Source organism: Pseudomonas fluorescens HK44, assembly GCF_000217955.3.
Lineage (GTDB): Bacteria > Pseudomonadota > Gammaproteobacteria > Pseudomonadales > Pseudomonadaceae > Aquipseudomonas > Aquipseudomonas fluorescens_AQ.
Genome location: NZ_AFOY02000005.1, coordinates 1 through 114,169 on the forward strand (window position 1 = coordinate 1; position 114,169 = coordinate 114,169).

A 114,169-nucleotide genomic window follows, 5' to 3' on the forward strand; every position below is an offset into this window, starting at 1 on the left:
TTAGGTCACGACTCAGTACCCGAATTTCTTGACGACCATAGAGCATTGGAACCACCTGATCCCATCCCGAACTCAGCAGTGAAACGATGCATCGCCGATGGTAGTGTGGGGTTTCCCCATGTGAGAGTAGGTCATCGTCAAGATTAAATTCCGAAACCCCTATCTGCGTATGCAGGTAGGGGTTTTGTTTTGCCTGCAAGAAAGTTGATTCCGTAATCCGGACAAATTTGCACAGTTATTTCTCGGCCAGATCACTAGAATAGGCCGGTCATTTTCAGAACCCGAGCCCTTTATGCCAGATCCGGTTGACGCCTCTGGGCTGTCAGATTTACCGCTGGACGACTTGGTGGCGTGTCACGAATGCGACTTGCTGATGCGCAAGCCGCAACTCGCTCATGGCGAGAAAGCCCTATGTCCGCGCTGTGGTTATGAACTCTATGCCCACCGGCACAATGTCGTGGAGCATAGCCTCGCCTTAGTGATCGCCGCGCTGCTGCTGTACGTTCCGGCGAACTTTTTACCCATCATGCAACTCCATTTACTCGGGCAGTCGTCGCGCGACACTGTCTGGAGTGGCGTCGTTGGCTTGTTTGATACCGGGATGCAAGGCGTGGCAGTGGTGGTGTTTCTGTGCAGCATGGGAATCCCGCTGCTCAAGTTGCTGTGTCAGTTGTTGGTATTGCTGAGCGTTCGTTTTGATATAGGGCGCAGCTATGGCTTGCTGCTTTATCGCATTTATCACCATCTACGCGACTGGGGAATGCTTGAGGTCTATTTGATGGGCGTGCTGGTGGCCATCGTCAAACTGGCAGACCTTGCGTCGATAACGGTTGGCTTGGGTCTGGCATGCTTTATCAGTTTGTTATTGGTGCAGGTCTGGCTTGAGGTGGTGATGTCGCCTCATCAGATCTGGCAAGCGTTATCAGGAGAGGATGCTCATGCGGGCAATTGATGCAGGCATTTTGATTTGTATCGAATGCCATGAGCTTAACAAGCAGGAACCGGACACCGACGAGCAGACATGCACCCGCTGTGGAGCACTGGTTCATGCGCGTCGCCCCAACAGCTTGATGCGTACCTGGGCGTTGCTGATTACCGCGGCGATTCTCTACATACCCGCCAATGTGTTGCCGATCATGACTGTCAGCACATTAGGGCAGGGTGAGGGCGATACCATCATGTCCGGCGTGATCACCCTGGTTCAGCACGGGATGTTTCCGATTGCTGCCGTGGTGTTTGTCGCCAGTATTCTGGTACCGACTTTCAAATTGGTGGGCATCGCATTGCTGTTGTTTTCGGTGCAGCGGCGTCAGCCTTTATCCGCACGGCAACGTATCGTGATGTATCGGTTTATCGAGTTCATTGGTCGATGGTCAATGCTGGATATTTTCGTGATCGCCATTCTAGTGGCGGTGGTTAACTTTGGTCGACTTGCCAGCATAGAAGCGAATCTCGGTGCGGTGGCCTTCGCCAGTGTGGTGATTTTGACAATGCTTGCTGCAGTAACTTTCGATCCCCGACTGATTTGGGATAACACGGAGTCGGACGACGACCATGACTGATTTGCCTAAAGCTAAAACTCGACCGGCTTCGAACTGGTCGGCCATTTGGGTTCTGCCCTTGATCGCCTTGATGATTGGCGGATGGTTGGGCTGGCGCGCTTACAATGAGACCGGCATCGAAGTTCAGGTTCGCTTTGAAAGTGGCGAAGGCATTCAGGCCAACAAGACCGAAGTTGTCTACAAAGGTATGCCGGTCGGCAAGGTAAAAAGCCTGACGCTGGATGACGAGGGAAAACCCCGTGGGGTTATCGCCACCATCGAGATGAACAAGGACGTGGAGCGATACCTCAGGACGAGTACGCGCTTCTGGCTGGTTAAACCGAGCGTCAGCCTGGCCGGGATTACTGGCTTGGAAACGTTGGTTTCAGGTAACTACGTGGCGATCAGCCCGGGTGAGGGTGAGTCAAGCCGCAAGTTCACCGCCTTGACCAAAGAGCCACCGCTGTCTGACTCCAAGCCAGGCTTGCACTTGACCATCAAGGCTGATCGTCTGGGCTCCCTGAACCGTGGCAGTCCAGTGTTCTATAAGCAGATCCAGGTCGGCCAGGTTAAAAGCTACCTGCTGTCCGAGGACCAGAGCACCGTCGAGATTAAGGTCTTTATCGAGCCCACCTACGCCAATCTGGTGCGCAAACATACGCGCTTCTGGAATGCCAGCGGGATCAGCATCGACGCCAACCTGTCAGGGGTGAAAGTGCGTAGCGAGTCGCTGGCCAGTATCGTTGCGGGCGGTATTGCCTTCGCCACACCGGACAACCGCAAAGACAGTCCGCCCACCGATCCAAGCCTGCCGTTTCGTCTCTATGAAGACTTCGACGCCGCTCAGGCCGGTATTCGTGTCAAAGTGAAACTCAGTGACTTCGAAGGCCTGCAGGCCGGACGCACACCCGTGATGTACAAGGGCATTCAGGTCGGTAACCTGAAAGCGCTCAAGATCGACCCCGACTTGTCCAGCGCGACGGCCGAGCTGACCCTGGACCCGCTCGCCGAAGATTACCTGGTGACCGGAACCCAATTCTGGGTGGTCAAACCGTCAATCTCGCTGGCAGGGATCACCGGGTTGGAGGCGTTGGTCAAAGGTAACTACATTGCCGTGCGTCCAGGCGACAAGGGCGGTGCGCCGCAACGCGAATTCGAGGCCCGGCCGAAGCCGCCGCCTCTGGATCTGCGTTCTCCAGGTCTGCACCTGGTGCTGTTCACTGAAAACCTCGGTTCCCTGGAAGTCGGTAGCCCGATTCTCTACAAGCAAGTCAAGGTCGGTTCGGTGCAGAGCTATCAGTTCTCACGCACCAAAAAGCAGCTGGTCATCGGTGTACACATCGAGAAAGAGTACGAAGGACTGGTCAACGCTTCGACTCGATTCTGGAATGCCAGCGGAATTACCCTGACTGGTGGTCTCACCGGCGGGATTCAGGTCAAAAGCGAATCCCTGCAAAGCCTGATGGCCGGCGGTATTGCGTTCGAAACACCGAAAGCTACGGCGCCATTGCAGAAGCGGATTCCTCGTTTCCGCTTGTTCGCCAACCGTGACGAGGCGAGCCAGAAGGGCGCCGTGGTCACGATCAAGGTCGATCGTGCCGACGGTTTGCGCACCGGCACACCGATTCGCTTCAAAGGTCTGGATGTCGGTAAGGTAGAAAACGTCGACCTCAGTGATGACCTGCAATCGGTGCTGCTCACCGCACGCATCACTGAAGTGCCGGAGCGCATTGCTCGAGTCGGCAGCCAGTTCTGGGTGGTCAAGCCGGAACTGGGCCTGATCAAAACGTCCAACCTGGAAACCCTGGTCACCGGGCAATACATCGAGGTTCAGCCCGCCGCGAAAAACCTCGGGTCGCAAAAAAGCTTTGTCGCGTTGCCGCAGCCCCCTGAAGCAACGACTCAAGAGGCCGGTCTGAGTCTGGTGTTGAGCGCCGCTCGCCGGGGTTCGCTGAAAACCGGCGTGCCGGTGACTTATCGTGAAATCACCGTCGGCAAGGTCACTGGCTACGAACTGGGTCAAACTGCGGATCGCGTGTTGGTCCACATTCTGATCGAGCCGAAGTACGCGCCGTTGGTACGCAGTGGAACGCGCTTCTGGAACACCAGCGGCTTTGGTCTGGACTTTGGTCTGTTCAAAGGCGCAACGGTGCGGACCGAGTCATTGGAGACGCTGATTCAGGGCGGTATTGCGTTCGCTACACCGGATGGTGATCGGATGGGTAATCCTGCGCGACCCGAGCAGACGTTCCCATTGTTTGACAAGTTCGAGGACGAGTGGCTGACCTGGGCGCCGAAGATTCCCCTCGGAAAATAGACTTTTGGCGTCTGTACTGTCGTCATCGCGAGCAAGCTCCCACACTGGATGGTGCCCAACACCGATCTGATGTGGGAGCGAGCTTGCTCGCGAAGGGGGCCTCAAGATCGCTAAAAAAGCTAATGAATGCATATAAAAAGGCCGCGATCCATTGGATCGCGGCCTTTTTCGTTGCGACGTCGGTGAAAGGATCAGACCTCGTCCAGTTCCGGTTCGGTCGATTCGACGTTGACCGTCGCCTTCACCTCGTCATGCCGGCGAATGTACTTCCAGTCCGCCTCGTCGATGTAGATACCATGCGGCCCGCTGCCACCTTCCAGGTCTATGGCGACACTGGCGCAGACTTGCGGCTTCACACTGGCGAGGATTGGCACGAAACCCAACTGAAGGCTGGTTTCCAGCAGGGCAGCCTGGTTCTTCTCGTCGATGTCGGCGGCCTCATCGAGGTAGTACGGCAAGCGCACGCGCCCGGCCTGGTCGCGATCCATCAAGTGCAGCAACAAGTACATGTTGGTCAGCGCCTTGATGGTCATGGTAGTGCCGTTGGACGCCGCGCCATCGATGTCGGTGTGAATCACCGGTTGCCCGTTGACCTTGGTGATTTCGAACGCCAGCTCGAACAGGTCCTTCAGGCCCAACTGGTTGTGGTTCGCTGCCACCAACCGCGCCAGGTATTCCTTGGCTTCTTCGTTCTTGTTGTCCTGATCGGCGCTTTGGCTCAGGTCGAATACCGACAGTGTTTCACCTTCCTCATATTGACCTGCGCTGTGGATGATCTGGTCGATGTGCTTGAGGGCTTCCTTGTTCGGCGCCAGCACGATGCGGAAGCTTTGCAGGTTGGAGACCTGACGCTTGTTGATCTCACGGTTGAACAGCGCCAGCTGGTGTTCGAGGCTGTCGTAGTCACTGCGAATATTGCGCAGGGTCCGGGCGATGTCGGTCACCGCTGCACGGCGCGCCTTGCCGAGGGTCAGGGCTTCGTCGGTGCGGTGCGCGTAAGCGTTGATCAGCAATTGCAGGCGACGCTCGACATCGTCTTCGCTGTCGAACTTGGCCACACCCTTGAGGCGAACCTGCGCGTAAAGCGCTTCGATCTGCCCGTCGACACGCAGCAGGCCTTGCCAGCTGTCCTGATAGTCATTGAGCAGCGGCAGCAGGTTGTCCATGGAATCGTCGATCGGGTCCATGAACGGCGTCCCGAACGGCAGGTCTGCCGGCAACAGCTGACGGCGGCGCAGGGCATCGTCGAGGGTGCGTTGCTTGGCTTCCATGTCGCCGATCTGCCGGCCGACCAGTTGCAGCTTGGCCGACAGTTGCTGGACGCGTTCGGTGAAGGCATCGCTGGAACGCTTCAACTCGTCCTGCGCCGCTTCCATCTGCGCCAGTTGTTCCAGCTTGTCGCCTTCCTCGGCGCTCAGGGTTTGCGAGCGGCGGAAGTCTTCCAGGGCTTTTTGCGCATCCAGCACTTGCTGGTACAGCGCTTCGGTCTGGGTCTTGCTGGCCGCGCGGTCCGCCGCGACGGCCGCTTGGGTTTTCAGTTGCTTGAGTTCTTTGTCCAGACGGTCTTTCTGGTCACGCAGCGCGGCGCGGTCGGCCAAGGCTTGCAGAGCCGGTGGTTCGATGTGCGACAGGTCGATGGACAGGCCCGGCACTTCGAAGCGCTCGCCTTTGAAGCCGTCGAGGATCAGTTCCATGGATTTGACCCACTGGCCGTCTTCGTCCAGGGCAATGCCATGTTCGCCCAGCGGCAAGCTGAACAGCGCACTGTTGAACAGACGCATCAGGCGTTCGACGTCCTGTTGCGAGAACTCTTCGCGCAAGCGGGCGTAGCTGTTGTTGTCGGCGTGATCGAGTTGCTGCTTGACCGACTTCAGGCGTTTTTCCAGATCCCGCAGACGCTCTTCGAGGTCTTCGGCACTGAATTGACGGGACTGTGCCAGCGCACCGGCCAGCTCATCGTGCGCGTCCTTGGCGGCGAGCAGTTGTTGCTCTAGCACCTTGACGTCATCGACCAGGGCGAAGCGATGCTTGAGCACCGACAACTCGCCCAGCCAGCGCTGGATGCCGGTGATTTCGCGCTCCAGGCGCATCAGTTCCTGAGTACCGCCGCGCTGATCGTTTTGCAGTGCGTCCTGCTCGTTGCGGTAGTGTTCGGCCTGAATCGTCAGCTCTTCCTTGCGTGCGCTGGCGTAGTCCGACCAGGTGCCGAGCAACGAGTCGAGCAGTGGCGAGATGCGGTGCAACTTGCCGCGCAGTATGTTGCGCTGGTTAACGCCGGCAGCAAGGGCTTCGACCAACGGACCGGCGGTGACCAGCGAGTTGTAGTCCTGCTCCATGCGGCGCACGTCGCGGAAGGCTTCTTCGCAGGCGGCAATGTAATCGACGCTGCCGGAACGCAGACTGTGTTCGAACGCATCAAGGAACAGTTGCTTGAGCTTGGCTGCAGTGATTTCGCGCATGTGCAGCAGGTTGATGAACAGTGCGCGGAAGGTTTTCAGGCTCTGCTCGCTGGTGGAGCGCAGCGGGATCAGCGTCAGGTCCAGCGGGACCGACGTGTGACCACCCACCAACAGGCGGCGCAGTTCATCCGGCTTGAGTTCGTAGGCTTTCAGGCCTTCGCGCTCAAGGTTGGTGAACAGCTCTTTCTGGCGCAGGCAGGTATCGTTTTTCTGGTAATGGGCCAGGTCCAGTTTGCCGGCGTAGGCGAAGAACTGGTGACCGAAACCACCGCCCGGACCACGTCCGACCACGCCAATCACGTGGGGTCCGTGGGGCAGGGCGACTTCGACCAGTATGTAACTGGTGTCAGTGGCGAAATAGAAACGCCGCGACTGTTCCAGGCTGTACTTGCCGAAGCTCATGTCCGACATGCGCGCCAGGATCGGGAACTGCAAGGCGTTGATCGAGGCGGATTTACCGAGGTTGTTCGCGCCGTAGACCGACAGCGGTTCTTCCAGCGGGAACAGACCGAGGCTGTAACCGGCGGTGTTCAAAAGGGCAAAGCGGCGAATGCCGTAGCGGTCCTTGCTCATGCGTCGAGCTCCTGTTCTTCGGCAATGGCACGGGCCAGGGCGTCCTCTTCGAAGTCACTCAAGTCCAGCGGATCATCGGTTTGCAGCAGTTTTTCGTCACTGTCGTCATCGATCAGCACCGGCGCCGGCAATGGCAGCACGCTGTGCAGGCTGGCGGCCAGGTCACGGTCTTGCTGGACCGACAGGCAAACGTCGAGGAAGCGGTGCATCGGCGGCAGGAAGCGGTAGATGCCGTTCTCTTCGCCGGCGAAACCGAGCTGGGTCATGCGACGCATGATCTTTTCTTCCAGCTCTTCCTGGGTTTGCACTTCGGCCTGAATGAACAGGTCGCGGTACTTTTCCAGCAACGACGGCAATTCATCGCGACCGAGGCTGCCACCATCGAGGACGGCAATTGGATCGCGGCCCTGGTCAGCCAGATGCTCGACGAGGATGAAGGTGAACAGTGCCAAGCGCTGGGCGGTCTTGTTCACCGCCGCGGCGGCAAGGTCCGGCACAAAGTAGTAGAAACCACGGGTGTCGCAGACCAGTTCAAACCCCAGGGCCTTGAACAGCGTGCGGTACTGGTCCTGAAAGTTCGACAGCTGCGCGTACAGTTCCGGATCGCGGCGGCTGACGTGGTAGCCCTTGAACAGCTCGCGAAAGATCGGCGCCAGCTGAGACAGTTCGGATAGATCAAGATGCATTAGATGTGCTCGCAGAATTCTCGGGTGCGTCATCGCGGGCCGAGAGCAGGGCGAAGGAGCGCAGGCTGACCTGGTGCTCGTGAGTGTGGTAATCGCGGCGTTCCAGACGCTCGCGTTTGAAACGTTTTTCCCGTGACAGGCGGGAGAACCAGTACAGCAACTCGTCGGTCGCGCCGTCCGGTTCCTGTTCCAGCAGCCAGGTCATCAAGTCCGGCATCGGCAGCGCGTCTTCGCAGCGGTCGAGCATTTCCCGAACGGTACGCGGTGCCCGAGGGGCTTCGCCTTTTTGGGTTTTGTGGGCCTTGGGGAAGCGCGCCGGTTTCGGCTCGAAGCGCGCCAGTGCATAAACGTAGGCTTCGACCTGACTGGCACTGCCGAGGAAGGTGCTTTGCGGGCGGGTGAACATCGGCATCGCCGCTTGTGGCACCGCGTCGATGCCCTTGCGGCGGATCATCGACAGGGCCAGCGCCGCGCCTCGGGTCACGGCATTGTGCCGACGGGCTTCTTCACGCAGCGGCAGCAACAGCTCGCGAGCATGACGCAAGGTCAGCTGGGCGCTGGTCTGCATTTCGAGGATGCGCGCATGGGTACGCAACAGCATGTCGTCGTCGACCAGGTGGCCGAGACGCTGTTGTTCGCTGAGCATGCGCAGCAGCACGTTTTCAACCTTGCGCACGCCTTGCTCGAAGGCGCCATCGGCGTTGACCAACTGAATCATCGGCTCGACGTATTCGTCCCAGGTTGCCAGTACTTCGGCATAACGCTGACGCAACGGAATCTGTCGGTCACTGGTCTTGGCCCGTTCGGCGACGGCCACCAGGGCCTGTTCGTCGTTGGCGAGTTTCTTCAGGACATCGCGCACGCGCATGTCGAGCAAACGCAGCTGGCGTGCCAGATCATTGCCGTCACGGATGTCGAAAGCGTCCTGAATGTAGCCGGCCAGCCGCTCCAGATGGCGCAGATAGGCTTCGATTTCCAGACACAGGCCGAGGCGGTGCTCACGGCGCAGGTAGGCGAGGAAGTCGTGAATCTGCGCGTTCAGTTCAAAACGGTTCGGGCTTTTGGCCACCGGAACCAGAATGTCGAGGCGGATCCACACGTCCAGCAGGCTGGTGATGTCCTGTGGCGTGCTGTCCAGTTGCTGGGCGGTCAGCTGTGAGCGCAGTTCGTTGAGGCTCAGGGTGCCTTGGTCGAAGTGCTCGCACAAAGGCTCCAGAAGTGCCCAGTGTTCGGCGAGGGCGCGCAAGACGCGCTTGGGTTCGATCATCGGAATGGCCGGCTGGTTGGCGATTAAAAGCAGCGATTGTACTGCATCACATGCGATGGGAATCACTCTCGAGGGATCGACGGGACGGACAGTCGCTTTTCTATCGATCAACTGCGGGCGATCTTGAGCGAAGGGCGGTAGAATCCCTGCACTATCAGTTATCCACAAGTGGCCGACCTTTGCTTATCGAGTCCCGTCGCCGCGCCTATTTAACCGCCATGCAGGTGGTCAACTGGCTGCCGCGCACCGAACTGCCTTTTGCCGCGCCGTCGCGCCCCGAGCTGCTGGCAGCGCCAGAGCCGTTGGTCGAGGCGCCGATCATGCCGGCTCAGGTCGCGAAAGCGGCCGTAGAGCCTGTAGTCAGGCCGACCGAGCGGGTCAAGGTCGACGTACCGCGCCCGACGCCTTCGGTTGCGCGCCCGGCGGGCAAGCCGGTCGAGGACGCCGAAGACGCACCGGTCGTGACCAAGGCACCGGCAATACCGCCGCCGCGTTTTGCCCTGCAATTGTTGCGAGCCGGCCGTTGCCTGCTGCTGGTGGAGTTACCCACAGGCGGCGCGTTCCAGAGTCGCGATCCGGCCTACTTGCTGCTCAAGGACATGTTGCGCGCCGCCGGTCTGCCGGACAGCCCGCAAATTGTTGGCGAACCGGTTCGCTGGCCGCTGCTGGCACGTGGAACCATGGATCAGGGCCCGGAGGCTGCTCGCGATTTCGTTCAAGGCTTCCTTTCGGCTCGCCTCGAAGATGCGCCTTGTGTGTGCCTGTGGTTGATCGGCCTGCCGGCGGTGCGTTTTGCCGGTGAAGCGAATGCTGAATCCTATAACCGCGAACTTCAGGTCGAAGGCCTGGGTTCGGTCTGGGCGCTGCCTGGCCTGGAATTATTAATGGAAGAGCCACAGCGTAAGGCTGATGTCTGGCAAGCCATGCGTCGGCTGATGGCGCGTTGGAAAGAATCGAATGAGTGACGCTGTATCGTTCCGCCCGATGACCGAAGCGGATTTGGACGCTGTACTGAGAATCGAATACGCGGCGTTCAGTCATCCCTGGACCCGTGGGATTTTTCTTGATGGTCTGGGCAAATACCAGATCTGGCTGATGTTCGAAGGTCAGCAACAAGTTGGCCACGGCGTGGTGCAGATCATCCTCGATGAGGCGCATCTGCTGAACATCACGGTCAAACCGGAAAATCAGGGGCGCGGGCTGGGTTTGAGGCTGCTTGAGCACTTGATGTCCCGTGCGTATGAAGCCAAAGCCCGGGAATGTTTCCTGGAAGTGCGTGACAGCAATCAGGCGGCATTCCGTCTGTATGAGCGTTATGGTTTCAATGAAGTCGGTCGCCGCCGTGATTACTACCCGGCGGTCGGTGGGCGTGAGGATGCAGTCGTCATGGCCTGCACGTTGGTGGATTGATACATAACCATTGTGGCGAGGGAGCTTGCTCCCGTTGGGTCGAGAATCGGCCCTGAAATCAGCAATCGCGATTTATCAGAAAGAGCGCGTTAGCCGATTTTACGACTGCTTCGCCCGAGCGCGGACCGGCCGACGGGAGCAAGCTCCCTCGCCACAGGATCAACGATTGCCATCAACCGGATCGCGCTCTGCCAGTTCCGCCTCATCCAGCCCGTTGCCGCCGCCGATTTCGTCCTCATCGACAATGCTCAAGTCCCAATCGGCGCTGAAGTCTTCTCCCGCATCATGAGCGTCATGGGCGCCATCTTCGCGGATCAGGTTTTCCGGGCTCATGTCGTCGTCAATGGGCTCGTCGTCAGCCGAGGCACCGCCCGTGCCTTTTTCACGTACGCGTTCGCTGGGCATTTGTTGCTCACGCTCGTGTTCGCGGGTCAGGCCACCGATGGTCTCGCCGGGTTCTTCTTCATCGAAGTCCAGTTCGCGCATCGAACCCATGCGATCTTCGTTGTCGTCGATAGGCTCGGGTTGGACCGCGCCATAAGGACGTCGTGAATCAGTCATGGAAATTCCTCATAATGTGGGGCCTTATAAGGTGGACAGGCGTTACCCTTAAAGATTCCAAGACATTATTGTTCGACTACCTGCAACACCCGCGTGACCCCGACGGGCGGTTGTCTGTCAAAGCAGTGCATCATTCTTGAGGCTTCAGAGCATGAACGAATTACAAGATCTGATTGATAACAACGAGCGCTGGGCCGACGCGATCACCAAAGAAGATCCTGACTTCTTCGCCAAGCTGGCCCGCCAACAGACGCCGGAATACCTGTGGATCGGTTGCTCCGATGCACGCGTACCGGCCAATGAAATCGTCGGCATGTTGCCTGGCGACCTGTTTGTGCACCGTAACGTTGCCAACGTGGTGTTGCACACCGACCTCAATTGCCTGTCGGTGATTCAGTACGCGGTGGACGTGCTCAAGGTCAAACACATCCTGGTCACCGGCCACTACGGTTGCGGCGGCGTGCGCGCTTCGATGCAGGACCGCCAGTTGGGCCTGATCGACGGCTGGCTGCGCTCGATTCGCGATCTTTATTACGAACACCGCGAAGAGCTCGGCCAATTGCCGACTGAAGAAGAGCGGGTCGACCGCCTCTGCGAACTCAATGTGATCCAGCAAGTGGCCAACGTCGGCCATACCAGCATTGTGCAAAATGCCTGGCACCGCGGGCAGAGCCTGTCGATCCATGGTTGCATCTACGGCATCAAGGACGGTCGCTGGAAGAGCCTGAACGCGACCATCAGCGGTTTCGAGCAACTGCCGCCGCAATACCGTTTGCGCCCGGTCGGTGCCTTGTAAACGGCGCTGAGCCTCCGTTTATCAGAGGCGATGTCGATGCCAGTGTTGCAAGAACTTCTGGCCTTCGGCGTTTGGCGGATCATCGTAGCCGGTGATCCAGCCACGGCAATCGGGCGAGCCGCACTGACAGGCGAACTGACGCGTCAGCTTCTCTTCAGTGCTGGCGTAGTCCATGCACAGCACAGTGCCAGGTGTGATGTCCTTCAGCGCCCATAACCACAGTTCGCTCATGTCGAGAAAGACGTTCGGGTCGCAGGAGTGCAGCAGTAGTCCGGAAAAAAACGGGTCGTAGACGTGGATACCCGGCGCCAGTTGCAGGGTATGCATACGGCGGGTATGGATCAGCAGTCCCGATACCCGACAGATACGACTGATGCGCAGGTAATCGCGCTGTGCCGCGATTGCCGCGCCGCGCCCATCGTCAGTCTGGATAACCGTGAAGTGAGCTTTGGAGGGGTAACCCTGGCGGGCTCTGAGTTCTTTGTTCGGGTAAAGGCAGCTGCTCGACAGCGTAGCTGCCTTGTCCTTGGCTTGGGGCTTCATAACGATCCTTGTTGATTGGGCGCTACGACCACCGGAGGCTGGCGATCCTGCCAGCCCTGCAGCGCATGGGTACGCTTAAAGAGTCTCGCAAATGAAACAGAGGGTCTACTGTCAGATCTGACAGGCGATAGAGGCTGCCAACTGCGTCAGCGAATACTGACGCAGTTGGCATGCCCGCAGGATTACAGGTGTGATGCAGCCAGCGCGGGTGCAGGCACCTTCAACTGGTCCAGTTGGGGTTTGATGTCGGGGGCCGAACACTTGGCTGCAGCTTGCTCGGGCGTCAGATTGCGGATCGAGGTGTAGAACAGCTCGCAGGTTTTCTCTTTCTGGGCCACTTGCCAGGTTTGCGTGCAGGTGTTGAGTTGGGCGCTCGGGTCACTGCCGGGTTTGCTGCCCATACCCGCTTGCCAGCAAGCCGCACTCAAGTCCTGGCCCATCACCTTCAAACCCACGGCATCGGCCTTGGCCTGATCGTCGTCATAGTTCGCCGGGTCGGCCGCATACCAGATGTAGCTGGGGTGGTTAGAGCCCAACACCGGAACCTTCACGCCCGGGGTCGGGCTGATTTGTGCCAGACCCAACACGGCCACGGTCTGCCCATACTGCTCCTTGACCCAGTTACGCACCGGTGCACCGAACGCGACCATTGGCAAAGTCACGCCGCTGGTGGTCTGGCTGAATTGCTTGACCAGGGTGGTCTGATAGTCCTTGAAGTAGCCGTAGACGCCTTCAAGGTCCTTGCCAGCGGTGGAGGGGGCGGCAATCGGCGCGATGTCGATGATGGTCTGGTAGGCCGGTGTGTGTTCTGCGGCGATACCGTTGGCGGTCAGCAGCGTGGCCCAGCGGTCGGTGGTCTTCGATTCCAGGTAATCCTGGGCCTGGGTCAGCGAGTAGTCGGGGGGGAAGTGCAGCAGTTCGACGCTTTTGCGGTTTTCCAGCGCCATGCCCAAGGGCAGGAACAGGTACCAGCTGTACGCCCACTTGCCGTCGGCATTCAGTTTATTGGCGCCAGCGTGGGCCAGATCCCCGGCATCGAGCAATGCAGTCAACGGTTTTGCGTAGTCCTTTGGCACGCCGCTGATGTCTGCGTAGAGTTGATTGTTATCGGTTTTTACCCGAACTTTTGCCGTGGTGTAGCCATCGCGCTGAACGCTTTGGGTCAGGTAGTGCTCGACCGTTTGCTCCAGCGTCCAGTTGCGATAGCAAATCACGTTGCAGTTGTTGGGGTAGGCAAACAGCTGCGTTACCCGTTCGGTACTGCCCAGTTTCAGGTTGGTATCGGCGTGGGCGGTAGCACCCAAGGTAAGGGCAGCGAGGGTGAGGCTCAATCCTGCGAGTTTGAACATGCTCAGATCCTTTTCAGCGTGGGTCCCCGGAAGCGAGGGTGGTTACATACTGAAACCACTTGCGTTGACAGGTCTAGTACCCACGCGAAAAGATCGCAAGACAGAAAAGCAATCAGCCGGGAAAATGCAGCGCATTGCTCAAATCACCCATCGGCTTCTGGCCTCGGGCAATCATTGCGGTATCGCGCTGCTTGATCCCGTCGAGCGTCTCAAGCTGGAACACCCGGGTGATCAACCGAAGGATCGACGCGGTGTCGTACACCGTGTGATCCACCGTGCCTTTGCGGGCGAACGGCGACACCACCAACGCCGGCACCCGCGTGCCCGGGCCCCAGCGATCGCCTTGCGGCGGCGCGACGTGGTCCCACCAGCCGCCGTTTTCGTCGACCGTGACCACCACCACCATGTTTTTCCATTGTGGGCTTTCGCGCAGAACTTTCAGGGCGCGGACGATATGCCGGTCACCGGACGCCACATCGGCGTAACCGGCGTGCATGTTCAGGTTGCCCTGGGGTTTGTAGAAACTCACCGCCGGCAACGTCCCGGCTTCGGCATCGGCAAAAAACCGGTTGGTGCTCGATTCGTCACCCAGACCGCCATCGCGCAGGTGTTTGCTGCGTTCGGCCGGGTTTTCCGGGCCCAGTTGCTTGAAGTAGTTGAACGGCTGATGGTGATACTGGAAGTTGGGGATCTTCGGAATGCCCCCCGAGTCCTTGAACTGCTCCAGCGTCGCCTGCCAGGCGCCGGCGTACCAGGCCCAGTCGATGTTCTTCTTCGACAGCTTGTCGCCGATGTGTTCGTGGGTTTGCGGCACCAGCACACTGGGTAGATCGGCTTTGGCATATTCCGGGCGTTCCGGGTCGCGGATCCAGGTCGGCCAATAAGGCGGGGCCATGGTATTGACCGCGTAGCCATCCGGGGTCAGGGCGCTGGGGCCGAACTGCGGTGGACCGGTCATGGCGCTGGTCGGGGATTTCTCCAGCGGCTTGAGGCGCGTGTCGAGCGGGTCATCGCTTTGCAGCGAAGCGATTTGCACCTTGGCCACTGAGTTGGCGGCATCCGGGTAAAACGGCACGGCAGCACTGATCAGGTATTGATGGTTGAGAAACGAGCCACCGAACGCACCCTGGAAGAAGTTATCGCAGAGCACGAACTCCCGGGCCACGTCCCACAGACGCAGGGAATAACGGCTTTGGGCGTAATGCCCCATGGTCAAGCCGCCCGAGTCGGCCCAGGCGACAAAACGGTCGTTCTTGCCGCCGTTGATCTGCATCTGGTTCTGATAGAACACATGCCACAGATCCCGCGTCACCAGGCCAAACGGCAAGTCTTCGCCATTCGGGCCTTTGAGGGCATAGGGGGCGTTGGGCAAGTGTTGCTGAAATTGGGTTTCGTTCGGATAGGTCACGCCATCCAGGGTTTGCGGACCGATCTGCAACACGCCACCCCAGGCCGGCGGCAAGGTTTCCAGCAGACTGCCATCCCGGTCGCGCTGCTGATAAACCTCCGGCTTGAGCGCTGACAACGGCTTTTCAAGGCCCGGGAAGTCGGCGAACAGGTTATTGAAACTGCGGTTCTCGGCGAAGATTACCACCACGTTTTTCACCTGATCGCGCAGCGCCTTGTCCAGCTCGGCTGGCAACAGCGGTCGCGTATCCGGCTTTCCCAGTGTGTTGCCAGTGTTGCCGCACGCGCTCAGCGTTGCGCCGACACCCAGGACGGCAACGCCTCCCAGAAAGCGCCGACGGCCGGTGTCGGTGGGGCTGTCATCTGCTGGAGGAGGTGCATCGTTGCCGGTTTTTTCGTCGTTCATCCTGAATCCTGTTTTGCAGAAAAGTGTTGCTGTATATTTCGGCTGGACGCTAGCAGCGAGATATGACGGCGAGGTGACAAGAGGGTTTCAGACCCTTTACTACGGCATCACGGGCGCCACATACGCAAGCGTCGTCCCCAGCGCCCACAACAGAAACAGCACCAGAGGCGTGTGCACCAGCAGTTGCACGAACGAAAACCCGATCAGGTCCCGCGCCTTCAAGCCAAGCACGCCGAGCAGCGGCAGCATGTAGAACGGGTTGATCAGGTTGGGCAGGGCTTCGGCGGCGTTGTAGATCTGTACGGCCCAGCCCAGGTGGTATTTAAGGTCGTTGGCGACTTGCATCACGTACGGCGCTTCGATGACCCATTTACCGCCGCCGGACGGGATAAAGAAACCCAGGATCGCCGAGTACACGCCCATCAGCAGGGCATAGGTGTCGTGGGAAGCAATGCTGACGAAGAAGGTCGAGATGTGGTGCGCCAGGGTCTGGCCGTCGGTGCCTTTGACCACAGTCATCAGCGCGGCGATGGAACCGTACAGCGGGAACTGGATCATCACGCCCGTGGTGGTCGGCACCGCGCGGGCCACCGCATCGAGGAAGCTGCGCGGGCGCCAGTGCAGCAGTGCACCCAGCATCAGGAACAGAAAGTTGTAGGTGTTCAGGCCCGAAATCGCGCTGATCGCCGGCTTGGTCGCAAACTCATGAAACAGCCATCCGGCCGCCAGTAGCACCAGCAAAATAGTCAGTATCGGGCTGTATTCCAGCCATTCGCCAGGGCGAGTGCGTGGCTGTGGTGCCGGTAGGCTGAAGCTTGGGTCGATGCCGCAGGCCTTGGCGTCACGGGCGGAATTCGGGCCAGGGGCGGTGGCATAGGCGATGATCAACGAGACCACGATCAGCGCCAGCAAGAGCACACCGGACTGCCAGAGGAAAATCGTTTGGGTGAATGGAATCATCCCGGTGATCGACAGGATCGACGGCGGCAAACTGGCCGGGTTGGCCTGCAACTGCGCTGCCGACGAGGACAGCCCCAGCGCCCAGACCGCGCCGAGCCCCAGATAAGCGGCGGCACCGGCGGCGCGGTAATCCATGTGCAAGTCAGCACGACGGGCCAGTGCTCGCACCAGCAAACCGCCAAACACCAGCGACAGCCCCCAGTTGAGCAACGACGCGACCATGGAAATCAGGGCGACCCAGGCCACGGCTGAGCGCCCGTTTTTCGGGATGCGCGCCAGGCGGTCGATCAGTTTCACCGCCGGTGGCGAGCTGGCGACTACATAGCCGCCGATCACCACGAAGGCCATTTGCATGGTGAACGGGATCAGGCTCCAGAAGCCGTCACCGAAAGCCATTGCGGCATCGGTGGGTTTGGCGCCCATGATCATGGTGGCCACGGCAACAATAATGACCGCGAGCGCGGCAAACACCCAGGAGTCGGGAAACCAGCGTTCGGCAAAGTTCGAGCAGTGCAGGGCAAAGCGGGCGGAGCGGCTATCTTCGATTGCAGCGGCCACGGGAGTACCTCGATTTTTATGTTTATTGTGGTGCGAACCGGGCCGCGCAGGCCCTGCGGTCAGACATAAACAGTAAATCAATCAAGATGTTTTTGCGGTGCTGTTTTGCACACGTGGGACTATGGTCTAACGGGTTGTTCGAACGCGTTTTTGCGTAGACCATGGGCGCCGTGTTTTTTTGCCCATTTCAGAGCATTTTTATGACTGCCATCCTTGATGCACGACCGGCACCGTTCTCCCGGTCTGACTACAAGACCCTGGGCCTGGCGGCGCTCGGCGGGGCACTGGAAATCTACGACTTCATCATCTTCGTATTTTTCGCCCTGACCCTCAGCCAACTGTTCTTTCCACCGGAAATGCCCGAGTGGCTGCGTTTGCTGCAAAGTTTCGGGATTTTTGCCACCGGTTACCTGGCGCGGCCGCTGGGCGGGATTCTGATGGCGCACTTCGCTGATCGACTGGGGCGCAAGCGGGTCTTCAGTTTGAGCATCCTGATGATGGCGCTGCCGTGCCTACTGATCGGGATCATGCCGACCTACGCCCAGATCGGCTATTTCGCACCGTTGCTGTTGTTGCTCCTGCGAGTGCTACAAGGCGCGGCGGTGGGCGGTGAAGTGCCAAGCGCCTGGGTGTTCGTGGCCGAGCATGCACCGGCCGGCCACCGGGGGTATGCCTTGGGCTTCCTGCAAGCCGGGTTGACCTTCGGTTACTTGATCGGTGCGTTGACCGCGACCTTGCTGGCGCAGGTCTACACCCCGGCGGAGATCCTCGATTACGCCTGGCGTTACCCATTTCTGTTAGGTGGCGTGTTCGGGGTGGTTGGCGTCTGGTTGCGCCGTTGGCTGAATGAAACCCCGGTGTTCATGGCCATGCAGGCGAGTCGCGAACGGCATGTCGAGCTGCCGCTGCGCACAGTGTTGCGTGAGCATCGGCTGGCAATGCTGCCGGCGGTGCTTCTCACCTGCGTGCTGACCTCGGCGGTGGTGACCTTCGTCGTCATCACCCCGACCATGATGCAAAAGACTTTCGGTATGAGCGCCGGCCATACCTTCGCCCTGAGCAGTCTGGGCATCGTGTTTCTGAACGTTGGTTGCGTGATCGCCGGGCTGATCGTCGACCGTATCGGCGCCTGGCGCACGGTGATGCTCTATAGCTTGCTGCTCCCGTTGGGGATTGGCGTGCTCTACACCAGCCTGATTGGCGGTTCACACTGGATTGGCGTGGCCTATGCCATTGCCGGTCTGGGGTGCGGGGTGGTCGGTGCGGTGCCGTCGGTGATGGTCAATCTGTTTCCGGCGCGGATTCGTGTCTCGGGGATTTCCTTCACCTACAACATTGCCTACGCCATTTGGGCCAGTATCACGCCGTTGTTGCTGATTGGCCTGATGCCGTGGAGCCCATGGATCTGCGTGATGTTTTGCGCGGTGATGGGGGCGGTCGGGATTGGCGCAGCGCTGTACTTCGGTTCACGCCTGCCGCGGGTCGATCATGCGGCTGGCGTGGCCTGCAGTCCCTGAGGCACATCAATCGTAAGGCCGGTCTTACCCACACGGCGCGGGTTCAAGCTCAAGCGCAACGATCATGTCGACTTCGACCGAGGCATTACGGCTGCGTGGTGGCCAGATGCCAACTATTTTTGCAGGACCACCCGGCAAAGCTCTTCAGAAATGCCGGGTAAGGCCGATGGTAAGTCTGAAGGACGCTCTTAACCCTGCCCATCGGTGCATCGCAATGTTCAATAAACGCTTGAAGCAGGAGCTGTCGGCTCTTCGCGAGGAACTCTCCAGCCTTCAACAAGTGAAGGAAAGCCTGGAAAGCGAGATGCTCGTACTCACCCTGGACCCTGATGGGCGGGTGCAATCGATTAACCAGAATTTCGTCCAGGAAATGCTCTACAAGAGCAATGACCTGATTGGCCGGCACATCGAAGAGATCGTTCCGGTCCACGTCAAGACCGATGAGTTTCACCTGCGCTTCAAGAATGCCATGACCCGTGGCGAGCACTTTGCGGGCACCGTGCGCTTGCTCAGAGGCAATGGTGAGGAAGCGTGGTTGCGCTCTATTGCCCAGCCGATTCGTGGCTCGGATGGCCGGATCAAACAATTTTCGATTTACTCCAGTGACCTGACCCGCACCATCGAAGCGTCTCGTGAACACGAGAACCTGATCGAGGCGTTGTTTCGTTCGACAGCCGTCATCGAGTTCGACCTCAATGGTAATGTGTTGACGGCCAACGAGCGGTTCTTGAACGGTATGGGTTACAGCCTGGCGCAGATCAAAGGCAAACATCACCGCACGTTTTGTGAGCCCGAGGAGTACAACAGCTCCGCGTATCAGGACTTCTGGCAACGTTTGAATGCCGGCGAGTTCGTGGCCGACCGCTTCAAGCGCATCGACAGCTATGGCCGAGTGGTCTGGCTCGAAGCGTCCTACAACCCGGTGCACGACGCCAACGAAAAGCTCTACAAAGTGGTCAAGTTCGCCAGCGTGATCACCGATCAGGTCAATCAGGAGCAAGCGGTTGCCGAAGCGGCGAACATCGCTTACAGCACCTCGTTGCAGACTGACAGCTGTGCGCAACGCGGCACCGCTGTGGTCACTCAGGCGGTGGACGTGATGCGTGAACTGGCCAAGCATATGCAGCAGGCTGGCGAAGGCATTGAGGCGCTGAACGAACAGTCGCTGGTGATCGGCACCATCGTCAAAACCATCAGCGGCATTGCCGAACAGACCAACCTGCTGGCACTCAACGCCGCCATCGAAGCGGCCCGTGCCGGCGAGCAGGGTCGAGGTTTTGCGGTGGTGGCGGACGAAGTCCGGCAACTGGCTTCGCGTACCAGCAAAGCCACCGACGAAATTGTCGGTGTAGTGCGTCAGAACCAGGACATGGCGCGCGATGCCGTGGTGCTGATGACGGATGGCAAGCTCCAGGCCGAACAAGGTTTGGCGCTGGCCGCCGAGGCGGGCACGGTGATCGTCGAGATCCAGGATGGTGCGCAGAAGGTGGTCAACGCGGTCGGGCAGTTCGCCAATCAGCTGTCGACGTAAGCGCGGCTCGATTGAGCCTCGTCAGACCCAAAGATCATTCAGCGCGGTACGCTCCCCACCTTCGCTCCCGGTATTGAGCACGCCCTTGGGTTCGATCAGCAGCAGTTTGACTTCCTTTTCGGCAAACGGCTTGTGCTCGACGCCCTTGGGCACCACGTACATTTCGCCTGGGGACACCAGCACCTGGCCATCGCGAAAATCGATGCGCAGTTGGCCTTCGAGGACGATAAACGTCTCGTCAGTGTCCTGATGATCGTGCCAGATGAAATCTCCCAGCAGCTTCACCACCTTGAACTGGTAGTCGTTCATTTCGGCGATGACCCGCGGCGACCAATGCTCGTTGATCTGCGCCAGCTTGTTGGCAAAACTCAGGCTTTGATAGGGCTGCATGGCATGGCTCCCGTTGGTGATTGTGATCCCACGGTAGCCCGTGCAGCAGCGCACTTCTTGCACGATTGTGCGCGGCTCAGCGGCGGTGCATTTTCATCCAGCGGGCGGGTGACAGGCCGTAGGTTTTGCCAAACTGCCGGGTCATGTGGCTTTGATCGCTGAAGCCTGCGATCAGCGCGGCGTTGGTCAGCGACTCCCCCTGCATCAGCAACGAGCGCACCAGGTCCAGGCGGCGCATGGTCAGGTAACGATAGGGGCTGGTGCCGAACAACACGCGAAAATCGCGCGACAGACTCCAGCGATCACGCCCGCTGTGTTCGGCCAGTTGATCCAGGGTCACCGTTTGGTCGAGGGCACTGTGCATGAACTCGCGAGCGCGTTCTGCCGCCGGGTAATCAAAGCTCTGGCGATGGGAGGTCATTCCCGATACGGCGCTCATGGCCTGCGCCAGATCAAACAGCGCATCCTGCTGCTCCAACGGGTCGAGGGGGCGATCGATACGCTGCAACAGGACCTCGGTCGCCGCGAACAAGCGTGGATCCATCGAAATGCCGGTCTTGATGAAGGGCAACGGCTGGCCGCCGAGCATTTGCTGGATCAGTGCGGGCTCGACGTAAAGCATCCGGTATTTGAAGCCGTCCTCGGTACCGGCCTCGCCATCGTGGACTTCGTCGGGGTGCAACACCATGGTCCCGCCCGGCAGGCTATGCCGCCAGCCGCCGCGATACTGAAAGCTCTGCACGCCGGACAGTGTGCGGCCAATGGCATAGGTGTCGTGACGATGAAGGTCGTAACCATGGCCCGAAAAAAACGCCTCGATACGCTCCAGCCCGCCCGAGTCGGGGGCCCGCTGGAACCAGTCGGTGAGGATTTTCTGCTTGCCCATGGGGAGTCTTTTGTGGCCGGGGTGTTCGGTGACGAACACGGTAGCTCAGGTGTGGGCTGGCTGTCAGCCGGATAACCGGTTGATTGATTCATTTGCGTTTTACTGGAGATCTGAGCCTTTAACCGGTTCTGCTTGCCATGTTAGGAAGTACTGCTTTTAGGGGGGGAGATTCGCTGATGACCGATTCAAGCAATACACAGGTCTATCTGTTTTCCTACGACGAGTCGATAGTCGTTGCTCTTGATAAGGGCCTACCTCGCAGTAAGCCCTTTCTCGTTTTCAGTCCCGATCAATCCCCCAGCGCTTCACCTTCACGCCGTGGATCGGCACCACCGGCCCAGGACGCTTTGCCCTGCGCGTCGCGTACGCGAACGATGGCCTGGGTGCCGCTGGTCATGTCGATTTGATTGACCGTATGCCCTTTGTCCTTGAGGGCCTGAATCAGCGCGGGGCTGAACTGGCCTTGTTCCAGCTCGGTCGAGCCATTGCGGCTGCCGAAGTTGGGCAGGCTGATGGCGGCTTGCGGGTCGAGGTTCCAGTCGAGCAGGCCGACCACTGACTTGGCGACGTACTCGATGATTTGCGAGCCGCCGGGCGAACCGAGCGTCGCGACCAGTTCACCGCTCTGACGATCAAAGATCAGCGTCGGCGCCATGGATGAGCGCGGGCGCTTGCCGGGTTCGACACGGTTGGCCACGGGTTGGCCGTCTTCTTCGGGGATGAACGAGAAGTCGGTCATCTGATTGTTGAGCATGAAACCCTGCACCATCAGGTGCGAGCCGAAGGCGGCTTCAACGGTGGTGGTCATCGACACGGTGCCACCCTGATCGTCGACGGCAACCACTTGCGAGGTGGAGATTCTCAGTGGCGAGCGGTCAGGGGCGTAGGCCACCTGAATGCCCGGTGGTGTGCCAGGTTTGGCGCTGCCCATACTGCGTTCGCCGATTAACGTTGCACGGTTGGCCAGGTAGGCAGGGGAGACCAGGCCGGCGACCGGGACCGACACGAAGTCCGTGTCGGCAACGTACTGCGCGCGATCGGCGTACGCCAGGCGCTCGGCTTCGGCGATCAGGTGCACGGCTTCAGGCGAGGGTTCGAGACCTGCCGGCTTGTTGCTCTTGAGTGGCTTCAGTCGCGCCAGAGCGAAGCGACTGTCGTAGCTTTCGAGTGCCTGCAAGGTGCCGAGGATCTGCGCCACGGCGATCCCGCCCGACGATGGTGGCGGCATGCCGCACACTTGCCAGCGCTTGTAGTCGGTGCACAGCGGGGCACGCTCTTTGGCGCTGTAGCCGTTGAGGTCGTTCAGCGACAGGCTGCCAGGGTTGGAATTGTCTTGAACCTTGGCGACGATTTCCTGCGCAATCGGACCTTGATACAGCGCATTCGGGCCTTCTGCGGCAACGCGCTTGAGGACCTTGGCCAGTGCCGGGTTTTTCAGCAGCGTGCCAACGGCTTTCGGGCTGCCATCGGCATTCAGGAAGTACGCAGCCATATCGGGTGAACGCGGCAGGAAGGGATCGGAGGCGATCATCGTGTGCAGGCGCGGCGAGATTGCAAAGCCCTTGTCCGCCAGGGCAATGGCCGGCTCGAACAGCTTCGCCCACGGCAAGCGACCGTGCTTGCGATGGGCCAGCTCCAATGCACGCAACACCCCCGGTGTGGCGACCGAACGACCACCCATCTGCGCCTCGGGGAAGGGCATGGGCTTACCGTCGGCTTGCAGGAAGAGCTTTTCAGTCGCGCCGGCGGGTGCGGTTTCGCGGCCGTCATAGGTGCGCACCGCCTTGCCATCCCAGAGCACGATCAACGCGCCGCCACCGATCCCCGAGGATTGCGGCTCAACCAGTGTCAGCACCGCTTGCATGGCGATGGCGGCGTCGATTGCCGAACCGCCCTGACGCAGCATCTCCCGTCCTGCTGCGGCTGCCAGTGGGTTGGCTGCTGCCGCCATGTGTTTGGCAGCGTATCGGGTGTGCAGGTCGGTGCGATACCCCGAGGCAATTTCCGGGGCCACCGGCAAGGCGCTGACGGACGGCGAAGAGGGCGGGGCGTTGCAGGCAGCAAGGGTCAGCGCGGCGGCTAGCAGCGACAGGGCAGTCAGGCGGTAGCGGTTCAAATGGAAGCCTGGGAACACGTGGAGCACTCCGTCCGTGGGATAAAGGATCAACGGACAGTATCTGCGCCTTGAGTCAACTGCAACGCTGGTCTTGTGCGTATTGATCGATGGATGGGCACCTTTTCCCTTCTTCGACGCAGGGTTTTTCTGTAGGGTCGGGGGCGCGAGATCTTCGCCAATAACAAGTCCATAACAACAAGAGGCCGACATGCAGACCGAGTTCCCAACGCAGCCAAGTTACCGTTCGCAGCGCGAACAATTCCTGGCGGCTGCAACCGCAGCTGGTGCGACGTTGACCGAATACCCGCATCCGCTCAAGGGGCCGTTTGGCGAACCCCTGAGCACTGATGTGGCAGTGCTCGGCGACCCCGGTGCAAAGCGTTTGCTGGTGATGCTGAGCGGCACCCACGGGGTCGAGGGCTTCTACGGTTCGGAGTGCCAGATCAACTGGCTGAACGAGTTCGGCAAACGCCCACTGCCCGCCGATGTTGCGGTGGTGGTGATCCACTTGATCAATCCCTGGGGTACGGCGTGGCTGCGTCGCGTCAACGAAGACAACATCGACCTGAACCGCAATCACCTGAACTTTGATCAGCCGTTACCCGACAATCAGGCCTATGCAGCGCTGCACCCGATTTATGCCTTCTCCCGGTTGCAGGGCCCGGAGCGTGAGCGCGCCGATGCCTTGCTCGCCGCGCAGTTAAGCGAGCATGGCTGGCCGGCAGTGATGTCGATTGTCGAGGGCGGGCAGCACAGCCATCCCGATGGTCTGTTTTACGGCGGGCTGGCGCCGAGCTGGTCGAACCGGACCTTGCATCAGATCATTGCGGTGCATCTCTCCCAGGCCGAGGTCGCGATGTGTTTCGACCTGCACTCCGGTGCGGGAGAGTACGGCCATCCGATGCTGCTGACCGTTACGCAAGCGGCTTACCCGGCACTGGAGCAGGCGCAGGCCATTTACGGTCCGTGGCTCTACACCATTCAAACCGGCGCGCAGACCCACAGCGAAACAGGGATTGCGGCAACGGCCACCGGCTACACCTCGCAGGCGCTGCTCGATGCGTTGCCACAGGTGCGCCTGATGCCGTTTGTCATCGAGTGCGGCACCTACCCGGGAGAGGCGGTGCATGCTCATCTGCGTGACGATCACTGGCTGCACCTGCATGGCAATCCGGGCGATGTCGTGGGGCGCGCGATCAAGCTGAATCTGGTTGAGCAGTTCTATCCCGCCGACAGTGACTGGCAGGAAATGGTCTGGGTTCGCACCCGGCAGATATGGGAAAAGGCGCTGTCTGCCTTGCCCACGATATAGGCGAACGCCCAGGCGCTTGATGAACGCGGCGGCTCACAGTGCGATGTGAGCCGTCGGTGGGCCGGGTACTTTTCTGCGGGCATAAAAAAACGGCCTGCCTTTCGGTAAGCCGTTTTTAGTACTTGGTGGTACACAGACATTTGAACTGGTTGCTTAAGGCGCTGTATTTGCTAGATATTTGTTTTGTTGTTTGTGTAAGGGATACATGTGGGGATACACGGCGCTCTCTGCTAGGTGGATTTTGGCTGTTTTTCTTTTCTCCAGAAGGTGCCCGAAAGTGACCATTTGGTAAGCCGGGCCGCTCCGACGAACGGCATCACACCAGCGGCTTTGGACTTCCGGGTTTTGGCCCTTTGCTCAGAAGCGGCGCGGGGCTCAGTCCTGACCGGAATCTATCTATTCGATTAATCGCTGATGGCTTGCCCATCTCTACCCAGGCTTCGTAGCCCACCACATCAATCAACACTCGACCATCAGGAGCATGTCGCCAGACTTAATCCTTTACCCAAGTCCCGTCAGCGATCTTCGATCTCACTGCGGCTTCTGTATATCCCGACTCGCTGGAGAACTTTCTGACGGTCAAATAGCGCATTTATTGCACCCCCGGATTTCAATCGCACTACGTCCCGCTTCAATCAACTGGATTCAGATCGAACATCCATTTAGCGATTGCTGACTGACGCCAGGCCACCGAGTTGGGGCCTATTCTGATCTGTTTTGGGAATGTGCCTTCCCTGATCCGGCGATAAACCGTATTGCGGCCCAGGCCGGTGGTGTGAAGCACCTCGTCGAGGCGCAGGAAACGATCAATGCTTTTTGTCTCAGTCATGTTTTGTCTCCTCGTCCATAAGCGATCCTGATTCTGACGCTGGCTTACGTCGCGCCTTGTGCCTTCAGTCGGGCCAACCCCTGATTGATATGTCCGGCGTTTTCGCCGATCACGTCCAAGGCACTCCGAACATTGTCGCCGGCCTCGGTATGTCCCTGGCTTTCGACTAACAAGGTCAGCTCCATTAAAGCGGCCTCCAAGGCGAGCTGGTTTTGATACATGCGTTCAAGGACATCAGGGAGAGAGTACTCAGGGGAAGGCATCGCTTCGACTCCATTCGAGAAAACGAAAGCGTAGCAGCGTTGCTCAATCGGGGTCATTCATGGGGTTATTTCACAAACCGCTCATTCGGCCTCTCTGAAGCGTGTTTGAGCCGCATTCATGGCATGTTTTCGCAAATCAGAGGTTGCCAGATGTCATTCATGGGGTGGCGTTTTCGCAACGGTGGCATTCCCCTTTTTATGCCCCCCCAAAAAACTCAATTACTGCGCACTTGGTGCTTGGTGTCATCGTTGAGCATGGAGAGGTATTTGTGACGGACAACAAAAAGCCCGCATGCGGGCGGGCTTAAAAGATTACGAGGGAGCAAGCGTAATCTGCGCCCGACTCTGTGAGCCACGTGTGAAAAGGATGTCGCAGAAACGAAAGCTACACGCTGGGCCAGCGCAATCTTTCGCAGCGCCGCCATATCGGTTTTCACGCATTGAAATGCGCGATGCCTGGGGGGGTGTGTATAGCCATTGTTTAAGCGATGCCGTGGGGGTTGTGTATAGCCGGCGCAGGAATCAATCCAGAATCGACATGGTTGACCCTCTCCGCAAAAATGAGGAGGCGGTACCAGCGCCACACTGTGGTATTCCCGCCACCCTGTTTCGGGGAGCGATCAGGTATTGACGCGGCTCATTCATGGGGTTCGGTTTTCGCAAAAGCCCATCGATGTATAACCAATCCGGTTTCAGCAGAAACCCAGTGGGTTTTACTTACCTTTGCTTACCCGGGCTTTCGAGTATGTAACCTAGCCTCCCATTTTGGCGGGTCAGGTGTCGCGACACGCCAAGCGAGTTGTGAAGAGGTGTTGCAAGTAAATTTATCTGACCTTCGAAAAGTCCGGCACCCATCGCGGCCTCTCTTCCTCCTCGACTACTGGTACAGGTCCTTGGCCATTTACTGCAAAGGCAGTTACGCACGGCCAACCGTTCACTTTGATGGTATGCCTGACTCCATTTGTCTTTAGGTTCTGGATCTGCGCCTTTTTCGTTTTGGCGCCGGTCAGCTCGCAAACTTCTTCGTGCGTAAGAAACTCAATCATTGCTTCTACCTGTTCCAGCCTGCTGCCAGGCGATGTGGGGAGAGGACTTTGGCTGGCCGCCTCATCGAAGCGGGTGGCTGCTGTCGAAAACGGTCGTGGATTATTCCTCAGCGGGCGGCTGCTGGTGCCCTAGCTTTTTCCGCCGGCGATCTTTCTTGTCCGCCGACCTCCCTAGGAGCTCATCCACCAATTTGTAGAATTCCTCTGACGTGGGCGGTTTATAAGAGTTAGTGGTAGTAGCCCAACCCGCCATAACCGGACCGCGCTTTTTTCGCCTGGATTGTGGAGTGTCGAACGGAGTCGACGCTGACTCTGCCGTCGTTCTTTTATCGATCGAGTGCGCCGCGATGTACGCATCTGCCCACTGGTCGAGCTCCAGGCGGTCGAAGCCAATTCCTTGCTGGCCGATCGGGAACTCGCGCACGTATGGCCGTACGGTCCTGTTGAAGACATCCCGGCACATTCCAAGATAACCAGGAGCCTGATAAGCCCTAAGAATTCGAGGCTGAACGAGGTGTTTGTTCATGCGCATACGCTTTATGGATGAGGCGCGACCTATCGAGCTGCGCAGCGAGCGCCCGGTTCGATTAAGTAAACGGAGGTCGCGCCAGATTCAAAGCCTAGCACTGCCTCGAAAGACGGGACGCCTAGCCGCCCAGCGGTTCGGTGAGCCCCAGCGGGCCGCCTACAGCCGCATTTCCCTGATGATTCGCCTCGGCTCCGCGCCCTGTGAAAGCGCACGCCTGGCGTCCTTGGTGAGCTGGTCGAGCGCCTGCTCTTCAAAGGCTGCCGCCATGGCGCTGGCCTTTCTGATTATCAGCAGCGCCAGCTCGGGCGGAAACACCACCTTGTCGGCGGGTAGATAATCACAGTCAATAACGGACACGGCTCTATCCTCGGTGCGCGGTTGTGCTGGCTCTGGGCCGGATCAGGGCCTGCAGATGATCTGCAGATGTTACCAGCCGAAAATGAGCAACTACCCTAAATTCGGGTAGTTTGCCGATCGAGCTGGATCGCTAGGCGGTGGCCCAAGGCGAGCGAATCGTTCACCCCTGCTCCGACCTGCTATCAGGTCGATGGATGCCCCAATAAATTCTTGACGAGCACCAAGCTCTAACACGCAGCTTTCACGCTGGAGGCGGCGCAGTGCTTGGGCTTCGGAAGATTCTGACTGTGTTTGTCGGCGGAATCCCGTCAAGAGCCTGTCTAGTATTGTTTGGCGCGCTAAGGATTTAACCGGCCTGCCCTTCCATTTCGGGATGGCAGCTATCGCACACCCAACTCGCGCATAACGAAAACGGTTCAGTAGGGAAGGTTTTTGCAGATTTATCGGCAAGATGCTTACCGGAAGTATCCAGAAAGCACCGAGAAAAAAGCCCAGGAAAGCCAAGACATCCTGCCGACAGCAATCGTTCTAAAACGCGCCGACAGTTAAGATCGAATTGAAGCTGTTGCCGTTAACCTGCCCATTTACTTCGATGGTAGCTAAGCACCACTTACCATCGCCTTTGGGAACGGCATCAATGACAGAGTACTGCTGCCGACCAATGAGGGTAGTGGCGATGTTGCCATATCCATCTTGCTCAAAAATATAGCTTCCATCTGCTTGCAGTTTTGGTTTGTCGGAGAAAATGTGCTTCCCCGCGCACGCAGGATCTACCCCGGCCGCTTCTACCGCTCCACAAGCTAAAACGAGCGCGCAAGCGGTAAGGCTCATAATTTTATTTGCCAGATTCACGATCATTCCTCCTTGGTATCAAAAAGACATCATATCAATAAATTCTGCTTGATGAGATAGGCCGTAATGCGCAATGAGGTAGGTGGTAGTCCCTGGCGATAACGGACATGGCTTTATCCTCGGGTGGCTGGCCAGGTACCAGGGTGCGGCACTCGGATGCGGTTTGATCCTCCACGCATCGGGCGGGGCGCTGATTTCCGGGTAACTGAGCTGCTGAGCCTGATCACAATCCGTCTAGAGCCTGTCCAGAATTGTCTGGGGTCTGTCAGGGGTATGAGACGCCTAGGGCGGCTTGTTTGACGGCCCCCGCATGGAATCAGCCTAAGACGCCCATCCGGCGCAGGCTTCGTCTCATGGCTGTCTCACATTCCGTCAAAGGGTGGTCAAAGTGATCCTGGCTTACTTTGAATTCTTCTCCCCCCGGCCCACCGTGTTGATTCCTACACGGAGTGTCGTTTTCTACACGTCAAAACCTGTCATTCAAACCGCTGGTGGCGGGTCATTCATGGGGTTATTTCGCAAACACGCTATTCGATGCCAATTCTGGGTCATTCATGGGGTGTTTCCCCAGAGAAGGGTTATCGGTCGTCCAAATGAGAGGCGCCCCCTCTACTTTCGTGATGGTAGATACCGCATGTCCGGCGCAGCGACGGCAAACATTTGATAGGTATAGATGTTCGGGGGGGCCGGCAGCCGTAACCAATTTCGTCGATAGCTTAAGGACAAATAGCCCGCGGTTAGCGGGCTAAGTTTTAACCGGCGTTCACTTCATCTCACAGTCTTCAAGCAGGACATTCATCATCAAGCCCTTTACCCGGCAGGTGGCAGTAATTTTCTGCCCCTTTCTAAGCTGTCCGAGTTGTTGGCTCATAGAGTCATCAAAAAATGCCTGGGCCATTGGGAGCTCAAATGCAGCGCCTGTGCCTATAGTGACGTACAGACTGTTGGTGATGTCTTTTTTGATGTCACCCACCGTACCGGTGATCCTCACCAAACGCCCCTTGAACCTGTTATCGGCGGCGACCTCGTTGTTCTTGTAGTCGCTCAAAATCTGGCCCACTGCCAATGGCATTACCTCCTCCTGTGCAGGCGCAGCGGCTTTAGGCGCGCTCGCTACCGAACTGTCTGGCTTGCTGGTGGCGTCGTGTGATTGTTGCGAAGCAAAGAGCCACACCGATAGGGCGAGGTACCCGAATGCCATAACGCGCGCCTTGGTAGTCCTGCCTCGGCTTAAAGTGAACCATGCAAAGACCATAGGCAGAAGCAATATCCCGAGAGCGAGGAGCAGCCCAACGGGTCTGACAGGCTGTGCGTGAGGGATCTGCGCGCCGCGCGCGCTTGCGGCTATGGCTCCCGGGCGGCCGCAATTGGGGCAGGATGGGGCGGCATCTGAAATATCTTTTCTGCAATCAGGGCAGGCAACAATTGCCATACGGAACTCCTTTTCTCGGTTTCAAATGTGGTTTGCATATCGAGTATTCCGGGGAGTGTATTACTGAGAATCGACTCCAGCCATACCATCGAAGCAAAATGCCAGTACCCTGACTTCGTTAATTTGCTGCAGGCACTCAGTAATCAGTGGTTGTGGCATCTGGATACGCGCTGGGAACGCGTGATATGAGTGATGGTTGCCAGTGAAAAACACTGCAATACCGTGGTAACCACAGTGGAAACCTCGTGTTTGGAAACTGCGCAAAATGGTAACTTTTCATGGTAACCGCGCTGGTAACCACCAGCCAGGTTCGCGCCAGCATCGCGTAGGAAGGTGCGAACCGGACGTGCGAACCTCGGGTGCGAACTTGCGGCTGGTACGCATTGGCGAGCGCGTACCGATGGTGCGTACCTGGCTCCGTACCAATGCCGGACAATTCTGTCTCAGAGACAGTTTCGCGCACTCCACCTGCGTGAAAAGTCTGCGTGAAACACTGCGTGAAAACACGCCGATAGGTACTTGACGCGGCTCATTCATGGGGTTGATTTCACAAATAGGGGGGTTGATGGTTTTGTGACCGGGCCAAAGTGATCCCCGCTCACTTTGGTATCCAGTCCTGAATGCCCTCCAACCGTGGATACCAGGGCGGATACCGGCCGATCTGGTCAGCGCCAGCGACTTGACAAAACTTGACATCTGATCGGCGCGAAAACCTGTCAAAACCTGACATCGAGCGCACACCAGAACCTAACAAAACCTAACATTGAAAACGCTGGCGCCGTGACAGCAAGCTGCCTTGTTGGCGCCAGACAGCCTGTTATCAATTGTTATGGTTGCGTGGTGTAGGGGCGGGCCCGTAACAGGGATCTCTTTGGCGGATGGTAACCGGGCTGGGGTGGTTACTTTTGGTGGTTACCGGGGTGGTTACCCTTGGCAGCAGCTACGCTGAGTGACGTACAGACGGTTCATGCTTTCGAGGTGGCTCATATGGCAAGACGTGGCCGTACTTTCCAGTGGCGTGACGAAGAGGTTGTAGAGGTTACGCTTGCCGGCACTCCTGGCGCGTCACGAGCCAGGCTAGCCGCTGCGCCTCCTAAACTCGCAAGGCTTGGTTTTTTTAATGGCCTACTGCTGTTCACTATCTGCAGCGTAATCATGGTGTTTGCCGTGCCGGCGTTGATTGCCCTGCTAAGCGTTATTTACGCTGTGATTTTTGGCGAATGAGCTGGGCAAGAGGTTAAGCGCTATTTCTTCGACAAGGCGTCGACTGCCAAAGCATTGCACTTTGGCAGTCGGAGAACCTGTTCTCTTGTTATCCCCTTGGGTAAACGGCGCTCGGGGTTCCAGGCATGAGCAGACTACGACTCGGATCGAAACCGTTGGTGCCGGTTTGCGGGCGACTCAATTCCTTGGCTTGGTGCTCCGTTACGGCCTCTGCGATCTTTTTACCGCTCAGGTCGATCCTGGTGGTGACCTGAACGGTCTGGGCCTGCCTTGGCGGAACTGGTGCAACCAAGGCTTCCGGCAATGGCCGCCCAATTGAGGTGCTTGGCGGCACCATAAGCATCGGCGCAATCGGAATGTGTGCCGGGTATGGTGATACAAGCGGCTGTCCTGCCAGCCATTGCTTGTCCGACTTGCTCCAGTTGTCTGCAAACGTTGCCTTCTTGAACGCCATGCCGGCCGGCAGCATCGAGTTGATACCGGTGACCACTGTGTTGAAAAGCCACTGCCACTGATCGAGGAAGAGCCCGACAAAGGATTTCATCCCGGATTTTACGCCGCTCCAGACTGAAGATATGGAGTCGCTTATCCACTTCCAGCCGTCAACGATATACGGGGCGATTGCTCCCCAGATCGCCTTGGTCTTCGTCCAGATCATGTCCCAGTTTCGATAGAGATAAATCCCGGCAGCAACGGCCAACATTACCCACCCGATTACCGGAATCGCGCGCAGCCCGAACATCAGGACATTGCCGATCAGCGACACCCCCTTGAGGACTGCCCCCGTTATGCCGCCGCCTCCGGAGAGCACAGTGAATAGCAGCCCAAACCCTTTCGATGAGGCCGCGATCATGTTGATCAGGCCACCGGTGACAAGGACGGTCGACAGTCCAATCAGTGAGTATGTGAATCCCTTGATCAGTGCCGGATGCCTCCCAAGCTCTTGAGATAGCTCGGTCAGCTTGGTGAGCATGGGGAGAAACACCGGCATCACGTTCTGGCCGATAGACAGGCTTAAATCGTCCATCGCCTTTGACAGCTCAAGGGTTTTCATCATCGGCGAGTCTTTGTTTGCCGCAATGGTCTGGCTGATGCCCTGGGCCTTGTCATAGGCATCGAGCGAGTGAAGCAGAACCGGCATTTGCTGCATGATTCGGGTGTAAATGCTGCCGCCAGTTCGACCGAACAGGATGTTGTTCTCTCGGCCCATGTCACTCAGCGATGTGATGTGGTTTTTTGCATAGACGCCCATCATCGCCTGAGCGAATTTGATCGTATCGGTGTCCTGTAAGTGCGCAAGTTCAGCATTCATGGGGCTGCCATGCAGGAACCGGGCGCCGCCGCCCTTTGTTCTCGTCACCTTGCTCTTTTCCCATACTCCCAACCTGAGCGCTTCGTTGGCCATGATGCTGGGCGTGAGCGCCATCATGCCGTGGGTGCGGCTGTAGCCGGTCATCAGGCCAGTGGCGACAGTCGAGCCGCCCAGTTCGCCAATGATTGGTTCCAAACCAGCGAAGATCGTTTTTTGGGTAAGCCCGGCCACAGCGACGCCACCGTGTGACATGAACAGTCGCAGGTCGCGCTCGCTAACCATCTTGCCGCTCGATTGAACGGTCTTGAAAATGCCATCAGCGATCTGGGTTGCCTTGTTTACATCGTTGAGCCCACCCATCAGTTCCATGGTTTTGCTCATCTGCATGAACTGCGCGTGAGCAATTCCCTGCTTGCCCTCAGCGAGCATTCCGGTCGCAACTTGGTACTGCGCAAGTACGGGGGATATGACTTTCGCCGCGGCCAGCGCCTCGAAACCACTCTTGCCAGACTCCCGAAACGCGCCCTGGGCGTCGGTGAACATCTTGGTTCGATCCATCAGCGACGTGCCGATGATCTTGTTGGCCTCGGAAAACTTCATAGCCTCCGAGATCTGCAGCTGCCCAAGCCCCTGCTGTTGGAGCTTGGACATCTCTTTCTGGTATTTGATTGCCTCATTGAGCGGGCCTTTGAACAGGCCGGCGATAGCCATCCCGCCGCCGAACATTGCACCACCAATGGCTGCTTGTTTGCCGATAGCCGCAAGCTTGGAGTTCAGCTTGTCGACGTCCATACCGGTGCCATGCAGGCTTTTGCTGATCGTCATCAGGCCAGAGCTGACATGGTTGATCAGCGAGAGCTTGACCGCGACTGAATACGATTCAATCGACATGGTTAGTTACCTCTTTTGATGTGAGCGTGACGGGGCGGCATACAGGCCCCGAACAACCCGTGGCGAAATAGCTGGAAGCCATTCGCGTTCGTGGAGCGCGTCTTATCCAATGTGTTTTACCTCTCATGTGGTGGGCTGATGCCCGGGGTGCTGCTCTGTGTCGCGACACGTTTTGTGAATTGCGAAAACGTGTCGCGTACCGAAATGGTCATTTGCCAACCAGGCGTAGGTCAGGCGGCAGCTTCGGGCCGAAGGGCGCACCAGGTGCGAACGGATCGGGTAGAAGGTGCTCGGGGCATTCCCTGATGAAATTCGCGGTTGCGATCTGGCAGGCGTTGAACAGCGGTGCGTCGTTCCATTCCTGACCGCGGCGTGCGGCGCTTTCCTCGAGCGCGTAGGCGAACACCAGATCGGCCAGGTTGGCCAAGCCATCCTTGCGCGCTGTCTCCCGCTCCACGGAGTTGATCGCCAGGAGGTCGCACAGCCGATCAAATCCAAGCCCCTTGGCCAGTCCCTCGGTGTCCAGCACCAGCGAGCGCCCAAAGCCGGCGAGCACCGTGCGCAGGTCGTTCCACTCCGTGCTGCGGTGGTCGGCGGCTGCCTGCTCAATCTCGGCTATGGCGCTGGCGGTGAATGGCAGGTACTGGCTCAGTTTGCTGGCCTTGCGACGCATGGCTCGGCGTTCGACACGGATCGAGTCAAGTCGCTTCCCGAAGATGCGACAGATCCGCCGAGTAGTGATCAAGCTGGTGCTCATGCTGGCGCTTGGCTTCCTGGCAATGTCCACCAAGGCGATGACGAGGCTGGTGCTCATGGGTGGGCCTCCATAGGTGTGTTGTCGTAGTTGGCGCGCAGGAGGGCGCCAGCCGTGCAATGGCGTCCGGTGGGCGCGTAGCAGGAACGGCAAACCATGATGTGATTGAGGTATTGGTCGCGGGCCTGTCGCCACTCAGATGTGGCGGCGTTGGTGTAGGTGCTTGTCTGGTGTTGAGCTGGGCGCTCGATACGTTCCGTCAGCACCAGACGTGGACGATCCGTGGTGCGATTCGCCATGGTCGGTTTGCCAGCGCCAGCGATGGTTGGCGGCATATGATCGAGGAGGCCGGAAAGGAGGCTCATGGCGCCACCTCACCCGGATTGCTCACATACACATGTTGCTGTGATTTCAAAAACGGTGGGAACAGTGGGAACGGTGGGAACGCCCAATGTTTCCGGGGGGGTGAGTGTTCCCAATTTGTTCCCACTCGTTTTTCTGTGGGAACAGTGATAACCAAAAGGCACAGTAGTGCCGCGCTCTTATATTGAAACTTTGGTGTGTGTTCCCACTTGTTCCCACTTTTTTTATAGGGTGGGAACGGCTGAAAGCCACGGTTTTGCTGGCCGTTCCCACTGTTCCCACTGTTCCCACCAATTTCAGGTTCCTGTGAACATGGGCATTCGTGATTGGTAGTGGTGGCGGTCATACGCTACCCCCTTCGCCGTCCATGGTTTCGGGGTCGATCACATACAGGCCAGGCGATCCGCCACCCGGTACGCGGTATTTTTTGGTGTGTCGTTTGCGGTCGGAGTCACGCTTGGCAATGGCGCCAGCACCCTCCAGCGCCTTGATAACGCGACTCAAGCCGTACCCATGCGCAGCCTCGACCAGGGCCGGCTTGTTGAACAGGTACAGGCGTTTGCCCGTGGACAATTCCCAGTACCCGGCCCGGTTGAACACCTTGGCGTCATCTTCTGATGCGTTCACGTCGGAGAATCGGCTGCTGCCGTGCTTGTCGATGAAGTCGAGGATGCCGGACAGAATCTGGCGGTCTTCGGCGTTTCCGCTGCCTACGCGGCTCAGCCACTCGCCATAGAGCAACTGGCAGTCGGCCAGGGCGTTGCCTGGCGTCCAGGGCAGAAAGCCGTAAGCGATAGCCATTTCCCCCGCAAGCGCAATGACGGCGAACCGATCCGCCACCCGTCCGGCTTGGGCGTTGTCCTCGATGAACTGGGCGCGGATACCGGCGAAGTCACTGAGCAGTCCAGGCTTGTCGTCGGTCGCGATCAAGCGCTCCACGAAGGCTGGCCCAAGGTGACCATGGTGGGCGCCGACGGCCACGGTGAGCTGTCGGTGGAAGTCCGCGCCCTCAAGGCCATGCAATTCATCAAAGGCCCGGTGCGTCCGGGTGCCGGCGTTCACGTCGACCATACGTAGCTCGGCGCCAGCGTGGGCGGCATTGCCGGAAATGGCGGCGTGCTCGGAGAGGGAACGCTCACCGCTGGAGAGCGTCAGCAGGCGCCAGCTGAGTTTTCCTCGGGCCTCACGTTCACGGGTCATGGTGCCCTTACCCTGGCCGTTGGCGAGGGAGTAGGCCATTTCCTGTACACGCTTGGGGTCGGCGCGCTTGATCTCGTCCAGCGGCAGGATAGTGTCGTTGCGGCTCGACGCCTCAATCTCCAGACCGCCCTTGGTCATGTCCCAACTGGCAGCGAACACGCCCGGGTCACCCCATACCGACGAGCCGATCAGTTGCGCCAGCGACTTGCCGCTCGAGCTGTCGCCCACCAGGTGAACGCCACCACCCAGCACGCCGACCAGGCTCAGCAGCGGCCCCGCCAATGAGCAGCCAATCGCCAGCGTTAGCACCGGGTTGCCGGCGCACTTGGCGGCCACTTCCGACTGCCATTGCGCCAGCTCTCCGCGCCGGCTGAAAAGCACCTGAGCCTTGTTGCTGGCCTGGTACCGCACTTTGTCACTGCCGATCGTCCGCCCGGGCAGCACGAACGCCCCCGACTCATGCCAGCCCGGCCGGCAGGTGGTGGCGAACACTTCGGCGGGGTGTTGATCGAGCAGGTACTCCATGAACGTGCCGCGCTTCTTCAGGGCGATGATGACGCCCATGCCGAACAAGGCGCGCCGGGCATCCTCGCCGCTGCCGCCGAACACCTCCATGGCGATGATCCATTCCTTGATGCCGCCCTCGGTGACCAGACGGAGCAGTCGGCCCTCGCTGCCGTCGTCGCTGTTGGTGGTGCGAGCCACGACCGTGACGGGGCTGGAGATCCACTCATCGGTGATAGGCCGGTCGCCGGTATCGCTCTCGGCATCGTCCTGATCGGCGGCGGCACGCTTGAAGCTGTGCCAGTAAACACCCGGGCGCAGCTTGCGACCTTTCTCGTTGATCACCCAATGCTCGTATACGGCCCAGCAGGGGCGATCAGGCGCAATGGCAGCTGCATCGGGTCGAAGATTGATCACGTTGGTGTCAGGCTTGGACATTGGCGAGCTTCCAGTTGGCGAGGTCGTTGAAGTCGGTGAGGTCATCCGGTGCGCCTTCTGGCCACTTAGGGAAAGCCACTTGGCCGCCCACAGCTGCTGCCGCGGCGTTCGCCGCTTTGCGCCCTGGGTTACCGTCGGTGAGCCGGTCGTCGTCGCCAGTGATAACGATTGCTTGCCCCGGGTAGCGAGAGCGAAGGCCCATCGCCGCCGGGATCAGGTTGCCCGCGTTCATGGCTGCGGCCACCACGTAGCCGCCGTGCTGGTGGAGGCTGGCGGCCGTCGCCCACCCCTCGCAGATACAGAGCTGAGAACCGGGCTCGATGATGCCCAGCGGCGAGTAGGTGCCCTTCACGCGGCCACCGGGCAAGAAGCGCTTGGCGCCGTCCGGGGCGATCCTTTGTAGGTTTATCAGGCGACCATCCAGGTACAACGGGATCAGCAAGTCAGCGCCACGCTGGCGCAGGCCGTGGGGGCGAACCGCTTTGGCCACCAGGTACGGATGAGCCGGGTCGGCGCGGCGCGCATTCCGCCACCAGCGGTTGGCCAACTCGGCGGCGTGCTGCTGGCGCTGGTGTTGCTCGGCCTCGCGCTGGCGTCGGGCCTGGTCAACGCGCTCGCGGATCTGCGCGGCTTCCTTGGCGTCCACCGGCTCACGACTACACCAAGTGCTGGCACCGCCGGCTTTCCAGCTGCCGAACGCGCCGGAGGCGATACCGTCCAGGTGCAGGACATACCAACCATTGAGAGTGCCGGGCTTGTCGTCCGGGACGCGGAACCGGTGAATGGTGCCATCGGGTATCGGTAGCCAGTCGAGCGGGCCATAGACCGACTGGAGCGCGTCACGGAAAAGGATCGTGGCGTCTGTCATGCGGCCCCCTTCGGCGGCTCAAACCGCGCCAACACGGCGTTGAGCTTGGTGGTCGTCTTACGCATCAGTGCGGCGGGCTCGCGGTCTGGCTCGCTGTCACGGAATGCTGTCAGGTCGTTGAAGACGCCGACCAGCAAGGCAAAGCTGTACGGGTCGATATGCGGCGGCTCATCGTCACGCACGATGCTGCTGGGTGGGTCGAACAGAATCACGTTACTCATGATTCACCTCCCGGCGATCAGCGCCAGCAAAGGCACGACAGACCTGGCCGTTGTTCATTCCGTGCCAGCGGATAATGTCGTCGATTGAATCGACCAGGCAGGCCGTTACCACGGCCTCGGTGCTGCGCATCACGATGCGACCACACTCGGCGTCGGCCTGGCTCAAGAACGGCCCCAACAACGCCTTGGGCACCTTCGGATGAGTGACATACCAAAGCTCGGTGGCTTTCTTTGGGCAAGCCGATCCCGTCGACGCTGGCGCGTCGTTTTGAATTTTCATGGTTAGATCCTCAGCTTATGGAGCTGGTTGCTTCGGCAAGGTTTGTGTTCATGGCTTGCGCTTGCGGGGCTGCTCTTTTGCCCGCTCGCTGAGGTGCCAGTCCGCCGACTGTTCAATGTCGTGAACTCGACCGCTCATTTCGCCCAAGGTCTCGATCAGCCATCCAATACTGATTACGGCCTTGTTGCTGAGCCCGTCGTCTTCATTCGCCGCAGCAACTGCAAGGATGTTGCCGATTGCGGCTATCCCATGGCTCAGGTTCATGCCGACGCATTCCCCGGCCAGCACGATGTCGCGGAGCTTTTCGTCAGGCAGTGAGCCGAGGTTCTCGGTGGTAATCAGCAGGGCGTTGAGGTGGCTCATTTGGCTTCCTCCTCATCAAGGCAGCGACCAAACATTTCGACTTGGCCCTCAAGGTAGCTGGCCCACTCGTCACTGAGGTGCGTGCCTAGCTCAGCCAGCCCAGCTAGAACTCCGTACTCCTGATGATCTACAGACAAGGTTATGGCTCGCATCACTGAGCCCAACCAACGAACCTGCTGATTGGTTGTGGAAAGAACTTCCTGGGTTTCTTTTGCGATACCGGCGATCGCTTCGAGCTTGTTCATTGCTCACCCCCAGCAGTGTCGATCATCCCTTCCATCAGTTCAGCCCAGGCCATAGCGGTGTGTTGCGCCATCACGGCGGTGACACGGGCGACGATGATCGGAATCGAGGGGGAAGCAATAACCGCGAGCGCCAGGCTTAGAAGCGCCAGGATGTCTTGCAGGTCGCGGAGGTCTTCCACAGAGCAGTGGGCTGGAGTAGTGATGGTTTGGATAGGGAAGGTCATATGGCACCCCCTGCGTTTTCCAGCTTTCTGGTCATCTCGTCCACGTCGCCAAGGCCCGACAGCATGCCTTCAGTCAGGTAGGAGCCGATTTCTGCAAGGGTCGCGCAGTCCCGCCCCTCACAGTGCTTTGTGTTGTGCTTGATGGCGCGCATCAGAGCCCCAAACCACTCGGCATAGCTCTTGTCGCAATGGAGTTGGTCAACTGCGGCACTTGCGACATCGTTCACGATGTCTGCTTTCTGCTTGGCGTTCATTGGGCACCCCCGACGGTTTCCAGGGTTCGGACAATAGCCATGTGGGCGTTGTAGCGGGCGAGGCGGATGGAGAGGGACGAGTTCGCGCGGAGGGCGCTCAAGGCCATGCGGCGGTGAGCAAGGGCGCGTATTTTGGACGGATTGAGGGCGTGCATAGGTGGAGCTCCTTTTGCTTTAGAGGAGCTGCCACGATCCTTCCTACGGGATTGGGTGGCAGCTGTGCACGGGGTAGGAATACCGGGGCAAAAGGAACCCGGCCAGGCCGAAGCCTGCCCGCGCACAGCTGCCATAACACAGAACTGCAGACGAAAAAAAACGCCGGCAGTGGTGATCTGGGCGCTGTTGCGCCTTTTGCTCATCGGGTTCCTACGCCCGGTCGCTGATTTTGCAGCGACGCGTAAACCATACCGACGAGCACGACTGCTGGCAAGGAACGTTATCGACCGTTCATCGCTGGGCATGAGCATAGTCGTCATGCGGACACCCCAGCTGGCGGATTGGTGCTGAGGTAGTAGAGAGCCATACCGCTATGAGTGCGACCTTGATCGTCGGTCAAAGTGAGACGGTGGGTAAGAATCTTGTGCCCAAGGCCGCGCAGCTCATTGACCCGCGCACCAGGGCGAACGATGTTCAGTTCACGGATGGCGGTAAAGGTGTCAATCGGTCCGGCTTTCAAGCGCTCCAAAAGGCGAGCGCGTTGTGCGGTTCCGCTGGTATTCTCTACGTGAGTATTTTCGTGGCTGGCCTGTTGGTCGGCCATTTTTTTTGAGCTCATATCAGGCAATCTCCCCACGCAGGGCGATGCGCTGGCGAACCCAGGTCTGTACCTCGGCCAAGACAAAGCCTACCGGCGAGCCGCGTGACTTGCTGTCGCTCAGCGGAACAGGGCGCGGGAAGGTCGGATCGTCTTTGAGGCGCTTGTACACGGTGGGGCGGGCGAGCCCAGTGATGGCTTCCAGGTCCGGCATCCGGATTATGGTGATCGATGGATCAAAGTTCTGCGTGAATGGGACAGAAGGTTGGTGCGATGTGTGAATCGTATGCATGGTGTGTTTCCCGATACTGATGTAGACGGGAAACAGGATGATTGCGCAGCGATTCTCTCGGCAGTCCCGCATGCGCGCAGACTGTACAGTTAGCGCGTATACCGTACTGTATGCGCGCAGATGGTAGTCGCCAGTCAGTCCTTTGAACGCAAGTGTGTCGTCACCCACCCATAAAGCGTTCTCTCGGTAACTCCGTAATCCCTGTGTTTATTCCGGGCGAACGCAGTTCGGCTGCTGAAGTTTGATCCAGTGGTATCCCAGCACAGAAGAGCTGCCGACCTGCTCTCGCTTGTTTCTTTATGCCGAGCATTGGCTGCGAGACTTGCTGCGAGCGAAACCTTTTTCCTCACCAGATCATCTACCTGCTCGGGGATTCTTTTTTCATTGTCGTGCAAGAAAAACTCGATTCTTTTGCGCATTTCGTGTTCGTCCTGACGCTGCTCTGCTCTACAAACAACCTCCATGATGTCTACTGCGTTATTGGCAATGGAGCTAAGGCACACCATAGGTAGGTCTTCTTTCAGGACGGGTGGCCACCACTCATCATCCTGGAATGAAAGGATCGCCTCCCCAATGAGCACCAATGCTAAAACGGCGAAGTATTCATAGGGTTTTGCGTCAGGGAAATTCTCATCGTCAAGGTCGACCCCTTTTAAACTTTCCTCCAATGCCTCAAGACGGCTAGTGTTCTCTTCATTCGGAAAATCGAACTCATCAGAAATGATGTCAGGGTTGTGATCGACCAGCTCTCTCAGTCCATATTCCGTCCGATCCTCGTCGGGGAGATGACGGAGTATCGAGCCATTGGTTTTCACTTGGAGGGTGATCCAGGATTCTTTCTCTTTGTAAAAATATTCGTTGGTGAGCCACTCAATAGTTGAGGCGGCCACTCTGATCTCATGTTCTGATCGGTTCTCAAGCACCAGCTTGGCGCGTGCTTGCATGACGCGCAGCCGCCATATGGGCTCGAACGGCACCTCGTCTGTAAAGGCATCAAACTCTTTATCCGTTTCCATGATCAACTCCTCTCCCGGCACCCTGTAATGAGAAGTCGGCCGGCCGGATGGGTGTCCGACTTTTCACCCCTTAGGGCTAGGCGGGCAAAAATATTGTGTCTGTCTGAGCACTTGTGTTCGAACAGCGATAGATTTCAGTCTATATGCGTCTACGAGAACCATGGAAGGCCCGGTTCAGGCCCTCTTTCCGAATTCGCCTTGCACAATTACGCCGCCGGCCAGTCCGTCCAGGTAGTTCGCATACCATTGCATCATCGTCGTGCGCTGCGGCAGGTACTGGGCCTTGTTGTAGACGCCTGCGACGCCGGGTTTCTTGTGCGAAAGCTGGGCCTCGATATGGTTCTCGTCGAAACCGTTTTCGTTGAGCACCGTCGATGCGATATGCCGGAAGCCGTGGCCGGTTTGACGCCCTTCGTATCCCATCCGACGCAGTGCCATCAAGAACACCGTGTCGCTCCGCGGCTTGGTGTGATCGCTGCGACCCGGGAAGAGGAGGGGATAGCTGCCGGTGTATTGGCGCAACTCCTCCAGCGCCTCGATCGCCTGAGACGAAAGCGGAACAAGATGCTCAAGGCCTTTCTTGCGACCTTTACGCTCGACGGGAATCGTCCAAATCTTCTTGGCAAAGTCGAACTCAGACCACCGCGCCTCACGTAGCTCGCTGGGGCGCACGGCGAAGAGACTTAGAAGGCGCAGGCCGAGGCGCACGTCGTGGGCATGAGGGTAAGCGGCTATGGCGCGGATCAGGCCTGGCAGTTCATCTGGCGGGACGTGGGCGTAGTTCTCTGCCTTGCCCGACTGGAGGTATTTTTGAAGGCCTTCAAGCGGGTTATGAGTTGCGCGGCCGGTCACCCTGGCCAAGTCGTAGACGTCTCTGCAGTACGAGCGAACCCGGCTCATCTGTTCGAGGATTCCCTGCTGCTCCATGCCGCGAAGAAACTCCATCCATTCGAGCGGGGTGATCTCTGCATATGGGCGCTTACCGAACACGGGGAAAACATGGCGCTCGAAGGCGCCCATGATTCGCTTCGATGTTCCTGCGTCCCAGTTGGTGAGCCGTGAGGCATACCACTCCCTTGCCAGCGGCTCGAATGTCTCGCCGGCAATGTTCCTTTCCGCTTTCTTGCGAGCCTGCTTTGTGACGATTGGGTTCTTGCCGTCAGCGGCGTCAGCGCGCAGCTCGGCAGCTTTCTGCCTAGCCACCGATCCGCTCACATCGGGATAACCGCCCAGCCCAAGCCATGACCATTTTCCGTCGGGCTTCTTGTAGCGAAGCTGCCAGGACTTCTGACCGTCAGTTTTTACGCGGAAATAAAGGCTGTTCCCGTCGAGCTCGCGATACTCCTTGGCGTCAGGCTCTAGCCCGGCCAATGCGGTGTCGGAGAGGGGGCGGCGCTTTATCTCTGAACGCTTCATTTGGCTTGTATCCCCTCGGTTCAATTATTTATCGAGGATACACAGCGGGATACACGAAGGGAAGATATAGGGGGATACAGGGAGAGATAGCCAGAAACAAGAAAGCCCGCACTAGGCGGGCTTCTTGTTTTGATTTATAGACATCTAGAGACATCTGTAAATCGGTACTTGGTGGCTACACAGGGACTTGAACCCCGGACCCCAGCATTATGAATGCTATGCTCTAACCAACTGAGCTATGTAGCCAAGTGGCGCGCATTATTGGCTCGTAACGATGAAGTGTCAAGCATAAATCTAAAATATTTCTCTACGCTTTCAACCGCTTATCAACCCGCCCCATAAAAACGGATGAGTTTTCAGCTTCAACCCAGCTGAAATCGCCCGGTATTCTCGCTCAAAGCCTTGCTGCCCGAACTCAAGGTGTCCGCCGCGAGGTTTACCGCCCGTGCGCCTTCAAGCAGGCGCACGGCGGCCTGATCGACTTGCTGGATGTTGCCACTGACCTCATCGGCCGTGCTGGCTTGTTCATCAACCGCAGTCGCGATCTGCGCCAGGGTATCGGTGACGCTTTGCACTGCACTGGCGATTTCCCCCAGTCGTTCGCCGAGCCCGGTGACTGCTTGCGCGTCGGTTTGGGCTTGGCCGCAAGCGGCTTCCATCAGGCTCACGGCTTCGTTGACAGTGCTGCGCAAGCTGTCGACGGTGCCGGCGATTTGCGCGGTGGAGAATTGGGTGCGCTGCGACAGGCTGCGCACTTCATCGGCGACCACCGCAAAGCCCCGGCCTTGTTCGCCGGCACGGGCCGCTTCGATAGCGGCATTGAGTGCCAGCAGATTGGTCTGCTCGGCCACGCCGCGAATAGTGTCCACCACCAGTTGAATTTGCTGCCCTTGTTCGCTGACCCGGCCAAGGGCGGCGGCAGTGTCGTTCAGGCGCTGATTGAGCTGTTGAATGCTCGCCGTGGTGCGTTGGCTGTCACGGCTGCTCTGGGCGGCAATGCGCTGGGTCTGCTGAGCGCTGCCTGAGGCGTGTTCACAACTCTGGGCAACCCCCTGCGAGGTTGCGGCCAGTTGTGTGGCCGCAGCGGCGATCTGGCTGATCTGCAACTGTTGGGCTTCGACTTCGCCCAGTGCCTCGCTGGCGTGAGTATTGAGGGCTCGCACCGCGTTGCCCAGTTGCAGGGTTTCGTGATCGACCCCCAGCAGGCTGGTGCGCAGTTGCACCACCGCAACGTTGAGTGCGGTGCTGATCGCTGCCAGCTCGTCGCGACCGTGAACCGGCACTTGCAGGCTCAGGTTGCCATCGCGCAGGGCTTCGGCGAGCAATGTGATTCCGCTGGCGCTGCGGCGGATCGAGGCTTGCAGGCAGATGAACAAATACAACGCCGCCAGCAGCAGGCAACCGAGGACGCTCGCCACCAGGATGAACTGGCGAATGGCCGAGCCGTGGTAGTAGTCCAGACGCTGATCCAGTGACACCAGCGATTGCTGGCGCAGCGAGGCGAGGTCAGAGAGGAGGGCGTCGAGGTTGTGTTCGAAGTCTTCCGGTTTGAGCGTGATGCTGGCGCCGAACATGCCGTCATCCAGGCCTTTCAGTCCGGCGTCCAGATGCTTGAGGCTGTCGTGGTATTGCCCGGCCCAGGCCTGCAATGCACTGGGCAGCCGTGCTTCGAGCAGGCTGCCAGTCTTGATCAGTTGCTCGCGAGCGTCGCCAATGCGGCCGCGCAGGTCGCGCAGTTGCAAGCGGCTTTGCAGCGAGAACTGTCCAGACACCACCGATGCCTGGCCGATGCTGGCAAGACGTCCGACCCGTTCGATCAGGTCGGGCGCGTGCTGGGTCGAAATCTGCGTCAGCAAGTACGTTTCCAGCCACGGGGCCAGTGTCAGGCGGTTATCCATGGTGATCTGTTCGCGCAGCGCTTGCAGCGCGCTGAGGGCCGCAGTGAAGCGTTCATAGCCATCCGGCCACCAACCGACGCTGCTCAGGCTTTTTGAGTCCAGACCATTGAGCGCGGTTTGCAGGGTTTGATAGCGACTAAGGGTATCGGCCTCGGCTCCCTCGGTTATCAGTGCATGGCCCAGATCGTTGACGGCCTGATTCAGCGCAGGCTGCACTGCATCAAACGCGGCCATTGCGGCGACAGTGGCCGGTGTTGGCTGGCGATTGGTTTCGGTGGCGCGCCAGCGGGCGGCGCGGTCGCGTTGGGCGGCGAGCAGGTTGTCCAATGCATCAAGGGCTATCAGCTGGCGTACGCCGGCACGCTCGCCTGCAATCAGGCTGAGCTTGTCACGGTAATCCTGGCCAATCATCCACAGGCTGCCCGCCAGCGGCAGGATAAACAGCAGAAACAACAACTGAAACTTGCGGGCGAAACCGAAACGCCCAAGCAGTCCAATTCCCGGTGTCAGAAAAGCCTGCATGCCCGACTACTCCTCTGGGCACCACGCACCAATGGCGTGCGGTCGCGGCGTTGTGGCCGCAGCCTGTGCCCTCATAAAAGGCCTCGAAAGTTCACCCCGACGGGTCATGTGGGACCGGCGCTGTGGTGAAACTTCCCATTCTCGATCCCCTTTGTAAGGGGCCGCGTTGAAGCGGATAAGCAAGGCAAGATTCAGACCATGGCTTTGCGCTATCACTTATACGTCGACTATTTAAAAGTCGTTAGCAGGCTAAGTGGATGGCGTTGCTGCACTGAAAGATGGCACATTGGTGCACCTGCAAGTGCTCTCCCTTACGCTGTATGGAAACTCTCATGGCTACCAGTAACGCTCAAACGGCCGCATCGTCGGCACTCGCGACTTCGCAAAGCAGCCCGTTGGTCATGCGAATCATCGGCGCGGTGGCGCTGGCGCATTTGATCAACGACCTGATTCAATCGGTGCTGCCGTCGATTTACCCGATGCTCAAGGCCAATTACGGGCTGACCTTCACCCAGGTTGGCCTGATCACCCTGACCTTTCAGCTCACGGCGTCGCTGTTGCAGCCATGGGTCGGTTACTACACCGATCGTCATCCCAAGCCGTATCTGCTGCCGGCAGGAGCGATCTGCACGCTGGTCGGCATTTTGATGATGTCCCAGGTCGGCAGTTTTCCGTTGATTCTGTTGGCGGCGGGATTGATCGGAGTCGGCTCCTCGACCTTTCATCCGGAAGCTTCTCGCGTGGCACGGTTGGCCTCGGGCGGGCGTTTTGGGTTGGCGCAATCGACCTTCCAGGTCGGTGGCAACGCTGGCTCAGCATTTGGGCCGCTGCTGGCGGCGGCGATCATCATTCCGTTCGGTCAGGGCAATGTCGCCTGGTTCGGATTGTTCGCCGTGTTTGCGTTGGTGGTGCTGTATGGCATCAGCCGCTGGTACGCCAACCACTTGAGCCTGTTCAAGCTCAAGCAAGGCCAGGTGGCGACTCACGGGCTGTCGAAGGGCAGGGTAGTGAGCGCGTTGGTCGTGCTGGGGCTGTTGGTGTTTTCCAAGTATTTCTACATGGCCAGCTTCACCAGTTATTTCACCTTCTACCTGATCGAGAAGTTCGACTTGTCGGTAGCCAGCTCGCAACTGCACCTGTTCATGTTTCTCGGGGCCGTCGCGGCGGGGACCTTCTTTGGTGGGCCGATTGGCGACAAGGTTGGCCGTAAGGCAGTGATCTGGTTCTCGATCCTTGGTGTTGCACCGTTCACCTTGATCCTGCCTCACGTCGACCTGTTCTGGACCAGCATCCTGAGCGTGGTGATCGGCTTCATCCTGGCCTCGGCTTTTTCGGCCATCGTGGTCTACGCGCAAGAACTGGTGCCGGGTAATGTCGGCATGATCGCCGGGGTGTTCTTCGGTCTGATGTTCGGTTTTGGCGGGATTGGTGCGGCGCTGCTGGGGCATCTGGCGGACATTCACGGCATTGAATACGTGTACCAGCTGTGTTCGTTCTTGCCGCTGTTTGGGGTGCTGGCGATCTTCCTGCCGAGAACCAAAAAGATCTGACGCCGCGCAAATCCCCTGTGGGAGCGAGCTTGCTCGCGATGATGTCGGTACATCCGACGTTGATGTGACAGATAGTTTGCAATCGCGAGCAAGCTCCCACAGTTGTTTGGTGGTGTGGCGGATGATGTTTTCAGGTACAAAAAAGCCGCGTATGAACGCGGCTTTTTCTGTGGCGTGTGTTTTACACGTTAAACCAGAAGTCATGGGGTGTAGCATCATAAAACCAAGGTTTTAGTACGGTAAAGTTTGTGTCATACCCGGTTTAGCGCCCGGTTTTTTAAGCTGCACATGACTGTTCTTTCATGGTGGTTGCGTTGCTCTCTGCACGCTGAGGCATTTGACCAAACGTCCTAGTTCGTTTGCTAACAGGATCTTGCTTGGTTTGTTGCCCGAATTGAGCTTTTATCGGGCGTCGAAAAAACGGTCGAGAAGGTCGAATTGAGAGACGTTGACGCGACAACTACCTTGAAAAACGCCGTGCCTTTGCCTTGCTCCGAGTGCTGGATATTGTGACATCCATCAAACTCCAGGCAGACCGCTGTTTCCCAGATGGCACCTCGAGCGTTCTAATAAATCGGCAACGGCTTCTGTACCGCGCGGCCGACTTTATTAGTCGTTCATCGCCCACAAGCCCTATTGAAACTGTCCGGTCCTGATGCAGTACGTCAGCAGTGCGTGGTCGGTGCTGACTTCCAGTTTGCGCATTGCGGAAATTTTCTGTGCGCTCACTGTCTTGGTGCTTCGGCTCACTTGGCGGGCGATGTCACTGACGCTGTTGCCCGCCACAAACAGGCGCAGCACTTCCATCTCTCTGGGTGACAGGCTGGCGAAGCGCTCATCGACTTGCTGCGAGTTGGGCAATACCGAAGTGATTTCCTGTGCCGGGCTTTGGTAGTTGCGATGAGACGCCAGTGCATGGAGCGCGTTCTTGATTTCCTCGTGCAGGTGGTTTTTCTGAATGACCCCGACAACACCCAGTTCGTGCAGCCGTGACAGGATCAGGCTATTGGAAATCATGGTCAGGACAAGAATCTGTGTGCGCGAAAACCTTCGAGTGAGGTACTCGATCAGCTTGAGGCCGTCACCGTAGACCGAGTCGCCGGGCATATTGAAGTCGGTGATCACCACCTCTGGCGCATGCTCCTGAAGTTCGGCGACAAGCTGGCTAGAACTGGTGGCTTCGGCGACTACTTTAAAGCGGCCGTCGCGCTGGATGATCTCACGCACGCCGAGCAGCACGATGGGGTGGTCATCCGCGATCACTACGTTGATTTCTCGCATTATCTACCTGCCATTCGATGGCTGTTCGTCAGAGCTTGAATTGGCCTTCAAGGCGAGCAGCACGGCGTCCAGACGTTGTAATAACACCCGCACCTGAGCTGTTGAAGCAGCATCCAGCGAGCCATGCTGAAGCGTCTTTTCCCATGTGTTGCAAGCTGCGCTTAGGCTCGAGGCGCAAACCGAGGCCAGCGAACCGTTCATGCGATGCAAGTGCCGCACAACGCGGGGAGTATTGGCTTCGTCGAGAGCCTGCTCAGTGTTGGACATGTCTTCTTGCATGGTACTGATGAACAACTGGTGCATCGCCGGTGACAAGCTAATCCAGCCGTCCATGTCACCTCGTTGCTGTGATACAGGCGCGTCCCCCGTTTCATTGATGAAGTGCCCGCAATGGCTGAGCAGTGTCTGGCGCAAAACTTTCAGACTCAGCGGCTTGACCACCCAGGCGTTCATACCGGCCGCCAGGCATTGCTCACCCTCTTCCCGCAACGCGTTGGCGGTGACACCAATGATCGGCATTCTTGCATTGTGTTCTCTCAAGGCACGGGTCAGTTCGTAGCCATTCAGGCGAGGCATGTTGATATCGGTGATCACCAGATCGAAGGCATCCGGCGACCAGCGCTGCAGCGCCTCTTCACCATCCTCCGCGGTAACGACCCGTGCGCCAAGTGCCTCCAGTTGCTCCTGCAGAATGGCACGGTTTATGGGGTTGTCTTCTACCACGAGTACTCGCAAGCCAATACGGGGGGGGCTGTCCTGACTGTGCGGTTCCAGTGGTTGAGCGCCTTCCGGATGGGACAGGGCGCGGGCGATGGAGCGGATGTCATAGGGATTCACCGTCCAGCCTTGGCTCGTCTGCTGCGGCTGCCTCTGACCAAGGTCGCTGACGGTAATGCGCTGGCCATGCCAGATGGCGGTGCTTGTTGCATTAGGTGCCACATCTAGCAGCATCGAATGTGCATCGCCGCTATAGCCGTCTGGCAGGGGCGTGGCTCGAGCACCCCAACGGTTGAGCCAGTCGATCAAACTTTGCTCCAATTCCTTGAGCGGCGCACGGACATAAATGAGTAGCCCATCCAGGTCGATATCAGCGCAATCGGGTAACAGTCCAGCGACGATCGGCAGCCGTAGATGCAGAGAGAAACTGCTCCCCAGACCTGGTTCACTGACCACTCGCAAGTTGGCGCCCATCAGCTTGCTCAAGCGCGCGCAGATCGACAAGCCGAGTCCGGCACCGCCAGCTCGTTCGCTGCCGCTGATCTGGGAAAACGGCTTGAACAACCCGGCCAGCTGCTTATCGCTGATACCCATCCCAGTATCGGAAACCTGCCACTGCAACGACGCATGGGTCTGGTCCAGATCAGTGACCTTCAGACGCAATACCACGCGCCCGGAATCGGTGAACTTGATCGCATTGCTCAGCAGGTTATTGACGATCTGGCGAATGCGTCCCGGGTCGCCGCTCATCAGGGCTGGCAACGTCGCGTCGGCGCAAGCGAGCACCTGCAGACCCTTATTGGTGGCCGACGCGGCATAGCTGCGCACAGCGTCCTCGAACACGTCCAATGGGCTGAAGGTCGTTGTTTCCAAGGCCATTTGCCCGGATTCGATCTTTGATATGTCCAGCACATCGCTGATCAGCTGAAACAATACTGACGATGAGCGTTCAATGGTCTGCAGGTAATCGCGCTGGCGTGCGTTGAGGTCGGTTAGCCCCAGTAACTCCAGGTTGCCAAGAACACCGTACAGGGGCGTGCGAATTTCATGGCTCATGGTCGCCAGGAATAACGTTTTTGCAGCGCTGGCGTCGTCGGCAGCGCGCTTGGCTTGCTCCATGAGCAGGGCATCGTCCACGTGCCGGGTGATGTCGTTAAAACCGCAGAGCACTACGTCCTCACCTTGATATCGGGTCGACATGAAGCACGCCAGCAGGTAACGGCCAGCCACCTCGATTTGCACCTCTCGAGGCTCTTCGTCGCTATAGTCACGTTTGAGCAGGCTGATCAGTTCGGCGGTGCCCTGCCATTCCTGGGCGCGCTGGTTTTCCAGCAACACCTGACTGTTGTTGCGCTGCACCACGCACAGGCCAACCGGCGCGCTCTGCAACATTGCGCGGTTGAACGCCTCGCTTTCGGTCAGACGTCGATTGGCCCGTTGGGCGGGCTCAACGATACGCCCGCGATACCATCGATTGACCCGCCACCCCAACAGCAGGGCGAGCAGGAACACACCGGCGACCCCCAACAGTGGCCACTGGGCGTAGCGAAAGAAGTTCTCATAGCTGACGGCATATAGGCCGACCCATTGCTCAGGGCCGCTGGAGTTGACCTTGAAGCGCAAACCGTCACCGTCAAAACTTAGCCCCATAGGCACCGACGCCTGATCTTGCGACTCCCCCAGCAGGACGTCACCGGTCGGCGATATCAGCGTGACGCGATTATTGATCTGTCGAACCCGCAGCCGATCAAGGTCATTGATCTGTCCGGCATCCAGCAGTGCCGCGAAGGTCAGCAGCCCTTTATCCTGACGCGCAGGCATGATGGACGGTGTGATATCCACGCCGATAAACGCCACGATCGTCTTGGTGCCGTTGAGCAACCCGGCTGGCGCTCGCGTCCAGCGCACCCTACGGTCGTTGAGCAGGCTGCGCTGGGCGAGCAGTTCCTGATACAGGCTGTTGGTGACTTCGAAAAAATTACTCTTGAGCAACGCGGCTTGCGTGCGTGTGCCGTCGACGCCCGGGATTGCGATATTGAACTGATCAGACGGTGAGAACAGAAACGTCTGGGGCGCGGAGTAATGAGAACTTGACCAGAAGGTGCTGTAGTAATCGGTCAGTTGTACTCCCAACGAATAGGCACCTTGTAGCTGGGCTTCGCTGTATTTGATGCGTTCGCTCAAGGTGAACGGCTGGGACATGGCCAGGCCGCGGTTCTGGAAGACTCGCTCATCGCTCTTTTGCATGATCTCGACCCGAGACATCGGGCGGATGTCCGTCATCATGTTCTGGTTTGTGCGGTCATAGGCGCTGGCGACGTTGCGCAAAAAAGTCTCGTACTCGTGGACGCTCTCGATGAGGCGGGCGAAGTGGAAATCGACCTTGTCGCGTTCTTCTTCAAGTACACGATCGATCGCCCAGTAGCACATGCCGACCAGCAATAAGGTTAGACCTGCAAGGATCAGCAGCAGCTTGTTGAGTCGCTGTGAACTCAACGCTAGAGCGCCTAACTTGAGGCTTTCATGCTTCATCAATGACGCCTTAAGTTATCGAAGGACGCGGGGGGGGGGGGGGGGGGGGCTGGTCCGCCATCACTGCCATCCCTTGGCTCGCTGTGAATAGTACAGTAGCAGATCATTTTGGTGCTGGCGTCAGGCCATCCTCGCGCAGTAAATCGAAAAACTGTTCAGGCGGCACAGCTGCGCATATTAGAAATCCCTGAACTTGATCACATTGGATCTTGCGGAAAAATGCCAGTTCGGCAGGGGTTTCGACGCCCTCGGCGGTGACTGTCAGACCCAGCTTTCGGCAGAGCTCCACAATGCTCTGCAAGGCGGCCGCCAGGCCTTCACTTTCGACACAGCCGTGGACCAGCGATCGATCGATCTTCAGTTCGCTAAAAGGCGTTGATACCAGGTTGAAGTAAGAGCTGAAGCCCGTGCCAAAGTCATCTTGGGCAAGACCAAAACCCATCATGCGCAAACGGCAGGCCCCGGCGTAATAGTCGCTGAGCGCGTCGGGAGTGGAACTCTCCAGCAGTTCGAAACAGATCGAGCTTGGCTCGGCGCCCGTCGCTTTCACGCTTGCATGCAGCCTGTCCGCCAAGTCGTGTTTGCCCAGCAAATGGGTAGGCAGGTTCACCGATACCGGCACGTCGTAACCACGTCGGCGCCAAAGTGACTGGACGTTTAAGGTCTGCTCGAGCATTAACCACAGCAGGTTTTCCTCCAGCCCGAAGCGTTGCATAGCCGGCAAGAAATCCCCCGGCATGATCGTGCCGAGTTGCGGATGCTGCCAGCGTACCAGCGCTTCGGCACTGCACACCCGGCCGTCACGTAACGATTTCTTAGGCTGGAACCAGGCCTGCATCTGCCCGGTATGCATGGCGTGCAGTAAACGTTGGCGATCATGCTTCAATGGACTTGTTGCAGTTGCGACTCGCCTTTTGCACAGCGAATCGATGTTGTCCCGCAGCCGCAAGACCGCCGCTGGGTTAACGGGTTTGGAAATCAGACCCAGCACCTCCAGGCCGAGGTTTTTCGCCACCAGGCCGGCACTTATCAGCATTCGCCGGGAGGCAACACTCATCAGGGCCAACGCGGGGCGATCATTAAGTTTGGCGATATTCTGGATCAACTGCACGCCGTCCATGCCGGGCATGAACAAGTCGCTGACGATCAGATCGTAGGAGGTTGTACGCAGGCGCCGCAGCGCCGTTGCACCATCCCAAACGGAATCGACATTGAAACTACTCAGATCGCTGAACAGGTTGCGCAAGTACTCATGTTGAAAAGGATGGTCTTCAACAATCAGTACCCGATAGGGCTTCAATTGCCGCTCCTTTGGTAGGGTTCCAGGCAGTTGTAAAGGGTGCGCAGGGCAAAGGGTTTGATCAGGCATTGGTTCATCCCCGCTTCAAGACAGCGCTCGCCCTCTTCACGCATCGCATTAGCGGTGGCACCGATGATCGGCAAGGAGCAATCGAGATGGCGCAACTGGATGGCCAGCTCATAACCGTTCATACGAGGCATATTCACATCGGTGAGGATTAGGTCGAATGACGAATTTCGCCACAGCTCCAATGCTGTTTCACCGTCATTCGCCAGTTCGACGGTGCAACCGAGTTCCCCCAACTGGTCGCGCAGAATCAACTGATTGATGACGTTGTCTTCTGCGACGAGTATATGAATACCAAGGTTGAATACCGGGCGGCTTTTCACTGGTTGTGCCATGCACTGCATTGATTGCCCCTGAGCAGCGCTGACTGCCCGATGCAGCTCTCGCAAACAGTTGAAACTGACTGGCCCGATTTCGTCTCGCAGGTCGCTGCCATGGATATCGCCGGCGGCCATTACCCGCGCACCGGTCCACTGCGGGGTGAGTGGCGCCTCGAGCCGGCCGGGATGCAGTTCAAGTAGAACGGCACCGGCCAGACTCTCCGTGGCTTTGGGCGCTCCGACCTGAGTGCGGGCGCCCCAGCGACGCAGCCAGCCACAGATGCTCTCAGCCAGCTCGCGTATCGGCGAAACCACGTAGACGATTTCAGGCAACAGTTCATCCGCGAACACCTGCGCGCCCTGAGCAGGCAACTGCTCAAGGGGCAGGCGTAGCGTGAAACTGCTGCCCAGCCCCGGTTCGCTGACCACTCGCATGGTGCCGTTCATTAAATGCATCAAACGCTTGCAGATGGAGAGGCCCAAGCCTGTTCCGGCCACCACATTGGTATTGCCCCCAGCCTGATAAAAGGGCTCAAACAAGTGTTTCTGATCGTCATTGGAGATGCCTTTGCCAGTGTCCGACACCTGCCAGTGCAGCATGGCCCGCTCGTCATCGCGACTTTCGAGCCTGACCCGCAGGATGATGCGACCGCTGTCAGTGAATTTCAGGGCATTGTTCAACAGGTTATTGAGGATCTGCCGAATGCGGGTGACGTCGCCGTTCAGCCAATCCGGAAGCTGTGGATCAATGCACGCGAACAGTTGCAGACCTTTGCTTTGAGCTGCCCCCGCGTACCCCTGAATGACGTCTTCGATCAGGGCCAATGTAGAAAACCGGCTGCTCTCCAGCTCCAGCTGACCCGCTTCAATACGCGAAACGTCCAACACGTCACAGATGAGTTGCAGAAGATTGGCGGATGAGCCTTCGATGGCTCTCAAGTAACTTTTTTGTTGCTCACTCAATTCAGTGCGAGCGAGCAGTTCCAGAGTGCCCAGAACACCATAGAGCGGCGTGCGGATTTCGTGGCTCATGGTCGCCAGAAACAAGGTCTTGGCTTCGTTGGCGGTATCGGCCATGCGCCGTGCCTGGTCCAGTGCCATTTCCACCTGCTTGCGCGCGCTGATGTCGCTGAATGCGCAGATCAGTACGTCTTCACGCTTGTAACGGGTAGGCGCAAAGCTTAGGTACAAGTGGCGGCCATTGGCGATTTGCAACTCATCGTTGCTGTTTTGCTCCAGTTCGTCAAAGCCGCAGCGGATCCAGTCGCGGCACAGTTGCTGGCGCTCCTCACTGTCGCCTAACCATTGCTGGTACAACGGATTTTCCAGAACGACCTCGCCGTCCTGTCGACGCACTACACAGAGCGCCACCGGTGCGATTTGTATCACCGCGCGGCTGAATGCCTCGCTTTCCACCAGTGCTTCTATCCGATGACCGGCGGGGATGATCAGCCTTTGATCTATACGGCGAACCAGCCAGCTCATCAACCAGGTCATCGCCCCACACAGCAACAAGCTGATCAGCAGCGGCATAATCAGCACCGGCAATAGTGAGAATACGTCGATGGCGTAGACAATCTGCCAATCCGAATACCCCAACTGTTTGCGAATAGCCAGATGGTCGGGTAGCCAGTCACGGCCGACGAAGCCAAAAGACTGCGGCGCTGGCAGCTGCTTAAGGCCTACGCTTGGCGGCCGGCTTTCGGCGCTATCAAAAATCAACTGGCCTTCAGAATCGAGCAACATGAACTGACCGGCGTTTTCGTTTTGCAGGGCACTCAACAGGTCGGGTGACTCGACCTCCAGTCCCAGCCAGCCGGACTGGGTACTGCGTTCGTCCAGGCGGGTGAAGATGTACAGGGGCGAACCCTGCCGCTGCTGATCAGTGAGCCACAGGTCATCGCTGCGAACATCGTAATCAATGTGCGCCGCGCGCAGTCGGGCAAGCAATTGAGGGAGAATTTCGGGAACCGGCTCACGCGCAGTGAATAGGCGAACCACTTTGCTGTGATCAGCTTCGCCGACATACAACAAGTTGACCTTACTATGCCGCAAATAATCGATCATCCGCCTGGTCAGCCACAGGCTCCAGTTCTGCTCACCGGTGCCCAGGCTGATATGGACCTCCTCACCCGACACCGCGCTGACACTGGTCACCGGTTCTGTGACATTGCGTACCGTCGCCAGGCCGAGTGTTTTCAGCAGCGTCTGACGGCTGATGAAGAAACTCTGAGCGTCGGATATCGCCGCGTTCATGTAGCTGCGGCGTAGGGAAATCTCTTCGTTCAAGGTCGAGCTCAAGTAGCTGTAGGCACCCGCGTAAAAAACCATGACCAGTGCGAAGGCGAACAGATGCAGCAACTTTCGCGCCGCCTTGGGCGTGGAAAACGAAGGATCAAGAGGGTGGATGAATTGGCGTAGTTTCATCTGTACAAAGTACGGCGACTAACCCAGAGGTGGAATAAGGCAAATCTGAAAGCTTGCTTGTGGCCGAAGTTCTGAAAAGCTGTCGGTTTAAATAGAGGCCACTTTGTATTGGGCAAACAAGGTGTTTGTCATACCCCCCCCCCCCGAGCCTGTGCCTGCTCATCGTTCGCACTGTAACGCCTTTAATAGGCTGAACTAAATAAAGGCTTAGTCTCTCATTCCACTGAATCACGGAAAACCACCCTCATCGATTCAATTAAGAATCGTCTGATGGTTCGCAGGGCCGACCTAGGCGAGTATTGCTTCGCGCAGTTATCCCCTCCCCCCCTCTAATGAACCCACTACGCTGACCATTGATTGGCCAGTTCCGGAGTTACAGATGAAAAGTAATATTATCTCCCTCGGTGTGCTGTCGTGCCTGTTCGCAGCAGGCGCAGCCAACGCGGCTGACGGTACTATCAGCTTTACCGGCTCTGTTGTTGCTGCGGCGTGTACAGTTAGCACGCAGACCGCAGCGCAGACCGTCAACTTGGGCACTATCAACTCAAGCGGTTTTACCAGTGCCGGCACCGTTGCGGGCGCCACCAGGTTCGATATCACGCTGGCGTCGTGCCCTAGCACCATTACTAAAACCAGCGTTAAGTTCGATGGTACCCCAGACGCCACTGACAGCCGCCTGTTGGCGCTGACCTCCGGGCAGACGGCCACCGGTTTGGGCATTGCTATTTATGAGTCCAACGGTACCACGCTGATCCCAATGCAAACTGCGTCGGCCTCGAAAGACCTGGAGGCAGATGCCACATCCACCACGATGACGTTCATTGCAAAGTACATGTCAACCGCTGCAAATGTTGGGGCAGGTACCGCGTCGGCATCAACCAGCTTCACCATTGCGTACAACTAACCGCTGGCCGCGAGGCTTTGCTTCGCGGCCGTTTTCTTGTTACTGACTTCACCGAAGACGATAAATGAAAACTTGGCAAGCATTGATCTTCACGGCAAGTACTTTGTGGATGACACTTCAGACCGCACAGGCAGGTGTTGTCATTGGTGCGACCCGAGTCGTTTACGATGGCGCGCAACGCGAATCCAGCTTGACCGTAAATAACCCGGATAAAACAACGCCCTACCTTATCCAGTCGTGGATTCAAAATAGCTCAGAAACGGACACTTCAAAAGCTCCCTTTCTTATTACTCCGCCGCTCTTTCGCTTGGACGCCAGCCAGGAAAATGTCCTGAGAATTGTGCGCACCGGTGCAAGCCTGCCCGAAAATCAAGAATCGGTTTTCTGGCTCAATGTCATCGCCATTCCTGCGAGTGAAAAATCAGATAAAAATCTGCTGCAAATCACGGTAAAGACCCAGATCAAACTGTTTTACCGTCCCGCAGGGTTGTCTGGCCGACTGGCAACTGAGTCCTATAAAGCATTGGAGTTCAAACGAGTCGGCAATCAACTTCAGGCGCACAATCCGACGCCCTTCTATGTTTCGTTCTATACACTTAAATATGGAGAGCAGGCGATAGACGATGCCAAAATGATCGCCCCCAATAGCACCCAGCGATGGACGTTGCCTGATGTAATTAGTGCGGGATCAGTGAGTTGGCAAGCAATCACAGACTACGGTGGTATCAGCCCGGTTGCACGTTCATCGCTTTAATGCCTGCCTCCCTCCCTCGCAACGAATCTATGAAGGCTTTTAACTTCTGCGCGGTCAGTTGTTAAGCAGGCTTCATGCTGCTTAAAACTTATTGATGAGAGTTAAAGTCGTGGGTAACGTTATCTTGGCTTCTAAATTCCCCAAGTTAAGTGTCACACAAAAAGCGGCAATCACATTCATCGCTGTGGTTTCAACAAATGTCTTTAGTGCCGATTACTTCAACCCTAACGCACTCGAGAAGAATGTATCGACTCAAGGCATGGTTGATTTGGATCAGTTCTCGAGCCAGGGTGCGCAGGTGCCAGGCGAATATCGCGTTGACGTCTACCTGAACGGCAGTAAGGTTGAAACTCGCGAGGTTAGTTTCGTTGCGCTTAATGGCCAGCTACAACCCGAGATCACCCGTGAACAATTGAAGAATCTAGGTGTAAAGGTTGAGGCGTTCTCGACACTGCAGAGCATTACGGCTGAAGGCGTGGTTGAAAACATCGGTAACCATATTCCGTCTGCAAGCTACACGCTGAACTTTTCCCAACAGCGCCTCGATATCAGCATTCCTCAAGCAGCGCTGAAAAGCGAGGCCCGGGAGTACGTCGACCCAGCCTCTTGGGATCAAGGGCTGCCCGCGCTGCTGTTCAACTACACCTACACCGGATCCAATACCCGTTATGACAACAGCTCGGGCACGGGCAGAAACGCCTATTTGAGCTTGCAAAGTGGAACCAATCTGGGCGCCTGGCGGTTGCGTAATTATTCGACCTACAGCGATGATGGCAGGGGCAATAAGCATTGGGGGGCCATCAGCACGTATGCCCAAAGGGACATTCAACCGCTGAAGGGTCAACTGACTCTGGGCGAAAGTTTCACACCCAGCGATATATTCGACAGTGTGCAATTTCAGGGCGCACAACTTTCCTCAGACGACAACATGTTGCCTGATAGCCTGAAGGGGTTCGCCCCTGTCGTCAGGGGTATCGCCCAAACCAACGCACAAGTCACCGTGCGGCAGAATGGCTACATCATTTATCAGACTTATGTGGCGCCGGGTGCATTCGCCATTACTGACCTCTACCCCACGTCATCGAGTGGCGATCTGGAGGTGATCATCAAGGAAGCCAACGGTACTGAACGGCGCTCCGTCCAGCCGTTTTCCTCGGTACCCACCATGGTCAGGGAAGGCCAGCTGAAGTACGCCGTGACCGCAGCGAAATTCCGAAGCCAGAGTGAGGGGGCCAGAACGCCTAACTTTTTGCAATCGACCTTGATCTACGGCCTGCCCTACGACACAACCCTCTACGGCGGCCTGCTGACCGCCGACAAGTATGACGCGCTGGCGGTGGGCGTGGGCCACAGCTTCGGCAATATAGGCTCGCTGTCATTTGATGTCACACAGGCCAACGCCGAGTTATCGGATCGTACGCGTCACCAGGGGCAGTCATTCAGGACGCAGTACGCCAAGGATATTGAACAAACCGGCACCTCGTTCACCCTCGCAGGCTACCGGTATGCGAGCAGTGGGTTTTACGATTTCAGAGAAGCCAACGAGATCGGTGCGGACAACGACAATTCGTGGCGCAGCGTTTACAACAAACGCAGTAAAACGCAACTCAACGTCAACCAGTCGCTCAAGGGCTACGGCAGCGTTTACGTGTCGGGCTACCAGCAAACTTACTGGGGCAGGCAAGGCTACGAAAGAAACATCAGCACAGGTTACAACTTCAGCCACTCTGGGATTAACTACAACTTCAGCTACACCTACTCAACCTTGCCGTCTGGTACGGGCAGTGAAAGCGATCAACAACTGGCGTTCAGTGTCCAGGTTCCGCTCGACAGATTCATGCCTAGAAGTTGGGCGAGCTACAGCGTCAGCTCCAGCAAGAACGGCGACACTGTGCAGCAGGTGGGTTTGAATGGTACAGCCCTGGCTGATAACAACCTGAGCTACAGCGCTCAGCAGAGTCGCGGAACACATAACGGTAGTAGCGGCAACCTCAGTTCGACCTACAGAGGTGCTTACGGTGAAGCCTCGGCCAGTTACAACTATGGCGAAAGCACGCAACAGGTTACTTACGGCGTCCAGGGTGGCGTCGTGGTTCATCCCTACGGCGTAACGCTGTCACAGCCATTGGGGGACACCGTCGCGTTGATCCGTGCGCCGGGCGCCGAGGGCATAAAGATACAGAGTAATCCAGGTATTCAAACGGATTCACGGGGCTATGCGGTCGTCCCTTATGTCAGTGCCTATCGCAAGAACCGGATTTCATTGGACACCCAGTCGATGAATGACGATGTTGACATTGCCGGCAACACGCAAACCGTCATACCCACTCAAGGCGCAGTGGTACTGGCCAACTTTGTCACTCGCGTGGGTAGCCGCGTGATGATGACCGTGTCCTATAAGGGCCAGCCTGTGCCTTTTGGCGCAGCCGTAGAGATACTGCAAACCGGCGACAACACGGCGCCCAATTCCGGCATCGTTGGTAGCGATGGCGAAGTTTATCTAAGTGGTGTTTCGGGCAAGGGGCGACTCGCTGTCAAGTGGGGAAGTGGCATCGAGCAGCGATGCGAAGCAGATTTCGTATTGCCACCTGCTGCTCCCCTCTCAAAAGAACTAAAGCAGTCTTCGGTATTGAATGCACAGGCCGTATGTCAATGATGAGGTCGAACATGAAATTGAACGTATTACGACATGCACCATGGGGCGTTCTGGCCTTCACTATATTTTGTTCCCCACCGTTGATGGCCGCCTGCTCAGTCAACAGAAATGCTGGCGTGGAGATCGCTACCATAGTGGTTCCCCGTGATGCGGCGATCGGCAGTCTGGTCGGCGAGGGTACGTCAGCCACGATTCAACCCTATACCTGCACAGGCACCAATGGGTCTCAACAGTTTGGTATTAAATCGCTTGGGACAAAATCAGGCCTGACCAGTGCAGAAGGCGCGATCATTTATCGGCTGGGCCCACAGTCCACGGGTATTGGCTATACCATTCAGGGCATTGGGGCAGGGGTGTGCCCTGGCACTGCGGTCTATGACGACGGAGTTGAGCCCTTAATTGCCGGCGGAGCGATCAACAAGCTACTTTGTGACTCCGGGGCTTCCAGCTTCGCTACACCCATCACAGGAAATATTAAGTTTCGGCTTTACAAGATTGCCAATAGCATTCCTGGAGGGACAATACCAACGCAACCCCTCGCCGTCTTTATTCTGCGCACAGATAATAAATGGACGCCTACCGAGTCACAGGTGCTCATCAGTTCTGTCGCAGTATCGGTAGCAGCGTGCTCGGTAACAAACACGAATATTGCAGTACCCATGGGGAGCGTCAAAACTACCGACTTTTCAACTGAGGGGAGCACCGCAGGCACGACCGCCTTTACCGTGCCACTCAGCTGTGATGCGAATACCAGGGTGGGCATCACTTTGAATGCGGGTGGAGCAGGCGCTTCGGACAGCACGCGCGGAATTTTGAATTTGGACAGTTCCGAATCGGTCGGCGTGGCAACTGGTGTCAAGCTGCAGATGCTTTACAAGGATACGCCGGTCGCACTCAATACCATGATCCAAACAGGCACAGTGACCACAACGGGTGCATACAATATTCCATTCAAGGCTCGTTATTACCGCAGCACAGGTTCGATTAGCGCTGGACAAGCCAATGCTAGTGCGACCTTGACCATAACTTATCAATGAGCTTCCGATAGTCACTCTTCATTAGCATTGTCAAAGACGCAGCCTTCAGTAGTGATGCCAATACGCGCGCCATATTGGCGGCCTAAGAAATCCCTCGATGCTATCGGACAGAAGAACGGCAGAAGTGCCCGCCTGATTGGGATTTCGATCATTTTGTCGTAGCGGAGGGGGGATTTCGGACATTAGCGCCAAGCAACTGCAACTGGATGTAGGCTTCGCCCCCCGCCTGCCCAGCCGGTTGCTGGGTGACCCGGCGCGCCTGCGGCAAATCCTCGCCAACCTGCTGAATAACGCTGTGAAGTTCACCGAGGTCGGGCGCATCAGCCTGCACCTGAGCATGGTCGAGCACAGCCGCGACCAGGTGACGGTGAACGATTAAGAATCTTATGATCCCGTTCCGCTTCTTGAACCCGCGGGCTTGAATGGGCTGGGCCTTGTTCTGAGCACTGTCGACTGCCAGCCACGCCAGAGGCTAGCGCTGTTCTTGGCACCACTGCACGGTTTCGGGGCGGGACGGAATTTACTACCCGGTAAAATGTTCGTCGCTACGATCCGTATTCCTCCCCCTACGAAAGTAGCGCGTTCGTTACCCTGCAGGAGGGACATTCCTATGGACCCTCCAGTCGACCCGTAGGCAGCTAGTTATTGATAGGTAATAGTGAATTGCATGGCGGCATTAGCGGGGCCACTGCTGACTTGTTGGGCGGTCTTGTAATAAGCCGCGCGCAGGGGAATTGTCAAGTTGCCGCTAGGCGGGGTGTCTAGGAAGCGAAGCCTTTCACCCAGTCTCACCGATGCGTTGTTTTCATCGGTAATCTGTATGCCGACGCCGCTTGCGCCGCCTCCGCTAACGGTGAGAATGCCTTGACTGGCATTGAACGCCGGGGTTATCGGGTCCAGCTGATAACTGATACCACTCAAGCCGCTGGGACAGTTATCGAGCCTGATATTAAAAGGTGTCTGTCCAACGGTACTTCCTACCGCCCCGAATTCCGAAATGCGGTGTTTGCCAAGGTTTACGTGGACGGTCGGCGTTTGACAACTGGCCTCGATCACCGTGATCGAGTTGGACAACTTCATAACCAGAAGGTCGACGTTGTTGGTGCCAGCCCGCATGGTGCCAATGGTCCCTGCTGGCAAGCTGCCGGATGAAACATTCCCTATTTTGAAGATCTGCAGGCCAGAAAATGTGCCGGTAAAGTTCTGACCGGCGCTCATGACCGGTATGCCGCCTGGATAGGCCAGGCCTGGGTAGCCGCTATATGTCCAACGCCAGCCTAGGCCCGTATTACCGATCGGACTGGGTCCTGATGCATAGGTCGGGCCCACTGCGCTTACATAGCCCCATGGCGAACCCGAATTACACCGATAATAAGCTTGACCTGTGACCTGTGCCTCCGCGGATGTAAATAGCAAGGTGCCATTTGGCGTATTCTTCGGTACGGTGAGAACGGCCGGCACATTGACGATGAGCGTGAAGGGAGGGGCAACCATAGCGCACGTTGTGGCCCAACTATCGTTGGCGCCAAGCAACAACATTGCACCCGCCGCGCACCATGAAACAACCGTCGCAGGCTTCATTAAATAAAATTTCATCATCTAACACTTCTCATCTGTAATTGAGTCAGTCAAGCGGCCGGTTTGAAGTCTTTATAAGACTCAACGCATCACACAGGGGCGGGTCAATAATACATAGCCGCTCTGGCCTGGTTCGTACTCGGAGGGGACTGCGAATTGCACCGTGCAGCTTTCGTGCTTTTTGTTTCCCCAGCGGACTTGTAGTTCGCCTTGAGGTTCGTTGACGCGAAGAAACAATCTTCCACCTTGACCAACCATGGTCAGGTAGTTCCCCTCCAAGTCCTGTACTTGGGCGCCCAAAGGAATGCTCTGCTTATCGTCACGCACCGCCTGCATCAGGATCGGAATTCCTGAAATAGTTGGATACTTCACTAGGCTTATCGCGCCAAACCGAGGCGAAATTGACGCCGATGTTGTTTGCAGCTCTACCGCGTCGGAGATGCCTTTTGGGTCAATGCCGATTTCGTTCTGCCGGTACGGCATCAACCCAGAGACCAAGGCGTACCCACTGCCATTGATAGCGGTGCTAGAGGTATTACCTACTCGGGCGCCCGTTGCGCCCTCGGCACTCACGAGCGCCATGGTCTCCCCCTGGTCGGGGCTGAAAGTGATGCCGCCCGCGTGAACGACGAAACTGCCACTGGCCCCAACGTTGGCTCGCTTATAACCTTCGCCGCTGTTAATCCCAGCAGTCATTGTGGTTTGCGCCGCGCGGTACTGTGCGGATGAGCCAACGCTGTGGGTAGCGCGTCCGTCGCTTTGGTCAGCTGAGCCATAGACGCTGTAGTTCAGCTGGTTGTACTCACCGACGCTACCCCCCAAGGTGACCTGAGTATTGCTGTTGCCGCCATCGGTGTAACTGATGTTGGTGCTGAGGTAATTACTGCGTGTACGACCGAAGGGAATACTGACGCCGACTTGGTATTGCGTTTGGAAACGTCCGTTGTAATCACGGGTCCGGCTGGCGCCGACACTTAGTGAGCCCCAGTTGTAGCCATTGCTGTAGCCAGCCTGGTAGGTCACGTTGCTGCGCTGCCCGCTGTTCCAGTAGTTCTGCGCAGAGCCGGTGACATAAACGTTGCCGCGGCGCTCCCCTAGCGGTTGGTTGATGTTCAGCTGGAAGCGGCTGCGCTGGCGAAAGAGCCTGCTGCTGTCACTGCTCCGCAGTTGCGCGTAGTCGCTGAAGTTGAGGTAGCCCTCACTGGAAAAGCGATAGGCCGCCACGGTGAAGTTGGTCTGTGTGGTATCCAGGAGCTTGCTGTAGGTCAGCCGGTAGCTGCGGCCATTCATGGTAGAACCGGTGACCTCTTGAGTAGGGTCCAGATCCGTAGTCCGCGACTGCGTGACGTCCAGAGCCAGGGCGCCGAAGGGCGTGCTCCAGGCCGCCCCGACCTGCGCTGCCAGGTAGCGTTCAGCGATGATGCCGCCGGTATAGCCGCTCCACTTATCCGACAGGCCCCGTTGATAGGTGCCCTGGAAAAAGCCGGGGCGATTGGTCAGGAAATCGTCGCGGTACTGGCCCGCCGTCACATTGAAACGCGTAGTGCCGGGGCGCAGCAATTGTGCGACAGAAGCGAAGGGCACTAAGAACGAACGGGTGCGGCCGTCCGCTTCGGTGATCGTGACCGAAAGGTCGCCTGAGTAGCCGGTGCTATAGAGATCGTCGATGACGAAAGGGCCCGGCGCCACGGTTGTTTCGTAAAGGATGCTGTCACCCTGTCGTACCGTAACCTTGGCGTTGGTATCAGCCACACCGCGTACTGGGGGGGCGAAGCCACGCATGGAGTCGGGCAGCATACGGTCGTCGCTGGCGAGCTGAAAACCTGTGAAAGGCACGCTGTCGAACAGATCGCCAGGTGTGTAGTACTCCCCCAGCGTAAGCTGCGATTTCAGCCCAGTGATGTCGCGCTGGACATAGCTGCTGATGGAATTGTACTCGCTGGTAGATGGAGCGCTTTCTGAACGAGTGGAACTATAAGAGCCGTTGTGGCGCAGGCGCCAGTCGCCCAGATTGACGCCGCCATTTAAGCCAAGATATGACTGGGTACTGGATAGCCCTCGGGTGTCATTTTGGTAGAGATTTGTGTTGTAGCTGGCAAAGCCGGCGTTAATACCACTGTCCCAGTTCTTGGGGTCGACATAACCACGAGAGACACGCTTTAGGTAAGCCTGCGGAATGCTTAAATCAGCGCGCAATTCAGTCATGTTTACGTCAAGTAAAATATCTGCTGCCAGGCGAGAAGCCTCAACGCAATCACTTTTGGCAAGCAGCGGCGCCAGGAGAGTCTGGTCGGGCAGCGCTTCAAGGTTCAAGCCCCAGCGAATCAGGTCATCGCGTGAAAAGCAGAACTTAGCGGTGTGTTGGGCACCTGATACTTGGACTGTGAGCAGTTCGCGGCCTTGCCAATCTCCGTTAAGGAAAAGATCTACACGATAGGCCCCGGCCGCTATCGGGTTTTCGATGGCGAATTGGGATACATCCAATGCCCGGCCTTGACTATCAGTGATGAAGGCCGGGTTGAAGTCAACTGCTTGAGCTACTTCTTCGGCGATGGTCGTGCTGGGCAGTAGCAATGCTGCCAGCAAAACAGGCGCGTAGTTATGCTGCGCCGAACCACAGTTATGCGGGCGAGTGAAGTCAAACATAGGTAAGCGTCCTGGACAGACCTGCTTCATGACAGCAAGCTGCGAAGACCCACGCTCCAAGGTTGGAATCATCATGGAGACAATGTGGGTATGTCGTGGAAGAGTGCAGGCCGTTAATTAGCTAAGCGTGTATCCGCGATCACGGCTGCGCCGTAGTCGTTTATCCATTCATAACGTACGCTCGCGGCTTTTGCCGGGGTACTGTCCAAACCGTCGAGAATAAAGTCTTCGGAGGCGCCGGGACCAATCATCCCGCCTTTGCTGCTATAACTTTTACCCGCTAATGTAAGCGTAGTTTTGTTGTACGAAACATTGAATGACGTGGGGTTGTGCCCGCGCAGAGCAATACCTTGATCTGTGCGTACCCAAGTCCAGGTCACCGCCGCTGGGGCATCTTCGGGGAAACCACGCAAGTTCACCGGCCGATAGAAAACTTTTATTCTCGAACGATAGGCTAGTTGAACGAAGTTACTCTCGGCCGCTTTAGGCAGCGGAGGAACATCCAGCACATTGAGCCAAAATACCGACTCAACGTCCTGAGGTAACGCGTCATGGGTGTACGTCATACGAAGCGTCTGAGCGCCGCCTGCTGCGATTCGCACGATGGGCGGCGTTAATAAAAATGGCGCATCTGCAGTGTCCGGCAACGATTTTGGGTTGCCGCAGTCGACCCATACTTGTACCAGCGCAGGTTCTTTCCCGGCATTATCGAGTTTGATGGTGACCTCACGTTCTTTGGCGGGGTAGACCACGCGAGTCCCTGAGATCACCACGTTGGCATTGGACGGCAACATTACGAAGGCAAGCATAATGCTGCAGATCGCCGTCATTGCGCGTCTGATAGAGAGTGCTTTCATCTTTCCCCGCTCGATGATTCCCCCGGAAGCGTGCTCCGGGGGATGACGATCAGTTGTAGTCCATGGAGAACTGGACGTTCGACGTGATCTGACCCGCAGTGGCAGCCTCTGTGGCAGCGATGTACTGCGCGTAGAACTGCAGGTTCGCAGCCTTGTCAGTAATGGCGGTCGACAATGACCCTTCGTTAGTCTGCAGGTTGATCGGCGCGTAACTGGCGTTGAGAAGCTGGACCTGTACGTTGGAGCCGCCAGTAGTTTGGTTGCGCAGGTTGCCGGTGGCAGCGTCTATGGAAGGACCCGGCTCGAAATGCACTTGCGCTGTAGTGCCAGTGCACTCGGTGAGCGCCAAGGTGAAAGCTGTGCGACCTGCAGTTTGCCCTACGGTAGCCAGCGACGCGGTGGAAACTCGTGGCAAGGTTACGGTTTTAGCTGTGGTACCACTGGTGTTACCTTCAACTGTACAGGTCTGACTAGTCACCTCTCCCGTTATGTTGATGGTGCCGTCCGCCGCAAGGGCATTGAAAGAGGAGGCCATGGTTGCTACGGTAATCGCTATTAAGGCTTTTTTCATTTGAAGCATCCATATGATTGGTCAATCAAAGGTACTGCCCTGGCCCGGAGCTAGGGTCTAGTAACTCTGGCGTGAACAATGTTAGGAATTCGGCTAACGAACCAGAATAAGACGATTCTTAAATACTTTACGCGATCACTCCCATGCGCCAATTCGGCCACCTCACACTGAGCGCGCCGATCCCCGAAGACACCATGATCATGAACTTCCGGCATCTGCTGGAAAAGCACCAGTTGGCGCCAGCGATCCTTGCAGTCATCAACGGCTACTTGCAGGTGAGTTTCCATGGTTTTCCGAGTCGGCGCGCTATCAGTTGGGCGGTTAGCCGATAGTAATAGCGTGTTACTTCAGCCCTACTACTTATGCGGTGGTTCAAGAACCATACAAGATGCTTTTGCTGCCACGTTCGCGGGCTATCTCGTTGCCAGCTATCAGCAATGGCTGTCTGAATTATTTTCGCTTGCCGAAGATGCCGATGGCGAGTGGTGTCGTTTTCAGAAGGCGACTGCACCAATTGCCTGAGCGTAACGCTAGGTGTGTAGGCGGTTTCTGACAGCTCAATATCAGAAGTCACCTGCACCAATCTCGACTATGCTCAATACTCGTGTGCACCAAGGCGAGGTCTGGGCATGGCATCAGACACAGCACTGATTGCCGAGCGAGGCGTGGTCACCCTGTCCGACGAGGCATGGGCACAAACCCGACACCGGATGGAAGTCATTGGGCCACTAGCAGCGGTTGAGGTGGTCGGGCATGAAGCTGCCGACGTCGCAGCTCAAGCACTTGGCGTGTCTCGGCGGCAGGTGTACGCCCTAATCCGCCGCGCCCGGCAGGGCACCGGCCTCGTGACAGACCTGGCTCCCGGCCGATCCGGTGGTGGGAAAGGAAAGGGGCGCTTACCGGAACCGGTCGAGCGCATCATCCGCGAGCTACTACAAAAGCGGTTCCTGACCAAGCAGAAACGCAGCCTGGCAGCGTTTCACCGGGAAGTCGCGCAGGCGTGCAAAACCCAGAAGCTGCGGGTGCCAGCGCGAAACACCGTGGCGCTGCGGATCGCCAACACCGACCCGCGCACGACCACCCGCCGCCGGGAGGGCCAAGATGCATCCCGCGCCCTGCAAGGTGTCGGTGGTGTGCCTCCCGCCGTGACCACGCCGCTGGAGCAGGTGCAGATCGACCACACGGTAATCGACCTGATCGTGGTGGACGAGCGCGACCGGCAACCGATTGGCCGCCCGTACCTGACCATTGCCATCGACGTATTCACACGCTGCGTGCTCGGCATTGTGGTCACACTTGAGGCTCCGTCTGCCGTCTCGGTCGGCCTGTGCCTCGCGCATGTCGTCTGCGACAAGCGCCCTTGGCTGGAAGGGCTGAATGTCGAAATGGACTGGCCGATGAGCGGCAAACCTAGGCAGCTTTATCTGGACAACGCGACCGAGTTCAAGAGCGAAGCCCTGCGCCGGGGCTGCGAGCAACATGGCATCCAGTTGGACTATCGTCCGCCCGGACAGCCGCACTACGGCGGCATTGTGGAACGGATCATCGGCACGGCGATGCAGATGATCCACGACGACTTGCCAGGAACGACCTTCTCCAATCCCGGTCAGCGCGGGGAGTATGCCTCCGAAAATATGGCCGCCCTAACGCTGCACGAACTGGAGCGCTGGCTTACGCTGACGGTGGGCACCTATCACGGCTCCGTGCATAACAGCCTGCTCCAACCTCCGGCCGTGCGTTGGGCCGAGGCCGTAGCGTGTGCTGGCACACCGACTGTAGTCACCCGCGCCACGACCTTTCTGGTCGATTTCCTGCCGGTGATTCGACGTACCCTGACCCGCACCGGTTTTGTTATCGACCACATCCATTACTACGCCAATGCGCTCAAGCCGTGGATTGCGCAGCGCGACCGCTTGCCCGCTTTCCTGATCCGGCGCGACCCGCGCGACATCAGCCGCATCTGGGTGCTGGAACCGGAGGGACAGCACTATCTGGAAATCCCCTACCGAACCTTGTCGCACCCGGCTGTCACCCTCTGGGAGCAACGGCAGGCGCTGGTGAAATTACGGCAGCAAGGGCGCGAACAGGTGGATGAATCGGCGCTGTTTCGCATGATTGGCCAGATGCGCGAGATTGTGACCGCCGCGCAGAAGGCCACGCGCAAGGCGCGACGTGACTCGGATCGACGCCAGCACCTCAAGGCGTCAGCTCGGCCGGATAAGCCCGTTCCGCCGGAAACGGACATTACTGACCTGCAGGCAGACAACCTGCCGCCGGCCAAACCGTTCGACCAAATCGAGGAGTGGTAGCCGTGGACGAATATCCCATCATCGACCTATCCCACCTGCTGCCAGCGGCGCAGGGATTGGCCCGGCTGCCGGCGGACGAACGTATCCAGCGCATCCGCGCCGACCGCTGGATCGGCTATCCGCGCGCGGTAGAGGCATTGAACCGGCTGGAAACCTTGTATGCGTGGCCGAACAAGCAACGCATGCCCAACCTGCTGCTGCTCGGCTCAACCAATAACGGCAAGTCAATGATCATCGAGAAATTCCGGCGCTCGCATCCGGCCAGCTCTGATGCCGATCAGGAGCACATCCCGCTGCTGGTTGTGCAGATGCCGTCCGAGCCTTCGGTGATCCGCTTCTACGTCGCGCTGCTCGCCGCGATGGGCGCGCCATTGCGCCCGCGCCCACGGTTGCCGGAAATGGAGCAACTGGCACTGACGTTGCTGCGTAAGGTCGGCGTGCAAATGTTGGTGATCGACGAGCTGCATAACGTCCTGGCTGGCAACAGTATCAATCGGCGGGAGTTCCTCAACCTACTGCGCTTCCTCGGTAACGAGCTGCGCATCCCACTGGTAGGTGTCGGTACGCGCGATGCCTACCTGGCGATTCGCTCGGACAACCAGTTGGAAAACCGGTTCGAGCCGATGATGTTGCCGTTGTGGGAGACCAACGGCGATTGCTGCTCATTGCTGGCCAGCTTCGCCGCTTCGCTCCCGCTGCGGCGGCACTCCCCGATTGCCACACCGGACATGGCCCGCTATCTGCTTGCCCGCAGCGAGGGCACCATCGGCGAGCTGGCACACCTGCTGATGGCGGCAGCCGTCGCCGCCGTGGAGAGTGGCGAGGAGGCGATCAACCACCGTACGCTCAGCATGGCGAGCTACATCGGCCCCAGCGAGCGGCGTAGGCAGTTCGAGCAGGAGCTGATGTGAAGCCGGCACCACGCTGGCCGCTGCATCCGGCCCCAAGGGACGGCGAAGCCTTGTCCTCGTGGCTCAATCGTGTCGCTGTCTGCTACCAGATGGATGTGAACGACCTACTTGAGCACGATCTCGGTCACGGCCAGGTCGATGACCTAGACACCGCGCCACCGCTGTCGCTGCTGACGGTGCTTTCCCAGCGCAGTGGCATCGAGCTGGATCGACTGCGCGGCATGAGCTTCGCCGGCTGGGTGCCGTGGCTGCTGGATAGCCTCGATATCCGGATTCCCGTCGCCCTGGAAACCTATGCGTTCCAGTTCTCGGTATTGCTGCCGAGGCGCAACCGCAAGACGAAGTCGATCGCAAGCTGGCGTGCTTGGCTACCCAGCCAGCCGACCCGCCGTGCGTGCCCGCTCTGCCTGAAAGATCCGGCGAACCAAGCCGTACTGCTTGCGTGGAAGTTGCCCCTGATGTTGAGTTGCCCGCTGCACGGATTCTGGCTGGAGTCCTATTGGGGCGTGCCAGGGCGGTTTCTCGGCTGGGAAAACGCCGACGCCGCTCCGCGCATGCCCAGCGATGCGATTGCGGCAATGGACCGCCGCACCTGGCAGGCGCTGACGATGGGGTATGTGGAGCTGCCGCGTCGACGCATCCATGCCGGCCTCTGGTTCCGTCTGCTGCGCACGCTGCTCGATGAGTTGAACACCCCGCTCTCGCATTGCGGGACTTGCGCCGGCAGCATCCGCTATGCCTGGGAGCGCTGCGGCCATCCGCTGCGCGCCGGGCAAAGCCTATGGCGTCCCTTCGAGATTCTTGCCCCGGTAATACAGTTGCAGATGCTGGAGGCGGCGGCCACCGCCATTGAACTGATCGAATCGGAGGTGTTGAGTCCGCGCGGAGAACAGGCAGCGCTGTTCCTCCCGGAGCCTCAAACTGGCTTCACCAACGGCCTGCCGGTGGTGAAGCGAAAGCAGGAACCCGTCAACCACTGGCAGGAAGCGGTCAAGGCGCTCAACGAGGCGGTCGCCGAGGCGCGACACAATCCCGAGGCGGCTCGCTCGCTGTTCGCGCTGATTTCCTTTGGGAGGAGCGACCCCGAATCCCTGGAATGCTTGCGCGTCATGTTTGCCAAGGAAGGCATCCCCCCGGAATTTCTGTCACATTATGTTCCTGATACACCCTTTGCACTCCTTAGACTGAATGACGGGTTAAGTGACAAATTTTGACGGCCGGGCCTTTCTGGCGCACGCTGTCACATAATCGAACGTATATGTGACAGGTGCAGAGATGTTGATCGGCTACATGCGGGTATCCAAAGCGGACGGATCTCAGTCCACCAATTTACAACGCGATGCGCTCGTCGTCGCCGGTGTCAACCCTGCACACCTTTATGAGGACCTGGCCTCAGGTAGGCGTGATGATCGGCCAGGGCTGGTTAGCTGCCTAAAGGCGCTTCGTGAAGGGGATACGCTGATCGTGTGGAAGCTCGATCGGCTTGGCCGCGATTTGCGCCATCTGATCAACACCGTGCACGATCTGACTGCTCGTGGCGTGGGATTGAAGGTCTTGACCGGTCACGGTGCAGCGGTCGACACAACGACTGCCGCTGGCAAGCTTGTGTTCGGAATTTTTGCTGCGCTGGCCGAGTTTGAGCGTGAGTTGATTTCCGAGCGGACGGTTGCCGGGCTCGTCTCGGCGCGCGCTCGCGGCAGGAAAGGGGGGCGCCCGTTCAAGGTGACAGCCGCCAAGCTTCGCCTGGCAATGGCCAGCATGGGGCAACCGGAAACCAAGGTCGGCGATCTCTGCGAGGAACTTGGGATTACCCGGCAGACGCTCTACCGGCATGTGTCGCCCAAGGGCGAACTGCGGCCAGACGGAATAAAGCTGCTCTCCCGCGGTTCAGCCGCATAGTTGGCGACGACCTGAAACGGGCTGTGATTCATTTCGCCATCCAATTGCCGGTGTCGACCCACACCCGCCTGATGACATTTGCAACGACTATGGCAGCTTGTTTTACAGAAAGCCGCTGTACCCGAAACATTGGCTTTAGGCAGCAAGGTCAGCCACCGGTTGCTGGGTCAGCTTGGCCCAGCTCGGCCGTTTGCTTTCGCAGGATATTGAGCCGGTGCCTCCGGCCTGCTTCTGACGTGCTGTGCAGCCGTCTTCTGAAAACGACATACATTGTGAACATCTCACCTTTAAAGGCATTGACTTATATATTTATTCAGCGCAACAATTTTTTACCATCAACAAATATTTACCCGTTGCGCTGGATGGAATATTTTAACTGTTGATGCGCTCGAAAATAGTTTCTATTTTTTCTTTTAATACTTGTGCCGTGAAGGGTTTGATCACATAGCCGTTCACTCCAGCTTGGGCGGCCTTAATGACCTGTTCACGTTTGGCTTCGGCTGTTACCATTAAAACTGGTAGTTGTCTTATGCGATCATCAGCTCGTACATACATTAAAAGATCGATACCAGACATACCAGGCATATTCCAATCAGTGATAAGGAAATCGAAGCTACCCTTTTGCAGCATCGGTAGTGCGGACGTTCCGTCATCCGCCTCAAAGGTGTTAGTAAATCCAATATCGCGCAATAGATTTTTTATTATTCTCCGCATCGTTGAAAAGTCATCAGCGATGAGAATTTTCATATTTTTATTCAATTCGACCTCTAAATAAATTAAAACCTTCAGAATTACGTTACAATATTCACGGGCACGCGCCGCATTGGTGTGGTTAACAATCGCTCACCAAAAAACTCCAATTGCCCGCGCGGGTTTTCCGGTAATGGCCAAGAATCTATTTTTTGTGCAAGAGCCTTAAATGCCAAGGAACACTTAGAACGAGGAAAAGCGTCGTACACAGCACGCTGTATTTTCACAGCCTTGCGCATGCATTCATCATGAGGTATGGAGCCAACATATTGTAAACTTACGTCAAGGAAAAGATTAGTAACACGAAGCAACCTAGCAAAAAGATCGGGTCCTTCTTGGGGGGTCTGTGTCATGTTAACGAGTATGCGGAAACGATTCATGCCGTAAGATTGGCTAAGAATCTTTATTAACATATAGGTGGTGGTGACTGAAGCTGGTTCGTCACACACCACCATTAACACTTCGCGGGATGCACGAATAAAATTGATAACCGAGCTACCTATGCCGCTGGACGTATCGATGATTAATATATCAAGTTTTTTGTCGATTTCATTAAACGCTTGAATTATTCCGGCGTACTGAGCTGGCGTTAAATGACTCATACTTTGGCCGCCTGAAGTGGCAGGAACGATGCTGATTCCGCGAGGGCCTTGTAGGACTATATCCCGCAATTCACATCGTCCCTTAAGGAAACTCTGAAAAAGACTTCCAACTCTGGTGAAATACCCCCTCACACGAATCGACCGGTTGAGCCCCGATGAAACAGATGTCCTTCGCCGATGCCGAGTATGCCGGCAAACGTAAGCAAACCCGCCGTGAGCGCTTCCTGATCGAGATGGATCAAGTCGTGCCCTGGAAGGGGTTGATTGCCTTGATCGAACCGCATTATCCAAAGGGTGAAGGCGGTCGTCCGGCGTATCCGTTGCTGGCCATGTTGCGGGTTCATCTGATGCAGAACTGGTTCGGCTACAGCGATCCGGCGATGGAGGAATCGCTGTATGAAACGATGATCCTGCGTCAGTTTGCAGGGCTGCATCTGGATCGAATTCCTGACGAAACCACGATCCTCAACTTCCGCCGCTTGCTGGAGAAGCATGACCTGGCGGGCGGGATTTTGCAGGTTATCAACGGTTATCTGGGTGAGCGTGGATTGATGTTGCGCCACGGAACGATAGTGGATGCGACGATCATTCATGCCCCCAGCTCAACCAAGAATAAAGACAAGAAACGCGATCCCGAGATGCATCAGACCAAGAAAGGAAATCAGTACTATTTTGGAATGAAATCCCACATTGGCGTCGATGCGGATTCGGGCTTGGTTCATAGCGTGGTCGGTACTCCTGCCAACGTGGCGGACGTGACACAAGTGGATCAACTGCTTCATGGGGAAGAGGTTCACGTCTGTGGCGATGCCGGTTACACCGGGGTGCAGAAGCGCCCGGAACATCAGGATCGCAAGATGATCTGGTCGATTTCTGCACGGCCCAGTTCGTACAAAGAGCATGGCAAAGACACGGTGATCGGCAGTGCGCTACGCGGAATTGAGTATGCGAAAGCGCAAGTCAGAGCCAAGGTTGAGCACCCATTTCGAGTGATCAAGCGCCAGTTTGGCTATACGAAAGTGCGCTTTCGTGGTCTGACGAAAAACATCGCTCAACAGACGACGTTGTTCGCCTTGTCGAACTTGTGGATGGTGCGAAAACGATTGTTGAATGCAGGAGAGGTGCGCCTGTAATGCGGGCTAATCGCCCTGAAACAGCGCGATTAGAGGAAAAATCATGAATTAAAGAGTGGAAAGGTCTGCTTTTCGACCAAATCAGCGTTTTTTGAACCTCACGCAGAGAAGGCATCAAAAATCGGTGGGTACTTCAGAACTTCCTTAATCACGTCAGCGAGGTTTTTGGAGGGGGCTAACCCGAGTAAAACATCGACATTTGCCAGTCCGAGGTCAGCATCAAGAAGCATGACCTGCCGACCGCGCTCAGCCAATGCCACTGACAGATTTACTGCCACATTCGTCTTGCCGACGCCACCTTTTCCCCCGGTTACTGCAATGACCTGTACGGGATACATGCGGCTCATTTTCTTACTCCTAGTTGCAATGACCTTGGCAATCCTCGCGTCGTTATCATGTAGCGCCTCCAAAACACCCCGAATATTCGCAGCAAACACTGTAGCCCCTCTCGCCTCAACCCAGAGCATAAACTCTTCCACCGCCGCGCCGTATTTGGGGTTCGATAATGTTTGAAAGCAGCGTTGCGATTAGTCTGGTTTGATTCACAGAGGCGTCCTTTATTTTTGGTGAGGAGTTTCTGTCCCGGCCGCACCTAAACTTTATTTCAGCTAAGTAAAATCATGGCTGTCTTGAATTCAGTTGCCTGCTTCCAGCCAGCCTCGCACATTATATTTTTCTTTCAGCTCCTGCAGAATCTCGGCGGCATTCTGTTTTAGCCTGTAGGGGCCGACAATTATAAAATTGTGTTCTCGGCGGACCACCGACAGCTCCAACTGACGAATAGCTTCGATGGATCGCCGCTTATTGGTTGCATTAATGGTTATTTCGATTATCCAGAGACCTTGGCGCGACGTGGCTTTTTTGATTTCTTTTCTACCGTAGCCAATTACTTGGCCACATGTCAGGCAGAGGTTTTCAAAAATCAGTAAGGAGCCTGGTCGAGGGGGAGAAATATGAAATTTTATTGCAGGCTTTTTCTTCGTGTAGAAGAAAGCCATTAGTAAACCGGCCAGCGCGATAAGTCCAGCAAGGATAGAGATCCCCTGAAACATCGTCATGTCAGAGAACTCCAGCGTGTCCGCAGCGGGCTCTGGAAGAATCCGTTCTGAGCCGGAAGCCTCACCTGATAAAAGCAATGGGTTAGCCTGGGCCGGCGAAAGGTTTTCTGTTGGCTCCCGATCAGTTGAGCCCGTTGGAGCAAGTGGGTTCGAAGGAAGCGGCTTGAAGGGCGGCTGCTCTTGAAAATGCACTGGCGAACTGGAGGTGCTCGGACAAGATTCGTCTGACGAAAAGTGCCATACCAACAATGACAGTTGTGCGGCCACGCCAATTGCCAGCAAAGTTTTACCACGCTTGTTCATTAATACCTTCCATACCCGCGCCCAACCAAGTCTCGAACTCCTTTGCCGGCATCGGCTGACTGATTAGATACCCTTGCCCCAAATCACAGCCAGCGTTGCGCAGGAACTCGAGTTGCTCGCGAGTTTCTATCCCTTCTGCTGTGACAGTAAAACCCAGCGCTCGCCCCAGATTGATAATTGCCTGAGTGATAGCCACGTTGGTTGTGTCGTGCGGTACGTCCGAAATGAATGTCTGGTCTATTTTCAAGTTATTGACTGGCAATGCTTTCAGGTAAGCCAGAGATGAGTGGCCGGTACCGAAGTCATCCACCGCAATGGTCACGCCCAACGCCTGCAACCGACTCAAAACGTCACTGGCCACCTCCAGGCTCTTTATAAGCAGGCTTTCTGTAACTTCTATTTCCAGAGCCCGTGCAGGTAGATCGTGCCGTTGCAAGGCTTGTCGTACTGTTTCGACGAAGTCGCTGCGCTCTATCTGCAGTGCGGCGACATTGACTGCTACCCGGTGAGTGAAGCCGTAGGTTTTACGCCAGAGGTGAAGCTGAGCACAGACCCGCTCGAGCACCCATTCGCCGATCTGGATAATCAGCCCGGTGCGTTCAGCCAGAGGGATAAATTCGCCAGGAGACATCAACCCATGCTTTGGACTACGCCACCGTATCAACGCTTCTGCGCCTTCGATCTGACCGGTCAAAAGATCGAGTTTGGGTTGATACCAGATCTCGAACTCATTGCGCGCCAGCGCACGACGCAAGGCTTGCTCTAACGAGACTCGCTGCTGGATGAGCAATGTCATTTCACGCTGGTAGAACTGGTAAGCGTTGCGCCCCGCTTCCTTGGCGCGGTACATGGCGGTGTCCGCATGTCTGACTAAGTCTTCGGTACAACTGCCATCGCCAGGGAAAATCGCCACGCCAATACTGCCGGTGACCCGCGAGGTAGCACCTTTAAGCTCAAACGGCTGATGCAGTGTCTCAAGCATCCTCTGAACAATAAGAGTGGCGTCGGCCACGTGGGTCAGATTATCGAGGATGAACACAAACTCATCACCGCCCAGTCGGGCAGCCGTGTCGCCTGGCCTGAGTGCTTGCGTGAAACGCTGGGCCGCCTGCTGTAAAAGCAGATCGCCCATGGCGTGCCCGAGACTGTCGTTGACCGTCTTGAAGCCATCCAGATCCAGAATCAGCACGGCCAGGAGACCCTGTCGTGGCTGCGCATGCTCGATGGCCAAGGTCAGGCATTTGTGAAACCACACCCGGTTGGGCAACCCGGTCACCGCATCGTAATGCGCCAGTCGTTCCAGTTCTGCCTGCGAATGCTTCATACTGGTGATGTCGGAGAACACCGCGACGTAATTCACGACTTCGCCCAGCACGTTGCGAACCGAGTTAACAGTCAACCATTGAGGATAATTTTCCCCATTCTTGCGTTGGCTCCAAACTTCACCATGCCAGCGGCCGGTCTCCTGCAGGCTTCTCCTGATTTGTTCATGGACCTGCCCATCGTTTTGTTGCGAGCGCAACAAGCGGTGCGTCTTGCCCGCGGTCTGCTCAGCGGTGTAGCCGGTGATATGGGTAAACGCCTTGTTGATCGAGATGATCAGCCCTTTTGCGTCTGTGATCAGGACCCCCTCGTCAGTATTGTCCATAACCACCCCGGCCAGGCGTAACTGTTCGGTGGTCTGCCGGATCTCGGTAATGTCGCTGGAAATCCCCAACACCCCTAACAGCTTGTCCTCTGCATCGCGCACAGGGCATTTAGTGGTCAGAAAAATGCGCACAACGCCGTTTTCAGAATACGTCTCCTCGAAGCGCTGAGCTTGGCCGCTGGCAAGTATCGCGTCATCTTCCTTCTCCCAGTGCTTGGCATCCTCGGGCTGCATGAACGACTCGCGGCGTCGGCCGACCATTGTCTCGCCGGAAAAGCGCATAGCCCGTTCGAAGGAGTGATTGCAAAGGAGCAGTCGCCCCTGGGTATTGAACAAGTACATCAGCGAGGGGACATGCTCAAAGATGACCTGTAACAATGTCTTCTTATCGAGCAATTCGGCTTCGACCACACGTCGCTCATCCATTTCACGCCTGAGTGCACGACTGGGCATCTGGATCTGACGATGGCCCAGGCTCAGTTGAGCCGCAAAAACGCTGAAGAGAGCGGTCGCAGCCAGGGACAACCAAAATAGCGGGGAAGTGATCAGCGAAGGTTGCGACCAGCCGCCATGTGGGATGGCGGCGAGTTGCCAGGTGCCTCCGGGGATTTCAACGGTATGGGTTATGGCCTGCTGCTTATAAATAGACGCCTTGCCCCAAATCATTTCGCCTTCGGCCCCGTGGCCATCGCGCCCCCGCAACGCTATGTCCAGGTCTTTGTCCGCTGCGATGCCGGCCGCCAACAGCAGTCGGTCGATGTCGGTGAGCACCGAGACGCTGCCCCAATAACGCCGCATACCCTTGTGCCCAGAGAGGAATATCGGGCGGCGATAAATCAACGCCTGTCCGCCCTGATAGAGCGCCACCGGTCCGGCCAGCACCGGCAATCCCAGCGCTTTTGAGCGCCTCAATAACGGGTATTGATCGGTCAAATTGCGGTAGTCCAGACCCAGGACACTCTCGTTGCCCTCTAATGGATAGATGTCACTGAGCACGTCGTCAGGGGCCATGGCGATGCGGCTGATATGCGGCACCGAGTGGATCGCCTCACGGGCGATGCCCCTGAAATGTTCGGGTGAGATGGCGTCGTCAACGCGCAGCAGCTGAGCGATTCCCTCGGTTTCACTGAAGGCAAGGCCGATTTGACTCTGCAATTGCGCAGCCAAGGCGCTCAATTGTAGCGCTACGTGGGCTCGCTTCTCGCTTTGCGCGTTCTTATTATCCAGTTGCCCGAGGCCACAGGAAAGCAGTATCCCAACGAACAAAATACCAAGAAATAGCAGGTAGGTACCCCGCGTGCGGGGAGATGTCTCGACCGCTGACAATGCAGTATCAAATCCAATAGCCATCAAAACCTAGGGCCTGGCATCCCGTCTCATAAAAAATATTGCTTTCAGATCGTGATGCCATTGCCTCTCGCGCCTATTGGATCTTGCACGAGATACCTTCACCTTTTGCGCTTCAGACAGAGCGGCAGGGTTAAGCATTGTGTAACGCTAAAAACGCAATGATGGCGCAGGCCAATTCGCGTGTTGAGCTGAAACTGCCATCACGTCAATAAACGGTAATCTCGCCGAAAAAGCGTTCAATCTTGTTCAACCCGGAACTCATGCCGCCTGTGCATCGGAAAAACGGAGGCACACACGGTGAGCAGAAAGGGGGCAACACCAGGATTGTCCTACAATATAGTTGATTAGCTAACTATATTTTTGTAAAGAACTATTACTTATTACGTAATAATCGCGCGCAAATTCATGCTTTGGGCTGGTAATGCCTATGGCAACGTCGAGCAAACCAGTCGAAGCGAGCGGGCAACTCCGTCAGAGTAAGGGTCGCCTCAGAGTTCGGAATTTAAAGCACCTTCGGCCGTTGCCGATGATCCCCCTGAGAAGCCTCCGTGAGAAAGATTGCCGCGTCAGTACTGGCCTTGCCTGTCCCATTCTCGAAAACAGCTCTCATATTGAGCCGCCGAGACCGTCGAGTTTCGAGAACGACCATAACCCCACTTCCAACGATAACCACTAAGCGCAAAGCCCCGCTGCAGAGGGGCGAGTACTTCTTACCGTGCTTTAAATTCCAAATTCTGCAGCGACCCCTTATGGATCCAACCCCCTCCGCTGGGGCAGTGCATTCAGCTTCTGACGTTCTGTGCAGCCGTCTCCTGAAAATGACAAGTGGCATACGAGCCGGTTAGCGTTCCACTTAGAAACAACTCCATATCGAATGGCTTGTTCATTCTCTTCCTCCGATGTAGGCAGAGACCACATCAATCCGGCTATGCCCTAGTGTGCTGTTCGCGAAATAAATTTCTCCATGCTTGCACTACACTTCAGGTGTCATTCCTACCTTGGAGAGTTCCTGGTGAGTGCTCTGGACATTACGCTTAGCCCCGAAGAATTTGCCGAACTGAGCCGTCGCGTACGTTCCGCCACCATCAGTCAGCGCGATGGCCGTCGAGCCCGCGTCATCTTGCTGGCAGCACAAGGATCAACGCGAGAAGAAATCGTACGATTGACAGGTTTCTCTCGCCCTACGGTCACCGACTGGTGCCAGCGTTTTCAGGCACTCAGATTGGAAGGCCTGCTCGACAAGCCTGGCCGTGGACGCAAATCCCCTCTGCCCGCCGACACGATCCGCCGCGTGCTCGAACAGGTCACTCAACCTCGTATCGGCGAGCCCCGCTGGAGCTGCCGAAGCATGGCCCGTGCTGCCGGCATATCAGCGACCACCGTGCATAAACTGTGGACGGCCAATGACTTGAAGCCTCATCTGACGCGCACCTTCAAACTGTCCAACGACCCGCAGTTCGAGGAGAAATTCTGGGATGTCATCGGCCTGTACCTGGCTCCTCCAGACAAGGCGTTGGTACTCTGCTGCGACGAGAAAAGTCAGGTGCAAGCCTTGGAGCGCACACAGCCTGGGCTACCTCTTGGGATCGGTCATATCCAAACCAAATCCCATGATTACACTCGCCACGGCACGGTCACGCTGTTTGCAGCGCTGGATTATCTCCAGGGCAAACTGATCAGTAGCATCGAGCGCCAGCACCGCCATCAGGAGTGGTTGGCTTTCCTCAAGAAAATCGACAAGGAAACCCCCAAGCACCTGCAACTGCATCTGATCGTGGATAACTATGCGACACACAAGCATGCCAAGGTGAAGACTTGGCTGACGAAACATCCGCGCTTCCACGTGTATTTCACACCGACCTCCAGCTCTTGGATGAACATGGTCGAGCGCTTTTTCAGGGACATTACCGTGTTCTTACGCGATGGCAGCTTCGGCTCCGTACGTGAGTTGGAAAGCTCGATTACCACCTTCCTGGCATTACGGAACGCACAACCGACCCGCTACGTTTGGAACGCGAAAGGCGAGGAAATTTTGAGCAAGATCCGGCGGGCACGTGAAGCGATGGAAACGCAGATGGAAGAGCAAGTTATTTCGAAAACAGCACACTAGCTCGATGCTGATCTGTTGCCGAGCTTCTCGATCAAGCTGGCGATGCTGTCGGTAGCAGTCGCCGCCGTTTATCGGTGCGAGATAGCCTGTGATTTGCTCATAACGCTCACAGGCGTAGGCCGCTCGAAGTTCGTGAAAGCCCTTGAGATCGAGGTCGTGTAGGAAATCTCGTGCTGGACGTACCGTTTGCCGCATGAACTGTATGTAGCTTTCATCGCGGGCCAGCAGGTTGTGACTGCCGTGTGGCGAGACGTTATGCGCGATATGCAGCGCAGTCCGGACTCGGTCTGTCGCTGCTATCCACCTCGGAGCTGATGCCCCTGATCGACCGCCCTTGGTGCCGTCTTGAATATTGATCCTGCCTAGTTGTTCGGCCTCGCGTTGCAGTCTTGACAGGTCGGCCAAGATTGCTTCACGAAGGCGCATGCCGGTTTCACGAGCCAAGCGCACGATGGCGCTGATCCGGTGTTGCCCCTGATCACTGAGGGCCTGAGTGATCCGTTCAATGTGCTGCCGATCCTGACCTTGCGGCGCGACACGGCGGATTGCTGAGCGCTGCAGTCCCAATGCCTGGCTCGGGCTCTGAACTTTCACATACTGATCACCGCGAAGCGCCGCCAGCGTTCGGTTGACGCTGGACAACCGGTTTTGCGCGGTGGCGATGCTGAGGTCGCCGTGGTCGATTTGCTGGCGAAGGTACTGGGCATAGCTGAGCAGCGTTTGTCGGTCAATCTGCCGCGCATCGTTATAGCCCGGCCCTTCTTCGGATCGACACCAGCGCACGAATGCCTGCCAACGATCACTGTGGGCTTTGACTGTGGCGAAATGGCCGCCGCCGAACAGATCCTTGAGTGCTTGCGGACCGGCGTAGCTCAACTGGCGACCATAGCCAAAGTTGCGGCCGTCACGCCTGCCGACCAGGGCCATCCTGGATTTCCTTCTCATGCTGGCGCAGGTAAGCCAGCAGCTCGCGCCAGTGGCGGTTCACCAGATCTAGTTGGTCCCATTCGCTGAGGCGAAAACACAGCCGGTTGTTGAGGCAGAACAGTTCCGCACCTTCCTTGTGTAGGCGCTCAATCAGGTCACCGATGAGGGAACCGTTCTCCCTGTTTTTGGCGACAGCGGCGACACCGGCGACACCGGCGACAAGCCCCGTGGCGTCTGGCTTTGCGCGTGGCGACAAAGTGGCGACAGCAGTGGCGACGAGCTGCAACTGCTGAGTGTTTTTGCCTTGGGCGCGCCGGTTGCGCAGCGCTTCATTGAGTCGAAACATGGCGCACCTCAAAGTGGCGACCGTCTGTGCTGAGCCATTGATGCATAATCAACTCGACCAGCAGGGCCACCGTGTGGTGGCTGCTTTTGCGAGCGAAGCGTGGGCCGTTGCGGGTGAGGTCGCGCACGGTGAAGCGCGACCACTGTTTTTCCTGCAGCCAACGCAGCAGCCGATCGGCTTCCTCGAGCTTGGTGCAGGCCGGTTCCTGCTCGGTCAGCCGTTGGATTTCGGTCAGGTAGTAAGCCATCAGTGAAGAGGCACGCTGGATATGCGTGACCTCGATCATGTCGCTGCCTTCCAGCACCGTAAAGACGCCGGCGATGCGCAGAAGGTTGTCTGCGGCCTTGGATGCGCTGGGTCGCACATTGGCCAGCTCGTCGAACTCGCCCAGTTGGGCTTCGATGGTGTCGTGCAGGTTGATCCAGGTTTGCCGGGCCAGGCTTTTGAGTGCAAGGGCTTTGGGTTGTAGCGCGCCATCGCTGTCGACTGCCCAAGGACGTTGCAGTAGTTCGGTGATTCGCTGGGTGTAGCGTTTGAGCTTGGCATCTTGGGTGAGATCCACCGGCTGATAAAAGCGCTGTCCGGCCAAGCTCTGCGGCCAGGTGATCAGGCAGCGGGCGAAGATGCCTTGGCCGTTGAGCAGCGGATCCTTGAGTAACTGTCTCGCCAAATAAGGCTGCAGCATCAAATGCAGGCTTAAGCGCCGGTCGTAGGCGCGTAGGCTTTCTCCAGTCATGGAGCGGGAGCGGTCGATGGGATTGCCGTCCCACAGGGATGACAGGGTGGTCACGGCCTTGAGGCGATTGTCCCGGCTCATAGTACTGCTACCGAGGAACTGGCCGCCCTCGTCGCTGAACAGTCCCATGCTGGGGAAGCCAAAACACAGGCTTTTGATCAGGGCCTCGATGGTCGGTTCGCTGCTGATCAGCCGAGGCGCGGTTGGCTCTGGCTCCATATGGACTGGCTGGTCGGCTTTGCTCTCGCTGGTAGTCGCTGACTTCTGCGATTGCGCCAGCGTGGCGCGGTAGCGACTGAGTTTTTCACGGTAGGTCTGCCATTGCTGGCGTTCCCATTCGCGGGCTGGCTTTAAGGCCAGCCGATCCACCGCCGTCTTGCGATCGCCGGAAGAGGCTACGGTGAGCAGGTACAACGACAGCGGATAGATCCTGCCATCCAGATGGACATTGGCATGTCCCTGGGTAGCCAAGGCCGATGTGGCCAGCACCGATTGTGCGGCCATAGCGCGGGGTACACCCATCACCTCGGCCATGCGCTCGACGGCCGGTCCCAGCAGATCACCGAGGGCGGCCACGGGATAATCCAATGGCGCCTGGCTGGCCTCCAGCAACGGTTGCGGCGGCAGCCGCCATGTTGATTGCAGCATCAGCTGTCTCCTGTTCTCCCAGTGTTTCCTCACGCTCCCGCCACGGATGTTGAGTGTTGTCAGGGATGAAGGCCCCTGCGGCCTGTGAGGGTGTTCACTGACGCGGAACGGACGGCTCCTTACGACCAAGAGCTCGGGCATTTCCCATCGATCTGGCCTCCTGAACGCATCCAAGGATGCGGGCGGGTGGAGGCTGCACCGGCTGACGAATCCGGTACCGCGAGATCATGGGTGGGAAAAGACATTAACGTCGCGACTGGGGCATGCCTGACTGTCAGTCAGGTGCAGCCTGTCCTGGGCTGTGGCACCGTCGCCAGCGTTAATGCGAGACGTGTCGAATCGGTTTTGTCATGCCGATTGTCACGAGGTGTATTGCCGCAAAGCCCGATCAGACGTGGGCTGCAGCAGTGTGCTGAGCGCCCGTCTCTTTCCAGGAGAAAGAGACGGGCGCAGTCTGGCGCAGCGAGATGTGCCGAGGGAGGGGGTTGCTGCAGGGCAGAAGGGGACGAAGCAGGCAATCTGCTGCACAGATGCATTGGAGCAGTCGGCATCCATCACAACGGCGTTGTGACCGTGCGAGCCACCGGATGCTGATCGCACTTAGGGAGAACCACCACGCAGTGGCGTAGCCTTGAAGGTTCGGGCTACCTGGGCTGGTGCTGTCAACGACAGCGATCCTCAGGGCTTGGTTTAAGCCCCTTCTCGCTGTGGGTCAATCGCTGTTTTTGGGTAAGCGTTGCGCTAGTTGAGACCATTGGAAAGCTTTGGAAATCTGTGGACTTCGGTGGCGATGTAGCTGTTCGTCGGGTTTGTCGTGTGAGCCCTCATCGCCGGGAATGCGGAGCCTTCTCGGCGATGAGGACTTGGCTGAAAGAGCGTAGTAGCGAACCTGAAAGTGGCGACTGTCGCCAACACTGTCGCCACCTTCCAGCCCCGTGCCGACGTGGGTTGTCGCCGGTGTCGCCGCTGTCGCCAGTAGGTAAAGGAGCTATCTGCTACCGATTGGCACTTCGACTGAGGGGCGTGATGTTGATTTTGCCGAGAATCCATACATCAAGCATGTCTGCCCACTGCTGCATCATCTTCGCGCGATCCACCAGGTACTCCGCCTGGTTATAGGTGCGCCGTACCGCATTGGGCTCGGCGTGGGCGAGTTGTCGCTCGATCCAGTCGGCAGGATAGCCCATCTCGTTGAGCCGGGTACTTCCCGTGGTTCTGGTGGCGTGGGGGCTGTATTTGCCACTCCACCCCAGTGCTTTGAGCATCTGCCGGAATGAAGCCGCGACCATCGGCTTGGTTCGCTCATCGCGGTGGGGAAACAAGTGCTCATATCTGCCCGTGACGGTATGCAGAGCTCGCAGCATGTCCATTGCCTGGGTGGGTAGAGGTACAATGTGTTCCTTGCGCTTTTTCATCCGCTCAGCGGGAATCCGCCAGCGGCTGGCGTCGAAATCAAACTCATCCCACCGCGCTTCCACTACTTCGTTCGGTCGGCAGAGCGTCAGCCACATCAGGCGGAATGCAGTAATGGTTTCGTGGCGACCGCAATGTCCCTCGACATCTCTCAGAAGTTGGCCAATTTCCTCCACAGTTAGCGGGCGCTTATGCTGGGTTTTGTTTGCCGGGAGTGCTCTGCGAACTGGATACACCGGATCGGTATCTGCCCGCAGTGTCGAAACCGCGAGCTCGAAGATGCCGGACATACTGCGTTTGGCCTCTGCCGCAACTGTCAGGCCGTTTTTTTTCGCCGACGTAGTAAGCACATCCAGAATGTGCGCTGGGGTGATGCTCTTGATCGGCCACAGACCAATCTTGGGAAAGACCACACGCTGGAGCATATCCAGCCGCTTGGTCTTGGTGATGTCTACCCAATCCTTCAGGGCCAGCCACTCTTTCGCCACAGCTTCGAAGGTAGTGGCATTTTCCTGCTCTCGCTTGATGCGCTCGAGTTGCCGATGCTGGGCGGGGTTGATGCCTTGCCTCACCAAATCTCTGGCTTTAACGCGCTCGTCCCGTGCCTCTGCCAACGTAAAGCGTCGACCATTCTTTCGAGCCTGGGCCTCTTCCTGAGATTCACCCCGAGGCGCGATCGCATAGTCGCCAATCGCAAAGGTGCTCTCCTTGGCCGTGTCTGCGGTTCGAAGCTCGAAACGGTAGCGCCATGCTTTTGAACCGTTGGGTTTGACCTCCAGGTACAGCCCCTTTCCATCGGTGAGCTTGTAGGGTTTGTCCTTGGGCTTTGCGGTGCGGCATTGGGTATCGGTCAGCATGGCCTGATCTCCGGATTCCCGTCATACCCGGTTTTTCAAACCGGCTTTTAGGCGTCATACCCGGTAGCGTACCCATCAACATCCCAGATTACAATGGAGGAGGGTGGCAATCCTAAGACAAAAAATCCCCGTATCAGCGAGTGATTACGGGGATTTTGTGTCTATCGAGATCCGTGGAAATCCACGGTTCCTGTTACACGTTGAAGCGGAAGTGCATCACGTCGCCGTCTTTGACGATGTAATCCTTGCCTTCCAGGCGCCATTTACCGGCTTCTTTGGCGCCGGCTTCGCCTTTGTACTGGATGAAGTCGTTGTAGGCGATGACTTCGGCGCGGATGAAGCCTTTCTCGAAGTCGGTGTGGATCACGCCAGCAGCTTGTGGTGCGGTGGCACCGACGCGGACGGTCCAGGCGCGGACTTCTTCAACGCCGGCGGTGAAATAGGTCTGCAGGTGCAGCATTTCGTAGCCAGCGCGGATTACGCGGTTCAAGCCGGGTTCTTCGAGGCCCAGGGCTTCGAGGAACATGTCCTTTTCTTCGCCGTCTTCAAGTTCGGCGATTTCCGCTTCGATCTTGTTGCAGACCGGTACAACCACAGCGCCTTCTTCTTCGGCGATGGCCTTGACCACGTCGAGCAGCGGGTTGTTTTCGAAGCCGTCTTCAGCAACGTTGGCGATGTACATGACCGGTTTGGTGGTCAGCAGGTGGAAGCCACGGATCACCGCTTTTTCGTCGGAGCTCAGGTTCTTCATCAGGCTGCGAGCAGGCTTACCGATGGTGAAGTGAGCGATCAACTGCTCCAGCAGGCCTTTCTGAACCACGGCGTCCTTGTCACCACCCTTGGCGTTGCGGGTGACTTTCTGCAGTTGCTTCTCGCAGCTGTCGAGGTCGGCGAAGATCAGTTCGAGGTCGATGATCTCGATGTCGCGTTTCGGGTCGACGCTGTTGGAGACGTGAATCACGTTCTCGTCTTCGAAGCAGCGGACTACGTGAGCGATGGCATCGGTTTCACGGATGTTGGCCAGGAACTTGTTGCCCAGACCTTCACCTTTCGAGGCGCCGGCAACCAGGCCAGCGATGTCGACGAATTCCATGGTGGTCGGCAGGATGCGCTTCGGATTGACGATGGCCGCCAGGGCTTCCAGGCGCGGGTCCGGCATCGGCACGATGCCGCTGTTCGGCTCGATAGTGCAGAAGGGGAAGTTTTCGGCCGCGATACCGGATTTGGTCAGGGCGTTGAACAGGGTGGACTTGCCGACGTTAGGCAGGCCGACGATGCCGCAGTTGAATCCCATGGTATTTCCCCAAGGAGTTAGAGTCAGGCCTTCTGGGTGTGCAGGTTTTTCATCGCGCGGTTCCATTCTCCGGCGAGGATATCCGGCAGCACGCCGAGGGCAAAGTCGATGCTGGCATCGAGTTTTTCCTGTTCGGCGCGTGGCGCACGACCCAGGACAAAGTTTGAAACCATACTGGCAACGCCTGGGTGGCCAATGCCGAGCCGCAAGCGGTAAAAGGTATTTTGATTGCCCAGTTGCGCGATGATGTCGCGCAACCCGTTGTGACCGCCATGCCCGCCGCCCTGCTTGAGCTTGGCAACGCCGGGTGGCAAGTCGAGTTCGTCATGCGCCACCAGTATTTCTTCCGGTTTGATGCGGAAAAACCCGGCAAGAGCCGCCACGGCCTGGCCGCTACGGTTCATGTAGGTAGTGGGAATCAGCAGACGAACATCCTGACCCTGATGCGAGAAGCGCCCGGTCAGGCCGAAATATTTGCGATCGGCCACAAGGTTGATGCCTTGTGCTTGCGCGATGCGCTCAACAAAAAAGGCCCCTGCGTTATGCCGGGTCTGTTCGTATTCGGCGCCTGGATTTCCCAGGCCAACGATCAGTTTTATGGCAGTCACGTCAGGGGCCCTTCTTTGGAGTGGTGGATAACATCGGCGCAATAGGAGGTGTGTGCGGCGAAAGTGGACGAGAAATGCTCATTTACCATTATGTAAACTCCGCGTTCCCGCCCGCTTTCTCGCTACGTTCCAGTCCGCGATGTTACTTGCTCACTCCGGCGTACAGAGTGAATTACTCTGCAGCGCCTTCTGCAGCTTCTGGAGCAACACGTGGAGCGTGAACGTTGGCAACAGCCAGGTCGTTACCGTGAGCCAGAGCAACAAATTCAACGCCTTTAGGGGCCTTGATGTCGGACAGGTGAATGATCGAACCGATTTCGGCGTCAGCCAGGTCGATTTCGATGAATTCAGGCAGGTCTTTTGGCAGGCAGGAAACTTCAACTTCAGCAACAACGTGCGAAATTTCGCCGCCTTTTTTCACTGCAGCAGCTTCGTTGACGAAGTGCACAGGAACGTGAGCGGACAGTTTCTGACCAGCAACAACGCGTACGAAGTCAGCGTGCATCACGTGGCCTTTGGCCGGGTGACGTTGCAGAGCTTTGATGATTACGTTTTGCTTGGTGCCGCCAACATTCAGCTCGATGATGTGGCTGTAAGCCGCTTCGTTTTCGAGCAGTTTGGCAACTTCTTTGGCCAGCATGCTGATGGATTCAGGGGCTTTTTCGCCACCGTAAACTACAGCTGGAACCAGGCTTGCGAGACGACGCAGGCGGCGGCTCGCACCTTTCCCCAGGTCGGAACGCACTTCAGCATTCAGAGTAAATTCGTTCATGTTGTATCTCCAAAATAACCACATTCGCCCCAGCGTTTGCGACCAGCGCTAAAGGCGATATGGGCAAAAAAGCCCCGCCCCGACAGGTTATGCCGGGGCGGGGCGCTTTTCGTCATCGAGATGTATCCGAAGGGCAGGGCCCTTAGCGGAACATCGCGCTGATCGATTCTTCGTTGCTGATGCGGCGAACCGCTTCGGCAACTACCGGTGCGATATCCAGTTGACGGATACGTGCACAGGCTTGTGCTGCAGCGGACAGCGGGATGGTGTTAGTCACCACCAGCTCGTCCAGCACTGAATTTTCAATGTTTTCGATGGCCCGACCCGACAGCACAGGGTGTGTGCAGTAGGCAAAGACTTTGGCAGCGCCATGCTCTTTCAAGGCTTTAGCCGCGTGGCACAGGGTGCCGGCGGTATCGACCATGTCGTCGACCAGAATACAGGTACGCCCTTCGACATCACCGATGATATGCATCACTTCAGAGTGATTGGCTTTCTCACGGCGCTTGTCGATGATCCCGAGATCCACGCCCAGGGATTTGGCAACAGCACGTGCACGCACGACGCCGCCAATGTCCGGGGACACGATCATCAGGTTTTCGAAGCGTTGATCTTCGATGTCATCCACCAGTACCGGGGAGCCGTAGATGTTATCTACCGGAATATCGAAGAAGCCCTGGATCTGGTCAGCATGCAAATCAACCGTGAGAACACGATCGATGCCGACTACGGTAAGCATGTCAGCGACGACTTTCGCGCTGATAGCCACACGTGCGGAACGCGGACGGCGATCCTGACGGGCATAACCAAAGTAGGGGATCACCGCAGTGATTCGAGTGGCTGAGGAGCGACGGAAGGCATCAGCCATCACGACGAGTTCCATCAGGTTATCGTTGGTCGGAGCGCAAGTCGGCTGAATAATGAAGACGTCTTTACCGCGGACGTTTTCATTGATCTCAGCGGTAATCTCGCCGTCGGAAAACTTACCGACAGAAATGTCACCGAGAGGGATATGCAGCTGACGTACGACACGCCGAGCCAGATCGGGGTTAGCGTTCCCCGTAAAGACCATCATCTTGGACACGCGCAGTACCTGAAGGCTGAGGGTAACCTGGATGAGTATAGGAAAATGGCAGGGGCGGCTGGATTCGAACCAACGCATGGCAGGATCAAAACCTGCTGCCTTACCGCTTGGCGACGCCCCTGTATCTGTTGCAACGAGTACCCAGTACCCGGTTCTTTTAGAGCAGACTTTGCAGCTTGCGATGCAACATCGAAACGTTGCTTCCCTTTGCTACAAACCCTGTAAGGGTCTCTGTAAGAAGGGCCGAGACTTTATCAGCTTCAGCTTTGCTTGGGAAGCCCCCAAACACACAACTTCCAGTTCCGGTGAGTTTTGCTTCGGTATATTTACCTAACAAATTCAAAGCGTTACGTACCTCTGGATAACGCCTTGCTACCACCGGTAAGCAGTCATTTCGACTGTTTCCCTTGGGAACGGGGCGCACTTTAATGGGAGAAGAGTTACGTGTCAACAGCGGATCTGAAAAAATTTCTGCTGTACTTACAGATACTTGCGGCACCAGCACGAGATACCACGGCTCGATAGGGTCTACAGGGGTGAGCTTTTCTCCCACGCCTTCGGCGAAAGCCGCGTGCCCACGCACGAAAACCGGGACGTCCGCGCCGAGCGTCAGGCCCAGCGTGGCCAGTTGATCCGCGTCCCAGCCCAGCTGCCAGAGGTGATTGAGGCCCAACAGCGTGGTGGCCGCATTCGAACTGCCGCCACCGATTCCACCGCCCATGGGCAGGATTTTTTCGATCCAGATATCAATGCCCAGCGAACAAGCGGATTGTTCCTGAAGTTTTTTGGCGGCTTTGACGATCAGGTTGCTGTCGTGAGGGACGCCTTCGAATTCGGTGTGCAGGCGAATGACGCCGTCATCGCGTACGGCGAAGGTGATTTCGTCGCCGTAATCGAGAAATTGAAACAGCGTCTGCAACTCGTGGTAGCCGTCTTCACGGCGACCGAGGATGTGCAGCATCAAATTCAGTTTTGCCGGCGAGGGCAGGGTCAGGCGAGTGGCAGGCATGTCATTGCCCCAATTTGCGAGGTTGCCAGTCCTTGATCACCAGCGTGACATCAAGGTCGGTGCTGTGCAGTTTGATCCGCTCGGGCAGCCAATAACCGTTTTGCTGGATGTAGCTGAGGTACTCGACTTGCCAGCCATCCTGCTCGAGAGTGGCCAGGCGACTGTCGGCATCCAGGTTCAGGCGGCTTTTGCTGTCAGGCGCGGGCAATCCGCGAACCCACCAGACCAAATGCGAAACCGGCAGTTTCCAGCCTAGCTGTTCTTCGAGCAGGGCTTCGGGCGTTGGCGCCTCAAAGCGACCCTGGTTGGCCACTTCCAGCGACACCTGTCCGGGGCGACCGGTCAAGCGTGCCGCGCCGCGACCCAACGGGCCGGACAGGCGAATGTCGTAGTAGTCCTGTCGTTGCAGCCAGAACACGGTGCCGCTGCCCGAGTCTTTCGGGGCCCGGATACCGACCTTGCCGTTGATTTGCCAGCCATCGAGGCTGGTTAGTTGCTGTTTGTGCTCGCGCCATTGCGCGGGATTGCCGTGGCCCTCGACGGATTCACGGGCGCCAAAGCCCGCGCAACCGGCGAGCAGGGCGATGAAGCTGAAAACGATGATGTGGCGCAAAAACATGATTTTAAAGAGTCTCGGAACCGGTCAGGCGCTTGATGGTACTGCGCAGGGTAGGGCTGTCGGGTTGTTCCTTGAGGAATTTTCCCCAGATTTGTTTGGCTTCGCGTTGCTTGCCGTTGGCCCACAGGACTTCACCCAGGTGCGCTGCGACTTCCTGATCGGGGAAACGCTCCAGGGCCTGGCGCAAGTAGCGCTCGGCGACATCAAGGTTGCCCAGACGGAAATTCACCCAGCCGAGGCTGTCGAGAACGGCCGGGTCTTCCGGGTTCAGCTGGTGCGCGTGCTCGATCAACGCCTTGGCTTCGGCGTAACGCGTGGTGCGGTCGGACAGGGTGTAACCGAGGGCATTCAGCGCCATGGCATTGTCCGGGTCACGCTTGATGATCAGTCGCAGGTCTTTTTCCATCTGCGCCAGGTCATTGCGTTTTTCCGCGAGCATGGCCCGGGTATAGAGCAGGTTCAGATCATCCGGATACTGCTTCAAGGCTGCATCGAGAACGGCCCAGGCGCGATCATCCTGCTTGTTGGCAGACAGGGTTTCGGCTTCGATCAGGTACAGCTGGATCGTGTAATCCGGTTGTTCGTCGCGTGCTCTGGCCAAACGGCTTTGGGCTTCGGCGGTGCGTCCGTTGTTTATCAGGATGTCGGACTGACGCAGTTGCGCCGGCAAATAGTCGTTGCCCGGGCCTACCAGCGCGTACTCGATCAGGGCGCCTTGCGGGTCGTTGCGTTCTTCGGCGATGCGACCCAGGTTCAGGTGGGCCGAGTCGACATGGCTTTCCCGGGCGATCAGGTCTTCCAGGTAACCCTTGGCCTCGTTCCAGGCCTTGGCTTCCAGGCAAACCAGTGCCAGGGAATAGCGCAACTCGTCGTCTTCCGGATACTGCTGGACCAGGCTTGAGAACTGCTCTTTGGCGTCGTCCATGCGGTCCTGTTCGACCAGCAGGCGGGCATACGTCAGGCGCAAGCGCTTGTCGTCGGGGTATTTGCGAATGCTTTTTTCCAGCAGCGGCAGCGCTTCATTGCCACGGTTGAGGCTTTGCAACAGGCGCGCGCGCAACAGAATCGGGGCGATTTCACCGGCTTGCGGAGGATTTTTCTCAAGCAGAGTCAGTGCGCCCTTGGCGTCACCGTCCTGTTGCAGCAACAGGGCCTTGCCGAAAATCAGCTGGCCGTTTTTCGGGTGGCGCAGCAGCAAACGGTCAAAACTCTTCATCAAACCGTTGCGGGTGTCCTGATCGGTATCGGCCGCGGACAGGGCGAGGAAGTCGAAGTGAGTATCGCCCTTGCCCTGCAAAACCTTCTCCATATAGGTCATGGAGTCGTCATAACGCCCGGCACGGGCCAGCTGAACGGCGGCGGCCCGTTGTGCTTCGAGGTCGTTCGGGGCGTTTTTCGCCCAGATCAGCGAGCTATCAAGCGCTGCCTGATCGGCGCCCAGGTATTCGGCGATGCGAAAGGCTCGCTCGGAGATACCCGGGTCCTGGGTGTTGACGGCCTGGGTCACGTAGTTGTCCAGGGCAATGTCAAAACGATTGCGCTGGCCAGCCAGTTCCGCGCTCAGCAGGCTGAAGATCGTGTCTTCACTGAACGAGCTGTAAACCTTGGGCTTTTCAGGAGCCTTCGTGCTGCCTTCGACCGGCGGGATACCGCTCGGCGAAACGGGTGCCAAGGCCTGGCAGCCGCTGAGGAAGACAAAAGCGAGGAGCAACGCGGAAGATCTATTCATATGGGAAGAGGACGACTAACCTGCGGTCGGATCATCATGACACAAGCCTTCGACCAAACATAACCGGCCTGTCAATTTGCCATTGAACTCAACCCCTGCGCAGGTGCTCGACCCCCTGTATAGAGGCAAGGTATCAGGACAATAGTCGGCAATGGTTGTTCTGAGTCAGGCGAAGTAGGACAATTGTCGGCTTCTCGACATCATCAGCGACCTTGAATGGCCTTCCTTGCACTCGGTATTAACCACAAGACTGCTTCCGTAGACGTCCGCGAGCGCGTGGCTTTTACTCCAGAGCAGCTGGTTGAGGCCTTGCAGCAGCTCTGCCGACTCACCGACAGCCGCGAAGCTGCGATCCTCTCCACCTGCAATCGCAGTGAACTCTATATAGAACAGGATCATCTTTCTGCGGATACCGTGTTGCGCTGGTTGGCCGATTATCACCATTTGAGCCTCGAAGAGCTGCGTGCCAGCGCTTATGTGCACGAAGATGATGCGGCAGTTCGTCACATGATGCGTGTCGCCTCCGGGCTCGACTCGCTGGTGTTGGGTGAACCGCAGATTCTCGGCCAGATGAAATCGGCCTACGCCGTGGCCCGCGAGGCTGGAACCATTGGTCCGCTGCTTGGGCGTTTATTTCAGGCCACGTTCAATGCGGCGAAGCAGGTGCGCACCGACACCGCCATCGGTGAAAACCCGGTGTCCGTGGCGTTTGCCGCGGTCAGCCTGGCGAAACAGATTTTCAGCGATTTGCAGCGCAGCCAGGCGTTATTGATCGGCGCTGGCGAGACCATTACCCTGGTCGCCCGCCATTTGCATGAGCTGGGCGTGAAGCGGATCGTGGTCGCCAACCGGACCCTGGAACGCGCCAGCATCCTGGCTGAGCAGTTTGGCGCCCACGCGGTGCTGCTCTCGGACATCCCGGCAGAACTGGTGCGCAGTGATATCGTCATCAGTTCTACCGCCAGCCAGTTGCCGATTCTTGGCAAAGGCGCGGTCGAAAGCGCCCTGAAATTGCGCAAGCATAAACCGATCTTCATGGTTGATATCGCTGTACCACGGGATATCGAGCCGGAAGTCGGCGAGCTGGATGACGTTTACCTCTATAGCGTCGACGATCTCCACGAAGTGGTCGCCGAAAACCTCAAGAGCCGTCAGGGTGCTGCCCAGGCGGCGGAAGAAATGGTTTCCATCGGCGCCGACGACTTCATGGTTCGTCTGCGTGAACTGGCGGCGGTGGATGTGCTCAAGGCCTATCGTCAACAGAGCGAACGTCTGCGCGATGAAGAATTGCACAAAGCCCAGCGCCTGCTTGCCAACGGCAGCAGTGCTGAAGACGTGCTGGTGCAGCTGGCCCGTGGCCTGACCAACAAACTGTTGCATGCTCCCAGCGTACAGTTGAAAAAGCTTACCGCCGAAGGCCGCCTCGATGCGCTGGCCATGGCCCAGGAACTCTTTGCCCTCGGTGAGGGTAATTCGGATAGCTCTTCGGATAAAAAACCGCAATGAAAGCGTCACTGCTCAATAAGCTGGACATCCTCCAGGACCGTTTCGAGGAACTGACCGCCTTGCTTGGCGATGGCGAAGTCATTTCCGATCAGAACAAATTCCGCACCTATTCCAAGGAATACGCGGAAGTTGAGCCGATTGTCGCCACCTATAAACAGCTGCTCAAGGTTCAGGGCGATCTCGAAGGTGCCCAGGCGCTGCTCAAGGACAGCGATCCGGACATGCGTGAAATGGCCGTCGAAGAAGTCCGCGAAGCCAAAGAGCAACTGATCGAACTTGAAGCCAGCCTGCAACGCATGCTGCTGCCCAAGGACCCGAACGACGGGCGCAACGTGTTCCTGGAAATTCGCGCCGGCACCGGTGGTGACGAAGCGGCGATTTTCTCCGGCGACCTGTTCCGCATGTATTCGCGTTACGCCGAACGGCGTGGCTGGCGGGTCGAGATTCTGTCGGAGAACATCGGGGAGCACGGCGGCTTTAAAGAAGTTATCGCGCGGGTCGAAGGCGACAATGTCTACGGCAAGCTGAAGTTCGAATCCGGCGCGCACCGCGTGCAGCGGGTTCCGGCCACCGAATCCCAGGGCCGTATCCACACCTCGGCGTGCACCGTAGCGGTGTTGCCTGAGCCGGACGAACAGGAAGCGATCGAGATCAACCCGGCAGATTTGCGCGTCGATACCTATCGCTCCTCCGGCGCAGGCGGTCAGCACGTGAACAAGACCGACTCGGCGATCCGGATTACCCACTTGCCGTCGGGCATCGTGGTCGAGTGCCAGGAAGAACGTTCCCAGCACAAGAACCGGGCGCGGGCGATGTCCTGGCTCTCGGCAAAATTGAATGACCAGCAAACCAGCGCCGCGGCGAATGCCATCGCCAGCGAGCGCAAATTGCTGGTGGGCTCGGGCGACCGCTCCGAGCGAATCCGGACCTACAACTTTGCCCAGGGCCGGGTCACCGACCACCGGGTCAACCTGACGCTGTATTCCCTCGACGAAATCCTTGCGGGTGGCGTCGATGCTGTGATCGAGCCGTTGCTGGCCGAGTATCAGGCTGACCAACTGGCAGCGATAGGTGAATAAATGACCATCATTGCCAGTTTGTTGCGTGCAGCCGATTTGCCGGACTCGCCGACCGCGCGCCTGGATGCCGAGTTGCTGCTGGCCGCTGCCCTGGGCAAGTCCCGGAGTTTTCTGCACACCTGGCCGGAGCGTATCGTTCCCAGCGAAGCCGCGCTGACCTTTGCCGAGTACCTGCAGCGTCGCCGCTCTGGCGAGCCGGTGGCCTATATTCTCGGCCAGCAGGGTTTCTGGAAGCTGGACCTGGAAGTGGCGCCGCATACGCTGATCCCGCGTCCGGACACCGAGTTGCTGGTTGAAACTGCGCTGGAACTGTTGCCCGCAACACCCGCCAGGGTTCTCGATCTAGGCACCGGCAGCGGCGCGATTGCCCTGGCTTTGGCCAGCGAGCGTCCGGCCTGGCAAGTCAGCGCAGTGGACCGGATCCTCGAAGCCGTGGCCCTGGCCGAGCGCAATCGCCAGCGTCTGCACTTGAACAACGTCACGGTGCTCTGCAGTCATTGGTTCAGTGCGCTGAAAGATCATCGCTACACGCTGATCATCAGCAACCCGCCTTATATCGCCTGCGCCGACCCGCATCTGGTGGCCGGTGACGTGCGATTCGAACCGGCCAGTGCGTTGGTCGCCGGCACCGACGGGCTCGATGACTTGCGCTTGATCATCGCCCAGGCGCCGCAGCACCTGGAGGCTGGCGGCTGGTTGATGCTCGAGCACGGTTATGATCAGGCCGATGCCGTGCGCGATTTGCTGCTGACCCAAGGTTTTGAAGAGGTCCACAGCCGCAAGGACCTCGGTGACCATGAACGTATCAGTCTGGGGCGTCTACCGTGCTGAATGATCAGGAGCTGTTGCGTTATAGCCGGCAGATTCTGTTGCAACATGTCGACATCGACGGCCAATTGCGACTCAAGCAAAGCCGCGTCTTGATCGTCGGCCTCGGCGGGCTCGGTGCGCCGGTCGCGCTGTACCTGGCGGCGGCTGGCGTCGGTGAGTTGCATCTGGCGGATTTCGACACGGTCGACCTGACCAACCTGCAACGGCAGATCATTCACGACACCGACAGCGTCGGGTTGAGCAAGGTCGACTCGGCTATCCGGCGTCTGACGGCGATCAACCCCGAGATTCAACTGATCGCTCATCGCGTCGCACTGGACGAAGACTCGTTGGCGGCTGCGGTGTCGGCGGTCGACGTGGTGCTCGACTGCTCCGATAATTTTTCCACCCGCGAAGCGGTGAACGCGGCGTGTGTGGCGGCGCGAAAACCCTTGGTCAGCGGGGCGGCTATTCGTCTGGAAGGGCAGTTGTCGGTGTTCGACCCACGTCGCACCGAGAGCCCGTGTTACCACTGTCTATACGGGCACGGCAGCGAAGCCGAACTGACCTGCAGCGAAGCCGGCGTGCTGGGTCCGCTGGTGGGGGTGGTGGGCAGCCTGCAAGCGCTTGAGGCGCTGAAACTGTTGGTCGGGTTCGGTGAGCCATTGGTGGGACGGTTATTATTAATCGATGCCTTGGGGGCGCGGTTCCGTGAGTTGCGGGTCAAGCGTGATCCAGGCTGCAGTGTTTGCGGGGGCAGGCATGCGTGAAGCGCCCATCGGCGTGTTCGATTCCGGGGTCGGCGGGTTGTCGGTGCTGGCTGAGATCCAGCAATTGTTGCCCAATGAATCGCTGTTGTATGTCGGCGATTGCGGGCACATTCCCTATGGCGAGAAATCTCCCGAGTTCATTCGCCAGCGTTGCAGCGTAGTCGCGGAGTTTTTTGTCCGGCAAGGTGCCAAGGCCTTGGTCGTGGCCTGCAACACGGCAACCGTGGCCGGTGTCGCGGATTTGCGTCGCGACTACCCGGACTGGCCCATCATCGGCATGGAGCCTGCGGTCAAGCCAGCCGCCGCGGCTACTCGCAGTGGCGTGGTCGGTGTGCTCGCCACTACCGGGACGTTGCAGAGCGCCAAGTTCGCGGCCTTGCTCGACCGTTTTGCCACCGATGTACGGGTCGTCACTCAGCCGTGCCCAGGGTTGGTGGAACTGATCGAAGCCGGTGACCTGCACAGCCAGGAGCTGTGCCAGTTACTGGCCGGTTATCTCGAACCTCTGCTGGCGGCCGGGTGTGACACGATTATTCTCGGTTGCACGCACTATCCTTTCCTCAAGCCATTGCTCAAGCAGATGCTCCCCGCCGACATCAGCCTGATCGATACTGGCGCGGCTGTTGCCCGGCAAACCCAGCGCCTGCTGGCCGAGCGTGAGTTGCTCGCAGAGGGACCACCTCGCGACGCGCAGTTCTGGACCAGTGCCAGCCCCGAGCACTTGAGAAATATCCTGCCGCTGCTCTGGCATAACGCCGGGGTTGTGCAAAGCTTCAGTCTGTAGACGATCGTTTTGGGGAACGCTTCACGTGGACGGATCTCTGTTGAAGCGTGGATTTTCATAGCACGACTGTCGAGCCATAAAAACCAAACATAATCGTTCGGAAAAGGATGTTTCTCATGAAGCGACTGTTCTGTTTAGCCGCGATCGCGGTCGCGTTGTTGGGGCACAGTTTTACCGCACAAGCAGCTGGCGTCGAGTTTGCGGTTGGCCAGACCAGCGGTTCGACCCAGACTTATCGCTTGGGCCTGCAATGGGATTGGGATAAAAGCTGGTGGCAGAGTGATGTCGGGCGCGTGACGGGCTACTGGAGCGGTGCGTACACCTATTGGAATGGTGACAAGACCGTAAGCAATCACAGCCTGTCGTTCTCTCCGGTGTTCGTTTATGAGTTTTCCGGGCAAACCGTCAAACCTTATCTGGAGGCCGGCATCGGCGTTGCGCTGTTCGCTCACGACGAAGTGGAAGACCGCCGGTTGGGCGAGGCTTTTCAATTTGAGGATCGATTGGGGTTCGGCCTGCGGTTTGCTGGCGGGCATGAAATCGGGATTCGCGCGACGCATTACTCCAACGCCCATATCAACATCACCAATGACGGTATAGAAAGCTTCGCGTTGCATTACACGATGCCGCTGTAACATCTGCGGCTCAGAAGTTTTTGTGGCGAGGGAGCTTGCTCCCGCCGGCCGGTCCGCGCTCGGGCAGAGCAGTCGTAAATTTTGCGACAGAATCTTTCTGGCGGGACGCAGGTGATGGTTTTTGGGGCCGCTTCGCGACCCCAGCGGGAGCAAGCTCCCTCGCCACAAATGAAGTGCAGCTCGATACTTACTTGTACGCCGTTGCGATCCCCTGACGTTCGTCGATACACTCCGGTGCGCCCATCTCGAACTCCCGGCAGATCAGCGGGCGCTTTTCATAAATGGTGCACATCATGCTGTCGCGATCCAGTGCGGCGCACCACCCGTCATCCAGGCGCAGCATGACTTCCCCGCCCCAATCGTCGGTGTCGATAAAACGTTCGGGCACGCCCGTGTCGGTGATCAGCATGACTTCGAGCTGGCAACAGCAGGCTGCGCAGGTCGAGCAGGTGACCGCCGGTTCAGCGATGGTCTTGATGGGGATCGTGTTCATAGGTGCGCAGTGTAAGGCAGCGCGCCGGTACTGTGTGAAAGGCCTGACAGACGCCCAACCGGATGAGGCTGCCGACAGGCGTTGGTCATGACCTGTTTACGGTGTATCGATGCTCGGCGGCGAGCACCTGGCCATGCGTTTGCCTATCACTAGTTTTCCGCGGCTGGACATTTTCGACAAGGGCCATAGTGCTGCCATGGACAGGGCCAGGAGGGGGACTTCCTGTGGGCGCTGCTTGAGTGTTTCGATGACATATCGCGCGGCTTTGTCGGCCGACCACATCTGTGGTATCGGATGGTCGCTGTTCCCGTTCAGTGGGGCGCCGACGAAGCTGGGGCTAACCAGGGTGACTTCAATGTCTTCCGATGCCAGATCGACGCGCAAGGACTCAAACAGATACCGCAGCCCGGCTTTCGAGGCACCATAGGCTTCGGCCCGAGGCAGAGCCAGGTCAGTGACCGAACTGGCGATACCCACCAGATGAGGAGCGATGCCGGCGCGCAGCAACGGCAGGGCGGCTACGATGCAATAGCTGCAGGCGAGGAGGTTGGTGCGCACCACGTGTTCGATGATCGAGCCGTCGAACTGTTTGGCATCAACATATTCACAGGTGCCGGCATTGATAATCACGGTGTCCAGCGAGCCCCACTCCTGTTGGATCCGCTCGCCAATCTCGCGCACGGTCTGGCTGTTGGTCAGATTGCCCGCCACCACCAACACTTGTCCCGGATAGCGCTGGGCCAGGACTTTTAATGGCGCAATCGTGTGGGCGCTGACCGCCAGGTGCGCGCCGGACTTCAACAGTTCTTCGGCCATTGCAGCGCCAATGCCGTTGCCGGCACCCGTCAGCCAATACCGTCGTGGCGTTGTATGACTTAATCCATTCTCCTTTTCAGTCATGTATCGCTCCGACATCCAGGCGCGAAGGCAAATGTTTGAACGCGGCCAGTGCGCGTTCGCGTGACTGACCCAGATTGACGATCGGCAGCGGATAGTCGGTCACGCTAAACAGTCCGCCCATGGCCGCCGGGTTGTGGATCGCTTTGTCGTTCAGCCCCGCCAACTCCGGCAGCCAGTGCTTGATGAACAGACCCTCAGCGTCGAATTTTTCCGACTGGCTCAGTGGGTTGAAAATCCGGAACCAGGGCGCCGAGTCGGTGCCGGTGGAAGCGCTCCACTGCCAGCCGCCGTTGTTTGCGGCCAGATCACCATCGATCAAATGGCGCATGAAAAAACGCTCACCTTCGCGCCAGTCGATCAGCAGGTTTTTTGTCAGGAACATCGCCACCAGCATCCGCAGACGGTTGTGCATCCAGCCGGTTTCCAGCAGTTGGCGCATGGCCGCGTCGATGATCGGCAACCCGGTACGCGCCTCTTTCCAGGCTGCCAGCTCATCCGGAGCGTCGCGCCAGGCCAGCGCTTCGGTTTCCGGGCGAAAGGCGCGGTGACGGGAGACCCGTGGATAGCCCACCAGAATGTGTTTGTAAAACTCGCGCCAGAGCAGTTCGTTGATCCAGGCGACAGCACCGGCGCTGCCACTGTCGAACTCGCCTTGATTACTTTGCAGGGCGGCGTGCAAGCACTGGCGTGGCGAAATCACTCCGGCCGCGAGGTATGCGGACAACTGGCTGGTACCGGGTTGTGCCGGGAAGTCGCGCTGGTCTTTGTAATCGTCGATCTGCCCTTGGGCGAAGCTCTCCAGACGCCGATGGGCTTCACCTTCGCCGGCTGGCCAGAGTGCGCGCAACGGATCGTGCGGAGCCTCGAAACCCTCGACCCGCAATGGAATCGGATCACGGTTGATGGTCGTGGGTACCTGAGCCCCGGGGGCGGCAATCAGGCGGGGTAGCGTGCCGTGCAGGCGGTCGTAGCAGACTTTGCGGAACTGGCTGAAGACCTGAAAGTACGTACCAGTCTTGGTCAGCACGCTGCCGGGCTTGAACAGCAATTGATCGAGGTAGCTGTAAAAGCCAATGCCCGCAGCGTCGAGAGTCTCGCTGACGGCCGCATCACGGCGACTTTCGTTCACGCCGTATTCCTCGTTGACGTGAACCGCCTCGATGTTCAGCTCTGTGCATAACTGGCCAAGTACCCGCGGCGCATCATCCCAGCGCGCGGCAGTACGGATCAGCAAGGGAATGTTCAGCTCACCGAGGGCGTGGCTCAACTCGCGCAGGTTACGCAGCCAGAAATCCACTTTGCACGGAGCATCATCGTGGGCGTGCCATTGCTGCGGACTCAACAAATACACTGCCACGCAGGGGCCACGCGCTGCGGCAGCCGAGAGGGCTGTGTTGTCATGCACGCGCAAGTCGCTGCGCAGCCAGATCAATTGCGGGATATTTTTGCGCACGAACATTTAAATGAGCCCGCGCTGAACCAGCGCCTGATGGGCCGACAACGGATCTTCGGCCAGAAACAAATCGGCTATTTCAGAGGTATTGGCAGACAGCTCGGCGTGGTGGATGCACACCGCAGGGCCGGCCATGAGTTTTGGGCAACTGACATTGGTCAGAAGTTTCGACAAATGTTTGAGATTGATCGTTTTACTGGAATACAGCAGCACACCACGTGCTTGCAGATGCTCGACCGCCAGCGCCAATTCGCCCGCTGGCAACGGCCAGTCGAACACTTCCACGAGGCAATCGGCGCTGCTGATCAGCCAGGCGGTGAGCCACAGATGCGGCTCCAGGGGCAAATCGGAGTGATTGATCAGCAGCAACGGCGCGCCGCGCAACTGACGGTTGTTATGGTAGACCCTTGCACCGAACTTGCTACGCAACCAGGAATAAAAGAATGTCCGCTCCATCTGCCCGCCGTACTGTCCTTGCCAGCGCTGTTCGAGTTCGTCCAGCAGCGGCATCAGCAGTCGCTCGCACACGGTGCGCGGTGGGTACAGCGACATGGCCTGATTGAGCGTCTCATCCAGTAGGCGCTCGGCGAGTTGACTGATCGCCTGCATCAGCTTGATGCGCAGGACATGCCAGTCATTCCCGATCGGTTCATGCAATGCTTGTGGCGTGTCCAGCAGCTGTTTGACCTGGCTGACGGCTACGCCGCGATTGAGCCAGGTGAGGATGTCATGGATCCGTTGCACATGCTCGGCCGAGAACAGCCGGTGTCCCTTGGGCGTGCGCTGCGGCACGATCAGCCCGTAACGGCGTTCCCAGGCGCGCAGGGTGACGGCATTGACGCCGGTGATTCGGGCGACATCGCGGATCGGCAGCCAATCGTCCTCCAGGGCCTGTTGATAGTCGGCGCCGGGGGCGTCGTCGTGGGGATGAGTGTCAGGTTCGGTTTTCATTTAAAGCGCATTTCGCAAGCTGAGGTTTTCCGGGTGCGGTTGCAGATACGCCTGCCGCGTAACGTACGGATCGGGATGATGGCGCAAGTGATGCTTGAGCAATGTCAGCGGTACCACCAAGGGCACGATGCCGTGGCGGTACTGACCGATCACGTGCTGCACTTCCTGTTTGTCTTCGGCGCTGATGACCTGTTTGAGATAGCCGCTGAGGTGCTGCAGCACATTGGTGTGGGTGCCGCGGGTGGCGCATTTTTTCAGCGCTGTCATCAGCTCGCTGAAATAGCGCGGGCCGAGCTCTTGGGGATCGGTCTGGCCCATATCACCCAAGAGCTTGCCCAAGGCTTTGTATTGCAGCGGGTTATGGGCCATCAACAGGTACTTGTAGCGTGCGTGAAAGTCGGTCAGGCCATTGCGACTCAAGCCATTTTTCAGGAGCTCCTGCCAGGCCGCGTAGGCAAATACCCGGGTCAGGAAATTTTCGCGTAGTACGGGGTCGTTCAGTCGACCGTCTTCTTCCACCGGCAGGTCCGGGTGTCGGACGCAAAACGCTTGAGCGTAGATGCCGCGTGCGCCGCCCTTATGCACGCTGCCGTTGGCGTGGTAAACCTTGACCCGCTCCAGGCCACAGGACGGTGATTTCTGCATGAAGATATAGCCGCAAATGTCGCCCAGCGCGCCGGCCATTTGCTGGCCGTAGTTCGTCAGCGCCTGAGTAACATCCCGTTCGTGGTGAGCCGTACCAACGGCGCGCGGTTGCTGCGGATCGCCGATCAGTCGAATCGGTTCACGGGGAACCCCCAGGCCGATGGCGACTTCCGGGCACACTGTAATGAATTCGAAATAATCCGTGAGGGTCCGACTGCACAACGGAGAGGCTTTATGCCCGCCGTTGTAACGCACCTCGGCGCCCATCAGGCAGGCACTGACGGCGATTTTCGGTTTGCTTGTGGAGTCGCAGGCCATGGAGGCACCTCGGATCTATATCTGTACAGGCTGCTCGCGCTGTACAACACGGCTTGATCATAGATCCAAAGGTGTACAAGTCAAATTATTTGTATAAGTTTAACTCGCTCCATTTTCCAGTGGTTTTCATCGCGACACGTCTGTGCGAGTTGATCCGTTTCACTGCAGGTGTGCATGCAGGCGGCGAGCCGCTTCCTGACCGCTCATCCAGGCTCCTTCGACGCGCCCCGACAGGCACCAGTCGCCACACACGTACAAGCCCAGGTCGGCATCGGCCAATACGCCCCATTCATGGCTGCTGGACGGGCGCGCGTAGAGCCAGCGATGGGCAAGGCTGAAGATCGGCGCGGGCATGGAATCGTGCAGCAGTTCGGCGAAAGCGCCGTGCAGTTGCTCGATCACCGCTTCTTTAGACAGGTCGATATGTTGTCGACTCCAGTTGCTGTTGGCGTGCAATACCCAGGTGTCGAGGGTGGTGTCGCGCCCCGGCTTGCTACGGTTACGCGCCAGCCAGTCGAGCGGGCTGTCCTGTACAAAGCAACCTTCCATCGGTGTATCCAGCGGTGTGTCGAAGGCCAGCGCAATGGCCCAGGTCGGGTCCATTTTTACCCCGGCGGCGACCCCGGCGAGTTTCGGCGCAGCGGCCAGCAGGGCAGTGGCTTGTGGCGCAGGCGTAGCGATGACGACGTGGCTGAAGGGGCCGTGGGTGAAGCCTTCGGCATCCTGCAAATGCCAATGTTCTTCGCCACGATAGACCTCGGTAATCCGGCAAGCGAAATGCGCTTCCGTATCGCCGATCAGCGCGCGGGTGATGGCGCTCATGCGTGGGGTGCCGACCCAGCGGGTCTGTTCATCCGGTGATGGGCTGAGTTGGCCACCCTGATAGTGGTAGAGCTGTGGCGTCCATTCGGCGACCCAGCCGTTGGCTTGCCAGCGCTGGACTTCAATGACAAAGCGGCGATCACGGGCGGTGAAATATTGTGCGCCCATGTCCAGTGCGCCGGCGTCGCTGCGTTTGCTCGACATGCGACCGCCGCTGCCACGGCTTTTATCGAACAATTGAACGACGTACCCGGCCTCTTGCAAGGCTTGGGCTGCCGAGAGTCCGGCGATGCCGGTGCCGATGATTGCGATGGGTACAGTCATAGAGGCCTCGTTTACCTTTCTGTACAGGCTACGCTGCAGGTTAAACCTATACAACATTGATTTCTGGTATAACTTCCAGCGTTCTCGTTCTGGCAGGTTGGCCTATTGTTAAACGCAGAACCTGCCTGATCCGAAACATCCCTGCTTATAAAAATAGACTAGTGATCAGGGTAAAACGCCACGCGAGGAAGATGTCATGCACATATTGCTGACCGGCGGTACTGGTTTGATAGGACGTCAACTCTGCCGACACTGGTTGAGCCAGGGCCATAGCCTGACGGTGTGGAGTCGCAGGCCCGAACAAGTCGCCAAATTGTGCGGCGCTCAGGTACGTGGCGTCAGGCGTCTGGAAGATATTGGCCAACGTCCGGTGGATGCGGTGATCAATCTCGCGGGTGCCCCGATTGCTGATCGCCTCTGGACTCATCGACGCAAGGCGCTGCTCTGGAGCAGTCGTATCAAGCTTACCGAAACCCTGCTGGCGTGGCTTGAAAGCCGCGAGCAGAAACCGCAGCTGTTGATTTCGGGTTCCGCAGTCGGCTGGTACGGCGACGGCGGTGAACGTGAGTTGACCGAGAAATCACCGCCGGTCAGCGAAGACTTCGCCAGCCAGTTATGCATTGCCTGGGAGGAGACCGCACAGCGCGCCGAGGCGTTGGGGATTCGGGTGGTGCTGGTGCGTACCGGGTTGGTGCTGTCGGCGGAGGGCGGCTTTTTGTCGCGGCTGTTGCTGCCGTTCAAAATGGGGCTGGGCGGACCGATTGGCAATGGTCGGCAGTGGATGCCGTGGATTCACATCGATGATCAAATTGCCCTGATTGATTTTCTTCTGCATCAGAAAGACGCTCGCGGTCCTTATAATGCGTGCGCGCCAAAACCGGTGCGCAATCGCGAGTTTGCCAAGACCCTTGCCAGCGTTTTGCACCGGCCGGCGTTCATGCCGATGCCGTCATTTGCCCTGAAGGTCGGTCTTGGCGAGTTGTCATTGTTGCTGCTGGGTGGTCAGCGGGCGATACCGGCGCGCTTGCTGGCCGCGGGTTTCACATTCCGCTTCACTGATTTGCGTGCGGCCCTGGACGACGTGTCCAGCCGCCTTTGAAATAGGACGTTGCATGACCGATCACGCGTTGCTCCTGGTCAACTTGGGTTCACCCGCTTCCACACAGGTGGCGGACGTGCGCAGCTACCTCAATCAATTTCTGATGGACCCTTACGTCATTGACCTGCCATGGCCGGTGCGACGTTTGCTGGTCTCGCTGATTCTGATCAAGCGCCCTGAGCAATCGGCTCACGCCTATGCCTCGATCTGGTGGGACGAGGGCTCGCCACTGGTGGTGCTCAGTCGCCGCTTGCAGCAAGCGATGACCGCGCGGTGGACCCAGGGGCCAGTCGAGTTGGCCATGCGTTACGGCGAACCGTCGATTGAGTCGGTGTTGACCCGCATGGCTGCTCAAGGGATCAAAAAAGTCACCCTCGCACCGCTTTATCCGCAGTTCGCCGACAGCACCGTGACCACGGTGATTGAAGAGGCCAAGCGGGTGGTGCGCGAGAAGAAACTGAATGTGCAGTTCTCGATTCTCCAGCCGTTCTACGATCAGCCGGAATACCTCGATGCGCTGGTGGCCAGTGCCAGGCCGTACCTGGAGCAGGATTATGATCACCTGCTGCTGAGCTTCCATGGATTGCCGGAGCGGCACCTGAAAAAGCTCAACCCTGGCCATAGTTTTGAGGGGGGCGGTGATTGCTGCGCCGGTGCGCCACCGGAAGTGGTTGCCACCTGCTATCGCGGTCAGTGCCTGCGTACCGCAGCGGCGTTTGCCAAGCGTATGGGTTTGCCGGATGGCAAATGGTCGGTGTCGTTCCAGTCTCGGCTGGGCCGCGCCAAATGGATCGAACCCTACACCGAAGCGCGTCTCGACGCGTTGGCCAGGCAAGGCGTGAAGAAGGTTCTGGTGATGTGCCCGGCGTTCGTGGCCGACTGCATCGAAACCCTGGAAGAGATTGGTGACCGTGGGCTCGAGCAGTTCCGCGAGGCCGGAGGCGAGGAGTTGGTGCTGTTGCCGTGTCTCAACGATGACCCGCACTGGGTGCAGGCGTTGAACACCCTGTGCGAGCGAGCGCCGTTGGCGTTGTAGGTGAACGGTAATGTGGCGAGGGAGCTTGCTCCCGCTGGGTCGCGAAGCGACCCTAAAACCTGCAACCGCATATCCTCAGACATATCGCGTTTGCCGAATTTACGACTGCTCCGCAGCCGAGCGGGAGCAAGCTCCCTCGCCACAGGGGACTGTCTAAGCCGTTAGAGCAACGGCTCATCCGCCTTCTTGTGCTTCCAGCTGTCATTGCCCGGCAGAATCAGGTTCAGCGCAATCGCCACGACAGCGCACAGCGCGATGCCCTTGAGGCCGAAGTCCTGCGCGCCGGTACCGGTGCCGACCAGCATGCCGCCAATTCCGAACACCAGCGTGACCGAGACAATCACCAGGTTGCGTGCCTCGGCCAAATCGATCTTGTGGCGGATCATGGTGTTCATGCCCACCGCAGCAATCGACCCGAACAACAGGCAGAGAATCCCGCCCATCACCGGCACCGGGATGCTTTGCAGCAGCGCACCGAACTTGCCGATAAACGCCAGGCTGATGGCAAAGATCGCCGCCCAGGTCATGATTTTCGGGTTGTAGTTCTTGGTCAGCATCACCGCGCCCGTCACTTCGGCGTACGTGGTGTTAGGTGGGCCACCGAGCAGGCCGGCGGCAGTGGTTGCGATGCCGTCGCCAAACAGCGTGCGGTGCAGGCCGGGTTTCTTCAGATAATCGCGTCCGGTCACGCTACCGACTGCGATCACGCCGCCGATGTGCTCGATGGCCGGGGCCAGCGCCACTGGGACAATGAACAGAATCGCCTGCCAGTTGAACTCTGGCGCGGTGAAGTGCGGCAGCGCAAACCACGGCGCAGCAGCGATCTTCGCGGTGTCGACGACGCCGAAGAAGAACGCCATGCCAAACCCGACCAGTACGCCGGAGATGATCGGCACCAGGCGGAAGATGCCTTTACCGAACACCGCCACGATCAACGTCGTCAGCAGCGCCGGCATGGAGATCATCATGGCGGTCTGGTAATGAATCAGCTCGGAACCGTCACCGGCCTTGCCCATCGCCATGTTTGCGGCAATCGGCGCCATCGCCAGGCCGATCGAAATGATCACCGGGCCAATCACCACCGGTGGCAATAAGCGATCGATAAAACCGGTGCCCTTGATCTTCACGGCCACGCCGAGAAAGGTATAAACGAAACCGGCCGCCATCACCCCGCCCATGGTCGCCGCGAGGCCGAACTGGCCCTTGGCGAGAATGATCGGGGTGATGAAGGCAAAACTCGACGCCAGGAACACCGGCACTTGCCGCCCGGTGACCACCTGGAACAGCAGAGTCCCGAGGCCCGCCGTGAACAGCGCGACATTCGGGTCGAGGCCGGTAATCAGCGGCATCAACACCAACGCGCCAAACGCCACGAACAGCATCTGCGCACCAGACAGCACCGTACGCCAGAGCGGGTCGTTGAACTCATCCCGCATGCTCACGCGTCCTTCTGCTTGGTGCCGAAGATCTTGTCGCCGGCATCGCCCAGACCCGGAATGATGTAGCCGTGTTCGTTCAGTTTTTGATCAATGGACGCGGTGTAGATGGTTACATCCGGGTGAGCCTTCTCTACCGCGGCGATGCCTTCAGGGGCCGCCACCAGGACCATCGCGCGGATGTCCTTGCAACCGGCCTTTTTCAGCAGGTCGATAGTGGCGACCATCGAGCCGCCGGTGGCGAGCATCGGGTCGATGATCATCGCCAGGCGTTCGTCGATTTCCGGAACCAGTTTCTCCAGATAGGTGTGCGCTTCGAGGGTTTCCTCGTTGCGGGCCACGCCCACGGCGCTGACTTTGGCGCCCGGGATCAGGCTGAGCACGCCTTCAAGCATGCCGATGCCGGCGCGCAGGATCGGCACGACGGTAATTTTCTTGCCGGCGATCTTCTCGACCGAAACAGTGCCGCACCAGCCTTCGATATCGTAGGTTTCAAGGGGCAGGTCCTTGGTCGCCTCGTAGGTCAGCAGGGCACCGACTTCCTGCGCGAGCTCGCGGAAATTCTTCGTGCTAATGTCGGCGCGGCGCATAAGGCCAAGTTTGTGTCGGATCAGCGGATGGCGGATCTCACGGATGGGCATAGGGAAAGGCTCCGGCGGCGGGCAAAAAAACCGGCCTAGATTAATCTATCCGAGGGTGTTGTCCTATAGACATACAGTACGTTAGTCCAGAAACGCTTGATCTGACCCGGCTGGATGCGTACCTTTGCTCGCTTTTCCGAATCCGCCACCCCCTTGGAGAGCACCATGTCCGCTGATCTCGAGCATATCCGTCAAATCATGCGAGAGGCTGACTGCCTGTACACCGAAGCTGAAGTCGAGGCGGCCATCGCCCGCGTTGGTGCGCAAATCAACGATCAGTTGGCTGAAAGCAACCCTGTGGTGTTCTGCGTGATGAACGGCGGCCTGATTTTCTCCGGCAAACTGCTGACCCATCTGAACTTCCCGCTGGAAGCGTCCTACCTGCACGCTACCCGCTATCGCAACGAAACCAGCGGCGGCGAGCTGTTCTGGAAGGCCAAGCCAGAAGTCTCGTTCATCGACCGTGACGTGCTGATCATCGACGACATCCTCGACGAAGGTCACACCCTGGGCGCGATCATCGACTTCTGCAAACATGCTGGCGCCCGCGCCGTGCACACCGCGGTACTGATCGACAAAGACCACGACCGCAAGGCTCGCCCGGACCTGAAAGCCGATTTCGTTGGTCTGCCGTGCATCGACCGCTACATCTTTGGTTACGGCATGGACTACAAAGGCTACTGGCGCAACGCCGCCGGGATCTACGCCGTCAAAGGAATGTAAGACATGACCACGCCGAGCTTTCTTGATCAAACACTGTTTACCGAGCTGACCGAGAAGGCTGCGGCCAATCCTCGTGGCCGGCAGCATCACAACTTCCATCAGATGGAGGAGCCGTGCCACCGCATGGCGGTGGGCTTGCAGCCATCGACGTACGTTGCGCCACATCGGCATTTGAGCGATGACAAGGCTGAAACCCTGTTGGTCCTCAAGGGCCGTCTGGGGGTGCTGGTTTTCGACGACGCGGGCCAGGTGATTGCCAAGCGAATCCTGGAGTGCGGCGGCGATACGCTGGGGATCGACCTGCCGGCCGGTGTTTATCACGGTCTGGTCGTGCTCGAAGCAGACAGCGTGATGTTCGAATGCAAGGCCGGTCCTTATCGCCCGGTGGGCGAGGGTGAACATGCGCATTGGGCTCCCCGCGAAGGCGAGCCTGGCGTTGCCGAGTATCAGGCCTGGATGCGCGCGCAGTTCGATTGACGGTGTGTTTTTCGTTGTTTTGTCGTCAGCGGTTCAGCCCGTGACGGCAAAACAGCGAGGCTTGCCCTTGCAAGAGTGCTCTGCCTACCCTCGGAGCCTGTCATGAGCCTTCTGGTTCGTAGCTGCGCCGCGCTCCCCCCAGTCTGCCGCCAGCGGCCATATTTGGGCAAACCTGCATACTGACTGGCGTTGTGCACACGCATTGAGTACTGGTCGTTGAGGCTTGGGGCGGGGCGGGGGTAAACTGCCCGCCCCGTGAGATGTCTGCGAGCTGGAGTCGGCAATGCGTAAAGATAAGAAACAGGTGATTGGTGACGAGATCGGCGATGCGCAGATCAAATTGTTCCTCGATTTTGAACCGGTCGACGCGACTTCACCGTCCCTGCACAAACTGATCAAGGCCTACCGTGGCCTGCGTATCGACGATTTCGAGCGTTTCCTGGCGTTTTTTGTCGAGGCCGGTTACGACCTGGACGGCAAGGACGAGCACGGCAAGGACTTCGTTGCCCTGATCCAGGATCAGCGTAATGCCGCCGATTACGTCGAGTTGATCCAGAAAGCTCGCGGCTGACCTGTACCTGCAGGTGGTGATAACAAAAACGCCCCGCTCTCAACGAGAACGGGGCGTTTTTTTTATGCGCGAGCATCAAGCGAAGCTTGGGGTCTCGCTACTTTCTTCAACCAGTTCCAGCGCGATGTTGTTCTGCGCGTTGATCTTGCGATACAGCGCAGCGTCGGTTTCCAGGACTTTTTCCCGGGCCGGGAAGATTTCGGCCAGCTTGGTCGCCCACTCACCCTTGGCTTTGTTCGGGAAGCATTTTTCGATCAGCTCAAGCATGATCGACACCGTGACCGACGCGCCCGGCGAGGCACCGAGCAGCGCGGCAAGCGATCCGTCCTTGGCAGCAACCAGTTCGGTACCGAACTGCAGGACGCCGCCTTTTTTCGGGTCTTTCTTGATGATCTGCACGCGCTGGCCAGCGACTTCCAGACGCCAGTCTTCGGCCTTGGCTTGAGGGTAGAAGCGGCGCAGCGATTCCAGGCGTTGTTCCATCGATTGCATCACTTCGCTGACCAGGTACTTGGTCAGGTCCATGTTGTTTTTCGCCACGGCCAGCATCGGGCCGATGTTGCCGACACGAACCGACATCGGCAGGTCCATGAACGAACCGTGCTTGAGGAACTTGGTGGTGAAGCCGGCGTAAGGTCCGAACAGCAGGGACTTCTGGCCATCGACGACGCGGGTGTCCAGGTGTGGCACCGACATCGGTGGCGAACCCACCGCTGCCTGGCTGTAGACCTTGGCCTGGTGGTGTTTGACCACTTCCGGGTTGTCGCAACGCAGCCATTGGCCGCTGATCGGGAAACCGCCGAAACCTTTGCTTTCTTCGATGCCCGAAGCCTGCAACAACGGCAAGGCCGCGCCGCCGGCACCGAGGAACACGAATTTGGCATCGACTTCGCGGCTGTTGCCGCTGTTGACGTCCTTGATGCTGACGGTCCAGCCGTTGCCGTTACGCTTGAGACCGGTCACGCGCTTGCAGTACTTGACCTGGGCATCGGGTGCGCTGGTCAGGTGCTTGAGCAGTTGATTGGTCAGGGCGCCGAAGTTGACGTCGGTGCCGTTCATCACGCGGGTCGCGGCGATGACTTCGTCGGCCGGACGACCAGGCATCATCAATGGCATCCATTCGGCCATTTTTGCCTTGTCTTCGGTGTACTCCATCTCGGTGAAGGCGTGGTGCTTGCTCAGCACCTTGAAACGTTCCTTGAGGAACGAAACGCCAGCCTCACCTTGCACGAAGCTCAGGTGCGGAACCGGGCTGATGAAGGATTTCGACGAGCCGAAGGTGCCTTTTCGGGTCAGGTAGGACCAGAACTGCTTCGACACCTCGAACTGGGTGTTGATGTGCACGGCTTTCTTGATGTCGACGCTGCCGTTAGCGGCCTGTGGCGTGTAGTTCAGCTCACATAGCCCGGCGTGCCCGGTACCGGCGTTGTTCCACGGGTTGGAACTCTCCGCGGCACCGGAATCCATCAGCTCGACGACTTCCAGCTTGATCGCGGGGTCGAGCTCTTTGAGCAATACAGCAAGGGTGGCACTCATGATGCCGGCCCCAACCAGTACTACGTCGACTGCTTCGTTATGCGCCATTTAACGCGTCTCCAAAATCTGCAGCACCAAATTGTCGGCATAGCTGCCAGGAGTTACGGGGCATGCTCTGTAGAGCCCCGGGTCACCCATGGCCAGGATCGCCATGTCCGAATCTTCGCAATTTTTTGCAACTTCGACAGACGCTACCTACCGGGCTCAGGGTTCCTATGAACTCACTTCAGCGCGCGGGAGGCAATTCGACTTATGGTCGATACGTCCGTTTGTGCAACCAAATCCGTAGTGGACAGGCTTCAGGCTCCAGTTCTTGAGGAGTACTCGGTCCTGTGTCGTTGGGCTGTTGTAGACGCTAATGGTGCATGTTCAGACGCAAAACTATTCATTTGCTCGCCACACTCTTGTGAAGTTGTGAAAACCCGTTTTTTTCACGCTCTTTTGAAGACGTGAACCTCAAAAAAGGGCTGTCCCAGCCTGGCACCGTGCCGGATGGATTGCCGCCATGGGATACAGGGCAGGCAAAACGGGCAAACAGCTCAGTGACCGAGCGTAACGACAGCTCTGGCAGATTCGCGATAAGTGGTGATTTGCAGGTTAAACAGCAAGCTCGCCAGCTTCACTCGATCTGTGTGGGCGGCTCTCTGTGGGCGGTGCGGGGGTGTCAATACAAGCGCATTGACGATGCTGCGAGGCCCGATCAGGAGACGTCCTTATAATCGGGGGGAGATTGTAGCGAAGAAACGCAGGGAAATGGTCGTGTTTAATGACTTTTATTAGCCGTTCGGTCAGGTGGGCTAAATGGCATGCAACCGTGCAGGAGCAATGCGCGGGCTCAGACGGGCGCTGGCCGGTAGCGGCTGGTGTAACCAGTTGAGACGAATCTCTTCGATTTCCACCCTACCATCGCCCATTGGCGGCACTTGGCAGTGCTTGAACGCCAGGCAGCATTGATTGCTGTCGAGCTGGGCGAAGTAGCGATATTTGTGGTGTGGAGCAAACAGCGACCAAAGAAATTGCATGGCAATGCCTTCGAGGAGAGACGGCCTTGACGTTAGCAGTGTGGCATGACACTGGCGTTACGGAGCACCCGATACAGGTGACATTGCCTATCTCTTCAGCAAGTGTTCAGGGTTGCTGGTTTGAAGAGGATGCCGACCGCTATACTGCGGGTCTGTCTGTATTTGTATCTGGAGAGTAGCGCATGTTGCAACGCCTGTTGTTCGGTTTGATCACTGTGACCAGCTTGACCCTGGTTGGCTGCGCCAACAGCCCGCAACAATTAGCCCCGGAGCCGAAACTGACGACTCAGTTGGCGCCGGTCGGGCATGGTCAGCCGGTGGTGGTGAGGGTGGTCGATGGCCGTCCGTCGCCAACCCTGGGCACCCGTGGTGGCCTGTACCCTGAAACCAGCGCAATCACAGTGCAAGGTGCGCAAATCCTGCCGAAACTGCAGGCTCAGGCCGAAGCGGCTGTGCGTTTGCTGGGTTTCACGCCAACGCCTAATGCTTACAACGCGCCGCAGTTGACGGTGACGCTGGCGGAACTGACGTATCAGTCGCCCAAAGAAGGCATGTATGTGACTGAGGCGACGATTGGCGCGGCTTTCCGCTCTGATGTGCAGAATGCCAACCATCGTTACAGCGGTCGTTATGCGGCGTCGCTGAATCAGCGTTTTGGTATGGCGCCGAATCAGGAAACCAACACCAAGCTGGTGAGCGATGTGTTGAGCGATGCGTTGACCCGGTTGTTCAAGGACCCGACGGTGGGTCAGATGCTCGCCCAATAACGGTTGGTTATCCTCAAAAACCCCGGTGTCAGTGATGGCTCCGGGGTTTTTTGTGCCTGCCGGTTTTTTGGGGGGAGGCTTTCTGTAGGAGCCGAGCTTGTTCGCGAAGGCGGCCTGACAGCCGACCCATCTCTCGCGGGTGTACATCAATCCATTGTGGGAGCCGGGCTTGCCCGCGATGGCGGCCGGACAGCCGACCCATCTCTTGCAGGTGTACATATCCATTCCTGCGGTAACGGCTGCTTGGGGTTTCGCCCTTACGGCGAGTCCCTTTTTCAAACGCCAAAAAGGAACCAAATGCTTCGCCCCAAGCGTACGGCACCTCGCCTAGGCTCGGCGTCCCCTTGTTCCGGCATTCATCAGGGGGCATCGCCTACGGTCTGCTGCGCGACGACCTCCTCTCGATGTGTCCGGCTGCGCCGTACGGCGCTGCGCGCCCACCCCCTGATGAACACCTCCACTCGGCCTCCCGAAGGGGCGGGTGGATCAAGATCAACGGCGGCAGGCGAGCTAACGCTCGGCCTGTTGAGTGGTTGGGGCGCGTCACTTCGTTGTGGGTGGGGGATATCCGCAGGCTGCGATCTTTTGATCTTGGCTTTTTGACGGAGTGCCGCAGCTTCTAGGCCGCTTCTACATAAAAATCCAGCATGCTCATGCCGGTCAACAGGTCGGTTTCCGGCAGGTCGGCGTGTTGGTGGCCGCCCAGGGCGCAGTAGACGAGCCAGTGGCGGTCCTGGACGTTGAAGGCAAGGCTGCCGACGAGGTTCTGTTGTTCGTCGCTGGGGGTGATCAGATAGAGGCGATCCTGGTTTTCTGCGTGCAGCATGACAGACTCCGTGTCGGTTTCGAGGGGCGACAGACTGGCTTGTTAAGGTGACGTTCAGGTGACAGTGCGCATTAATCAGTAAATTACCGGTCACTGGAGTGCAAAGTGCAGGGCGTAAAAAGCGTCTGGCCACAAGTGCTGTTTTTTACGTGAGGGGCATGATGTCGCTGCATATGAGCTGGTCTGCTGTCAGTGCTCATCCTGGGAGCCTGATGAATCTTTTTGCGTTGTTGATCGCCTTGCCCGGTGCCTGGCTGTTGCACGTGACCCGTCGCCGTGAACGGCTGGCGCTGAAGAACCTG

100 protein-coding genes, 2 tRNA genes, 1 rRNA gene and 6 pseudogenes (1 of these 109 cut by a window edge) are annotated in these 114,169 nt (G+C 57.9%); 38 read left to right on the top strand and 71 right to left on the bottom strand.

The genetic code is table 11. The features are described 5' to 3' along the window. Nucleotides 1-27: 27 nt before the first annotated feature. The 4 genes from rrf (at nt 28) to HK44_RS04735 (ending at nt 3,858) form a co-directional block, all read left to right on the top strand. Nucleotides 28-143, top strand: a 5S ribosomal RNA gene (gene rrf, locus HK44_RS04720). A 149-nt stretch (nt 144-292) separates the two neighbouring features. Continuing rightward, nucleotides 293-952, top strand: a complete 660-nt coding sequence (locus tag HK44_RS04725) for a paraquat-inducible protein A (RefSeq protein WP_019693708.1) — start codon at nt 293-295, stop codon at nt 950-952. Next, nucleotides 939-1,562 carry a paraquat-inducible protein A gene (locus HK44_RS04730; protein ID WP_019693707.1) on the top strand — a complete coding sequence of 208 codons (624 nt, stop codon included), beginning with the start codon at nt 939-941 and terminating at the stop codon, nt 1,560-1,562. The genes HK44_RS04725 and HK44_RS04730 overlap by 14 nt, the downstream gene beginning before the upstream one ends. After that, nucleotides 1,555-3,858: a PqiB family protein gene (locus tag HK44_RS04735; RefSeq protein WP_019693706.1), complete on the top strand. Its 2,304-nt coding sequence runs from the start codon at nt 1,555-1,557 to the stop codon at nt 3,856-3,858. Before HK44_RS04730 ends, HK44_RS04735 begins: the two co-directional genes overlap by 8 nt. Nucleotides 3,859-4,049: 191 nt before the next feature. Here HK44_RS04735 and mksF read toward each other — a convergent pair whose 3' ends face one another. From mksF to mksB, 3 genes are read right to left on the bottom strand one after another with little or no spacing between them, the layout of a single operon-like run. After that, nucleotides 4,050-6,890, bottom strand: coding sequence for an Mks condensin complex protein MksF (mksF, locus tag HK44_RS04740; protein WP_019693705.1), 2,841 nt, complete (start codon nt 6,888-6,890; stop codon nt 4,050-4,052). Then, complete coding sequence (gene mksE / locus HK44_RS04745; protein WP_019693704.1) at nt 6,887-7,576, bottom strand: Mks condensin complex protein MksE; 690 nt, start codon at nt 7,574-7,576, stop codon at nt 6,887-6,889. Before mksE ends, mksF begins: the two co-directional genes overlap by 4 nt. Beyond that, nucleotides 7,566-8,843, bottom strand: coding sequence for an Mks condensin complex protein MksB (mksB, locus tag HK44_RS04750; RefSeq protein WP_024264745.1), 1,278 nt, complete (start codon nt 8,841-8,843; stop codon nt 7,566-7,568). Before mksB ends, mksE begins: the two co-directional genes overlap by 11 nt. Nucleotides 8,844-9,061: 218 nt before the next feature. On the opposite strand from mksB, the gene HK44_RS04755 reads away from it, so the two are divergent. After that, on the top strand, nt 9,062-9,808 hold the full coding sequence (locus HK44_RS04755; RefSeq protein WP_024264746.1) for a hypothetical protein: 747 nt from the start codon (nt 9,062-9,064) through the stop codon (nt 9,806-9,808). Beyond that, a complete protein-coding gene (rimI, locus tag HK44_RS04760) occupies nt 9,801-10,253 on the top strand; it encodes a ribosomal protein S18-alanine N-acetyltransferase (protein WP_019693701.1) in 453 nt (150 codons plus the stop codon). Before HK44_RS04755 ends, rimI begins: the two co-directional genes overlap by 8 nt. 159 nt (nt 10,254-10,412) lie before the next feature. On the opposite strand, the gene HK44_RS04765 is transcribed toward rimI, so the two are convergent. Next, entirely contained in the window at nt 10,413-10,814 is a 402-nt protein-coding gene (locus HK44_RS04765; protein WP_019693700.1) for a hypothetical protein, read from the bottom strand. A 151-nt stretch (nt 10,815-10,965) separates the two neighbouring features. On the opposite strand from HK44_RS04765, the gene can reads away from it, so the two are divergent. Next, nucleotides 10,966-11,610, top strand: a complete 645-nt coding sequence (can, locus tag HK44_RS04770; protein ID WP_019693699.1) for a carbonate dehydratase — start codon at nt 10,966-10,968, stop codon at nt 11,608-11,610. Nucleotides 11,611-11,631: 21 nt separating this feature from the next. Here the strand turns inward: can and HK44_RS04775 are convergent, their stop codons facing one another. The 4 genes from HK44_RS04775 to HK44_RS04790 all read right to left on the bottom strand — a co-directional run bounded on the left by HK44_RS04775 (nt 11,632) and on the right by HK44_RS04790 (nt 16,833). Then, complete coding sequence (locus tag HK44_RS04775; protein WP_019693698.1) at nt 11,632-12,153, bottom strand: SET domain-containing protein; 522 nt, start codon at nt 12,151-12,153, stop codon at nt 11,632-11,634. A gap of 182 nt (nt 12,154-12,335) precedes the next feature. Then, nucleotides 12,336-13,502, bottom strand: coding sequence for a hypothetical protein (locus HK44_RS04780; RefSeq protein ID WP_019693697.1), 1,167 nt, complete (start codon nt 13,500-13,502; stop codon nt 12,336-12,338). A 112-nt stretch (nt 13,503-13,614) separates the two neighbouring features. Next, nucleotides 13,615-15,315: an acid phosphatase gene (locus HK44_RS04785; protein ID WP_019693696.1), complete on the bottom strand. Its 1,701-nt coding sequence runs from the start codon at nt 15,313-15,315 to the stop codon at nt 13,615-13,617. A 99-nt stretch (nt 15,316-15,414) separates the two neighbouring features. Continuing rightward, nucleotides 15,415-16,833: a short-chain fatty acid transporter gene (locus HK44_RS04790; protein ID WP_019693695.1), complete on the bottom strand. Its 1,419-nt coding sequence runs from the start codon at nt 16,831-16,833 to the stop codon at nt 15,415-15,417. 200 nt (nt 16,834-17,033) lie between these two features. Between HK44_RS04790 and HK44_RS04795 the strand changes: the two genes are divergently transcribed. The 3 genes and pseudogenes from HK44_RS04795 to HK44_RS30395 form a co-directional block, all read left to right on the top strand. Beyond that, nucleotides 17,034-18,350 (top strand): MFS transporter, encoded by a 1,317-nt coding sequence (locus HK44_RS04795; RefSeq protein ID WP_024264747.1) that lies wholly within the window; start codon nt 17,034-17,036, stop codon nt 18,348-18,350. Between the two features lie 304 nt (nt 18,351-18,654). Continuing rightward, nucleotides 18,655-19,341: pseudogene (locus tag HK44_RS30390) on the top strand (PAS domain-containing protein); the annotation flags it as partial. Nucleotides 19,342-19,452: 111 nt separating this feature from the next. Further along, nucleotides 19,453-19,881: pseudogene (locus HK44_RS30395) on the top strand (methyl-accepting chemotaxis protein); the annotation flags it as partial. A 21-nt stretch (nt 19,882-19,902) separates the two neighbouring features. Here HK44_RS30395 and HK44_RS04805 read toward each other — a convergent pair. The 3 genes from HK44_RS04805 to ggt all read right to left on the bottom strand — a co-directional run bounded on the left by HK44_RS04805 (nt 19,903) and on the right by ggt (nt 23,291). Further along, nucleotides 19,903-20,271: a cupin domain-containing protein gene (locus HK44_RS04805; RefSeq protein ID WP_019693692.1), complete on the bottom strand. Its 369-nt coding sequence runs from the start codon at nt 20,269-20,271 to the stop codon at nt 19,903-19,905. 76 nt (nt 20,272-20,347) lie between these two features. Further along, on the bottom strand, nt 20,348-21,157 hold the full coding sequence (locus HK44_RS04810; protein ID WP_019693691.1) for an AraC family transcriptional regulator: 810 nt from the start codon (nt 21,155-21,157) through the stop codon (nt 20,348-20,350). 289 nt (nt 21,158-21,446) lie between these two features. Continuing rightward, nucleotides 21,447-23,291 (bottom strand): gamma-glutamyltransferase, encoded by a 1,845-nt coding sequence (gene ggt, locus HK44_RS04815; RefSeq protein ID WP_019693690.1) that lies wholly within the window; start codon nt 23,289-23,291, stop codon nt 21,447-21,449. A 190-nt stretch (nt 23,292-23,481) separates the two neighbouring features. Here ggt and HK44_RS04820 point away from each other — a divergent pair, with 190 nt between their 5' ends. Further along, complete coding sequence (locus HK44_RS04820; RefSeq protein ID WP_019693689.1) at nt 23,482-24,585, top strand: DUF2817 domain-containing protein; 1,104 nt, start codon at nt 23,482-23,484, stop codon at nt 24,583-24,585. A gap of 631 nt (nt 24,586-25,216) precedes the next feature. Here the strand turns inward: HK44_RS04820 and HK44_RS04825 are convergent. The 6 genes from HK44_RS04825 to HK44_RS04850 form a co-directional block, all read right to left on the bottom strand. Beyond that, nucleotides 25,217-25,414: a helix-turn-helix transcriptional regulator gene (locus tag HK44_RS04825; RefSeq protein WP_019693688.1), complete on the bottom strand. Its 198-nt coding sequence runs from the start codon at nt 25,412-25,414 to the stop codon at nt 25,217-25,219. A gap of 44 nt (nt 25,415-25,458) precedes the next feature. Continuing rightward, complete coding sequence (locus HK44_RS04830) at nt 25,459-25,677, bottom strand: hypothetical protein (protein ID WP_019693687.1); 219 nt, start codon at nt 25,675-25,677, stop codon at nt 25,459-25,461. Between the two features lie 824 nt (nt 25,678-26,501). Then, nucleotides 26,502-26,723 carry a DUF4224 domain-containing protein gene (locus HK44_RS04835; protein WP_019693686.1) on the bottom strand — a complete coding sequence of 74 codons (222 nt, stop codon included), beginning with the start codon at nt 26,721-26,723 and terminating at the stop codon, nt 26,502-26,504. A 685-nt stretch (nt 26,724-27,408) separates the two neighbouring features. Then, nucleotides 27,409-27,609, bottom strand: coding sequence for a hypothetical protein (locus tag HK44_RS04840; RefSeq protein WP_019693684.1), 201 nt, complete (start codon nt 27,607-27,609; stop codon nt 27,409-27,411). A gap of 528 nt (nt 27,610-28,137) precedes the next feature. Continuing rightward, a complete protein-coding gene (locus HK44_RS04845) occupies nt 28,138-28,461 on the bottom strand; it encodes a hypothetical protein (RefSeq protein ID WP_141651674.1) in 324 nt (107 codons plus the stop codon). A gap of 763 nt (nt 28,462-29,224) precedes the next feature. Continuing rightward, nucleotides 29,225-29,893, bottom strand: a complete 669-nt coding sequence (locus HK44_RS04850; protein ID WP_019693682.1) for an OB-fold protein — start codon at nt 29,891-29,893, stop codon at nt 29,225-29,227. Between the two features lie 987 nt (nt 29,894-30,880). On the opposite strand from HK44_RS04850, the gene HK44_RS04855 reads away from it, so the two are divergent. Then, the gene (locus tag HK44_RS04855) at nt 30,881-31,117 is read left to right on the top strand and encodes a hypothetical protein (protein ID WP_019693681.1); all 237 of its coding nucleotides are present in this window, start codon (nt 30,881-30,883) and stop codon (nt 31,115-31,117) included. Nucleotides 31,118-31,205: 88 nt separating this feature from the next. On the opposite strand, the gene HK44_RS04860 is transcribed toward HK44_RS04855, so the two are convergent. The 18 genes from HK44_RS04860 to HK44_RS04950 form a co-directional block, all read right to left on the bottom strand. Then, the gene (locus HK44_RS04860) at nt 31,206-33,320 is read right to left on the bottom strand and encodes a hypothetical protein (protein WP_019693680.1); all 2,115 of its coding nucleotides are present in this window, start codon (nt 33,318-33,320) and stop codon (nt 31,206-31,208) included. 208 nt (nt 33,321-33,528) lie between these two features. Then, nucleotides 33,529-34,134 (bottom strand): hypothetical protein, encoded by a 606-nt coding sequence (locus HK44_RS04865; RefSeq protein WP_019693679.1) that lies wholly within the window; start codon nt 34,132-34,134, stop codon nt 33,529-33,531. Further along, nucleotides 34,131-34,439 carry a hypothetical protein gene (locus HK44_RS04870; protein WP_031319319.1) on the bottom strand — a complete coding sequence of 103 codons (309 nt, stop codon included), beginning with the start codon at nt 34,437-34,439 and terminating at the stop codon, nt 34,131-34,133. The genes HK44_RS04865 and HK44_RS04870 overlap by 4 nt, the downstream gene beginning before the upstream one ends. A gap of 340 nt (nt 34,440-34,779) precedes the next feature. Continuing rightward, nucleotides 34,780-36,579, bottom strand: coding sequence for a DUF927 domain-containing protein (locus HK44_RS04875; protein ID WP_019693677.1), 1,800 nt, complete (start codon nt 36,577-36,579; stop codon nt 34,780-34,782). Then, nucleotides 36,566-37,447 (bottom strand): toprim domain-containing protein, encoded by an 882-nt coding sequence (locus tag HK44_RS04880; protein ID WP_019693676.1) that lies wholly within the window; start codon nt 37,445-37,447, stop codon nt 36,566-36,568. The genes HK44_RS04875 and HK44_RS04880 overlap by 14 nt, the downstream gene beginning before the upstream one ends. Beyond that, nucleotides 37,444-37,668 (bottom strand): hypothetical protein, encoded by a 225-nt coding sequence (locus tag HK44_RS04885; protein WP_019693675.1) that lies wholly within the window; start codon nt 37,666-37,668, stop codon nt 37,444-37,446. Before HK44_RS04885 ends, HK44_RS04880 begins: the two co-directional genes overlap by 4 nt. Then, nucleotides 37,661-37,948, bottom strand: coding sequence for a hypothetical protein (locus HK44_RS04890; protein ID WP_019693674.1), 288 nt, complete (start codon nt 37,946-37,948; stop codon nt 37,661-37,663). The genes HK44_RS04885 and HK44_RS04890 overlap by 8 nt, the downstream gene beginning before the upstream one ends. A 48-nt stretch (nt 37,949-37,996) precedes the next feature. After that, on the bottom strand, nt 37,997-38,311 hold the full coding sequence (locus tag HK44_RS04895) for a hypothetical protein (RefSeq protein WP_019693673.1): 315 nt from the start codon (nt 38,309-38,311) through the stop codon (nt 37,997-37,999). Continuing rightward, nucleotides 38,308-38,556, bottom strand: a complete 249-nt coding sequence (locus HK44_RS04900; RefSeq protein ID WP_019693672.1) for a hypothetical protein — start codon at nt 38,554-38,556, stop codon at nt 38,308-38,310. Before HK44_RS04900 ends, HK44_RS04895 begins: the two co-directional genes overlap by 4 nt. Continuing rightward, entirely contained in the window at nt 38,553-38,780 is a 228-nt protein-coding gene (locus tag HK44_RS04905) for a hypothetical protein (protein ID WP_019693671.1), read from the bottom strand. Before HK44_RS04905 ends, HK44_RS04900 begins: the two co-directional genes overlap by 4 nt. Next, nucleotides 38,777-39,034, bottom strand: coding sequence for a hypothetical protein (locus HK44_RS04910; protein WP_019693670.1), 258 nt, complete (start codon nt 39,032-39,034; stop codon nt 38,777-38,779). Before HK44_RS04910 ends, HK44_RS04905 begins: the two co-directional genes overlap by 4 nt. Next, on the bottom strand, nt 39,031-39,189 hold the full coding sequence (locus HK44_RS29615) for a hypothetical protein (protein ID WP_019693669.1): 159 nt from the start codon (nt 39,187-39,189) through the stop codon (nt 39,031-39,033). The genes HK44_RS04910 and HK44_RS29615 overlap by 4 nt, the downstream gene beginning before the upstream one ends. A 317-nt stretch (nt 39,190-39,506) precedes the next feature. Beyond that, nucleotides 39,507-39,809, bottom strand: a complete 303-nt coding sequence (locus tag HK44_RS04925) for a helix-turn-helix domain-containing protein (protein WP_080690581.1) — start codon at nt 39,807-39,809, stop codon at nt 39,507-39,509. Between the two features lies 1 nt (nt 39,810). Continuing rightward, entirely contained in the window at nt 39,811-40,080 is a 270-nt protein-coding gene (locus tag HK44_RS04930; RefSeq protein WP_024264749.1) for a helix-turn-helix transcriptional regulator, read from the bottom strand. Nucleotides 40,081-40,214: 134 nt separating this feature from the next. Next, nucleotides 40,215-41,096, bottom strand: coding sequence for a hypothetical protein (locus HK44_RS04935; RefSeq protein WP_019693666.1), 882 nt, complete (start codon nt 41,094-41,096; stop codon nt 40,215-40,217). 174 nt (nt 41,097-41,270) lie between these two features. Beyond that, nucleotides 41,271-42,512: a tyrosine-type recombinase/integrase gene (locus HK44_RS04940; RefSeq protein WP_019693665.1), complete on the bottom strand. Its 1,242-nt coding sequence runs from the start codon at nt 42,510-42,512 to the stop codon at nt 41,271-41,273. A gap of 169 nt (nt 42,513-42,681) precedes the next feature. Then, nucleotides 42,682-42,758: transfer RNA gene (locus tag HK44_RS04945), tRNA-Met, on the bottom strand. A gap of 116 nt (nt 42,759-42,874) precedes the next feature. Continuing rightward, the gene (locus tag HK44_RS04950) at nt 42,875-44,932 is read right to left on the bottom strand and encodes a methyl-accepting chemotaxis protein (protein ID WP_019693664.1); all 2,058 of its coding nucleotides are present in this window, start codon (nt 44,930-44,932) and stop codon (nt 42,875-42,877) included. Nucleotides 44,933-45,264: 332 nt separating this feature from the next. On the opposite strand from HK44_RS04950, the gene HK44_RS04955 reads away from it, so the two are divergent. Continuing rightward, nucleotides 45,265-46,482 (top strand): MFS transporter, encoded by a 1,218-nt coding sequence (locus HK44_RS04955; RefSeq protein ID WP_019693663.1) that lies wholly within the window; start codon nt 45,265-45,267, stop codon nt 46,480-46,482. Nucleotides 46,483-47,115: 633 nt separating this feature from the next. Here the strand turns inward: HK44_RS04955 and HK44_RS04960 are convergent. The 4 genes from HK44_RS04960 to HK44_RS04975 all read right to left on the bottom strand — a co-directional run bounded on the left by HK44_RS04960 (nt 47,116) and on the right by HK44_RS04975 (nt 55,125). Beyond that, nucleotides 47,116-47,763 carry a response regulator gene (locus HK44_RS04960; RefSeq protein WP_019693662.1) on the bottom strand — a complete coding sequence of 216 codons (648 nt, stop codon included), beginning with the start codon at nt 47,761-47,763 and terminating at the stop codon, nt 47,116-47,118. 3 nt (nt 47,764-47,766) lie between these two features. After that, nucleotides 47,767-51,012, bottom strand: a complete 3,246-nt coding sequence (locus tag HK44_RS04965; RefSeq protein ID WP_019693661.1) for a hybrid sensor histidine kinase/response regulator — start codon at nt 51,010-51,012, stop codon at nt 47,767-47,769. 103 nt (nt 51,013-51,115) lie between these two features. Continuing rightward, nucleotides 51,116-52,312, bottom strand: a complete 1,197-nt coding sequence (locus HK44_RS04970) for an EAL domain-containing response regulator (protein WP_019693660.1) — start codon at nt 52,310-52,312, stop codon at nt 51,116-51,118. Beyond that, nucleotides 52,309-55,125, bottom strand: coding sequence for an ATP-binding protein (locus tag HK44_RS04975; RefSeq protein WP_019693659.1), 2,817 nt, complete (start codon nt 55,123-55,125; stop codon nt 52,309-52,311). The genes HK44_RS04970 and HK44_RS04975 overlap by 4 nt, the downstream gene beginning before the upstream one ends. 379 nt (nt 55,126-55,504) lie before the next feature. Here HK44_RS04975 and HK44_RS04980 point away from each other — a divergent pair, with 379 nt between their 5' ends. The 5 genes from HK44_RS04980 (at nt 55,505) to HK44_RS05000 (ending at nt 60,855) form a co-directional block, all read left to right on the top strand. After that, entirely contained in the window at nt 55,505-56,029 is a 525-nt protein-coding gene (locus HK44_RS04980; RefSeq protein ID WP_019693658.1) for a fimbrial protein, read from the top strand. Nucleotides 56,030-56,093: 64 nt separating this feature from the next. Further along, nucleotides 56,094-56,783, top strand: coding sequence for a fimbrial biogenesis chaperone (locus HK44_RS04985; RefSeq protein WP_024264750.1), 690 nt, complete (start codon nt 56,094-56,096; stop codon nt 56,781-56,783). Between the two features lie 109 nt (nt 56,784-56,892). Then, nucleotides 56,893-59,439 (top strand): fimbria/pilus outer membrane usher protein, encoded by a 2,547-nt coding sequence (locus tag HK44_RS04990; RefSeq protein WP_024264751.1) that lies wholly within the window; start codon nt 56,893-56,895, stop codon nt 59,437-59,439. Between the two features lie 11 nt (nt 59,440-59,450). Next, on the top strand, nt 59,451-60,476 hold the full coding sequence (locus HK44_RS04995) for a fimbrial protein (RefSeq protein ID WP_158002031.1): 1,026 nt from the start codon (nt 59,451-59,453) through the stop codon (nt 60,474-60,476). 136 nt (nt 60,477-60,612) lie between these two features. Continuing rightward, the gene (locus tag HK44_RS05000; protein ID WP_141651675.1) at nt 60,613-60,855 is read left to right on the top strand and encodes an ATP-binding protein; all 243 of its coding nucleotides are present in this window, start codon (nt 60,613-60,615) and stop codon (nt 60,853-60,855) included. Nucleotides 60,856-61,118: 263 nt separating this feature from the next. Here HK44_RS05000 and HK44_RS05005 read toward each other — a convergent pair whose 3' ends face one another. The 4 genes from HK44_RS05005 to HK44_RS05020 form a co-directional block, all read right to left on the bottom strand. Then, nucleotides 61,119-62,075, bottom strand: a complete 957-nt coding sequence (locus HK44_RS05005) for a fimbrial protein (protein ID WP_080690583.1) — start codon at nt 62,073-62,075, stop codon at nt 61,119-61,121. Between the two features lie 60 nt (nt 62,076-62,135). Continuing rightward, a complete protein-coding gene (locus HK44_RS05010; RefSeq protein ID WP_019693652.1) occupies nt 62,136-64,700 on the bottom strand; it encodes a fimbria/pilus outer membrane usher protein in 2,565 nt (854 codons plus the stop codon). Between the two features lie 113 nt (nt 64,701-64,813). Continuing rightward, entirely contained in the window at nt 64,814-65,557 is a 744-nt protein-coding gene (locus tag HK44_RS05015) for a fimbria/pilus periplasmic chaperone (RefSeq protein ID WP_019693651.1), read from the bottom strand. A gap of 49 nt (nt 65,558-65,606) precedes the next feature. Then, entirely contained in the window at nt 65,607-66,128 is a 522-nt protein-coding gene (locus HK44_RS05020; RefSeq protein WP_019693650.1) for a fimbrial protein, read from the bottom strand. A 125-nt stretch (nt 66,129-66,253) separates the two neighbouring features. On the opposite strand from HK44_RS05020, the pseudogene HK44_RS05025 reads away from it, so the two are divergent. From HK44_RS05025 to HK44_RS05045, 5 genes and pseudogenes are all read left to right on the top strand, one after another. After that, nucleotides 66,254-66,400, top strand: a pseudogene (locus tag HK44_RS05025) (IS5/IS1182 family transposase); the annotation flags it as partial. A gap of 357 nt (nt 66,401-66,757) precedes the next feature. Beyond that, complete coding sequence (locus HK44_RS05030) at nt 66,758-68,437, top strand: Mu transposase C-terminal domain-containing protein (protein ID WP_019693648.1); 1,680 nt, start codon at nt 66,758-66,760, stop codon at nt 68,435-68,437. 2 nt (nt 68,438-68,439) lie between these two features. Further along, complete coding sequence (locus HK44_RS05035) at nt 68,440-69,348, top strand: TniB family NTP-binding protein (RefSeq protein WP_019693647.1); 909 nt, start codon at nt 68,440-68,442, stop codon at nt 69,346-69,348. After that, complete coding sequence (locus HK44_RS05040) at nt 69,345-70,562, top strand: TniQ family protein (protein ID WP_019693646.1); 1,218 nt, start codon at nt 69,345-69,347, stop codon at nt 70,560-70,562. The genes HK44_RS05035 and HK44_RS05040 overlap by 4 nt, the downstream gene beginning before the upstream one ends. Before the next feature lie 61 nt (nt 70,563-70,623). Beyond that, entirely contained in the window at nt 70,624-71,247 is a 624-nt protein-coding gene (locus HK44_RS05045) for a recombinase family protein (RefSeq protein WP_019693645.1), read from the top strand. A 372-nt stretch (nt 71,248-71,619) separates the two neighbouring features. Here HK44_RS05045 and HK44_RS05050 read toward each other — a convergent pair whose 3' ends face one another. Further along, nucleotides 71,620-71,994, bottom strand: coding sequence for a chemotaxis response regulator CheY (locus HK44_RS05050; RefSeq protein WP_024264754.1), 375 nt, complete (start codon nt 71,992-71,994; stop codon nt 71,620-71,622). Between the two features lie 44 nt (nt 71,995-72,038). Beyond that, nucleotides 72,039-72,686, bottom strand: a pseudogene (locus HK44_RS05055) (MinD/ParA family ATP-binding protein); the annotation flags it as partial. 68 nt (nt 72,687-72,754) lie between these two features. Here HK44_RS05055 and HK44_RS05060 point away from each other — a divergent pair. Beyond that, complete coding sequence (locus HK44_RS05060) at nt 72,755-73,732, top strand: IS5 family transposase (protein WP_024264756.1); 978 nt, start codon at nt 72,755-72,757, stop codon at nt 73,730-73,732. Between the two features lie 143 nt (nt 73,733-73,875). Here the strand turns inward: HK44_RS05060 and HK44_RS05065 are convergent. The 3 genes and pseudogenes from HK44_RS05065 to HK44_RS05075 form a co-directional block, all read right to left on the bottom strand. After that, nucleotides 73,876-74,079: pseudogene (locus tag HK44_RS05065) on the bottom strand (P-loop NTPase); the annotation flags it as partial. Nucleotides 74,080-74,367: 288 nt separating this feature from the next. Continuing rightward, complete coding sequence (locus tag HK44_RS05070) at nt 74,368-75,093, bottom strand: hypothetical protein (RefSeq protein ID WP_141651677.1); 726 nt, start codon at nt 75,091-75,093, stop codon at nt 74,368-74,370. Further along, a complete protein-coding gene (locus tag HK44_RS05075) occupies nt 75,077-78,091 on the bottom strand; it encodes a bifunctional diguanylate cyclase/phosphodiesterase (protein WP_141651678.1) in 3,015 nt (1,004 codons plus the stop codon). The genes HK44_RS05070 and HK44_RS05075 overlap by 17 nt, the downstream gene beginning before the upstream one ends. Before the next feature lie 1,012 nt (nt 78,092-79,103). Here HK44_RS05075 and HK44_RS05080 point away from each other — a divergent pair. Next, a complete protein-coding gene (locus HK44_RS05080) occupies nt 79,104-80,201 on the top strand; it encodes an IS630 family transposase (protein ID WP_019693640.1) in 1,098 nt (365 codons plus the stop codon). On the opposite strand, the pseudogene HK44_RS05085 reads toward HK44_RS05080, so the two are convergent. From HK44_RS05085 to HK44_RS05140, 12 genes and pseudogenes are all read right to left on the bottom strand, one after another. After that, nucleotides 80,199-81,128 (bottom strand): annotated as a pseudogene (locus HK44_RS05085) (integrase domain-containing protein); the annotation flags it as partial. The gene HK44_RS05080 and the pseudogene HK44_RS05085 overlap by 3 nt on opposite strands. Next, nucleotides 81,106-81,474, bottom strand: coding sequence for a hypothetical protein (locus HK44_RS05090; RefSeq protein WP_019693639.1), 369 nt, complete (start codon nt 81,472-81,474; stop codon nt 81,106-81,108). The pseudogene HK44_RS05085 and the gene HK44_RS05090, both read right to left, overlap by 23 nt. After that, nucleotides 81,458-82,858, bottom strand: a complete 1,401-nt coding sequence (locus HK44_RS05095) for a YfjI family protein (protein WP_019693638.1) — start codon at nt 82,856-82,858, stop codon at nt 81,458-81,460. The genes HK44_RS05090 and HK44_RS05095 overlap by 17 nt, the downstream gene beginning before the upstream one ends. A gap of 995 nt (nt 82,859-83,853) precedes the next feature. After that, complete coding sequence (locus HK44_RS05100) at nt 83,854-85,128, bottom strand: tyrosine-type recombinase/integrase (protein ID WP_019693637.1); 1,275 nt, start codon at nt 85,126-85,128, stop codon at nt 83,854-83,856. 193 nt (nt 85,129-85,321) lie between these two features. Further along, a complete protein-coding gene (gene ychF, locus HK44_RS05105) occupies nt 85,322-86,422 on the bottom strand; it encodes a redox-regulated ATPase YchF (protein WP_019693636.1) in 1,101 nt (366 codons plus the stop codon). Between the two features lie 23 nt (nt 86,423-86,445). Then, the gene (gene pth / locus HK44_RS05110) at nt 86,446-87,030 is read right to left on the bottom strand and encodes an aminoacyl-tRNA hydrolase (protein WP_019693635.1); all 585 of its coding nucleotides are present in this window, start codon (nt 87,028-87,030) and stop codon (nt 86,446-86,448) included. A gap of 172 nt (nt 87,031-87,202) precedes the next feature. Beyond that, the gene (locus HK44_RS05115; RefSeq protein ID WP_019693634.1) at nt 87,203-87,802 is read right to left on the bottom strand and encodes a 50S ribosomal protein L25/general stress protein Ctc; all 600 of its coding nucleotides are present in this window, start codon (nt 87,800-87,802) and stop codon (nt 87,203-87,205) included. Nucleotides 87,803-87,944: 142 nt separating this feature from the next. Continuing rightward, nucleotides 87,945-88,886: a ribose-phosphate pyrophosphokinase gene (locus tag HK44_RS05120; protein ID WP_003171603.1), complete on the bottom strand. Its 942-nt coding sequence runs from the start codon at nt 88,884-88,886 to the stop codon at nt 87,945-87,947. 46 nt (nt 88,887-88,932) lie between these two features. Next, nucleotides 88,933-89,007 (bottom strand) — tRNA-Gln (locus HK44_RS05125). A 36-nt stretch (nt 89,008-89,043) separates the two neighbouring features. After that, the gene (gene ispE, locus HK44_RS05130) at nt 89,044-89,895 is read right to left on the bottom strand and encodes a 4-(cytidine 5'-diphospho)-2-C-methyl-D-erythritol kinase (RefSeq protein WP_019693633.1); all 852 of its coding nucleotides are present in this window, start codon (nt 89,893-89,895) and stop codon (nt 89,044-89,046) included. Nucleotide 89,896: 1 nt separating this feature from the next. Next, entirely contained in the window at nt 89,897-90,514 is a 618-nt protein-coding gene (lolB, locus tag HK44_RS05135) for a lipoprotein insertase outer membrane protein LolB (protein WP_019693632.1), read from the bottom strand. Nucleotides 90,515-90,518: 4 nt separating this feature from the next. Continuing rightward, nucleotides 90,519-92,243 (bottom strand): tetratricopeptide repeat protein, encoded by a 1,725-nt coding sequence (locus tag HK44_RS05140; protein ID WP_019693631.1) that lies wholly within the window; start codon nt 92,241-92,243, stop codon nt 90,519-90,521. A gap of 216 nt (nt 92,244-92,459) precedes the next feature. Here HK44_RS05140 and hemA point away from each other — a divergent pair, with 216 nt between their 5' ends. The 6 genes from hemA to HK44_RS05170 all read left to right on the top strand — a co-directional run bounded on the left by hemA (nt 92,460) and on the right by HK44_RS05170 (nt 97,827). Then, entirely contained in the window at nt 92,460-93,749 is a 1,290-nt protein-coding gene (hemA, locus tag HK44_RS05145) for a glutamyl-tRNA reductase (RefSeq protein WP_019693630.1), read from the top strand. Next, nucleotides 93,746-94,828 (top strand): peptide chain release factor 1, encoded by a 1,083-nt coding sequence (gene prfA / locus HK44_RS05150; RefSeq protein ID WP_019693629.1) that lies wholly within the window; start codon nt 93,746-93,748, stop codon nt 94,826-94,828. The genes hemA and prfA overlap by 4 nt, the downstream gene beginning before the upstream one ends. Continuing rightward, a complete protein-coding gene (prmC, locus tag HK44_RS05155) occupies nt 94,829-95,659 on the top strand; it encodes a peptide chain release factor N(5)-glutamine methyltransferase (protein ID WP_019693628.1) in 831 nt (276 codons plus the stop codon). It abuts the gene before it with no gap. Next, complete coding sequence (locus tag HK44_RS05160; RefSeq protein ID WP_019693627.1) at nt 95,653-96,408, top strand: molybdopterin-synthase adenylyltransferase MoeB; 756 nt, start codon at nt 95,653-95,655, stop codon at nt 96,406-96,408. Before prmC ends, HK44_RS05160 begins: the two co-directional genes overlap by 7 nt. After that, nucleotides 96,401-97,192 carry a glutamate racemase gene (gene murI, locus HK44_RS05165; RefSeq protein WP_019693626.1) on the top strand — a complete coding sequence of 264 codons (792 nt, stop codon included), beginning with the start codon at nt 96,401-96,403 and terminating at the stop codon, nt 97,190-97,192. The genes HK44_RS05160 and murI overlap by 8 nt, the downstream gene beginning before the upstream one ends. 116 nt (nt 97,193-97,308) lie before the next feature. After that, the gene (locus tag HK44_RS05170; RefSeq protein WP_019693625.1) at nt 97,309-97,827 is read left to right on the top strand and encodes an acyloxyacyl hydrolase; all 519 of its coding nucleotides are present in this window, start codon (nt 97,309-97,311) and stop codon (nt 97,825-97,827) included. Between the two features lie 187 nt (nt 97,828-98,014). Here HK44_RS05170 and HK44_RS05175 read toward each other — a convergent pair whose 3' ends face one another. The 6 genes from HK44_RS05175 to HK44_RS05200 all read right to left on the bottom strand — a co-directional run bounded on the left by HK44_RS05175 (nt 98,015) and on the right by HK44_RS05200 (nt 103,733). Beyond that, the gene (locus HK44_RS05175; protein ID WP_019693624.1) at nt 98,015-98,320 is read right to left on the bottom strand and encodes a YkgJ family cysteine cluster protein; all 306 of its coding nucleotides are present in this window, start codon (nt 98,318-98,320) and stop codon (nt 98,015-98,017) included. A gap of 96 nt (nt 98,321-98,416) precedes the next feature. After that, nucleotides 98,417-99,220, bottom strand: a complete 804-nt coding sequence (locus tag HK44_RS05180) for an SDR family NAD(P)-dependent oxidoreductase (RefSeq protein ID WP_019693623.1) — start codon at nt 99,218-99,220, stop codon at nt 98,417-98,419. Further along, a complete protein-coding gene (gene phrB, locus HK44_RS05185; protein ID WP_019693622.1) occupies nt 99,213-100,679 on the bottom strand; it encodes a deoxyribodipyrimidine photo-lyase in 1,467 nt (488 codons plus the stop codon). The genes HK44_RS05180 and phrB overlap by 8 nt, the downstream gene beginning before the upstream one ends. Continuing rightward, nucleotides 100,680-101,624 (bottom strand): MerR family transcriptional regulator, encoded by a 945-nt coding sequence (locus HK44_RS05190; RefSeq protein WP_019693621.1) that lies wholly within the window; start codon nt 101,622-101,624, stop codon nt 100,680-100,682. It lies immediately after the preceding gene. Next, nucleotides 101,625-102,587, bottom strand: a complete 963-nt coding sequence (locus HK44_RS05195) for a YbgA family protein (protein ID WP_019693620.1) — start codon at nt 102,585-102,587, stop codon at nt 101,625-101,627. Nucleotides 102,588-102,746: 159 nt separating this feature from the next. Further along, a complete protein-coding gene (locus tag HK44_RS05200; protein WP_019693619.1) occupies nt 102,747-103,733 on the bottom strand; it encodes an NAD(P)/FAD-dependent oxidoreductase in 987 nt (328 codons plus the stop codon). 196 nt (nt 103,734-103,929) lie between these two features. Between HK44_RS05200 and HK44_RS05205 the strand changes: the two genes are divergently transcribed. Continuing rightward, nucleotides 103,930-104,832: a TIGR01777 family oxidoreductase gene (locus HK44_RS05205; RefSeq protein WP_019693618.1), complete on the top strand. Its 903-nt coding sequence runs from the start codon at nt 103,930-103,932 to the stop codon at nt 104,830-104,832. A gap of 13 nt (nt 104,833-104,845) precedes the next feature. Then, complete coding sequence (gene hemH / locus HK44_RS05210; RefSeq protein WP_019693617.1) at nt 104,846-105,868, top strand: ferrochelatase; 1,023 nt, start codon at nt 104,846-104,848, stop codon at nt 105,866-105,868. A gap of 161 nt (nt 105,869-106,029) precedes the next feature. Here hemH and HK44_RS05215 read toward each other — a convergent pair whose 3' ends face one another. Then, nucleotides 106,030-107,304, bottom strand: coding sequence for a uracil-xanthine permease family protein (locus tag HK44_RS05215; protein WP_019693616.1), 1,275 nt, complete (start codon nt 107,302-107,304; stop codon nt 106,030-106,032). A 2-nt stretch (nt 107,305-107,306) separates the two neighbouring features. Then, on the bottom strand, nt 107,307-107,945 hold the full coding sequence (upp, locus tag HK44_RS05220) for a uracil phosphoribosyltransferase (protein ID WP_019693615.1): 639 nt from the start codon (nt 107,943-107,945) through the stop codon (nt 107,307-107,309). 165 nt (nt 107,946-108,110) lie between these two features. Here upp and HK44_RS05225 point away from each other — a divergent pair, with 165 nt between their 5' ends. The 3 genes from HK44_RS05225 to HK44_RS05235 all read left to right on the top strand — a co-directional run bounded on the left by HK44_RS05225 (nt 108,111) and on the right by HK44_RS05235 (nt 109,716). After that, a complete protein-coding gene (locus HK44_RS05225; protein WP_019693614.1) occupies nt 108,111-108,668 on the top strand; it encodes a hypoxanthine-guanine phosphoribosyltransferase in 558 nt (185 codons plus the stop codon). A 3-nt stretch (nt 108,669-108,671) separates the two neighbouring features. Beyond that, nucleotides 108,672-109,145 (top strand): WbuC family cupin fold metalloprotein, encoded by a 474-nt coding sequence (locus tag HK44_RS05230; RefSeq protein WP_019693613.1) that lies wholly within the window; start codon nt 108,672-108,674, stop codon nt 109,143-109,145. A gap of 283 nt (nt 109,146-109,428) precedes the next feature. Then, nucleotides 109,429-109,716, top strand: coding sequence for a PA4642 family protein (locus tag HK44_RS05235; protein ID WP_019693612.1), 288 nt, complete (start codon nt 109,429-109,431; stop codon nt 109,714-109,716). Nucleotides 109,717-109,791: 75 nt separating this feature from the next. Here the strand turns inward: HK44_RS05235 and mqo are convergent, their stop codons facing one another. Further along, nucleotides 109,792-111,300 carry a malate dehydrogenase (quinone) gene (mqo, locus tag HK44_RS05240; protein WP_019693611.1) on the bottom strand — a complete coding sequence of 503 codons (1,509 nt, stop codon included), beginning with the start codon at nt 111,298-111,300 and terminating at the stop codon, nt 109,792-109,794. A gap of 749 nt (nt 111,301-112,049) precedes the next feature. Next, nucleotides 112,050-112,274, bottom strand: a complete 225-nt coding sequence (locus HK44_RS05245) for a hypothetical protein (protein ID WP_019693609.1) — start codon at nt 112,272-112,274, stop codon at nt 112,050-112,052. A 182-nt stretch (nt 112,275-112,456) separates the two neighbouring features. Between HK44_RS05245 and HK44_RS05250 the strand changes: the two genes are divergently transcribed. Further along, the gene (locus HK44_RS05250; RefSeq protein ID WP_019693608.1) at nt 112,457-113,041 is read left to right on the top strand and encodes a YajG family lipoprotein; all 585 of its coding nucleotides are present in this window, start codon (nt 112,457-112,459) and stop codon (nt 113,039-113,041) included. Between the two features lie 619 nt (nt 113,042-113,660). Here HK44_RS05250 and HK44_RS05255 read toward each other — a convergent pair. Next, on the bottom strand, nt 113,661-113,867 hold the full coding sequence (locus tag HK44_RS05255) for a hypothetical protein (RefSeq protein WP_019693607.1): 207 nt from the start codon (nt 113,865-113,867) through the stop codon (nt 113,661-113,663). 161 nt (nt 113,868-114,028) lie between these two features. On the opposite strand from HK44_RS05255, the gene HK44_RS05260 reads away from it, so the two are divergent. Then, on the top strand, nt 114,029-114,169 hold the beginning of the coding sequence (locus HK44_RS05260) for a hypothetical protein (protein WP_019693606.1). 147 nt of this gene lie beyond the right edge of the window; only the first 141 of its 288 coding nucleotides appear in the window; the start codon lies at nt 114,029-114,031; the stop codon falls past the right edge of the window.

What these genes read in the sequence shown, in the direction of transcription:
- HK44_RS04725 (WP_019693708.1), top strand. Translation starts at nt 293, where the DNA reads ATGCCAGATCCGGTTGACGCCTCTGGGCTGTCAGATTTACCGCTGGAC.
- HK44_RS04730 (WP_019693707.1), top strand. Translation starts at nt 939, where the DNA reads ATGCGGGCAATTGATGCAGGCATTTTGATTTGTATCGAATGCCATGAG.
- HK44_RS04735 (WP_019693706.1), top strand. Translation starts at nt 1,555, where the DNA reads ATGACTGATTTGCCTAAAGCTAAAACTCGACCGGCTTCGAACTGGTCG.
- mksF (WP_019693705.1), bottom strand. Translation starts at nt 6,890, where the DNA reads ATGAGCAAGGACCGCTACGGCATTCGCCGCTTTGCCCTTTTGAACACC.
- mksE (WP_019693704.1), bottom strand. Translation starts at nt 7,576, where the DNA reads ATGCATCTTGATCTATCCGAACTGTCTCAGCTGGCGCCGATCTTTCGC.
- mksB (WP_024264745.1), bottom strand. Translation starts at nt 8,843, where the DNA reads ATGATCGAACCCAAGCGCGTCTTGCGCGCCCTCGCCGAACACTGGGCA.
- HK44_RS04755 (WP_024264746.1), top strand. Translation starts at nt 9,062, where the DNA reads ATGCAGGTGGTCAACTGGCTGCCGCGCACCGAACTGCCTTTTGCCGCG.
- rimI (WP_019693701.1), top strand. Translation starts at nt 9,801, where the DNA reads ATGAGTGACGCTGTATCGTTCCGCCCGATGACCGAAGCGGATTTGGAC.
- HK44_RS04765 (WP_019693700.1), bottom strand. Translation starts at nt 10,814, where the DNA reads ATGACTGATTCACGACGTCCTTATGGCGCGGTCCAACCCGAGCCTATC.
- can (WP_019693699.1), top strand. Translation starts at nt 10,966, where the DNA reads ATGAACGAATTACAAGATCTGATTGATAACAACGAGCGCTGGGCCGAC.
- HK44_RS04775 (WP_019693698.1), bottom strand. Translation starts at nt 12,153, where the DNA reads ATGAAGCCCCAAGCCAAGGACAAGGCAGCTACGCTGTCGAGCAGCTGC.
- HK44_RS04780 (WP_019693697.1), bottom strand. Translation starts at nt 13,502, where the DNA reads ATGTTCAAACTCGCAGGATTGAGCCTCACCCTCGCTGCCCTTACCTTG.
- HK44_RS04785 (WP_019693696.1), bottom strand. Translation starts at nt 15,315, where the DNA reads ATGAACGACGAAAAAACCGGCAACGATGCACCTCCTCCAGCAGATGAC.
- HK44_RS04795 (WP_024264747.1), top strand. Translation starts at nt 17,034, where the DNA reads ATGACTGCCATCCTTGATGCACGACCGGCACCGTTCTCCCGGTCTGAC.
- HK44_RS04805 (WP_019693692.1), bottom strand. Translation starts at nt 20,271, where the DNA reads ATGCAGCCCTATCAAAGCCTGAGTTTTGCCAACAAGCTGGCGCAGATC.
- HK44_RS04810 (WP_019693691.1), bottom strand. Translation starts at nt 21,157, where the DNA reads ATGGGCAAGCAGAAAATCCTCACCGACTGGTTCCAGCGGGCCCCCGAC.
- HK44_RS04820 (WP_019693689.1), top strand. Translation starts at nt 23,482, where the DNA reads ATGCAGACCGAGTTCCCAACGCAGCCAAGTTACCGTTCGCAGCGCGAA.
- HK44_RS04825 (WP_019693688.1), bottom strand. Translation starts at nt 25,414, where the DNA reads ATGACTGAGACAAAAAGCATTGATCGTTTCCTGCGCCTCGACGAGGTG.
- HK44_RS04830 (WP_019693687.1), bottom strand. Translation starts at nt 25,677, where the DNA reads ATGCCTTCCCCTGAGTACTCTCTCCCTGATGTCCTTGAACGCATGTAT.
- HK44_RS04835 (WP_019693686.1), bottom strand. Translation starts at nt 26,723, where the DNA reads ATGATTGAGTTTCTTACGCACGAAGAAGTTTGCGAGCTGACCGGCGCC.
- HK44_RS04850 (WP_019693682.1), bottom strand. Translation starts at nt 29,893, where the DNA reads ATGGCAATTGTTGCCTGCCCTGATTGCAGAAAAGATATTTCAGATGCC.
- HK44_RS04855 (WP_019693681.1), top strand. Translation starts at nt 30,881, where the DNA reads ATGGCAAGACGTGGCCGTACTTTCCAGTGGCGTGACGAAGAGGTTGTA.
- HK44_RS04860 (WP_019693680.1), bottom strand. Translation starts at nt 33,320, where the DNA reads ATGTCGATTGAATCGTATTCAGTCGCGGTCAAGCTCTCGCTGATCAAC.
- HK44_RS04865 (WP_019693679.1), bottom strand. Translation starts at nt 34,134, where the DNA reads ATGAGCACCAGCCTCGTCATCGCCTTGGTGGACATTGCCAGGAAGCCA.
- HK44_RS04870 (WP_031319319.1), bottom strand. Translation starts at nt 34,439, where the DNA reads ATGAGCCTCCTTTCCGGCCTCCTCGATCATATGCCGCCAACCATCGCT.
- HK44_RS04875 (WP_019693677.1), bottom strand. Translation starts at nt 36,579, where the DNA reads ATGTCCAAGCCTGACACCAACGTGATCAATCTTCGACCCGATGCAGCT.
- HK44_RS04880 (WP_019693676.1), bottom strand. Translation starts at nt 37,447, where the DNA reads ATGACAGACGCCACGATCCTTTTCCGTGACGCGCTCCAGTCGGTCTAT.
- HK44_RS04885 (WP_019693675.1), bottom strand. Translation starts at nt 37,668, where the DNA reads ATGAGTAACGTGATTCTGTTCGACCCACCCAGCAGCATCGTGCGTGAC.
- HK44_RS04890 (WP_019693674.1), bottom strand. Translation starts at nt 37,948, where the DNA reads ATGAAAATTCAAAACGACGCGCCAGCGTCGACGGGATCGGCTTGCCCA.
- HK44_RS04895 (WP_019693673.1), bottom strand. Translation starts at nt 38,311, where the DNA reads ATGAGCCACCTCAACGCCCTGCTGATTACCACCGAGAACCTCGGCTCA.
- HK44_RS04900 (WP_019693672.1), bottom strand. Translation starts at nt 38,556, where the DNA reads ATGAACAAGCTCGAAGCGATCGCCGGTATCGCAAAAGAAACCCAGGAA.
- HK44_RS04905 (WP_019693671.1), bottom strand. Translation starts at nt 38,780, where the DNA reads ATGACCTTCCCTATCCAAACCATCACTACTCCAGCCCACTGCTCTGTG.
- HK44_RS04910 (WP_019693670.1), bottom strand. Translation starts at nt 39,034, where the DNA reads ATGAACGCCAAGCAGAAAGCAGACATCGTGAACGATGTCGCAAGTGCC.
- HK44_RS29615 (WP_019693669.1), bottom strand. Translation starts at nt 39,189, where the DNA reads ATGCACGCCCTCAATCCGTCCAAAATACGCGCCCTTGCTCACCGCCGC.
- HK44_RS04925 (WP_080690581.1), bottom strand. Translation starts at nt 39,809, where the DNA reads ATGAGCTCAAAAAAAATGGCCGACCAACAGGCCAGCCACGAAAATACT.
- HK44_RS04930 (WP_024264749.1), bottom strand. Translation starts at nt 40,080, where the DNA reads ATGCATACGATTCACACATCGCACCAACCTTCTGTCCCATTCACGCAG.
- HK44_RS04935 (WP_019693666.1), bottom strand. Translation starts at nt 41,096, where the DNA reads ATGGAAACGGATAAAGAGTTTGATGCCTTTACAGACGAGGTGCCGTTC.
- HK44_RS04940 (WP_019693665.1), bottom strand. Translation starts at nt 42,512, where the DNA reads ATGAAGCGTTCAGAGATAAAGCGCCGCCCCCTCTCCGACACCGCATTG.
- HK44_RS04950 (WP_019693664.1), bottom strand. Translation starts at nt 44,932, where the DNA reads ATGCAGGCTTTTCTGACACCGGGAATTGGACTGCTTGGGCGTTTCGGT.
- HK44_RS04955 (WP_019693663.1), top strand. Translation starts at nt 45,265, where the DNA reads ATGGCTACCAGTAACGCTCAAACGGCCGCATCGTCGGCACTCGCGACT.
- HK44_RS04960 (WP_019693662.1), bottom strand. Translation starts at nt 47,763, where the DNA reads ATGCGAGAAATCAACGTAGTGATCGCGGATGACCACCCCATCGTGCTG.
- HK44_RS04965 (WP_019693661.1), bottom strand. Translation starts at nt 51,012, where the DNA reads ATGAAGCATGAAAGCCTCAAGTTAGGCGCTCTAGCGTTGAGTTCACAG.
- HK44_RS04975 (WP_019693659.1), bottom strand. Translation starts at nt 55,125, where the DNA reads ATGAAACTACGCCAATTCATCCACCCTCTTGATCCTTCGTTTTCCACG.
- HK44_RS04980 (WP_019693658.1), top strand. Translation starts at nt 55,505, where the DNA reads ATGAAAAGTAATATTATCTCCCTCGGTGTGCTGTCGTGCCTGTTCGCA.
- HK44_RS04985 (WP_024264750.1), top strand. Translation starts at nt 56,094, where the DNA reads ATGAAAACTTGGCAAGCATTGATCTTCACGGCAAGTACTTTGTGGATG.
- HK44_RS04995 (WP_158002031.1), top strand. Translation starts at nt 59,451, where the DNA reads ATGAAATTGAACGTATTACGACATGCACCATGGGGCGTTCTGGCCTTC.
- HK44_RS05005 (WP_080690583.1), bottom strand. Translation starts at nt 62,075, where the DNA reads ATGATGAAATTTTATTTAATGAAGCCTGCGACGGTTGTTTCATGGTGC.
- HK44_RS05010 (WP_019693652.1), bottom strand. Translation starts at nt 64,700, where the DNA reads ATGTTTGACTTCACTCGCCCGCATAACTGTGGTTCGGCGCAGCATAAC.
- HK44_RS05015 (WP_019693651.1), bottom strand. Translation starts at nt 65,557, where the DNA reads ATGAAAGCACTCTCTATCAGACGCGCAATGACGGCGATCTGCAGCATT.
- HK44_RS05020 (WP_019693650.1), bottom strand. Translation starts at nt 66,128, where the DNA reads ATGAAAAAAGCCTTAATAGCGATTACCGTAGCAACCATGGCCTCCTCT.
- HK44_RS05030 (WP_019693648.1), top strand. Translation starts at nt 66,758, where the DNA reads ATGGCATCAGACACAGCACTGATTGCCGAGCGAGGCGTGGTCACCCTG.
- HK44_RS05045 (WP_019693645.1), top strand. Translation starts at nt 70,624, where the DNA reads ATGTTGATCGGCTACATGCGGGTATCCAAAGCGGACGGATCTCAGTCC.
- HK44_RS05050 (WP_024264754.1), bottom strand. Translation starts at nt 71,994, where the DNA reads ATGAAAATTCTCATCGCTGATGACTTTTCAACGATGCGGAGAATAATA.
- HK44_RS05060 (WP_024264756.1), top strand. Translation starts at nt 72,755, where the DNA reads ATGAAACAGATGTCCTTCGCCGATGCCGAGTATGCCGGCAAACGTAAG.
- HK44_RS05070 (WP_141651677.1), bottom strand. Translation starts at nt 75,093, where the DNA reads ATGAACAAGCGTGGTAAAACTTTGCTGGCAATTGGCGTGGCCGCACAA.
- HK44_RS05075 (WP_141651678.1), bottom strand. Translation starts at nt 78,091, where the DNA reads ATGGCTATTGGATTTGATACTGCATTGTCAGCGGTCGAGACATCTCCC.
- HK44_RS05090 (WP_019693639.1), bottom strand. Translation starts at nt 81,474, where the DNA reads ATGTTTCGACTCAATGAAGCGCTGCGCAACCGGCGCGCCCAAGGCAAA.
- HK44_RS05095 (WP_019693638.1), bottom strand. Translation starts at nt 82,858, where the DNA reads ATGCTGCAATCAACATGGCGGCTGCCGCCGCAACCGTTGCTGGAGGCC.
- HK44_RS05100 (WP_019693637.1), bottom strand. Translation starts at nt 85,128, where the DNA reads ATGCTGACCGATACCCAATGCCGCACCGCAAAGCCCAAGGACAAACCC.
- ychF (WP_019693636.1), bottom strand. Translation starts at nt 86,422, where the DNA reads ATGGGATTCAACTGCGGCATCGTCGGCCTGCCTAACGTCGGCAAGTCC.
- HK44_RS05115 (WP_019693634.1), bottom strand. Translation starts at nt 87,802, where the DNA reads ATGAACGAATTTACTCTGAATGCTGAAGTGCGTTCCGACCTGGGGAAA.
- ispE (WP_019693633.1), bottom strand. Translation starts at nt 89,895, where the DNA reads ATGCCTGCCACTCGCCTGACCCTGCCCTCGCCGGCAAAACTGAATTTG.
- lolB (WP_019693632.1), bottom strand. Translation starts at nt 90,514, where the DNA reads ATGTTTTTGCGCCACATCATCGTTTTCAGCTTCATCGCCCTGCTCGCC.
- HK44_RS05140 (WP_019693631.1), bottom strand. Translation starts at nt 92,243, where the DNA reads ATGAATAGATCTTCCGCGTTGCTCCTCGCTTTTGTCTTCCTCAGCGGC.
- hemA (WP_019693630.1), top strand. Translation starts at nt 92,460, where the DNA reads ATGGCCTTCCTTGCACTCGGTATTAACCACAAGACTGCTTCCGTAGAC.
- prfA (WP_019693629.1), top strand. Translation starts at nt 93,746, where the DNA reads ATGAAAGCGTCACTGCTCAATAAGCTGGACATCCTCCAGGACCGTTTC.
- prmC (WP_019693628.1), top strand. Translation starts at nt 94,829, where the DNA reads ATGACCATCATTGCCAGTTTGTTGCGTGCAGCCGATTTGCCGGACTCG.
- murI (WP_019693626.1), top strand. Translation starts at nt 96,401, where the DNA reads ATGCGTGAAGCGCCCATCGGCGTGTTCGATTCCGGGGTCGGCGGGTTG.
- HK44_RS05170 (WP_019693625.1), top strand. Translation starts at nt 97,309, where the DNA reads ATGAAGCGACTGTTCTGTTTAGCCGCGATCGCGGTCGCGTTGTTGGGG.
- HK44_RS05175 (WP_019693624.1), bottom strand. Translation starts at nt 98,320, where the DNA reads ATGAACACGATCCCCATCAAGACCATCGCTGAACCGGCGGTCACCTGC.
- HK44_RS05180 (WP_019693623.1), bottom strand. Translation starts at nt 99,220, where the DNA reads ATGACTGAAAAGGAGAATGGATTAAGTCATACAACGCCACGACGGTAT.
- phrB (WP_019693622.1), bottom strand. Translation starts at nt 100,679, where the DNA reads ATGTTCGTGCGCAAAAATATCCCGCAATTGATCTGGCTGCGCAGCGAC.
- HK44_RS05190 (WP_019693621.1), bottom strand. Translation starts at nt 101,624, where the DNA reads ATGAAAACCGAACCTGACACTCATCCCCACGACGACGCCCCCGGCGCC.
- HK44_RS05195 (WP_019693620.1), bottom strand. Translation starts at nt 102,587, where the DNA reads ATGGCCTGCGACTCCACAAGCAAACCGAAAATCGCCGTCAGTGCCTGC.
- HK44_RS05200 (WP_019693619.1), bottom strand. Translation starts at nt 103,733, where the DNA reads ATGACTGTACCCATCGCAATCATCGGCACCGGCATCGCCGGACTCTCG.
- HK44_RS05205 (WP_019693618.1), top strand. Translation starts at nt 103,930, where the DNA reads ATGCACATATTGCTGACCGGCGGTACTGGTTTGATAGGACGTCAACTC.
- hemH (WP_019693617.1), top strand. Translation starts at nt 104,846, where the DNA reads ATGACCGATCACGCGTTGCTCCTGGTCAACTTGGGTTCACCCGCTTCC.
- HK44_RS05215 (WP_019693616.1), bottom strand. Translation starts at nt 107,304, where the DNA reads ATGCGGGATGAGTTCAACGACCCGCTCTGGCGTACGGTGCTGTCTGGT.
- upp (WP_019693615.1), bottom strand. Translation starts at nt 107,945, where the DNA reads ATGCCCATCCGTGAGATCCGCCATCCGCTGATCCGACACAAACTTGGC.
- HK44_RS05225 (WP_019693614.1), top strand. Translation starts at nt 108,111, where the DNA reads ATGTCCGCTGATCTCGAGCATATCCGTCAAATCATGCGAGAGGCTGAC.
- HK44_RS05230 (WP_019693613.1), top strand. Translation starts at nt 108,672, where the DNA reads ATGACCACGCCGAGCTTTCTTGATCAAACACTGTTTACCGAGCTGACC.
- HK44_RS05235 (WP_019693612.1), top strand. Translation starts at nt 109,429, where the DNA reads ATGCGTAAAGATAAGAAACAGGTGATTGGTGACGAGATCGGCGATGCG.
- mqo (WP_019693611.1), bottom strand. Translation starts at nt 111,300, where the DNA reads ATGGCGCATAACGAAGCAGTCGACGTAGTACTGGTTGGGGCCGGCATC.
- HK44_RS05245 (WP_019693609.1), bottom strand. Translation starts at nt 112,274, where the DNA reads ATGCAATTTCTTTGGTCGCTGTTTGCTCCACACCACAAATATCGCTAC.
- HK44_RS05250 (WP_019693608.1), top strand. Translation starts at nt 112,457, where the DNA reads ATGTTGCAACGCCTGTTGTTCGGTTTGATCACTGTGACCAGCTTGACC.
- HK44_RS05255 (WP_019693607.1), bottom strand. Translation starts at nt 113,867, where the DNA reads ATGCTGCACGCAGAAAACCAGGATCGCCTCTATCTGATCACCCCCAGC.